Raw genomic sequence first — 81,824 nt, 5'->3', positions numbered from 1 at the left:
GTGAGGATTGCTCTGAATATATTCAAATATACTGCCCATAACGTCTTACCAAAAAATACACTTTTATATTCTTATACCATAATTTAATTCTTTTTCGGAGATGTCTAATAGGGAGTATGTGAAATTGCAATTTCCCAGCAACTCCGCGATCGCGCCTTCAAGAGAAGATAGAGGTTTCAATCCCTAATAGGGAGTATGTGAAATTGCAATTTGGGTGAATTTCTAGATGTTGAGAAATCCGCAGGTAGTTTCAATCCCTAATAGGGAGTATGTGAAATTGCAATCTTTGGTAGAAAAGATTGCTTAGTCTTTTACTGTTGTTTCAATCCCTAATAGGGAGTATGTGAAATTGCAATCTCACTTCAATGGAGTAACTTAAAGACGATGAGGCATTATCTCGTTTCAATCCCTAATAGGGAGTATGTGAAATTGCAATTTCTTGCCGATTATCAGGAATCCCGGTGAATCCTAATCGGGTTTCAATCCCTAATAGGGAGTATGTGAAATTGCAATAATGAGACAGAAACTAGAATTTAAGCACTTAAGCGTTGTTTCAATCCCTAATAGGGAGTATGTGAAATTGCAATCATGCTCTTGAGTAAAAATTTCTATAAATTCTTCAGGTTTCAATCCCTAATAGGGAGTATGTGAAATTGCAATCAATGGTATGAGCGAGATCACGCGCAGGTTGTGGGTCATGTTTCAATCCCTAATAGGGAGTATGTGAAATTGCAATGCTCGATTCGTGACTGGTTGGTGTTAAGCGCTAGTCGGGGGTTTCAATCCCTAATAGGGAGTATGTGAAATTGCAATCCCGTCTGTGTGCCAGATAATGCCGGAGTCCAGTCAAGTTTCAATCCCTAATAGGGAGTATGTGAAATTGCAATTTTAAAGACTTTTCCCGCGTCTAAACGGCAGGTGGACGGGTAAGTTTCAATCCCTAATAGGGAGTATGTGAAATTGCAATTCAGCATTTGTGCTGATGAGCCGGGATGAGGCAATATGGGTTTCAATCCCTAATAGGGAGTATGTGAAATTGCAATGCTCTTACTGAAACCAGAGATTGCACTGCTAGGTTTCAATCCCTAATAGGGAGTATGTGAAATTGCAATCTGAGATTGAACACAAGTCCAAAGGAGCCTGGATAATATGTTTCAATCCCTAATAGGGAGTATGTGAAATTGCAATTTCCATATGGTAGTGCCTTTTACTGGTGATTGGTAGTTTCAATCCCTAATAGGGAGTATGTGAAATTGCAATTCTAGCGGCACGGCAGCCTGGACAACCTTTAGCGCATCGACTACCGGTTTCAATCCCTAATAGGGAGTATGTGAAATTGCAATGTGGAGAGGCTACGGAGTATTGGGAGAAAGTAGAGGGTTTCAATCCCTAATAGGGAGTATGTGAAATTGCAATCCTCAACCTGCTTCATGGTTGCAGTGGTTGTTATTCCACTGTTTCAATCCCTAATAGGGAGTATGTGAAATTGCAATTCTATGGGAAACCGTAGCGCTTTAGACTCCGTGGCGTTTCAATCCCTAATAGGGAGTATGTGAAATTGCAATTATAACCTTGTCGGGGTTCTTGTCCAAACTGCTTGTTTCAATCCCTAATAGGGAGTATGTGAAATTGCAATTTAAAAGCAGTCCCTACAGATCATCCTGCGGTTTATGTTTCAATCCCTAATAGGGAGTATGTGAAATTGCAATTACCCAGTGGTTTTGCCCCAGTTGGTGGTCAATGGGTTTCAATCCCTAATAGGGAGTATGTGAAATTGCAATAGGTTAAGCCCTCATCGGAGGGCTTAGTTTTAGGTTGTTTCAATCCCTAATAGGGAGTATGTGAAATTGCAATTGGTGGTGGAACAATTCCCAGTAGTAATGCCTACTTATCGTTTCAATCCCTAATAGGGAGTATGTGAAATTGCAATAAACCTTAGCAGAAGCCATTAGCTTGGTATTTGGAGTTTCAATCCCTAATAGGGAGTATGTGAAATTGCAATCTATTTAGAGCTTATGTGCATAGACAATCTTTTGCTGGCAGTTTCAATCCCTAATAGGGAGTATGTGAAATTGCAATTCTGTTGGTAATACTGTTACTGGTAATGTAGTACCAGATGTTGTTTCAATCCCTAATAGGGAGTATGTGAAATTGCAATTTTAGTTTTTTTCCTCGTAGTAATTTTCAATAAAAGTTTCAATCCCTAATAGGGAGTATGTGAAATTGCAATGCAGTCAATTTATTCAAGAGGGGAACATATTTAGGTTTCAATCCCTAATAGGGAGTATGTGAAATTGCAATAGAAGTCGCATTCCAGGGTGCTACCGAGCAATGGGAGTTTCAATCCCTAATAGGGAGTATGTGAAATTGCAATTTATCAAGGCTATTTTCTTCTTCTAAGGTTAAAGTTTCAATCCCTAATAGGGAGTATGTGAAATTGCAATAATATGAAGCCAGTGGTTGAGGAAACTGAGCGCGTGTCAGGTTTCAATCCCTAATAGGGAGTATGTGAAATTGCAATGATTTTATTCTTAGCCGCACTCTTGTTAGTAGTAGTTTCAATCCCTAATAGGGAGTATGTGAAATTGCAATATCGTAATAGGAAAATGTATTACGTTCCAGAATGGGTTTCAATCCCTAATAGGGAGTATGTGAAATTGCAATGAATCAATCCAGCGTCATCGGTATCCAAGACAATTGTGTTTCAATCCCTAATAGGGAGTATGTGAAATTGCAATATACGTTAGGGAGATCGAGCGTCTTACCTTGATGTTTCAATCCCTAATAGGGAGTATGTGAAATTGCAATGAATATCCCATCGCCTTATTGAATCGTTTCCGAGTTTCAATCCCTAATAGGGAGTATGTGAAATTGCAATTTCAACTTGTAGCCATCCCCAGTTATTCCTCTCCCGGTGGTGTTTCAATCCCTAATAGGGAGTATGTGAAATTGCAATATTCTAGGGGGGGGTGCTTTGACTTCGATTCAATCTCCACGTTTCAATCCCTAATAGGGAGTATGTGAAATTGCAATTAGCATCACAACGTTAGCCAAAGAAGCCAAGCAAGTTTCAATCCCTAATAGGGAGTATGTGAAATTGCAATTTGATTGGGTTGATGTAAACAGTGTGCGTATTCGTTTCAATCCCTAATAGGGAGTATGTGAAATTGCAATTCTCCCAACGACTAGAGTTTGGAAATCTTGGGTAAAGTACGGTTTCAATCCCTAATAGGGAGTATGTGAAATTGCAATATCCCAGGAAATACCCCAATCCGTTGCCAGCCCTGAGTTTCAATCCCTAATAGGGAGTATGTGAAATTGCAATAGCAGGAGCCGGAAAGGTTGACTGTATTTGGTTTTCAAGGTTCGATTGCGCGAGTGGTCTAATCATAGTCGATTTCCAGGATCGTGTCAAGATTGAAAATGGCTGAAACCCAGTCTGGATAAGGTGCGCGGGTGATTCAAGATTTAAAAAGCTTGAAAGTCTTGCTACAAAATGATTTCAGCCTTTTTTGGAGTCACAGGTTTTTCAACACCCACCCCCCCGCGCTATCCGGGAAAAAAATTCTAGACTGAAATCACCCATAAACCATCATTCATCAACAATTCTCATTGGTCAATTGGTCAGAGTTTGCGTTAAAATAAGCGTCGGCGTAGCCCGCCGCAAGCATCGCTAACTTTAGTAATGTCATAGCCGGATTTTTCCGGGAGGTGTAATTGACCAAGTTCATTTTAAAAATTCTCTGGTTAGATGAGAACGTCGCTCTAGCAGTCGATCAAGTTGTTGGCAAAGGAACCAGTCCTTTGACTAAATACTTTTTCTGGCCCAGAAATGATGCCTGGGAAGAGCTAAAAAAAGAGTTAGAATCCAAACACTGGATTACAGATGTTGATCGCGTTGAGTTGCTCAACAAAGCAACAGAAGTGATTAACTACTGGCAAGAAGAAGGCAGAAACCGCCCAATGGCTGAAGCGCAGTTGAAATTTCCAGAAGTTGCCTTCACTGGTAGCGCCTGATTATTTTAGGTTGGTAATGGGTAATTGGTGATTGGTAATGGGTAATTAAGTAAAATTACCACCAATCACCAATCCTCAGTTCCTGTAGTTAACTGTTGCGGCTCGCAAACATCAACGCTCCAGTACTTCTTCAACTTCTGTGGTGATTCTCCAGAATCGCACTCCTGCACTATCATTTGCTACTGAAGGGCATCTCTCTGTGAGATTCAAACCGCTATATTTGCGAACTAAAACAGCTATGCAGGCTCTTGTTCTCTCGTAGCTTGACTAATGACTTCGACTAACTCCGGCATACTTTCAAACCGATCTTGACCTGTTTGATCAAGTAATGAGCTTAAATCTATGGTCTTGTCTTTTGTCCAGTGAATTTCTTCGTGACCTCTTGCTTGTTGGAGTATTTCTTCTCTAGTTGCAGGAAAGTCTATACCTGAAAGTGCTTGAGTGACTGCTGCTACTCCGTAAGCTTCACCTTTGTCTGGCCCGCGATGTTCATGTCCTTCTTCGGATTTAGTAGGCATAAAATTCTCCTTACATAATCGTAAGTACTTATATACTTTCTAAGCTAAAACTGTTATTTACTACAGCCTTCTATCTTGAGAATTAATTTTTATTTAAGCGGGAAGATATACTTGCTATATTGGGGTAAAGCCGGGATAGATGCAAGTGCGATTAGTTGTAAAGTTCTGTCAATAAAAACTCTACAACCCTTACCAGAAATACACCTCACCAGAATAAATCTAACTCCTCCCCAGCTGGGGAGGGTCAGGTTGACCGTGTTAGCCTGTGGACTGGATAGTGCCGACACGAACAGGACGTATGCCTTTGGCGTTCCCGAAGGGTAGCAGGAAGAAAAAGCTGGCTCTTGTTAGCATTAGTTAGCTTTTTTGTATCGGAAATATTAGGCTATAAATTCCTTACAACTTAGTTTCCTTTGTCTGTGCATTAATAACTGCACTCCAATCATCATTCTGCACCGCAGTTTCTCCTATATCCACCCTTTCTACTTCTTTCAAAAGGGTTGTATCTGCCATTGCTTTTCGCAACTTTAGCTTTTTCTCCTCATAAGCTTGACGTTCTGTGTCTGACATCACCGCTTTAGCAACTTCACCCACTGTACTCGCCCACATTCCCCCCTCACCCGCATTACCGGGTGGAATACTCCCCAATTCTGCTATCCAAGCATCGCGTAGTTCTTCCATTTCTTGACGCTTGGGAAAATTAAAGGGTTGCACACGCACAAAAGCACACTTCTGTTCACCATTTTGGGTAACATGGCCATTCAGAGAAAGCAACACATTGCGAGAATAGCCAATATACTGTGTGCTACGTTCAGCGTCCAAAACCGCGTAAACTCCTGCTACTTTCCCATTAGTAGCAACTTCCCTCCAAGCCTCTAGAGGAATAATTTCCATGCCATTATTTGCCATCTGTGGAGTTATACTCACCTCAGGGGCAATGTGTTCATCTTCCGAACTATACAAAAAGTTATGCAGTCCTTGATGAGCAACAGGTACATTTTGATGTTCAATTGACAGATTGTTTTCAGTTTCCATGACAGTTATTGTTTGAACTATTCATTGAGAATAATATATATGAATCTATTAACTCCCAAAAATTGGATTTTTTTAAAACAACGATTAACGCCTTATTTATTTTTGCTACCCGCCTTAATTATCTTAGGTTTAACTGTCTTTTTGCCAGCAATGCAAGCATTTTACCTCAGTTTTACGACCTACGAAGATATTGGCGAAGCACCCAAATGGATAGGTTTTGGTAACTTCTTGCGTTTATGGAAAGATGTTGTTTTTTGGAAAACCTTAGAAAACACTTTTCTTTATCTTGTGGGAGTTGTCCCAATTTTAGTAATAGCTCCTTTAATTTTGGCGATTTTGGTAAATCAAAAATTGCGGGGAATGAATTGGTTTAGAACTGCATATTACACCCCAGTTGTAATTTCTATGGTAGTTGCAGGGATAGCTTGGAAATGGTTATATGCAGAAAATGGTTTATTGAATCAATTTCTCAAAACTTTAGGGTTATTTCCAGATGGAATTCCTTGGTTAACTAGCCCAGCCAAAATATTAGGAATTGTACCAATTTCGCTTGCTAGTGTTATGGCTGTAACTATTTGGAAAGGTTTAGGCTATTACATGGTAATTTATTTAGCTGGTTTGCAATCAATTCCTGCTGATATTTACGAAGCGGCTGCAATAGATGGTTCCGATGGTATTCGTAAACATTGGGATATTACTATACCTTTAATGCAGCCTTATTTAGCTTTAGTTGCTGTAATTTCTGCTATTTCTGCTACTAAAGTTTTTGAAGAAGTTTATATTATGACAGGAGGTGGTCCACTCAATAGTTCTAAGACCATTGTTTACTATTTGTATGAACAAGCATTTAGTAATTTAGAAATTAGCTATGCCTGTACAATTGGATTGGTGTTATTTTTAATAATTTTGAGTTTATCAGTCTTGCGATTAGTTATCAATCAGCAAGATGGTAATAATATAAGTATGTAATCTGAGGTAATCAAATCAAAATGTCTATAGGAGTTTGGATATTAGGAGACCAACTTTGGGAACAACAAGCCGCATTACAAACTTGTTCAGTAACCCAAAAAATACCTGTAATTTTCATCGAGTCACTCAACCATATTCAAGATAGAGCATACCATAAACAAAAGCTAGTTTTAGTTTGGTCTGCTATGCGTCATTTCGCTGAAGAATTGCAGCAAAAAGGATATTTAGTAACTTATAAAATTGCGGATGATTTTACCACACCATTACAAGCATGGGTGAGAGATCATCATATTACTGAACTGCGGGTAATGATACCCAATAATCACCCTTTCATGCAGATAATTGAAAATTTGCAACTTCCTTGTCAAATTAACCTCATTCCTAACAATCAATTTTTGTGGAGTCGAGAAGATTTTCATGGTTGGGCTGAAAATCGTAAACGCCTATTAATGGAAGACTTCTATCGACAAGGAAGGCGAAATTTTCAAATTTTAATGGATAAAGATCAACCAGTTGGAGGAAAGTGGAATTTAGATCAAGAAAACCGTCAACCACCCAAAGGAAAGTTAAATACACCACCTACAAAATGGTTTCAACCTGATGAGATTACACTTGATGTAATTACTCAAGTCAACTCTTTGCCATTTGCAACCTATGGAGAAGTAGAACCTTTTTTCTGGGGTGTTACTCGTAAACAAGCACTGGAGATATTAAACTGGTTTATTCAATATCGTTTACCTAATTTTGGTCCCTACCAAGATGCAATGGTAACAGGAGAAAAAACCATGTGGCACGCTTTACTTTCTCCTTATTTGAATCTGGGTTTATTACAACCTTTGGAAGTAATTAAAGCAGCAGAACAAGCATATCAACAACATCAATTACCTTTAAATAGTGTAGAAGGCTTTATCCGTCAGGTGTTAGGTTGGCGAGAATATATGCATGGTATTTACCACTTTGTAGATACAGAATATACAGAAAAGAATTGGTTTAACCATACCCAATCTTTACCTAAATTTTTCTGGACTGGTAAAACGCAAATGAATTGTTTGCACCAAATTCTTACTCAAGTGCAAGGTACTGGTTATGCTCATCATATCCAAAGATTAATGGTATTAAGTAATTTTTCTTTAATAGCAGGACTTTCACCTCAAGAAGTAGAAAATTGGTTTCATGCAGCTTTTATTGATGCGTATGACTGGGTAATGCAAACAAATGTAATTGGTATGGGTTTATTTGCAGATGGGGGAATATTAGCATCTAAACCCTATGCGGCATCTGCTAATTATATCAATAAGATGAGTGACTATTGCAAAAGTTGTGTTTATAATCATAAAGAACGCACAGGTGAAAAAGCTTGTCCTTTCAACTTCTTTTACTGGAATTTTTTGGATAAAAACCGCTCAAAATTACAAACTCAAGGACGAATGAGTTTTATTTTAAAGAATTTAGATAAAATGTCATCAAATGAGTTACAATCTATTCGTCAACAAGCGGAAGATTGGCATATAAATCAGGAATGATGTATAATTGGAAATACCCCAATATCAAGATTAACTGCTAATCATGAGAAACTTAATTTTCTTTTTATCTATCTTGGGAATTGCTGCTAACTTATTAGTATCTGATCAAAGCATTGCCCAATCATCTAAGATTGAAGAATTCACTGCTGTAGGTAATGAACCATTTTGGAATATTACTGTTACTAAACGAGGAATTGTCTATAATGCACCAGGTGAAAAACAACAAACATTTCCTTATACTGCACCATTATCAGCCCAAGCAAGACCTATAGATAAAGTGCGAGTATATCAACTCAAGGGAAAAGAAAAAAATATTTTAATTTTGAATAAAGTGAACAATTGTAATGATACAATGTCGGATAAAAAATATCCTTATTCAGCTATTTTGATTATGGGTAATAAAGTTTTAGAAGGTTGTGCTGGAAAAAAATAATCCAGCCGCAATTGAGCTATTCCTAGTCTGCTGAAGTCTAAATTTATCTACGTTCATCCTATTCTACTCCCTTCCAAATTACGAATTACGAACGAATTATGTATCCCTAGCAGAACCGGAGGCATTATTACGAATTACGTTGGCGTAGCCTGCTGTAAGCACTATTACGAATTATTTTAAAACCTCCTTTCAAACTCAATTACTGCGCGACTGTCATCAGTTAAATTTGTGGAACCACGCAAACGGATTTCATCATTTATCCTATAATTAACACCCCATTGGAAAGGGTCACTAGCCGTCAAAATCTTAATGCTAGAGAAGGAAAATCTACTAGAAATATCTACTCCTGCTTCTAATGCTAATTCTAAACTAGAACTGCTTTTACCCGCTTCAGGTTTATCAGAAATAATAGTAGGAAATAACCGCAGTTCACTTAAACCAAAAGCATCACCAATCTGGTTAAATGTACTTTGAAAGTTATTGAACACAGCCGAACCTGCTATATTAATTAAACCCAATGTGCTGTCACCACGTCCTTGGGTATCGACAAATCCACCCCCTAACAAAGTGACAATTTCTGTTTCTGAGCGTGTGGGACTGCTTTTCAGTTCCAAATTATCATTCAGCTGACTTGCAGGGCCTTTGACAGTTGCTTCGACACGAACTGTTTCTAATGCTGCTAATCCTGTAGAACTTTGTCTATTGATATCACCGCTCTGGATTACATCTAATATCTTAGCAAATAGCTTAATATCTAAGTCAGGGTCACGGGGCTTAGTACTTGAACTTCTAAAAGTGGCTGTATGTTCATAGTTACGAGCCAAATTAAATTGGGTAGTAAATAAATTTACCCCGCCTTTAGTTAATTTGATAGTTCCTTCCGGTATAGGATCACTTAAGGAACCGTTCACAATTAAATCACCAGATGCTAGAAAATTAAAAACAGGTGGACGAGCGATTTGAATATTTTTACCAAGCTTAATTGCTAAATCATTCAACTTTGTAATTCCACTACCAGCAGATGTTATATTTTGTTGGTTTACTGTAGAGTTTGAGGCATTAGAACTAGTTTTAGATGTATCAGAGCTACTGAATTCTGTTAATAATACTTGACCATTAGATAATTGGATATTACCGCCTATTCCTGGTTGGAGGACGGAACCAGTAATTTTTAAATTACCACTAGCTGCGCCTTGATATAATCCTTTGAGATTTAAGGTTAATTGTTCAAGGTTAACGGTGAGGGGATTGTTTATTTGAATGTCTCGACTGTTAAAAATGGGGATTTCCCCTGCGGCTTCTACTTTACCATTGCTAAACTGACCTTGGAGATTTTCTACTAATACCTTGTCAAAATCAAATTCTGCCTTTCCAAAAACATTTGTGAGTTTCCCTGGTAATGCTTGAGCAGTAAAGGTCGCATTGTTAAGAGAGGCTATTCCTTTAACTAAGGGTTGTTGTATTGTTCCCCGGACAGCCAAGTCTACTTCTCCTTCACCATTTTCAAAGGCTATTTGGTTATTTAATAGATTTAATAATGCCAAACCTTCATTTTTCACTTTCACATCTAGACTGATTTGATTTCCGTCTGGTTCTACGGATGCAAAAGGTAATTTGTAAGGAATGTTGCCAGTGATATTTACAGGCTCGGGACTAGCTGCTAAGACTTTACTACCAAAGTTCAAGCGGCCATTAGCATAACTAAAACTAGCGGTAGCTGATTCGACTTTGTTCTGATTGAGTGTTCCCTCTGTGATTTCTAATTCCCCTCTGGCTTGAGGATTGGCTATACTTCCTGCTAAAGCAGCAGTACCGTTGAGATTACCTGTAATTCCTACTGGCAACTTAACAAAGTTATTTAATATCTGGATAGGAAAATTATTGACTCGCAATTGACCAGATTGTTCTTCACCGCCTATGTTACCAGTGAAGGCAATTAGTCTTTGTTCAGATTGAATGCGTAAAGGTTGTAAACGTAAAACTCCTTTTTCAAAACCGCCTTGAGCAATTACTGTTTCTGCACTATAGAAACGACTGGGTTCTGTTTCTCTACCCCAAATAAAGTTTTGTCCTTGTAAGTTAAACTCTACTCCCAGTCCATTAGCTGTGGCGGTATTGATAGCAATGTCGCCATTAAAAGTCCCTTTTAAATCTGTTAAATCTGGTATTAGTTTGGAATCTAGCCGCGTTTGTTCTTGTGCTGCTAGGAGTGCATCAACTTCAGATAAACGCTGGATTTGGTTGAATAAAGACTGATTGGATAAGCCTTGGGGATTTGTAGTTAAATCTGCGGATGTACCGTAGGTTGGTGCTGCTAAACCTCGTTGTAGGTCTTGGATTTCAAATATCTGTGCTACTGTCAGCACATCTTGAATATTGCCTTGGTTGATGTTAATTTTTGCTTGCAGTTGGGGAACGTTGTTGGTTTGTTTGACGGACGCATCAAAGTTGTATCTGCTTTGAGCTTTGATAAATTCACTATTTATGAGACTAGCTGTACCTTGGTTGTAGCTAAACTGAGTCGTGAAGCGATCGCCTTTGATTCTACCAATTTGCGGTTGTGCGATCGCTATATTTCCTCTAGCCGCCAATGTTTTTTGATTAACCTCCAAATCCCCAGTTAACAACCCAGCTAATGCTGCATTACCCAAAGTAGTTGTCCCAGGTAAACGCACATTTAAAGCTTGTAAAGGGAAATTTCCGACTTGAATCGCCCAATTATCGCCTTTTGCTTGACCTGTAGCTAATGCTTGTTGCCACTTTATGGCAAAGTTATTAGGGCTATTGTTGTTGAGGTTAAAAGCTAAACGATCGCTTTTTCCAGCTAAATCCAAGTTTAACCCCCGCCCTTGGAATAAATTGACTTTACCAGATAACAGCGGCTCAAAGGCAAATTTCTGTACTGCAAAATTTCTTAAACCCAGCACACCGACAACATTCGGTGCAGTCAATTTCCCAGTCACCTGTCCCCTAAAATCTACTTTCCCGGCAACATTTATAGAATTAGGCAACTTTAATGGTAGCTGTTGCAGATCAAAATTTTGGGCTTGGACGTTGAGATTTAACTGGGTAATTTCCGGTATGCCAGGTTGTTGAGCATTGGCTAAAATATAACCACTGGCATTCAAATTCGGAGTTCTCGCCTGGGGAATCGTGAGTTGCTGACCATTCCAACCGATAGCTGCGTTGAGAGGTGAATTAATCCCACCAATACCTTGACTAAACTGTACCTGACCAGCAGCACGGACATCAGCTAATTTAGCAGATCCTAAAATACCTGCCACTTGCAACTGACCGGCAAATTGACCTTGCAACTGTTTATTCAAGCGATTTAACTGCACACCTAAACCAGTAAGTACAGCTTGGTAACGACTATCAGCAACTTGAATATTAGACGCTGTAACTGTTCCCCCTGCGAGATTTAGCCTTGCTTGACCGGTCGCTTGGATAGTTTGCGGTTGAAAAGATTCAATGGAACCAGCAACATTAAACTGACCTGCTAATATACCTTGTAATGGGGGTGCAACGGCTGGTAATGACTGCAAAGGGACATTTTTAACTTCAAGTTGTGTCTGATAGCGACCACTGCTAATTTGAATATTTTTAGCTGTTATTCTCCCATTCCCCACAGCTAGGCTACCTTCACCAACACCACCCAAAGTCTTGAGGCTGAAATTTTCGGTATTACCTGCAATCGTGAATTTCCCGGCTATGGGGTTATTTAAAATTGCGGGAGATTGTTTTAATATTTGCCCTAAACGTACACCTTGGCCTGTTAATTCGGCAATAAAGTTTTGGTCTTGCAATTGCAGACGAGAAATAGCTATTCTCCCTCCAGCAATGTCAACACCTGCTCCCTCTGGACGAATATTCGTAAGTTTAAATGGGCCTGAAGTTCCCGATAGTACTAAACGACCGTTAAACTCTGCCTTTTCCAAAGAGATATTTTGCTGTTGCTCTTTTTTGATAAATGGTGTTAATTTCACACCAGAGGCTTGAGTTACAGCTTGCCAACCTTGAGAATCATAATTACCATAACCCCGAACTACACCACCGCCAACATTAACAGCTACATCACGAAAAGAAACAGTGCGGTCTGGATTGATAATAGTTTCACCAGTAGCGGCATATTTAGCTTGTGGTGCTTGCCATTTAACTAGAGTCTGGACATTACTAGTTGCACCAGTGAGTGCGGCTGTAGCTGAGACATTGCCGATGGGGAATCCTGAAGTAATATTGTAGAGTTTAGCGATCGCATCCCCTGGAACATTCTTGGCAGTAAAATTAACATTCACTTGTGGCGCTTTACCAAGTTGGATAGTTCCCCCACCCGTCACCTCACCTCCCAATGTAGATTGACCTTGAATATCCTTGAGAGTAATGAGAGAGTCAAAAGTAGAAAGCTCAAACTTACTACTAACTTTCCGAAAATCAACTTTGTCAATTTGGGCAGTTTTCAGATTAGAAACAGTACCTAAGAGAACGGGTTTGGATATATCTCCAACTATCTGCAAATCTGCTTTGACTACCCCACTCACAGGTAAAGGTGACTTAACCTTGAGAGTTTCTAGGGCTTTGGATACACTCACAGCATTCACACGCCCTTGCAACTGAAAGCCCTTTTCTCGGTCAATCACACCTGTAGCCATCAAGGGAATTTGTCCATAGTTGCTAACTACATTATTATCTAGCTGTATTGCCAATCCTTTAAAGCTGATATTTCCCTGAGTATTTTTCAACAGTTGCGGTACTTTTGGTATTTGCAGCGTCACATCTTGCAAAGCTGCACTACCATCTAATAAAGTTGGCTTTTCTGGTATCAATTCGATCTGCAAATCACCACTGACTCGACCAGCTGGTAAAGTCAGTGGTAACTTAATCAAACGAGTAATATCTGCGGCAAATAAATCTTGCGTTTGTAGCTTTAACTTACCATCTAAAGTTGCTTGAGCGCGGATATTTCCCTGAAGGAAAATGCTGCCGCCATTGTCTGGTTTCCCCGCTAAATCAAATTTAATCAGGCGGTTATTTTCCACAAGTTGGGAAGTTCCATTTAGCCCTGAAAATACTACAGGAGTTGAGGACTGGGGTGTTGATATTTCTCCCCCTGCTTCCGGCTCCTTGCTTTTCTGCTGCGCCAACAACACCAGCCTGCCATTACGGAAGCGCAGTTTATCCAAATCAGTTTTAATTATTCCACCTTTACCACCTGGGGCTATCTTAGTGGTAATCCAGCGACCTTGCTGATCCTGTTCAATATAAACATCTGGGTTGATTAATGTAACATCTAATTTGAGACTGCGGTTAACAATTAATTGCCAGGGGTCAAAACCCGCTTCGACTGCTTCTATAGTAGCCCGATCTGAATCCGTGGGTGTAGGGGGAATCTCTGAAGCGGCAAATTTTACCCCCATGAGAGAAAATTCTTTGAGTTGTCCAAGTTTAACTGGACGGTTGAGGGTAGAGGTCAGATTTTTCTCTGCCAATGGTGCTAACTCTTTTTGGACAAAATCCCGCAACCGCCAAAGACCGCCGATAATTCCCAGCAGCAACAATGCTCCTAAAGCAACGCCACCACGACTCAATATCATTAACCATATATGCTTACGCTTATGGATCGGGCTATGAGAATCTTGATTGGAAGAGTTAGACATAGGTTTTAAATCTTAAATTGCCGGATGTCGCTAACAACCGACTCTTAATAACTACACTATATTTAACAACTATGCAACTTCCTGGATACAGATATTCAGTTCTCTGTTGACTTCTATAAGCTAGGCTAAAGCTCCGCACCTTTAGACTGGGCTTGCTTACTGATTTAATGGGAATAATATTGAGATCAAAGGCTGAATGATGCGTGTTTTTGTACTAATTTTCAATGCTGGGACCGATAACGAGGGGATTCACACAGTTTTGACGGGTGATCCTGAAGCAGGGCTGTCAGGGGCAAGACGCAATAAAATCTTGATGTTTGAGTCAGAAGATGACGCTACACGCTATGCTCTGATGTTGGAAGCGCAGGATTTCGCCTCACCAACAGTTGAGGTGATGAATGCCCAGGAGATTAAGGAATTTTGTGAAAGTGCTGGCTACGACTGGGAACTTATTCCCGAAAATAGTAATTTGGTCGTCACTCCTCCAGAAGTGAACGTGGAACAAACCGACTGGCAACCGGAAGCCGAAACAATAGATACTGATGAAGATTCCTTATATTTTAATCCATCTACCACACCAGTACAGGAACCTGATTCAGACTTAGACAGCATTCGTCGCCGACTAGAAGGGTTATTGTAATTAGTCATTGGTAAATGACAACTGACACAGGACTACCAAAAAATGACAAATTTGCAGGAACGCGGGCATCTCCTGACGGAACAGGTAAATCCCAATAGTCTAAATTTAGACCAACTTAGCTCTCTGGAATTGGTGGAGTTATTTAATAACGAAGACCAAAAGGCAGTAGCAGCGATCGCAGCGGCTAAAATTCAATTAGCAGCAGCAATTGAACGCACGGCAGATCGGCTCTATGAAGGCGGACGTTTATTTTACATTGGTGCGGGGACAAGTGGAAGATTAGGGGTGTTAGATGCGGCTGAGTGTCCACCTACTTTCTGCACACCTCCAGAGTTGGTACAGGGTATTATCGCTGGTGGTGCTGGCGCACTGCTACGCAGTTCTGAGGATTTGGAAGATCGGGCAGAAGATGGAGAAAGTGCGATCGCACAACGCCAAATCACCCAATTGGATGTAGTAGTCGGTATTACCGCTGGCGGTACAACTCCTTATGTTCACGGTGCCTTAAATGCTGCCCGTCAACGGGGAGCTTTGACTATTTTTATTGCCTGTGTTCCTGCTGAACAAGTAGATTTTGATGCTGATATTGACATTCGTCTGTTAACTGGCCCAGAAATTATCGCTGGTTCTACCCGCCTCAAAGCTGGTACTGTCACCAAACTAGCTTTAAATATCCTTTCTACGGGGGTCATGGTCAAGCTAGGCAAAGTTTATGGTAATCGCATGGTAGATGTCGCCGTCACAAATCAAAAATTACGCGATCGCGCTTTGCGAATTTTACAAGACCTCACTGGCTTAAGTCGAGAAGCCGCAGGTTTCCTACTGGAACGCAGTGGCAAATGGGTCAAGTTAGCACTGTTAATGCACTGGACTGATTTAGAAAAAGAAGCAGGTGAACAAATCCTCGCCGCACACCAGGGTAATCTTCGGGCTGCTGTTGACAGTTACAAAAAACACAAGCTGGGTGCTTGAAAAAGAGACGTTAAGATCCGGCGACAATCTGAAGGGGAGAACATCCCAGCCTCTCCAATAATAAAAGCTGCTCCTCTTCCCTCCCCTAAACGGGGAGATTAGGGAGAGGTAGGAGAAAAGTTTCCCAAAAAGGTCTATTTGTGGTTCATTTACCTGAAAACTGCGGTAAGTGGGAATGGCTATACTAGCAATACATATTAAAGAAAATTTAAATTCTTAATAACTTATTAAAATTCATAGAAACGAAACTTGTAACTTCTAGACAAGTAAATCTTGATAAATCTTATAATTAAGCAAACATCTTCTCATACATTTCACGCTAAATTAATTAACAAAATTGAGTTTTTCTCATGTAAAATAAATCTATGGGAGTACTTAAAGCTTAAATCAAGATTTAATGATTCTCTTTAAGAAAACTATGAAGGTAATGTAAAAATTGGTAAATTTTGTTAACGATTGCTCAACAATAAATCAATTCTTTTGGTCATTTTTATATACATGGCGATTTACAGAAAAATAAAAGCAGTATTAATACTGATATAAAATCACGAAATTAGGAAGTAAAATAGACTCTCAGTGGTAAAGGCTCATTCGTAGGTGAACATAAGAAATTTAACTAAGCGCAGAAATGTTGTCAGGATATAGAGTATTAGAAGAAGCATCTGCTGATTTATATTTGCTAATATTCTCAATCGCATCTGACAAATACTATCTACCAAATATATAAAAAATCAATGGGTGCTATTCACATCAGTTTACAGATTGTACTATCACTAATCTAAGATACTTGCTGAGTATATATATGGGTAGTATAGGTTTTCTAGAGACTGACTTATTGATTACAAGGAACTAAGTATGACCAACTCAGAACTCATAGAATCTCATAACTTACTAAATGAGTTTAAAAGCTGTACTCAACTGCAATACAACGGAAAATTAAGTATTAAGAGTTCCAAGGGAAGGCAATGGGCTTTCTATTATCGTCTTGGAAGGTTAGTGTGGGCTTCAGGGGGAACTCATCCCTTCAGGCGTTGGCGCAGACAAATGGCTCAACACTGTCCCCATATTGACTTAGATAAAATCCGTTGTCGGCCTGAAGATATTGCCCTAGATTACTGGGACTATAACCTCTTGGATATCTTATACAAAAGACAAAAAATCCAACGGGAACAAATTCAAGCTATTGTCGAAAACACGATTGCAGAACTTTTTTTTGACTTAGCGCAGGAGATAGATTTTGCATCTGTAACGTCTCATCTTAGCCAGGACATTGTTTTAGATATGCCAATGAGCTTCACGAGTGCAGATATGTCAATAAAACAGATGCAAGATTCGTGGGCTATTTGGTCAAAGGTGGGTTTGGCTAATGTTTCCCCTAATTCATCACCAGTTTTGCGGAGACCAGAACAACTTCAGGAGATGGTAAGTCCATCTGTATATAAAAACTTTGTCAGTTTAATTAATGGCAAATACACTCTGCGAGAGCTAGGCATAAAAATGAGGCAGGATGTTATGCCCATTGCTCGTTCTTTACTTCCCTATATTCTCAAAGGAATTATTGAGTTAGTAGAAGTTCCGGATACACCCTTACAAGTGAGTGAAGTTGAGAACTCCACACCCAGACAAACCAGAAATAAAATTCCTCCCTTGGTAGCTTGTGTAGACGATAGTCCTCTGGTCTGTAAAATGCTAGAAGAAATTATCACATCTCATGGTCTGAGATTTATCAAAATTGAAGATGCTGTACAAGCTTTGCCTATTCTGATTCAGCATAAGCCAGACTTGATTTTCTTGGATTTAGTTATGCCCATAGCCAGTGGCTATGAAATCTGCACTCAACTACGACGCATTCCTACCTTTAGTAATACACCAGTAATTATCTTAACTGGCAATGATGGTCTTTTAGATAGAGTTCGCGCCAAGGTAGTGGGTTCTACGGATTTTATATCTAAACCGATCATCGCTGAACGAGTCATGGGCGTAATCCGTAAATACGTGGCAATACCTACTGGCACAACTAATTTAGAAGTTGCCAGTTAAAATGATTTGATAGTTTTCGCTTATACCAATTTAATATGAGGTTGCACAAAATTGTGAAATCTATCAACTCATTTGTATTTATCCACGTTTATCTGCGTGCATCTGCGTTAGTTGTCTTTAAAAACTGATTTGATACAGCTTCATTTTAATTGAGTAAAGTTAAGCTATGTCCCGCAAAAAACTTGAGAAAGTTGAGTTTTTTAACTCAGGGTAAACTTGTTTAATTAGTTATTAACAGCACCTAAATTTAAAAATTAGATATGTTAACTTATATTGAACACGTAGGTTTTATTAGGAAAATATATATACAATAAATCAAGTAAAATAAAATTCAAGTAAGGGTAATCGAAATACAGTAGGAATACTTAGATAGTTAAAAGGGGAGGAAAAATATGTTATGTAAACATTGTTGCCTTCCATTTATTAATTCCAGTCTTTTTACACTAGCATTGACGTGATAGGTTTGATTGCATATTTCAGTTTTTGTTTCTATACTAAGCATAATTTAATAGGTGTTACCATGAGTACTGTTTTAGTTGTTGAAGATGGCTTGACTGATATGGAAATTATCAGCCGTTACTTACAACAGGCAGGCTATTCTGTAGTTTGTGCCACAAGTAGTGAAGAGGCACAAGAAAAAATTGACATAAATAAGCCAGATGTCATATTACTTGATGTAATTTTACCTGGTAAAAGCGGGTATGAAATTTGTCGAGAACTACAAAATAACCCCATTACTAGCCAAATACCCATAGTTTTCTGCTCTACAAAAAATAGTGAAGTAGATAAGATTTGGGGGAATATGTTAGGAGCTAAAGCTTATCTATCAAAACCAGTAGATAGAGAAGAGTTAGAAATTACTTTGAGAAAATTGATCAATAAGTAAAAAATATCTTATTGATGAGGGAAAAATAGTCACTATTTATAATTTGGTTTTAATCACTAAATAGTGGTTAAACCCAATCATTAAAGACAAAGGAAGATTAACTTTGGAGACAAAAGAAAAATTTTTAAGTTTTAATTTGGGAGTCAGAGATACAGCAGTAATTTCCCTACAGCACATCACAGAAGTATTACGAATATCAATGACCGAAATATGTGGAGTTCCACAGATGCCTAATTGTGTGTTAGGTATTTATAGTTGGCGTGGCGAAATGCTTTGGCTGGTTGATTTAGAAGAAATGTTAGGCTATCCACCCCTTTTACAAGGCTCAAATTTACTCTCAAAAATGATGGCAATTGTGTTAGAAAATGAGGGTAAATATTTGGGAATTTTAGTACGCCAACTGACAGATATTGAATGGTTGGATACTCAGGAAATGAAAACCCCATCTGCTGATCTATTTTATTCGGCAATGTCACCTTTCTTGCGGGGATATTTTACTAATGGTTCAGAGGAGATGATTTTTAATTTGGATGCCTTAGCCATTATTCAATCTTCAATGTGGAGACACAATAACTGAAAAATCGGTTTTGTGAAAGTAGGAATACAGGGAATTATCATCTGACCATTTAAGATTTTCTAGCTCAAAAGTATCAATTTATTACTAATAGTATTCAAGGAGATTCAAATGACAACTTTATATCAAAATAGTGAAGATAGAGGCAATATCTTTACTGAAGTAGAAACCTCAGACAAACAAAACGGTAACACCATAGTAAATGTAGGTAATAAGGATTTAACAGTATCCAATGCCATTACTCAGGAATTTAAAGTCTGGCGGCAACGATTTCAATACATAACATCCCAAATGCGGCAAGTTCCAGATATGGAAACTTTACTGCAAGTAACATCTGCACAAATCAGAGATAAAATTGGTGGTGATCGCGCCTTGATTTATCAATTTACTAACTCTGATTCTGGAACTGTGTTAGCAGAATCAAGAACCACAGGTTGGACACCGTCTATAGGCGAAAATTTACCAGCAATTCTGTTTGGCTTGTATACTAATCAAGATTATATTGAACCGATAGCGATTGATGACATTAATCAAATCCAAGCTACTCCCTATCAAAAGCAACTACTGGAGAAATTTCAAGTTAAAGCCAGTTTAAGTTTGCCAATTTTTATTGGTAATAAAGTATGGGGTTTACTGGTAGTTCATAGTTGTGGATCATCTCGTCAGTGGCAAGAGGCGGAGATCACCCTACTATCTCAAATCGCTACAGAAATTACCTACAGATTGCAGAGCTTTAAATTACAAAAAGAATTACAGCAGTCTACCTTAGCCAAGCAATCAGTAGCTAAAGTTATTAGTAAGATTTTGCAGCAGCCAGATGTTGATAAAATCTTTCAAACCACTACTCAAGAAGTCCGCCAATTACTGAAATGCGATCGCGTCGGTGTTTATCGCTTTAACCCAGATTGGAGTGGCCAATTTGTCTCCGAGGCAGTAGGTAATAATTGGACAAAAATTGTCACTGCTGATTATAAAATGGTTTGGGAAGATACCCACTTACAAGAAACCAAAGGTGGTCGATATGCCAATGGTGAAACCTTTGTTGTCAATGATATTTATAAAATAGGTCATGCTCAATGTCACATTGAGATTTTAGAGCAGTTTGACACCAAAGCTTATATCATTGCGCCCATTTTCTCTGGGGAAAAATTGTGGGGTTTACTAGCAGCTTACCAAAATACTGGGGCGCGGGAATGGCAAGACTGGGAAGTTAGCTTTTTAACTCAGATTGGTTTGCAATTTGGTGTGGCTATCTCCCAAGGAGAATATCTGGAACAAGTGCGAAAACAATCTGATCAACTAGCGCAGATTGCAAAACAAGAGAAAGCCTTAACTAAGATTGTTAACCGGATTCGTCAATCTTCAGATTTAGAAGAAATCTTCAAAACCACTACCCAAGAAGCCCGTCAAGCCCTCAAATGCGATCGCATAGCCATATATAAATTTAACTCTGACTGGAGTGGCAATTTCGTTGCTGAATCAGTAGGATCTGGATGGGTAAAACTTGTTGGTTCTGATATCAATACTTTGGTTGAAGACACATTATTACAAGAAACCAAGGGAGCAAGGTTTGCTAAAGGCGAAAAATTGTGGGTAAATGACATCTATCAAGAAAATATTACTCCCTGCTACTTAGAACTATTAGAACAATTTGAAGCTAAAGCCTATATAGTCGTACCCATCTTCTTTGGAGAGACATTGTGGGGTTTATTGGCAGCTTATCAAAACTCTGGAATTCGTGAATGGCAAATCTCAGAAGTTAACTTTTTAAGTCAGATTGCTTTGCAATTTAACCTAGCAAAATCTCAAATAGATTATCTAGAAACAGTCCGCTTAAAAACTGAGGAACTAGCGCAAATTGCCGATCAAGAAAAAACTATCAACAAGATCGTCAACCGCATTCGTCAATCTTTAGATGTAGAAGACATCTTCAAAACTACTACTCAAGAAATCCGCCAAGCCCTAAAGTGCGATCGCGTTGCAGTCTATAAATTTAACCCTGATTGGGGTGGTGAATTTGTCTATGAATCAGTGGCTACTGGTTGGACAAAATTAGTCGGGCCAAATATCAAAACTGTCTTAGATGACACTTACTTACAAGACACCAAAGGCGGTAGATATGCCAAAGGTGAAACCTTCGTAGTTAACGACACCTATACAATCGGTCTTGCCCCCTGCCACATTGCAATTTTAGAACAGTTTGAAGCCAAGTCTTACATAATTGTGCCTATCTTCTTGGGTGAAGATTTGTGGGGATTACTGGCAGTTTATCAAAATTCTGGACCCCGTGAATGGAAAACTTCAGAAATAAACTTCTTACAGCAAATTGGCTTGCAATTTAGCCTAGCCAAATCACAGTTAGATTATATAGAACAAGTACAGTTACAATCTCAGGAAATCAGTCAACTGGCTGAACAAGAAAAAACAGTCAACAAAATAGTCAACCGCATCCGTCAATCTTTAGATTTAGAAGACATCTTCAAAACAGCTACTCAAGAAGTCCGTCAATCACTAAGATGCGATCGCGTCGCTGTTTATCGCTTTAACCCAGATTGGGGCGGGCAGTTTGTCGCCGAGTCTGTGGCTAATGGATGGATGAGAGTTGCCACCTCTGACTTTAAAATGGTCTGGGAAGATAGCTACTTGCAAGAAACCCAAGGAGGTAGATATGCCAAAGGTGAAAGCTTTGTTGTTAATGATATCTATCAAGCCGGTCATGCTCAATGTCACCTGGAGATTTTAGAGCAGGTTGAAACCAAAGCTTATATCATAGTTCCTATCTTCTATGGAGAAAAACTATGGGGATTACTAGCTGCTTATCAAAACTCAGGAACCCGTCAATGGCAACCCAGAGAAGTGAGCTTTTTAGAGCAGATTGGCTTACAAATTAGTCTCGCCAAATCCCAGATAGATTATCTAGAACAAGTACAGTCAAAATCTGAAAAACTAGCTCAGATTGCTGAACAAGAAAAAGCCTTCACCAAGATAGTCACCCGCATCCGTCAAGCTTCAGATATAGAGGAGACTTTCAAAAATACTACCCAAGATATTCGCCAACTACTCAAATGCGATCGCGCAGTCGTCTATCAATTCACATCTGATTGGGGTGGTGAATTTATAGCTGAATCAGTAGTTAGCGGTTGGGTGAAACTAGTCGGACCTGGTATTAAAACCGTCTTAAATGACCCTTGCTTACAAAAAACCGAAGGAGGTCGATATACCAAAGGCACTACCTTAGTAGTGAATGACATTTATAAAGCCAGCCTTGATACCTGCTACGTAGAGATACTTGAAAAATATGAAGCTAAAGCTTACGTTATTACTCCCATTTTATCTGGCGAAAAGCTCTGGGGCTTACTCGCAGCTTATCAAAACTCTGGAACCCGTGAATGGGAAGAATCAGAAGTTAACTTATTGGTGCGTATTGGCGACCAGTTAGGACTGGCTTTACAACAAACCGAATACTTGCAACAACTCCAAAATCAATCATCCAAACTATCAGAAGCAGCCCAGAGGGAAAAAGCCGCTAAAGAATTGCTACAACAACGTTCCATTCAACTGCTCAGAGCGATCGCACCTGCACTTAGTGGTGATTTAACAGTCCGCGCCCCAATTACAGAAGACGAATTAGGCACAATTGCCGATGCCTACAATGGCACTTTGCAAGCATTACAACAAATTGTTATTCAGGTACAAGCAGCTTCTCAACAAGTTGCCCAAACCTCTATCAATAGCAATTCTTCACTAGTAGGATTGACTGATTTAGCAAAAGAACAGTCTGAAGAAATCACCCAAGCCTTAAGCGATATTCAACAAATGGTAGATTCTACCCAAGCGGTAGTAGCAAACGCTCAATTAGTACAATTAGCCTTACAACAAGCCAACAAAACTGTAGATTCTGGTGATACCGCCATGAACCAAACAGTCAACGCCATTCAAGCAATTCGGGAAACCGTCGCTCAAACGAGTAAAAAGATTAAACGCCTAAGTGAATCATCACAAAAAATCTCCAAAGTGGTGAACTTGATTAGCAACTTTGCTACACAGACAAACGTACTTGCTTTGAATGCTGCTATTGAAGCTACTCGCGCCGGTGAATATGGAAAAGGCTTTGCAGTGGTAGCAGATGAAGTTCGTTCTTTATCTCGTCAGTCAGCAGCAGCCACCATCGAAATTGAAAAATTAGTCCAAGAAATTCAAACTGAAACTGGGGAAGTTGCAGTGGCAATGGAAACAGGTATTCAGCAAGTAGTGGAAGGAACAAACCTGGTTAGTGCAACCCGCCAAAACTTAAACGCCATCGTTTCCGCAACTGCTGAAATTAGTCAACTCATTGAGCGCATTACTGAAGCAACCCAAAAACAAATGAGCCAATCTGTAACAGTAACAGCATCAATGAATGATGTAGCCTCAATTGCTAATAAGACCTTTGGTGAATCTCAAGAAATTGCTACTGTCTTCCAAAATTTATCAGGAATGGCACAAGATCTATTAACAACGGCGAGTAAGTTTAAAGTCAAATAATCCTGATTGTTCTAAGTGTGAGGTAGAACAGGCAATATTTACCTATTATGGGCAGGCTGATCGCCTGTTCTACCCATTTTATAGATGACTGGTAATTGAACATTGAAAATATATAGCCGTGTACAGGGTGGTTAGGACATCAATTGATAATGAAACTCCCACTACAAGACGGTTTTACTCCTGACTCCTGACTCCTGACTCCTGACTCCTGACTCCTGACTCCTGACTCCTGACTCCTGACTCCTGCTATACAATCCAACATTGGTATGAATTAACATCAACCAAAATCAAAAAAATAAAACAAAAGATTATGATTACAGACAATGAGATTCGGGAACAGGGCTATGCTTATTTTCTCGCTGAAACCCCAGAACTATTGCAAGCAATTGAACAGGATTTATTTACTTTAGCCGAAAGTTATAGTATTGCTAAAGTTCATAATTTAATGCGAGCAACTCACACAATTAAAGGTGGAGCAGCTACTGTTGGGTTAGATACTATCAAAATGATAGCCCATTCGTTAGAAGATATATTTAAGGCTCTATATAGTCCAGATGTAGTCATAAATACTGAATTACAAACACTCCTATTAGAAGCTTACGAATGTCTTCAGTTAGCTGTCACCGCCGAACTAACAGCAAGTAATATTAATAGCGAAGAACTTCTGCAAAGAGCAACTTCAGTATTTGCCCAATTACAAACAAAATTAGGTGATGCCTTTGGGGCTGAATCTCATATTCCTACTTCTGAAGAATTAGGATTTGATATTGTTCAGTCTATCTTTGAAGTAGGAGTAAAACAACGCTTAGAAAGTATTTCTGAAGCCCTGCTTAAGCCACTCAATAATGAAGAATTAATAGAGGTTTTACACTCTCAACTTGATGTATTTCTAGGTTTGGCAGAATCGTTAAATCTACCAGGGTTGAAAGAACTTGCTTGCACAATCATGTCCGCTTTGGAAGCTAATCCCCAAGAAGCGCACCAAATTGCTGAAATTGCCTTAGCTGATTTACAAAAGTCACAGAAAGAAGTTTTAGCAGGCGATCGTATTTCTGGTGGTTCACCTTCTTTAGCTTTGCAAACACTGGCAAAAGTCACAAAACAGGAATCACCTATTACATCTCCTAATAGTTCATTAGTTAGAGTACCAAAAAACCAGTCATTCATTATACCCACAACTAAATCTTTTGCCACCCAATTTTTCAGCCTAACAACCGAATTTTACCAATTTTTAATTACATCTGACGGCAACAATAATGAGCATCTAAAACCAGGAAATGCCAAGTTTACTTTAAAAGTAATTCGCTACATTTTTGGCTGGTTTAATCACCAGCGCGACATACCAGAAGCTGAACTGAGTTTAAATTTGCTGATTCCTAAAATCAGTCTCAATAATAATCCACTCAATTATATTGAAAGTTGGTTAGAGCAATTTCTAGCCTTTGTTGAAGATGAAAAAGATAGCCATAACCTTTGTCTTTATCGCCGAGGTGTAGTTTTAATTATTCTCCTAGACTTAGCCAGATTTGAACATTCAGTTGCCAAAAATGATGGTGTTATCTCTATCATCCAAAACCTAAAAAAGCAGATTCGTCAAGTAGGAAATGAATATAGAAACTATCCTCCAGTAACTGAGCAAGAAAAAAAATGGCTTGATAACCCTAAGCTACAAGAATTGCTAGTTATTAAAGAAATATTTCCTCCCATAGATCATCCCACTGACGATAGTCTACTCGAATCGATATGGGGAGGAGAAACTCTGTCAGACATGAGCAATGAAGCTGTCATTACCCAGACAGTAGAAGATATTAAAAATGATCATTATTTAGAAAGTGTTACATCCTCAGTTGTCAGTGATCAGGTATTTACAAATCTTCCTGAAGTAGGACTAGAAATTGTTGCTGATGATGCTATAGAAGTTAATAGGCAAATAGAAGATAAATCCCTAAATTCTCCTAGTAAAAATTCTCGCCAACCTGCTTTTGTGCGAGTGGATGTAGATGGATTGCAACGTCTTAATTATTTAGCAGGAGAATTGCTAATTTACCAAAAACGTCGGACTTTATATGATGAACAGATTATAGACCTGATTGAACGATTAAGTCAGCAACTCAGCCGACATCAATCTATTTTAAATCAATTGCGTGATCTGCCATTACAGGGAAATAATTTTCCCATAGAACATACACAAAAAGTCTCGGCTGTGCAGTTTGATGCTCTAGAAATGGATGTATATACAGAATATCATCTGACATTACATGAAGCACTAGAAGAAACATTGCAACTACAAGAAACCGCTGAGTCGCTTGACTTACTCATGAGACAATCTACTCAAATTAGTGAGAAAAAACATAATTTAACTCTGAGTATCATAGATAATTTGGTAGAGGCAAGGATGTTGCCTTTGGGAACTATCCTCAATCGTTTTCCTCAAATGGTCAATAAGCTGGGAAATGTTTATGCAAAATTCGTAGAATTAAAACTTACTGGTACACAAGTTCTCATAGATAAAGCCATTGCTGAAAAGCTATATGATCCCTTATTACAACTAGTACGTAATGCTTTTGATCATGGTATTGAAGCTCCACACATTCGCCGTGATCTTGGCAAAAATGAACAAGGTGTAATAGAAATTTGTGCATATCATCAGGGAAGTCAAACTGTGATCGAAGTTCGGGATGATGGTCAAGGTTTGAACTTAGAAAGTATCCGCAAGAGAGCTATTGAACTTAATCTGATTCCAGGTGATCATGATGCTCAAGGATATTCGCATAATCCGACTGAATCTGAACTGATAGAAATGATGTTTTCACCAGGATTTTCTACTGCGGGTAGAGTAAATGAAATTTCTGGTCGCGGTATGGGATTAGATATTGTCCGTACTCAGTTACACTCCCTCAATGGCTTGATTTCCGTTCAATCATTGCCTCATCAAGGGACAAAATTCATACTTAAAATCCCTTTTTCTATGACCACAGATAAACTAATGTTAGTCCAGGCAGGAGGTGTTGTTTATGCCTTACTGCTAGATAGTATTGAAAAAATATTAATTCCCGCTGAACAGCAAATCAAAGAGTTTGAAGGCAAACAGATTTTGCATTGGCATTCAGGTGAGGAGGAACTGATAGTCAGCCTTCTGAAACTGTCAAATTTGATGTATTACAATGGGTCACTAGTTGGCAGTTATTTAAACACTATACCCACCACTCCTGACACAGAAATCATGAAAAATCCTGTGCTTTTACTCCGGCGAAATCAGGGGGTTTTGGGTTTAGAAGTTGATCAAATTATCGGTGAACAAGAATTAGTAATCAGACCTTTAGGAAATGCCATTACTCCACCAAAATATATTTATGGTTGTAGTAGCCTCGCTAATGGCAACCTCATCTTAGTAATTGATGGGACTCTGCTTGTAGATTCTCAGCAGATGCAGGCTACACTTGATGTCAGGAGACTGCCAACAAGTCCTGTATCTAAAAAACAAGCCTTGCCTATGTCGGAGGATACAATTGAATCTACACCTCTACTAGCTGCATCTACTCCCAAAAATAGTAGAGAAACTCAACCAATTTCTCATGTAGGAATAACTAACAAATTACCAAAAGTAGTTTTGGTCATAGATGATGCCATTAGCGTGCGACAAACTATCTCTCTGACTTTGCAAAAATGTGGTTATCAAGTAATACAATCACAAAATGGGGTAGAAGCGCTAGAACAGTTGCATTTACATCCAGAAATTGAAGTTATCATCTCGGATTTGGAAATGCCACGGATGAATGGATTTGAATTATTAAGTAATATTCGTCAAAACCCAGATTTAGCTAAAAAACCAGTAGTGATTCTCACTTCTCGTAGTTCGGAAAAACATCGTCAACTGGCTCAAGAATTGGGTGCAACTGCTTATTTAACTAAGCCTTATTTAGAGAATGAGTTTATCTCTACTGTTAATCATTTAGCGAACAGAGGTATGGAAGATTTAAATCAGGTAACAATGACAGTAGCTAGATAAATATATGACAAATTACAAAAAGGTTGAATATACCAGTTTATTTTATCCTTCAGCCTTTTTGTACCTGTGTAGCGCGGCTAATACCGTTTCACTTTCTTTAAGGTTGATAAAAATGGACGGACGAGGAGATTCATTTGTAGCTTTAATTAAGTGATTTGATATAAAATAACTATAGCGGTTCTCGGTTGACTGAGGTACAAAAACTCTACCCCCACGCAAGCAAGGAGGGGACTATGATGAACCTCCTGTGATTAGGAAACTCTATAACAATTCCAAATTATTAAACAGCTTGTATAATCTGCTTTTTTAATTTTTAATTTTTAATTCCTAGAAAGCGGTACTAGCCTTTTTATGCCCTTAATTGTTGCATGGTATGGAACTTGCCATAAATTTTCTAAACCCCAAAGATATTGTAGATACTGAGTAAATCCTAAAAAATTTAATTTCCCATTGTTATCAGTTATCATTCTTGCATATTGGTAATATCTCAGATTTAGCCTATCTAATACGCTATTATTTTCCTTGGTCAGAATCTGATATTCACGGTATTCAAAGCTAGAGATTTGTAAATTGGTTATCTCTGTGCAAATTGAAGATGGTATAGGAATATTTAAAATTTCCTGTAAAGCAGTGGTCATATTTTTCAGCGCCCAAATCAAGCGGTATTTTTGAGCTTTTATAATTAATTGCTTCCAGTCAATTTGATTCTCTGACGTATTAATAATAATTGTAGCATCAGCTAGCTTGCTACTTGACATAAGCTGATTTTTAAAAGCTCCACAAATATACAATAACTGATTTGTTGGATTCAAAATATGTAGTTCTAATTCACCCAATTTAGTAATTATTGTATTTACCCAAAAATCATTTTCGGCTTTTTCTGTAAACCCATCTGCGAATAAATGCCAGCGCAGAATAACAAATTGATTAGAACTGTTTTTAAATCCCATTGCTTGGGAAAATGGTAGAATGTCTTGAGGTATTTTTCCTATCTCTTTCCAACCAATATTTTGCAATAAATTAATCCCCATTAAAACATCTGAGGGATGAATTAAAATTTCTAAATTAGGCATCATGCGTAATCCATTATCGCGGTAATAATGGAGATTTAAAGCTGCATCTTTAAGTAATAGAGTTTTAATACCCTTTTCTTGAAAAGACTGGAAAATGGGGGCAATGGCTTGAAATAGTACTTGGTTTTCTACCCAAGTGCGGCGATAAACTCCCTTGAGTCTTCCTATATGCACATCTATCACTTCATTTGCAGATAAATTGCGATAAAGTAAAGGCAATAAATGATAAGATTCATTATCTAAATTCTCAATATCAACGTTATCTCTCCATTGTTGCCAGGAATTTAATCCCGTTTGATCTGATAATAATGCTGCTTGCAAAAGCAATTTCTTCTCGTTAGAAAGTCCAGAATTTCCTTGGTTATTCATAATCATATTTTTATCCCTGGAATATTAACTCTAATTTTGTACACAGAGGTAGAGGCGGTGATATAAAGACTTTGGTAATCTTCATCTCCCCAAGCACAATTTGCTGGTACTTCTGGAGTGACAATTGTTCCTAAATGATTTCCTTCTGAATCAAAAACCCAAACTCCACCACCACCAGTACAGTAGATATTTCCTTGTGTGTCTACTTTCATTCCATCTGGTAAACCAGGTTTTTCGACTTTCATATCATAAAAAATGCTTCCATTGCTAAGTTTTCCATCAGGTTGAACATCAAAAACTCGGATATGACGACGTTCAGAATCATCTATATATAGCTTTTTTTCATCTGGTGAAAATGCTAAACCATTTGGTTTGATAAAATCATCAGCTACGACAATAATTTCTTTGCTATCTGGTGAGATTCTATATACTCCTTGAATCGGTTGTTCTTGTTGTTCAGATTTAATGCCATAAGGGGGATCTGTAAAATAAATAGAACCGTCACTTTTGACAACAATATCATTAGGACTATTGAGTTTTTTTCCTTTAAATATATCAGCTAAAACTGTAATTGAACCATCCTTTTCTGTGCGAGTAACTTGACGTGTGCTGTGTTCACAAGCAATTAATCGTCCTTGTTTATCTTTAGTCAAACCGTTGGAATTGTGGCTAGGTTCTCTAAAGATTGTTAATTCACAATTAGGGGTAAGCTTATATATTTTATTGGCAGGAATATCGCTAAATAGCAGATAATTTTCTTCAGCAAACCAAAGAGGTCCTTCTGTAAATTGAAATCCTGTTGCTACGCGCTCAATTTTCGCATTTTTAGGAAAAAGGGTTTTAAAATTTAAAGATTTTGCCTCTAATCTACCTGATGCTAATTTTTTGGGAAAAATTGAGCTTATTCGTTTTATTTGTTTATTGACCCATTTAGTGATACGAAACATTATCTTTATGAAAATAAAATAAATGGTATTTTTTTATTGAGGTGGATGTTGAGCAACACGATAATTATATAATGTTGTGCCACCATCAATTTTAAGAACTGTTCCCGTCGTGAATTTTGAAAAGTAATCAGAGGCTAGATAAACAGCCGCTCTGCCGATATAACAAGGAGAGATAGAACAACCATGCAACAGGCTATACTCAATACTCAATGATTGTTTTTGCTCATCTTCTGCTACCCAACTGGGAGCAATTCCATTGACTCTTATCCCATAAGAGGCTAAATCTACTGCTAATTCTTTGATAATCATGCCTAATGCTGCTTTTGAAGAACTATAACTAGGCCAACACACAACTGTTTCTTGGTGTATAGAAGTCATAAAAATAATAGAACCCTGAATAGAATTACTCACCATCATTTTAGAGATAAGTTTGGTGAGGTACATGGGACCAAAGACATTGGTTTGAAAAGTTTTTTGCCATTCTCCTAACTCTAAATTATTTATACCAACTGTTTCAAATTGAATGGCTACATTATTGACAAGAATATCAATTATAATTTTGTTTTCCTCCAAAATGCTATATAAATAATTCATATCTTCAGGTTTTGATATGTCTGAAACAAAGCCTCTTACCTTAACTGGATAAGTATTTAATTCTTTTTCTAAGTTTAAACATCCTTCTTCAATAATATCTGTGAAGAAAATATTTGCACCTTGTTTAGCCATTTCAATAGCGATACTTCTGCCAATATTTTTTGCTGCTCCAGTAATCAGGACATTTTTCCCAGCTAAAAGTTGATTATCTAAAACTACTGAAGGCTCTACTGTTTTGACAAAAACTTTTGGACTGAGAGTAGATATCGGATCGAGGAAGGCTTTAGATGCGGCTTTGAAACGAGTTTTAATGTTGTTTAGCCGAGTCTTTAAGTTCATATCTATGAATTATACGCCATTAAATTGAATATCCTAACCTTTAGCACGACGGCGATCTAATGATGCTTTGAGAATCTGAATATATTCAGTTTGATATTGTTTTTGCTGAATTCCTTTATTAGCTTCATGTATTCTTCGCTTGGCTACTAAGTCGGGTAACATCATTGTTTGGAGTCCTAGCTCTGTTAGACGCACTTGCCAACTAGCGAATTCGGCTAATTTCCAATGAGTTTCAAATAAGCCAACCTGAAAAAAAGACTCCCGTTTTATCAACAATGCGGAAGGAATATGCCCCGGCATTAATTGATTAGGAACGTGTAATTTGGCTTTGAGATTTTCTGGCAATTCTGGACTAATAAACTGTTCAACCTGTCCAAATATAACATCAAGATTGGGGTTATTTATAAATGCTGCCATTTGTAGGGTTAATTTATCTTTTACCCAAAAGTCATCTGCATCAAGGAAAGCAAAAAAATCACCTTTGGCTAATTCTATTCCGCGATTACGAGCCGCCGCAGTACCACTGTTGGCTTGACAACAATACTGCACTACAGAACCAAATCCCTTGGCTATTTCTGCACTAGCATCAGTTGAACCATCATCTATGACGATAATTTCTAGGGGCTGATAGGTTTGAGCTAGTACACTTTCGATGGCTTGGGCTAGATACTTTTCGCAGTTATAAACTGGAATAATAACGCTGAGTAAAGGATTATTGTTTGCCATTAACTTTTGCTCCTAAGCTTTTATTTTGACGATTTTTGCTGGCGTTTACGCTCAATTGATGCACTTAAAATTTTCATTAGTTCTAAATTCATTTCGCCTGTTTCTTGGGATATATTATATCTGTGAATACGCCGATAAAGAAGGACTTCAGGTATTATCTTCATCAAAAAACCCGCATCCTTCGCACGAAAAAACCAATCAGAATCATTAGCACGTCTATAGCGGGGATCGAAATTACCGATCCTTTCAAAAATAGTCTTACGAACTATTAATGCACTAGGTAAATAAGCTGTAACATCCGATTCGATTTGGTCTTTTTTGACCCAGGTTGGCCACTCTATTCCCGGCTCTAAGAATGTATGCATTTTACAAATGCAGCAATCAATGTGGGGATTTTCTAGCAGATCATTAACTTGTATATTCAGTTTATTAGATGTCCATAAATCATCTGCATCTAAAAAGGCAATTAACTCGCCTTTAGCAACTGAGATTCCAGTATTTTTGGCCGTTCCGTTACCTTGATTATGTTGATAGACATAGCGAATATCTTGGTAAGATTGTGCAATTTCTGCCGTACTATCTGTTGAACCATCATCTACTACAATTATTTCTACAGGTTCATAGGTTTGCTTCAGGACACTTTGTACTGCTTCTGACAAGTAGCGTTCGCCATTATAAACTGGAATAATTACAGAAACTAAAGGTTTATTTGTAGTCATAAATTTGCTCATTTTTATATTGATACTCGTGGTTTTGTTGTTTCATTACAATATTTTAGGATTGTCTGGAGGAATACCAAGATATTCATGAATTGGTACATTAGCTAATACATCAATTTGAGAATTATCTTTATTTCTCGCTCTATCTAAATGTCGCTTAAAAATTCTCACAAAGCCAAGTTGAACTAAGTTTTTACCGTCAGTCATATTATCTTTATGCTTGCGATAAAACAGGCTTACTTGATCTAAAGCTACCTTTGTTATGCCATTTTCCCAAGCTCTGATAAACCAATCTAAATCTTCAGCATATTTGAGTGTTTCGTCAAACAAGCCAATTTTATCAAATACTGATTTTCGGTAAATTGCACTGCCTAAATTAATATAGTGGTAAGGTTTATAGAGCGGCTCAAAGATATGTTGATTGCCTGCTGTCAGTGCAGATAATTTCATCTGTTGAATTAATCCTTGTACAATCTCTATTGATGTATTACTGGCTAAGTAATTGGCTTGCACATCTAATTTATCCTCTGACCAAATATCATCAACGTCTAAAAAAGCAATTACATCACCCTTTGCTATCTTTATGCCACGGTTTCGAGCAGATGCTGGGCCACTGTTTTTTTGATATATATAGCGAATATTATCTTTGAGTTCGGCTGCTATTTCCGCAGTTTTATCTGTCGAACCATCATCAATGACAATAATTTCTAATGGTTGATAATGCTGATTTTTGACATTTTCAATGGCTTCAGCTAGATATTTTTCTCCGTTATAAACTGGAATAATTACACTTACCAAAAGCTGATTTTTCATCTGTTCATTTACCTAAATTAATTGATAAACTTCACTCTCTTCAAAACTTTTTAAAAAATACTCAGCATAAAGTTTTTTCCTCGTCTCACAATGCTTGAGATATTCATGTGTATCTAAAATTAAGGAAGTATCTAAAGCTTTTGCAGCCGCTTCTGACAAATTACTAAAGTACATGGGATAATCCTGACCCAAATATTCTACAACAGCAGGTAAAGGATTAATTAAAAGTGGTGTTGCTCTGGCAATATATTCGATGACAGCATTATTAGCACTTGAATCATATAAATCTACAAACGCTATATTTTCAGACAGTAATTTATCATAGTCTTGGTTTGCTAAATGCTGTATTTCTTTAGTATTTTGGAAAAATTTATCCTCTATTTCTAATTGAGTTACATTTCTTTCCTTTTTGGTGAGGTTTTGGAGATATTCACTGGCTCTTTCAAAAAAGATAGGAGTGAGTTTTATTTTTTCATAGTTTAAAGGGTTATCTTGAGCAAGAGGTAATTGGTAAATTGCATTTAGTTTTCGCAACCACCAACCAATCTGAACAATCTTTTTTTGAGAATTATTGATAAATTTATCAAAATCAAACTGAGTTTCAGATATTTCTGTGGGATGAATTAAAGTCGAAACTGGTTTACCTGTTTGCTCTCTCAACCATTGAGCTTGGTACTCAGATAAAGCAAATAATCCTACACAGGAATTAATACTTTTTTTCCAAATTTCTTTAGCTAATATTTTTTGAGGTGAGTCTTGATTATTAAACCAAACTGGCATTTCTGGAGGATTATGGAGAAAACCAACCCACGGTTGATAATAAGGAGTAATTCCTCTTTCTTCAGAGGTTGCTAATTGGGAAAATAATCCATCTTGTTTCATTTTTTCTAAAATTCTCGCGGGTCTGAATCCTTCCTGTTGATGTTGCCAACAAAAAGCATTTTCTAGAAATCCGTCAAATAGGATTCCTTGACTGTTATGCAAAGGTTTTAAAGCATTTATAGCAAAGTTCCAACCACTGCGATGGAAGGGAAAAGTTTTTTGATGATATAAATTAATTTTGCCGACAGGATTTTCTGGAATCTCTTCTGATTCCTGTTCTGGCAAAGACTCTTGAGAATTTTGGACAATTATTCCAAGATAGGCATAGTAGTGAGATAAATCAACTGCTTCTGGATCTATGGCTAAGGCTTGATTGTAATACTCAAATGCCTCATCAATACGTCCTTCTTTAATCCTCAAATTACCTAAATGTGTATACGCTGGTATGTAATCTGGATAGAGACGTAAAACTTCTTGATAACCAATAAATGCTCTTTCTAGATTTCCCTTTAATTGCCACACATGGGACAATTTTAATTGTAAGTCTGCGGATGTGTTGTTGAATTGCTTTGGATTTAGCATCAATTATTTTCAGATAAAAGCTTAAAAATCACTTGAGGAATTTGCTCTAAATCTGTACCAAGTTCTAAATAATAACAAGGAACTTGTTTCAAGACTTGCATCATTATTTGACAAGCTTCTTTCCCTGCACCTGGTAATTGAATCATCGTACTCGGTACAAGTGAAGCTAAAGCAGCAGCAGCAGAAGTAGGTGTTAAGAAAGTATCTGTTTTTCCCGTAATGCGCGGAACCAAAACTGCACGAATGGGACAACTTTTCAATATTTTCTCTGAAAAATGCTCGTTAATAAAATAAACGGCTTTTTCTGAATCCAAGCGATCGCTATTACTGATAGCTTCAGCCAAAAATGGTAATCTGTTCACATCATCGGCATTTTTTTTGCCTGTGTTGTAGATACTAAATACCGTTGGCTTAGGTTCACAGGTAATTAAACTATAATCGTCGCTGGCATAAAAAAGCTCTGAATTAATACAAGTTAAAGCTGTTGTTGACTTTCCTGAACCTCCTTTTCCTACTAGCAACACACCACCGCTAGAGAGTCCGACAGCACCAGCATGAACCAGTTGTATTCCCCGTTTACTCATCCAGACGTTAAAAATGGTTCGTAGGGGTGAACCGGTTTCCCAATAGGGAATTTGTTCAGTTGTATCTACCCAATAGATGCCTAAATTGCGATCGCTATCTAACAGACTTAATGCAAATGCACCCCATTGAAAACTCGTATGAATGCGATCAGTATTAAATCCGTGAATTTCCCCGCGCTTAGGATGATGATCAATTCTTCTCCAAGGAGGAGGAGGCATAATAGTATTGGTTGAAGTACTATCCCACAAACAAATTGTTAAATCAGGATGGGGAACTGGTTCTATTTCCAAATGTCCTAAAGCCGGAGTTTGATAAGGAATTAAAGCCGAACCGGCAAATCTTAACTGAATTTTAAATCCACCAATATCATAAAACCGATTAACCGCACCCCCCACAGATGCTTCGGCTTTTTCGTATAGTTCATAAATTGAATTGAAAAAGGCAATTGGGTCTTTTTGTTCTGTTTCAATTGCGATATCAGATTCTTCAATATCGTTTTTAATCATTTGGGTTAATTTGGATTTTTAGCAGTGATTATGTTGGGTTTGATGACCTCAACCCAACCTACATAAATTCTGTTTACTGATTTATACCTTGGCACTCGGCCAACCCACTTCCGGCTCTACATCATGGATGGGATCTAAAGCCAGTAATTCTTCCATGTCTGTATATTTATTTAAAGTTGGTGGTTCAAACTTCAGCTTTTCTGTAGCCTTAGTTGGGGAGTTATCGTTAGTTGTATGTGTCTGATTTTCCTCATCTGTTGCATCAATACTAATCAAACTTTCGCGCTGTAAATCTGCAATTAAATTGTTAACAGCGGTTTCAATGGTTTCGCTACTGCTGTCATAGCAACTAACCATTTCTGTCAAAATCTCTCCTCTTGAAAGACCTCTAGCTAGTTTTTCCCAAATATCTGCGCCGACTGTCACCAGACTATAATAATCTCCCCCATCCAGATTAACGATGACTACTTCACCTTCAATCATTTCGTGGACAACTTTCGGGACATTGATTTTAAATTTTTCAGATAAATTCATTGTGCTTTTAAACTGACTGATATTGTTTGCTTAACCCAAGGTTAATCTTAATGTAAATTAGATCACATCTTTTTTAAAGATTTAATAAAGAAGGTTATCTTTTCTTAAAGATAGATAATATAGCAATTTGATTTGTGTATCCCTAACGAAGCCATAAGCATAAATCCAGAAATGTTAAAATGCCCTAATTCTTAGAGAAGTCAGGGATATTGTGGTTGAAAATTGCCATATAAAAATCAGGAATTCTGGTTAATTTTTTTTAATACTTGCTCTCTCACTAGCCGTATTGGTCGCAATAAATAGTAAATAAAAGCGGGGAATTCTGCTAAAGGCAATATTAACCAATCCGAAGTTGTCGGCGTTGTGACCAAACACCAACAATAAAGTATTTTATCTTGTAGACGTTCCCTAACACTCAGATGAAAACGAGTAACTCTCCCGTCTTGGAATGAGCCATCAGTTTTTTGAAATAAAATTTGGCTGACTTCAACTGCAAGTAAACTAACTTTTGGATCTGTCTGAATTTTTTGCCAAACTTCATCAGGTAAAGCAGTTCCTAGAAGATTCCGCGCTAGTGTCAAAGCCAAAAATAAGATTCTTTGACCTCCTTTAATGCTGGCTTGCTCTAGCAATTTTTCCCAATTTAACTGGGGATGAGAGCGAATTAGTTCAGCTACATCGCAAATCCGAGCCAAATTTGTCCAACAGTCTTTTGTCCCATGTCCAGCTAACATCAACAGTGTATTTTCTGGAGACAAATTAGGAACACTTTGACCAGCAATGGTAACTGATTCTAAGTCTTGCCACAATGCTTCAGAATCAATAGGAAAGGAAAAATAGTTTGGCATTACTCCCCAGTGGAGTTCTACTACTAATTCTGTTTCAGGGTGGATAAAAGGATAAGCAGCTTCACGAACTAATTTATAGATGCTTTGCGATCGCACAAACGCAGCTTTTTGAGCCTCTGTAACTTCGATGCGCTCAATCTTCTGGCTATATCCCTGAGACAGGAAAATTTGTTTGGCCTTTTCTATATCTTTGGGATGAACTAAAATGTCTAAATCGCTAAACTGACGCAGTGATAAATTTCCATAGGCACTCGCAGCCAAAACCGGCCCTTTGAAGGGCAGAGCCGATATTTTTTCTGCTGCAAACAAATTTAATAGTTTGACGAGTTCTCCGCTCAAAAGTAAACTGCGTCGAGTTTGAGCCAGGAATTCCATTCGCAATTTGCTTAAAATCGCTTTCGGAACTACTTCAGAAAATGTACTAGAAAGACTGAAATACAATAGCGGCAGCACTTTTTGGTGTTGCGCCATTTCTATCAATTTACCCCAATTGATATTTTCTGACAGGATTGATCTGATGTGTTCAGCTGTTTCTGATTCTATCTGTGTCTTAGCACAACACAGTAGCACTTCAATTTCAGGACTAGCTTTTACTAATGCGCTTTGAATAGTTGTTTTGTACAATATCTGCCTCCGGTAAAGAATTTCCAGATTTTCGATTTTTGCAGATCATTGTTATTGTTTGGGTTTGACTTCACCAAATTTAATCAAAAGTGCGATACCTACGGTAAGCTACCGCTAACGCAATACTGACAACCATAATCAACGTCATACTCAAAGCTGAACCAAAGCCCCAATTTTGGGTAGCTCCCAGAAACTGGTTATAAACTAACCTTGCTGCTGTCATACTCGAAGCACCTCCCAACAATTCCGGGTCGATAAAGTCCCCCAGGGCTGTGATAAATACCAACAGAGAACCAGCAGCGATACCGGGAAACACTTGAGGTACAGTTACTTGCCAAAAAGTTTGGATGGGATTTGCACCCAAATCAGCTGCTGCTTCTAACAATTGCTGGTCTAGTTTTTCTAAAGAAGCATACAACACTAAAACCATATAAGGTAATAAACTGTAACTCATGCCAATTAATACCGCTGGATTGCGGTTAAGCAATTCTAAAGCTGGTAAACCTACACTGGTGAGTAAACTGTTTAATAATCCCGTTGGACGCAAAATTGTAATCCAGGCATAAGAACGCAGTAGAGAAGAAGTCCATAAAGGCAATACAAAACCTAATAGCAGCAAATTCCGCCAGCGCTTTGGTGCCATTTGAGCAATCCAATAAGCAACGGGAAACCCTAAAATTAAACAACTAATGGTGGTACTAATTGCCAAAAATAACGAATGAAATATGACTTTTAAATAAATTGGTTCAATGATGCGGATGTAGTTATTAAATCCACTGGGATTTACCAAATCTCCTGGTCGAATATTTGGTACTAAACTCAACTGAAAAATTATTAATGTTGGCAACAACAACAATAGTAATAACCAAATTCCAGATGGTGCAAGTAGCGCCAAAGGGGGAAGCAAGTTAACGCGATGGCGTTCTAACTTCTGTGATTTAGCTATCTTGATAGAAGAGTCTAGTTGGGAATTATTACTTTGAATAGGCACAGCCTGTTACCAATTTTAGATTGAAGAGCGAGAATATAGATTTTTGCTTTCTTACTTTAAGCGAGTAATTGAGTCCAGTACCGCTCATAAACTTCTTCAAACTTACCGAGAGGAGTAAGTCTTTCACACTTTTCTAAAAGTGATGCTGGAGGAAATAAATTAGTATTATCTTGAAGCTGTTTTGGTAATTGCTCAAATCCCGCACGATTGGGAGTAGAAATATTTAGCCTTTCACTGATTTGAGCCGCCACTTCTGGTCGCAAAATCAAGTTAATCCAAGCATAAGCTCCAGCAACATTAGGGGATGTTTTAGGAATAACAATAGTGTCTGTCCATAAAGAGGAACCACTACGAGGAATTACAAATTTCAGCTTGGGGTTTTCTTTAGATATTTTCACTGCATCGGCAGAGTAACACATAGCTAATAATAAATCTCCTGCCAGAATTTGGTTTTGCCAAGCATCAGTATCAAAAGCAGCAATTGCCGGTTTGAGTGCTTTCAACTTCTCATAAGCTTGTTTAATTTCTGTTTCATTTTCTGAATTATAAGAATAACCTAGCATCCGCAATGTTGCACCGATTACCTCCCGCACATCATTAAGTAAAGTTATTTTCTTCTGAAGTTTATCTTTATTTTGCCAAAGATATTCCCAATCTTCTGGTGCAGTTGGGAGTTTTTCCGAGTTGTAAAGTAAACCCGTTGTTCCCCAATTGAAGGGAATACTATAACGGTTAGAGGGGTCATAACTAGGATTCTGAAATTGTGGGAATAAATTGCTTAACCCAATTAAGCGTTCATGATTGATGGGAGTTAGCAAATTTTTATCTACCATCTTCTGCACCATGTAATCAGATGGATAAATAATGCTGTAAGCGCCACCACCTCCAGCTTGTAACTTAGCTAGCATGACATCATTAGAATCATATACATCCGCCGCTACTTTCATGCCAGTTTGGGCAGTAAAAGTGGATAGTAATTCTTGATCAGTATACTGCGTCCATGTATATAGATGTAGTTCGTCGCTTTGACCTGAACCAGTATAATTAGCGCCTACATTAGCCAATCTCCAGCCACAACTACTTAAAGAAAGGCTAGAAAGCACCGCCATTTTTTTCAGAAATTGCCTTCTGTTCGTCATTAGTTATCAAACTATGAAATTTTGGTTCTTGATTCTTGACTAATAGCAATACAGTCAGTTTCTGCCCACCAAATATAAATGGGTGTATCACGGTCTGGTAAGCTGCCAAAGGTGTTAGGTTGTAAAACATTGATATTTATGCCGTTGACCAATTCCACAACATAATTAACATGAGTACCCAAATACATGACATTAACTAGCCTGCCTTCAAAGCAGTTTGTGGGCAGATTCGGTTGATAAAGGGAAATCTGGATTTTTTCTGGGCGGACACTGATGACTACTGGTTGTAATAATTCAGTTGGTGTATCTTCCGAACGTGCGGTGACAATAGAGAGTCCGGTTTTTGTCAAAATTTTCACCCATTCCGGGTCTACTGTTGTGATTTCACCGCTGAATAGATTTGTATCGCCAATAAAATCGGCAACAAAGGGTGTTTGGGGATGTTCGTAAATTTCGCTGGGAGTCCCAATTTGCTCAATTTTGCCTTGATTCATAACGGCGATGCGATCAGATAAGCATAGTGCTTCTTCTTGATCATGTGTCACCATCACAAATGTTAATCCTAAATCTTTGTGTAAATTTGATAACTCAACCTGCATTTCTTTGCGGAGTTTGAGGTCTAATGCTCCCAATGGCTCATCTAGAAGTAAGACTGCGGGACGATTCACCAAAGCTCTAGCTAAGGCTACCCGTTGCTGTTGACCACCAGAAAGTTGAGAGGGTAAGCGCGATCGCAAACTTTCCATTTTCACGAGCCTTAAAGCTTCTATGACTCTGCTGTCAATTTCTGACTTGGTTAATTTTTGTAATCGCAGTCCAAAAGCGATGTTATCCCACACATTGAGGTGGTTAAACAGCGCATAGCTTTGAAAGACAGTATTTACAGGTCTTCGGTAAGGAGGTACATTGCTCATCGACTGACCCTGAATCAACAACTTACCTGCATCAACTCTTTCAAATCCAGCAATTAAGCGGAGTGTGGTTGTTTTACCGCAACCAGAAGGGCCTAAAATACTAAAAAATTCTCCCTGTCTCACATCCAAGTCCACGCCATGTACAGCTGGTTCTTGGTTGAAAAATTTGAATACGTTACGCAGTTCAACATCAAGTGGTTGAAAAGACGTTACACTCCTCTGATTTTGCATCACAGTTTGAGCCATATTCTTCAGTAGAATGCCCTAATTGTAGAAAACTTAGTCAAGCTATGTAGGGTGTTAAGCAGACTACAGTCCATACTTTGAATTGTATTCCGCAAAAACACTCTTATTAGAAATATACTTTCTATTGTTTCACCCTGAATGCTGAGTAGCATTTTCGGTTATAAATTCTGTCTGTTCAGGTTTCCGGGAGCGATCGCTAGGAGTAGTAGTAGTGAGTAGCCATCATCAACTGAGGACACAAGAACAAAGGATTTATGTAGATCGTAGTGCTAACATAATGAAATCAGCATTGCCAAATTTTGCAGCAGCATATTTCATAACCTTTACTTGGTAGAGGTTTCAGATTTTCAATTTCAATGTGTTTCTTTTATATCTGACTAAAGTGCAGAATGCGCCCATGAGAGGCTCATACAGCAGATTTCAGGTTGCAGGAGGTACGAAATTTAAGAACAAAGCCATATAACAAAAGAGTTTCAACCCTGCTAAGAGTTAAGAGTTTCCTGCTGTATCTTGCAACTGAGCAAAACATTGACAGAAGTGACGGAGTATAGTATCGTCTCCAATCAGCTTGACATCTTAACAAAACAATTGCGTATATTAATAATTGTAAAATTATCCTAAGCTTATGACCCTATTTCAACCACCTGTACTGGGCGGACAAAAAAATACACGCACAGTGGGGCGCAATTCTCAATCAATATTTTTAATTATATTCACTTTATTGATGACATCTGGAATAGGCGCTCGTTTAGCTTATTTGCAAATTATTGATGGCACAAAACTCCGACAACGTGCCGAGTCCAACCGGATTCGCATGATTTCCAAACAACCAGAACGGGGCAATATTTTTGACCGCAATGGCAAACTGTTAGCGACTACTCGCTATCCTCGGTCAGTGTATTTGTGGCCTATGGCTCATACTAAACCCTCCTGGTCTGTGGTGGGGCCCCGTTTGAGTCAACTCCTCGATATCCCTCAAGAGGAGATGGAAGAGAAACTAGAACAAGCCGGGGCTAACTCATCTACCCTGATTCGGATTGCTCGTGACTTAAATGAAGCACAAGTCACAGCTTTAAAGGAATACGAAAACGAACTGACAGATGTAGAAATAAATACAGAAGCAGTACGTTATTATCCCCAAGGTAGAGAATTAGCCCATGTCATCGGCTACACCCGTGAACTGACAGCAGAACAGCTGAAAAAACGAAAGTCTGAAGGCTACCGTTTAGGAGATGTAATTGGTCAGATGGGTGTAGAAAAAGCTTATGAGAAAACTCTCCGAGGTGAATGGGGTGGTCAACAAGTAGAAGTAGATGGTGCAGGTAGACCACTGCGGGTATTGGGAGAAAAACAGGCAAAACCTGGTAATGATTTACACTTGACTATAGATGTAGAACTGCAAAAAACAGCCGAAAAGGCTTTGGGTAATCGCAATGGGGCAATTGTGGCACTGAACCCCAATAACGGTGAGGTATTAGGATTGGTATCCCATCCTACCTTTGACCCCAATATTTTTTCTAAACAAACACTCTCTCAAAAAGACTGGAAAACCGTCCAAGGAGAGGATCATCCTTTGGTGAATCGGGCTTTGAGTGTCTTTCCCCCTGCTAGTACCTTTAAAATTGTTACCACAACGGCGGGACTAGAATCGGGTAGATTTTCTCCCAACACAGTGCTACAAACCTATGGTTCTTTGAACATTGGTGGGACAAGGTTTGGTGAGTGGAACCACGCCGGATTTGGGCCATTGGGTTTTGTGGGAGCAATGCAATGGAGTAGTGATACTTTCTTTTATCAAATTGGTAAAGGAGTAGGTGGTCCCAAATTGATTGAATGGACTCGCAAATATGGATTTGGTGAAAAAACTGGCTTTGAGTTCTCCACAGAAGAAGCAAAAGGTTTAGTTCCTGATGAAACTTGGAAACAGAAAGTTTGGAAAATGCCTTGGACTGTAGGTGATTCCATTAATATGTCTATTGGTCAAGGTGCTTTACAAACGACTCCTCTACAAGTGGCTGTGATGTTCGCTGTCCCTGCTAATGGTGGTTATCGGGTACAGCCTCATTTACTCAAAGATAAAGGTGACGCAAAAAAATGGCGCAAATCTTTAAATATGAAACCGACCACCATTAAAATACTCCGTGATGGATTACGGAAAGTAATATCTGAAGGTACAGGAAAGGCTCTGAATAAACCTACTATTCCCCCAGCAGCTGGTAAGAGTGGTACAGCTGAAGCTTGGAACCGTGGAGTGAAAGAGAATCATGCTTGGTTCGGTGCTTATGCACCAGCTGATAAGCCAGAAATTCTCATTGTTGCTTTTGCTGAACATTCTGGTGGTGGTGGTGGTAGTGTTGCTGCACCCATGATTTTAGAAGTTATGGAAGAATATTTTGCCCGTAAGCATTCAGGTAAGTATCAAAAACCAGAGACTAAGCGTTAGGGAAGATGGGGATGGGGAGACACGGAGACGCGGAGACACGGAGACACGGGGACGCGGAGACGCGGGGACGCGGAGACGCGAGGAAAATTGAGAATTCCCTGTCACCTGTCACCTGTCACCTGTCACCTGTCACCTGTTTACGAATTACGAATTATTTCCAGCAATTGTGCTTCACTTAATTGAGCAATTCCTAACGCTTGCGCTTTTTCTAACTTGGAACCAGCATCTTCACCCACAACTAAAAAGTCTGTTTTTTTACTAACTGAGTCAGTCACTTTACCACCAGCTTTTTGAATCAATGCTTTGGCTTCATCACGCTTTAAGGTTGGTAATGTACCTGTAACCACAAAAGTCTTACCCACAAACTTGGGATTACCTTCTCCAGGTGCTTTGGGCTGCTCAATGGTAGCTAATTGTAACTCCAATCCTTGGAGACGAGAAATCAAAGTTTGATTTGCAGGGGTGCGGAACCATTGATAAACTGATTGGGCAATTTCTGCACCGATACCATAAACACCTTCAATATCCGATTGTCTCGCTGCTGCTAATTCTTCTACGGTGGTGAATTTCTCTGTTAATAATTGGGCGTTGACACTACCAACGTGACGGATTCCTAAACCATATAATACCCGTGACCAAGGTTTATTTTTTGATTTTGCGATCGCACGCACCAATTTTTCCGCTGACTTTTGACCCATCCTTTCTAACTCACATAATTGTTCTGCTGTCAAGTTATATAAATCGCCAACAGAAGACACCAACTTTTTATCCACTAGTTGATGTACCAACTTTTCACCTACACCTTTAATATCTAAAGCATCACGACTCACCCAATGTTCAATCTCACCTTTGAGAATTGCTGCACAGGAAGCATTTACACATCTAGTCACCGCTTCCCCCGATTCTCGCACCACCGGTTGACCACAGACGGGACAATGGGTAGGCATCATAAAAGGTTGAGTATCAGCGGGACGCAGTTCTTTAATTACCCGCACCACTTCCGGGATAATTTCCCCAGCTTTGCGAACAATGACAGTATCACCGATGCGAATATCTAATTGGGTAATGCGATCGCTATTATGTAAAGTAGCTCTCGAAACAGTAGTACCTGCTAATTGTACAGGCAACATTTCTGCCAAAGGTGTTAAAGCTCCCGTTCTTCCCACATTCACCATAATATTTTCCACACGGGTTGGAGCTTCTTCTGCTGCATACTTGAGTGCGATCGCCCAACGAGGACATTTCTGCGTAAAACCTAACTGTTCTTGCAGCTTAAAAGAATTCAGTTTTACCACTACTCCATCAGTCATATAAGCTGAATTCAGCCGTTCCGTATCCCAGTACTGATAATAATCAGCAACTTCTTCTAACGCATGGCATAGTTTATGATTGGCATCAACCCGAAAACCGAATTTTTGCAACAACTCCAAAGCTTCCCATTGGGTATTAGCAATACTAGAGTCATCCATTCCCGTAATGTGCAGTGTATAAGCAAAAAAATCTAACTGTCGTTGCGCTACAATCCGGGGATCGAGTTGTCTCAGTGTACCAGCAGCAGCATTGCGAGGATTAGCAAATACTTGTTCACCTGCTTTTTGTCTTTTCTCATTGATTTGTTTAAATACTTCCAAAGGTAAAAATACCTCACCGCGTACTTCCACCTTTTCAATATTTTCTAAACCATCGAAATTCAAACGTAGGGGAATTGAGCGAATCGTCCGCACATTTTGGGTAATATCTTCACCCATCACCCCATCACCCCTACTCACACCCCTGACGAGAACCCCATTTTCATAAGTTAACGCCAAAGCAGCACCATCAATTTTCAATTCCGCCACATATTCTACATCACCCGGAGAATACTGTGGTGGTAAGTGTCTTCGCCAACGCTGTTCCCAACTTTGTAACTCCTCAACATTAAAAGCATTTTCCAAACTATACAAGGGGATGTTATGCCGGACTGAGGTAAAGTGAGTTGCAGGACGCTCACCCACGCGTTGAGTAGGACTATCAGGAGTGATTAATTCTGGATACTGAGTTTCTAATTCTTGCAGTTCTCGATAAAACCGATCATAGACTGTATCCTCCATAATTGGTGCATCTAGAACATAGTAAGCATAACTAGCTTGTTGCAATAACTGCCGTATCTCTTCTATACGCTTCACTTCAGCTTGAGTTGGCATCATAAAATTTACGAGATAATACTTGGAAAATAGAATTTAAAGACTATAGAAATCAGAGATTGATAGAATCTAGCACATATTGAGTATGCCTTTAAGTGTCTTGTCTTGTAGGGTGCGTCAGACTCAAAAATTTGGCAGAAATTAACAAACTTTATACATCTGACGCACCTTGCTAAATTATGTTACTCCCTTCCCAGTGTAAGATTAGCTATTTTCTCCCTTCTTCCTTCGCGTTCTATCCCTACGGGACACTATGGCTAACGCCACGCTTCGCGAACGTGAACGCGTCTTTGGGGTTCATTTAATCCGTATTCTTTAATAAGAAGGGAGTATTTAAAAAGCCTGAAATAAACCAATTTCCTTGACTCAATACTATGGTAAATTTGTACAGGTAATAGGTGATAAAATTACAGTTTTCATCCTGTACATCCTTAAATCCTGGACATCCTGATTCTGACAATTTCTCTAACTAGCAAAATATTGATTAATGATCCCAGTCTTCAACTTCATATAAAAATCTGGTTTTACCAATCAACTTCCGATTAGCAGACGTACTTTGAACAAACACAACATACTTCTCTAGATTACTCGGTTTAATCCTAATTGTCGCATCCATCGGTAGACCTAACATTTCTCGTGCAGCACTACCTTGAAATAAATCACCTGTTTTCCTATCCATCAAGATAATTTCTTTAGTCGCTTGGATAGTTTCTGTTTTCGTGAATTCATAGAAACCGCGCCCTACTTTAAATGTTAACCCATTTTCCAACACAAACGCTTTAATAGAAATATCTTGGTCAACCTCTAAAACTTGGAACCTTCCAGGAACAACCGCCCTTAAATCAGTTGATTCATAATAAGACGTTCCCTCTCGTTGCATCATGGTATCAAATATTTTATTTAACCCACGACTCATTCTTCCTTGGTTAATTACTTCTTGTTCATATGCTTGTAACTGTTCATCAGATGACTGCTGGTAGCAAACTGCTAAAAACAAATCAGTAATATAAGAAAATTGGTCTAAATTAATATGAAAACCACCAGATTTTTCAGCTAACTCTTGATAAAAAGGTGTCGCATGAGGGCGATTAAGAGCTTGTACTCCATAAACTGAAATTCCCAATTCCGCTAACTTATCTACCTCTTTACGCCAATTTAGCTTGTGAGGATTGTGTGCTGGTGCGTGGGGAATATCATCACCAATCAAAACCAGTGATTTAGATGCTGATTTTGACCAAGATAGCGATTGGGATTCATGTAATACTAACTCATAACATTCTGGAGCATCTCCCCCACCAGTAGGTTCTACATTTTGGACAAAATCACAAATTTTATCGACATCACCCGAAAGGTTAAAGGTTTTAGTCACATAGGTTGAATCTGCATCACAATAATCCCCATGAGCGATAATTCCAATCTTAATTAGAGGTAATTCATCCATCAGTCTAGTAACGGTATTTTTAATTTTTCGTCGTACCTGAGTCAGACAAGGATACATACTACCAGTTGTATCAAAGCTAAAGACAACTTCTATATTGTTGTTTGTCATAGCTGTAACCCCAATTTCACTTATGTATAGTGTATCTTTATTTTAAATATTTATTTCCTGTGAAAAATATTACTTTAAAATATTGTAATATTTTGGGTTTGTCAAAATGGATAAGTATGTAAAAATACAGATATAAGAAACTCATTGTTTAGACTATGGCTAAAAACTCCACGAACCAATCTCCTATTATTATTGCTCACCGAGGTGCAAGTGGCTATCGTCCTGAACATACTTTAGCTGCTTATGAATTAGCAATTGATTTAGGTGCTGATTATATTGAACCAGATTTAGTAATTACCAAAGATGGTATTTTAATTGCTCGTCATGAAAATGAAATTTCTGAAACTACCGATATTGCTATTCATGCAGAATTTACTCACCTGAAAACCACAAAAATAATTGATGGCGAAGTAAAAATAGGTTGGTTTACAGAAGATTTAACTTTAGCCGAATTAAAAACTTTGAAAGCTAAAGAACGGATTCCCCAACTGCGTCCGCAAAATACAGCTTATGATGGAATTTTTACGATTCCCACGCTGCAAGAAATCATTGATTTAGCCCAAGCTAAAAGTTTGGAACTTGGTCGAATTATTGGTATTTACCCAGAAACTAAACATCCAAGTTACTTTAAATCAATTGGTTTACCATTAGAAGAAAACCTGCTGACAACTTTAAATAAAATTAATTTACCTGTATTTATTCAATCTTTTGAAGTCAGTAACCTACAAGAATTAGCAAAAAAAACAGATTTACCTTTGGTACAGTTGCTTAATAATTCTGGCAAACCTTATGATTTTTTATCCAATGGAGATAATCGTACATATCAAGATTTAGTAACTAAAACTGAATTAATAGAAGTTTCTAAATATGCACAAGCTATAGGAGTTAATAAAAACTTACTAATTCCTAGAGATATTACAGGTAAATTACTATCACCAACATCGTTAGTAAATGATGCTCATGCAGCTAACTTACAAGTTCATGCTTGGACATTTTGCAATGAAGATTTTTTCTTACCTTTCGACTTTCAAGAAAATCCTCAAGGAGAATATGAAATATTTTTTAGCTTAGGTATAGATGGCGTATTTAGTGATTACCCAGATACAGCTAAATCCCAACTTACAAAAATGTACATATGAAAAAATAGGCAATTGGTGAAGCAGGATAGCTGAAAAATTTTCGGTGCTATCTTATAAGTAGATCAACCTAAAAAACGTAATATGTATACGAATTACGTTGACATAGCCTGTCGTAAGCATTACGAATTACTTAGTTTTACCACCAGGGTGAATCCTGAAACTTAATTGTTCTACCTTAATTTTGTTGAGGGATTCTTTGAGGATAATGGTAAATGGATATCGCTTAAAAACCGCAGCTTTACCCTGTGACAACAGTATCCTAGCATGACTAATACGTACTGGAGATAATGGTTGTTGATTGGCATCCAGAAGAAATACTTTAGTCATTTGTTGCTTCCCAAAATTAGACATAGAAGAAGGAGAGTCTAGAGGAAAACTCTAGTACTCTCATGGTTACCGCCATTTTGCTGTGATATGAGTTGCTGTATTCTCCAGTAAGTCGCCCGGAATAACGGAGAATATAGCATAAGTAGAAAATATCACAGCCAAATTTAAAAAGCAAGTATTGGCTCCGGGAAATTTTTACTATGGAGATTGTAATTTTTATAACTCTGGCTATAAATTACTGTAAAAGAATAGGCTTTCTAAAGAAGGGTAAATCAGCACAAGGGAATCGCACTTCCTATGTATATTTTGTATATTAAGTCACTATAAACACCAGCCGTATTTCGACAAAAGAATATACGGTAGCAATAAAAGCTCTAAATTTCTATTTAGGGAAAGTAGCTGTTCGCTATTAACGTTAACAGCTACTTTTATAAAATTGGATCAAGGCTACTACTGAAAGAGTAACTCTTATACTACTATAAAACTATCAAATTAGTGTATTTTAGTGTTTATGCAATAAAATATCTAATTTTAACCTATCAACAGTAGCTTATAAATAGCGATTACATTCGTACAGTTAAACAATATTGCCTAGCCAATTATGAATAAATTACCGTTGAGTCGTTTGGGTGAAGTCGCTAAACTCTTTTTGAAATTAGGCATTATTGGCTTTGGGGGACCAGTTGCCCATATTGCCATGATAGAAGATGAGGTAGTCAAGCGCCGTCAGTGGCTGACACGAGAACATTTTCTGGATTTGCTTGGTGCAACTAACCTAATTCCTGGCCCCAACTCTACAGAAATGGCGATTCATATTGGATACATTTATGCAGGATGGTTGGGGTTAATTGTAGCGGGTGTTTGTTTTATTTTACCTGCGGTGGTAATTACAGGTGTATTTGCCTGGATTTATGTCAAATATGGTACTTTACCCCAAGTTGCACCTTTACTTTATGGGATTAAACCGGCTGTTTTAGCCATTATCCTGAATGCTATTTGGGGCTTGGCAAAAAAAGCCGTGAAAACACGCAAATTATTAGTAATTGCAGTAATTGTGGGGGTGGCGACATTTTTCTGGAAAGTCAATGAAATTATTGCTCTATTAATTGGCGGATTTTTAGGTATGCTTTGGTTAAATGGTGGTAATAAAAATAATAGTCCAGGAAATCAGACTAATTTATTAATTGCTGGTTTAACCATAGGTGCAACTTGGCAAGCGACATCAGTAAGTGCTGTATCTGTGCCTTTGTGGCAATTAGGTTGGTTTTTTCTGAAAGTTGGTAGTGTGTTGTTTGGTGGTGGCTATTTATTAGTAGCTTTTTTGCAAGGTGGATTAGTTGAAGAATATGGCTGGTTGACACAACAGCAGTTACTAGATGCGATCGCAATTGGTCAATTTACTCCTGGCCCTGTTCTTTCTACTGCTACTTTTATTGGTTATGTCATCGCAGGTATGCCCGGTGCAATCGTGGCTACCTTGGGAATTTTTCTGCCTTCATTTTTGTTCGTTGCCGCTTTAAACCCCTTGATTCCCCGTTTACGCGCCTCTGCTTGGACAAGGGCTTTTTTAGATTCTGTCAATGTCAGTGCTGTGGCGCTCATGGTATTGACTACGCTGCAATTAGGAGTAGCGACGTTAACAATACAAAAAGCGCCTTATATGGATTTTATTGCAAGTGCGATCGCTCTCATCTCAGTAATTTTAGTACTGCGCTATCGCATTAATGCTGTATGGCTCGTATTAGGTGGTAGTTTAATTGGTTGGGGCGCTTATTTGTCTGGATACATTAAATAATTAATGTAAACACAAGAGCAAAAAACAATGAATTGATACCCACCGCTAACTTTAACCTGCCAACTTTGATAAATCTACTTGTTGAGTTTCAGCTAATTCAAAGTGATTCCACTTTGATTTTGATACTGTTATTGGATTTATATTTTGTTGGCTAATAATTAAGTCTATAAATTCCTTAGCTTCATCGATAGCAAAATCCTCGTTGAACCAACAGCGCATAGATATTTTTGAGTAATCTAGCTTGTTACCAGTTGGGCTGTGGCAGATGATTTCAAATCTTTTTTTGGCAAACCACTGATATAGTTCAATCTTCCATTCTTGATAGTCTATGGTTTTCATTAAATATTTATTCATCGATCTCTGTTCCCCTATTCAAAAAATTGATTTTTCAAGCCAAAATTAATCCCCAACAACAGCCGTTTTGAAATATTAACGTTTCTTATACGTATTATAATAAAATATTATTTAGTTTTGCATTAGGAATATTCATACTTCTTAATATAAACTTCATATTCCGTTACTTTATTCAGTAGCCTCAGAAATCATGCGGATGTGGAGATAACGTAGATATCGTCCTCATCTCCGTAGTTTTAACCCACATTCCGCACTAGTTTTAGATGGTGGTTTAATTGCTGGAAGTGCTTCAGTTTTAGGCAATGTTGCATGCACTGAAATATTATTGATAGTAGAAAATATAAAAGCAATATGACACTTGTTTAAGTAACGAAAATCAAGTATTGTCAATTCTTAACCAATAAAATTGGGATCATTTTTTTGATTTTACAGCCATCATGTGAACAACGAAATAAATATAGAAGAAGATAGGGCAAGATGGAAACTTTCTTTAGAAAAATTACTCAAAAACCCTGAAGAACCAGTACTTATAACTACCTTGCTAAGTGGATGGAATTCTGCGGCTCGTCCTGTTAGAGCCAAGGGAATTGACAACTGTGACTATGTTGTGAAGGGTCAGCAGGCTGGTCGGCAAATTATCAATGATCAAATTGTGGCACGATTAGGTTTAGCAATGGGAGCGCCTGTTGGTAAGCCGCAAATCGTTGAAATCTCACCAGAATTACTGGAACTAGATCCAGAATTTGCCTTCTTAGCTCCTGGTAAAGCCCATGCAACTCATTTCATTCGTGATTGTCTTGATGATCATGACATGAGAAAATACAAAGACCACACTGGGAATCGAGAACGGTTTGCTTTGTTGAGCGTGTTATTTGGTTGGGTGTACAGCCAAGATCAGCAATTTATATATCAAAAAGCCCATCCCTGTTTAGTGTATTCTGTAGATCACGGTCATTTCTTTCCAAGTGGGCCTGATTGGACAGCAGAATCTCTGAACAATGCTTCAGAGGCAAAGCCAGATCAGAGAATTGTTTCAGTATGTAGTTTAAAAGATAATGAAATTAGACAAGCTCTTTCTGTCCTTGAGACAGTTACAGAAGAAATGATCATCCAAGCAGTAGTTAGCCCTCCTAACGAGTGGGGAATTACAATGAATGAGAGAATAACAATGTTAGAGTTCTTCATAAAACGTCAGCAAGAATTGCTAGAATCCCTTTAGCCAATGTGTAACTGAGGCGCTATGGCAAGTAGATACAGTGTAATTCAGTATGTTCCTGATCCGATCGCAGATGAGCGGATTAATATTGGCGTGCTTGCTTTTGACAATAATGCCGTCAAAATACACTTTGTAAAGAACTGGGAACGAGTACGCCATTTTGGTATGGAAGAAATTGGTTTCCTGAAAGATTTTGCTCATCGTATGGAAAATGGAGCTAAAGAAGGACTTCTATTTCCAGGAGACAAGCTTAATGGAGTATCCAACCAAGAACGACTCTTAAAAATAGCACAGGGCTGGATGAATAGTATTCAGTTCACAGAACCTCGCGGTTCACTAAATACTGTGGATAAATTGCTACAAGATATTGCTAATACTTATTTGCGTGAGCCACAACTAGAATCAAATCTTAAATTTAAGCCGCGTGACCGTAAAGCTGCTGCTAAAATTGTCAGGTCTAAAACACGGGAAGTGCTAATCCAAGAATTTGGAGACGTAGCCAAAGAATTACTAAGAAACGATTATGAACTTCCTGGTAAGCACAAAAATAATAAGTTTGATATCGTTGTTGCTAATGGTAAACCTTACTTCGCAGCACATGGAATCTCTTTTGAAGTTGATGTACCTGATAGACTAACAGATGCGGTTTTTTGGCGAATTTTAGATGTAAAGAGCAACCATCCTAATTTTCCCCTCGCAATAGTTGTGCTTCCACCAAAAGTAGAACAACATAACTATCACGAGATTGAAAACGCATATCGAAAAAATATTGCCACTTATGAGGAAGTAGGGGCAGATATTCTTCAAGAAAACGCTGTAGAACGTTGGGTCAGCAAGCAAATTGTAGATGTAAATATAACTCTACCAATCCACGTTTAACCGCGAACCATGATGAAAGTTTTTATAAATCTACTTCACATTTACAGGGTGATGGATATCATATCTGCACCCTGTTTTATTTATATACAAAATTAATTATTCCCCCATCTTCTCTCGTCGTTCTTGCAGCTTCAACATAATTTCTGCATGCATCTCGCGGGTAATAGGATAGAAAAAAGTTAAAATCAAACCAATAATTAAACAAATTGTGGGTATTGGTCCCACAGCAATCCGAATAGCAAACAATGCTGAATCAGGTTGTATGGGAAGCGTGCTTTGCCCAACTACAGCCGCTTTAAAACCAGAAGCTTCTAAAGCATTACCGACTATAAATAGCCCAAAAGCTAAACCAAACTTTTGTAATAAAACCATAAAACCGTAAAAAATTCCTTCCCGTCGTTGTCCGGTTTGCAATTCGTCTAACTCAATCACATCAGGAATCATTGACCAGGGAATTAGATAAGCTGTAGAAACACCAACACCTGCCATTACAGCCATTAAATACATCAAACCAATTTGATTAGATTTTAAGAAAAATAGTCCAGCAGCGGCGATAATCCATACACTCATCCCCATAAAATAAACAATTTTTTTACCAATTTTTTTACTTAAATTACTCCAAACGAATAGCATTAATAACGCAGTTGCTTGTACAGCAATCAGAACTGTAGGAACATCTGAATTTTTCAGTCCCATACAGTAAATGACAAAAAAGGGAATTATACTTGCTGTGATTTGTACACCTAACCAAGAAAAAAGATAGATAGCGATAACAAATAAAAACGGTTTATTACTAAAGACTATTTTTAATTGTTCAATAAAAGGAATTTCTGCTGGTTCCTCCAGTTGAATACGTTTAGCCTCAAAAGCCATAATGCGATCGCGTGTTCCATAAACGCACCAATATAAGGATAAAACCGAAATAACAGTACAAATAGCTGCTAAAACTAGATATTGTTGTTGAGGATTGACAATGACAGAAAAAACAATTTGCGCTAAAATCAACGATACAATACTGCCACTAATAGAAAAAGTAAAGCGAAAGCTATTCAGGCTAGTACGTTCATCATAATCTTGAGATAGTTCAGGTGTCATTGCCGTATAAGGCAAATTAACAACAGTGAAAAACGCCTGAGATAGGACTCCAATTGCTACGTAATAGCAGAACAATGGCCAAATATTACTACTTTGATTAGCACTAAATTTCGGTACAATCCACTGTAAGAAAAAGAAAATACCAAAAGGAATTGCCCCATATAGCATCCAAGGTAAACGACGACCCCAGCGGCGAGATTTAGTTTTATCAGTCAACCATCCGACAATCGGATCATTGACAGCATCCCAAATTTTGCCAATCATCAAAATACTGCCAGCTAAACCTGCGGGAATACCAGCCACATTGGTAAAAAACACCAACAGATAAAAGATGGCAATATTGGAAGTAATTGCTGGGCCTAAATCACCAGCACCATAAGCCAGTTTAGTTTTTAAATCTAATTTTTGACTTGTCAAAGATTTTGGCAAATTGCCATCAGCATCTTTCATAATAAATCCCGCTTATTTTAAAATAAATAACTTGGCTTACTTGAAGTATTAGTTAACACAATTTCCAGAATCTTATGTCAGACCTTTACATTTCTTGGTCAGATTATCACCATAAAATTGAACAATTAGCTGTCAAGATTTATCAATCAGGTTGGCAATTTAACCAAATTGTCTGTCTTGCTAGAGGTGGACTGCGAGTGGGTGATATCTTATCACGGATATACAATCAACCTTTAGCAATTTTAGCTACATCATCTTACAGCGGTACTGGTAAGCAGAAAAAAGGGGGTTTAATAGTTTCCCCTCACTTAACGATGACTACCGACACATTAGGTTCCCGGATTCTGCTAGTAGATGATTTAGTAGACTCTGGGATCACTCTGCAACAAACTATTCCTTGGCTACAGCAATATAGTCAGTACCCAATTGCAGAAATTCGCACCGCCGTTATTTGGTATAAAGCCTGTTCAGTCATTACTCCCTATTACTATGTTGATTATCTACCCGATAACCCCTGGATTCATCAACCCTTTGAAATGTATGAACATATGAATCCAGGGGATTTGCTGGAAAATCTGAGTCAACGGTGTTGATTTGGTGAAAAAACGACTAATCCGAAATTCAAATCCAAAATTAGAACAACCACAACCAAACGGGTAGAGTAACTAACAATACCATCGCCCCCATCGCTAAAGCAGTCACTGCCAAGTCACGATCTAGATCAAAGGTTTCAGCTAATACCAATGTGGCAAAAGCTGGAGGCATGGCCATTTGTAATACAATTACTTGTGCTGCACCACCACTGACACCAACAAGTGGCAAGGTGCTACCCAAAATTAAGGGAACTAAAAGCATTTTGATAAATAAACTACTCCCGGCTTGAGGTAGTTTGTACCCAGAATTCAGCCGTGAGAGTCGCATCCCAATTAAAATCAAGGATAAAGCTACAGCACTCCAAGCTAATTTATCTAAGCAAAATTCCAACACTGTGGGAATTGTCACTTGGCGAAATAGCAACCCCAATCCAAAACTCCAGAGGGCAGGATTGATTAAGATTACTTTAGCCATCTGTCCATAATTTTGGACTGTGTTGCCAAAACGGACTGCTAGTAATACACCCAAACCATAAGCTCCGAAGAGTGACCCCAATAAATCGTAGAATAATGCCCAAGCGAAGTATTCTTTGCCTACCATTGCTAAGGTGATGGGAAAGCCCAGATAACCAGTGTTACCTACCATAGCCGCTAAAATGAAACTACCTTGTGTTGATGGTTGCGGGAGAGATTTTGTCAAATAGGCTTGACCTTTAATCCCTAACCAAGCTAAAAATGCCCCTAGTAAGATAGCTACGTGAGCTATAACTGGTGCAATCCAAATCTGTCCCGATAAATCTGTTTGGCGTAAAAAAGCAATAATGCTGATCGGTACTCCTATCCAAAACAGAAATTGACCTAAACGAGTAGGAAATGTATCAGGTAATTTGCGTCCTAGGATGACTCCTACTAGGACTAATCCCACTAACTTAACGTATAGTTCTAAGAGATTTATCAAGATTTTATCTAAAAAATAGGAATATAAAATGATACCTATAACTGTTATTTTTTGCCAGTCTACAATTTTGAATAGTACTAACTTGAAAAATCATAGGACAGATGGACAGCCGAAAAGCTAATTTAGTCAGTTTTTCAAAATCCAAAATCCAAAATCCAAAATTGAACAAACACAGGAGTTGACACTTGAAAAAGGCTGGGTTTTCAGAAAAACCGCAAAACTCATCGTCTGGTGCTGGAGATGATATTCCAGTAGCTGTACGCGATACTCCTGATACCGGGTCTAAGCTGCGCGTACAACCACTAGTTTTAGTAATTGGGGGATTAGTAGGATTTGTGCTACTGGCTGTAACCAGCGGTTTTTTATTTTTTGTTACAGCACCTAAAAAAACTGCCGATTCTCTACCAGCATCAACTGGTTCTGTGCCTGCACTGACTAATACCCCAAGTCTGGACAGCAACACTATTTTGGGACATTTAGCATATGGAGAAGCACCGGAATCAGAACTAGTACCGATTACGGCAGATGGACGGATTAAAATGCGACAAGGCGCTGCCCAAAAGTTTCAGGCAATGGTAAAAGCGGCAAGAAGTGCAGGGGTAATCTTAACGCCAATTTCTGGCTTTCGTTCAGTGAAAGACCAAGAGCAGTTGTTTTTTGGTGTTGGCGCTCAACGGAACCAAACCCCCGCCCAAAGAGCCTCTCTGAGCGCTCCTCCTGGTCATAGTGAACATCACACAGGTTACGCTGTGGATATAGGAGATGGAACTGTACCAGCAACTAATCTGCAAGCCAACTTTGAGAATACCAAGGCTTATCAGTGGTTACAAGCCAATGCTGCCCGTTTTAGCTTTGAGATGTCTTTTCCCAAGGGTAATACTCAAGGTGTGAGCTATGAACCGTGGCATTGGCGCTTTGTAGGCGATCGCAATAGCTTAGAAACATTCTACAAAGCCAGAAATTTAAAACCTACTAACACAACTAATTGACATTGAGGAATTGGTCAAACATGATTAACTCATTTAATTATTATTAATGATGCATCAAAGTTCCGGTCGCTGGCGTTTAGGGCTAGGTTTATCGCTGCTGACAGTTTTTTTATGGGGAATTCTACCGATTGCGCTGACGGTAACACTACAAGTTTTAGATGTCTACACCGTTATTTGGTTTCGGTTTTTGATGTCGTTTATCTTACTGTTAATTTATTTATTTGTGCGGCGCAAATTACCAAGTTTAGAACAATTACGTAGTACTTCTGGAAAATTATTAGCAATAGCCACAATATTTTTAGCCAGTAATTATTTTCTGTTCATGCAAGGTTTAGCTCTCACCGCAGCCGCTAATGCACAAGTAATAATTCAGTTATCTACTGTTTTGTTGGGTTTTGGTGGTTTAGTTATTTTTAAAGAGCATTATACACTGCGTCAATGGCTGGGTGTAAGTGTGCTAACTTTAGGTTTTGCGCTGTTTTTTAATGCCCAATTTACGAATTTAATCACAGCACCTAGTCAATATCTTCTTGGCAGTGGGTTAATTGTCTTAGGAGCAGTAGCATGGGCTATTTATGCTTTAGCACAAAAGCAGTTATTAAAATCTTTACCATCTTCTCATATTATGCTGATAATTTATGGGGGATGTGCTTTATTATTTACTCCTTTTGCGAAAGTAAATACAGTTTTTTATCTCGACAATCTTCATTTAGGAATGCTGCTATTTTGTGGATTAAATACTTTGATTGCTTATGGAGCTTTTGCTGAATCATTAGCACATTGGGAAGCATCAAAAGTCAGCGCAGTATTAGCATTATCTCCTATCGTGATTTTAATATCAGTTTGGATAACTTCAAAAATTTCATTCACTATAATTCCACCAGAACACATCACAATGATCGGCATTATTGGGGCATTATTGGTTGTTTGTGGTTCAGTAACTATAGCTTTAGGCAAATCTGAATAATAGCAATAATTTTGATGAGATAATTCTAGGTATTCAGTTATAGCAAGAACAATAACTTTACTAGCAGTTTTATTTTATATTTCCAGTTATATCATAAATACTGAGGTAAAGTCGTTTTTTAGTTGTTATGATTATGGATAATTGTAAATAAGTAAAGTCAACCTCGTATCAGGCGGATATTTTTCCTATTAATTGGCTTTATTTACCGGAAATTTAAAAACTTGTCTTCAAGATCAAAAAATCTCAAAAATATCCAGAAGACTGAGGGTAACAATAGTATATAAATCCATCAGGCTCTGTGAATAACTACCAAATATAACGCCTCGCTAAACAACATCACCGAAACATTTGAGCGATGAACAGTTGGTTTGGTAATTGGGCCAGCAGAGTGAAAAGGAATTCACTATTGCTGGTGCTTTCAATATTGCTGCCAACATTTGGAATTAGTAACTCTGTTATGGCAGCAGAGAAAATATATGCTTCTTATTCATTACTAGAAGTTTCCTTTCCCGTGATTAGTTTAGAAGTCTTTGCCAAAACGGGATTAATTGATAATGAATTGGCTGTTTATCAGCGATATATTTCACTTCAACAACTACAAGAACTAAGACCTATTTTACTCGGTTCTTTAAAAATTAGTCCCGCTGTTGCTTCACAATTTCTCTACACACAACAAGGTGAATTTCTGGTACGACGGTTAGCAGAGTTGATTAAAACCAAATCTCATCAACCTGAGTCAGGATTTCAGGATTTACGATTGGCAATAATTTTAGCATCTGGGGAACCAGAAGGTTTAACATTATTAAATTTGTTACTTAAGTATCCCAGTAGTAATATTCATATTAATTTAGCTGATACTTTAGAAATATTTGGAGAATTGGAGAAACTGATTAGTCAAACCAATCGTGCGATCGCTTTAGTTCAGCAAAAATCTCATCTAGAAGCTGCTACCATCGAAAAGGCGAATCTGTCTCAATTGCCAAATTTACAAACTACAGGCAAGTTTCAAGCTAAAAAGTATACAATAAAATTTTTCGACTTAAACCGGAATCGGCTTTTGCTGACAGATGTTTATCTTCCCAATGTTCAACATTCAGCATCAGTCATTGTTATTTCTCACGGCTTAGGTTTAGATAGCAGTAATTTTCGTTATTTAGCCAATCATTTAGCTTCCCAAGGATTTGCGGTTGTGGTTCCTAATCATCCTAGTAGTAGTGCTAAACAATTGCACTCTAGACAATCTTTGATCAAGAGTAAAACTAGTGACTTAGTAGAACCAGAAGAATTTACAGATAGACCATTAGATATCAAATACATATTAGATCAATTAGAAAAAGCTAACCAGTCTGATGCCAACTTTAAAGGTCGGTTAAATCTGCAACAAGTTGGTGTATTTGGACAATCTTTTGGCGGTTATACGGCTTTAGCTTTAGCAGGTGCAAGGGTTAACTTTGAGCAGCTAAAAAAAGACTGTACACCAGCGGGGCTGAGAAATACTTGGAATATGTCTTTAATGCTGCAATGTCGAGCTTTAGAATTGCCAAATAAGTCTGAAAAAGAATATAATTTGCGGGATGAGAGAGTTAAAGCTGCGATCGCAGTTAATCCTATCACTAGCTCTATTTTTGGACAAGCTGGCTTAAACCAAATTCAAACTCCTGTGATGCTTGTTGGTAGCAGTGAAGATAACGTTGCACCAGCTTTATATGAACAGATTGTGCCGTTTTCTTGGTTAACGAATCCCCAAAAATATCTGGTTCTGCTTCTGGGTGGAACTCATTTTTCTACAATCGGTAATGGTAATTCCGGGAGTCAACAAGTAGCGTTACCTGCGGAGATGGTTGGAGATGGAAACCAAGCACGTGCTCATATCAAAGCTTTGAGTTTACCTTTTTTCCAAGCTTATGTGGCAAAAAGACCCCAATATCTTCCCTATCTTAACGCTGAATACGCTAAAACCCTTTCTACTCAGTCTTTGGGTTTGAGTCTTATTCAATCTTTGAGTAGCCAAGAATTAAGTCCCGTACTAGATAATAATTTCTACGGAGTTATCCCTGAAAAAAAACTCCCTTCTAGCATCATCAAGTTGGGATTTTGGATATTAGATATTGGTGTTTCCTTGCTTCATCTTATGATTTTTCTGTGATGTTTTTTAAATTTTGTCTTTATTAATAAAATTCTTATTTTTCTGCGTAAGTCTTATATAATTACTTACGAATTACGAATTAGAAATTATTCCGTGCAAGGCTTTCTTAACCTCAACAAACCACTTGACTGGACTTCCCACGACTGCGTCGCGCGGGTGAGAAAACTCCTGCGTCTCAAACGGGTAGGACACGCAGGAACTTTAGATCCTAAAGCTACAGGTGTGTTACCCATCGCTTTGGGTAAAGCCACGAGATTATTACAATATCTACCGGGTGAAAAAGCTTACAAAGCTACCATCCGCCTTGGTATAAGTACTACTACTGATGATTTAGAAGGGGAAGTGATCACTTCTCAACCTTGTCCTGGGTTAAATTTAGCAGAAATAAAAACAGCACTTAGCGAATTTATCGGCAAAATTGAGCAAATTCCTCCCAGTTACAGTGCTATTCAGGTAGAGGGAAAACGGCTGTATGATTTAGCACGGAAAGGGGAAATTGTGCAAGCGCCTACGCGGACAGTAGAAGTTTTTCAGATAGAAGTTTTAGACTGGCGTGATGGGGATTTTCCCGAACTGGATATAGCGATCGCTTGTGGTGCGGGAACATATATTCGTGCGATCGCTCGTGATTTAGGTATGGTATTAAATACAGGTGGTACTCTCGCGGCTTTAATACGTACAGTCAGCAGCGGTTTCCACTTACAAGATAGTCTCACTCTCACCGAGTTAGAAAGCCAATTGTCAGCCCAGACATTTCAACCGATGGCTCCAGATGTACCTTTGCAACATTTACCATCTGTAAGTTTACCATCAACAGAAGCTAAAAAATGGTGTCAAGGTCAACAAATTTCTATCAATCTTGATATTTTGGGATTAGTACGAGTTTATGAAGAAAAAACCCGTTTTTTAGGAATTGGACAATTACAAGAAAACATCATAATTCCGCAAATGGTTTTTGAACCAATTTCTTAAAAGAGGTTCAATTTCCTAAATCCAATCTAACTGAAAATTTTCCTAAAAAAATTACCTGAATTTATTCCCAAGTTGAAACATCCCGCAATAAATCAGGAATTTTCCCTTGCGATAAGGGAAACTCTAAGACAGTTTCTCTATATCCCAAATATCCAGATTCAGTAAACGACATCAACATCCGTGCTAGTGCTAACCAAACATCTGATTCATATTCCCAATCATGATCGCGTCTAGCACGTCCAGCAATAGAACGTAACGCCCAAAAATAAGAATTTCTAACTACAGAACCGCCCTTTTTAAACTCTGGGACATCCTCTTTGTGGATAAATAACACATTATTTTCAATTTTGGCTCTCATTTTCTCCCATTTCGGATTTTAGATTTTGGAATAGTCATCTGTATGAAAGAATGTAGAGACGAGAATCCCTACCCAGGTCACGTCTCTACAATGGTTCCAGATAACGCATCTTTAAACAAATATCGATGTTGAATAAGGTCTACAAATTACTCTCTATCAACTGTCGATATTCGCTTTTTTGCTTCACTCCTTTAACTTCCTTCACCAGTTCCTGATTTTTAAATAATTGCACCGTCGGTGTTCCGGTAACTCCAGCATTTTCAGCAATATCTCTATCCTTGTCAATGTCGATTTCGACAAAATGGATTTTACCGTCAAATTCATCGACTACTTTATTTAAAATAGGTTTAAGAGTATGGCAAGGGCCACAACCAGGAGAGACATATTTCACTAACATCAAGCGATCGCTCTCATGGAATAATTTCCTTAAAGCATAACCACCTTCATGGCGTGTCGCTTGCAAATTAAACTCCGCTGCTGTTTCTGTTTTTGTCTCTTCTGGTTGCGCTTCCAACTCCTCACTCTGGATTTGATGAAACTCTTGAATTAAACCCTTCGCAGATAACCACCGTTCTGCTAACATCGCTGCCATACAACCAGTACCTGCTGCCGTAATAGCTTGGCGAAATTCATGATCTTGCACATCACCGGCTGCAAATACACCATCTATACTGGTTTCTACGCCACCATGTTTAGTGGTAATGTATCCCACCTCATCTAGTTCTAATTGTCCTTGAAATAAGCTAGTATTGGGCTTATGACCAACGGCGTAAAATAAACCTTTAGCAGGTAATTCGCTCACTTCGCCAGTTTGATTATTGCGGACTTTCACCCCAGCCATCTGACCATTCCCGAATACATCCACAGCCTCTGTGTGCCAGTGTACTTGGATTTTCGGATTACTCAAAACCCGGTCTTGCATTGCTTTAGAAGCCCGCATTGTTTCAGAACGCACCAGCAAATTCACCTTAGAACCATATTTAGTTAAATAAATTGCCTCTTCCGCTGCTGAGTCACCTGCACCAATTACAACTAACTCTGCACCACGAAAAATAGGAGTTGCACCATCACAAATTGCACAAGCAGAAATTCCCCGACTCCAAAATTCATGTTCGCTGGGTAAACCTAACCGTTTGGCTGTTGCACCAGTAGCAATTACCAAACTATGCGCCTTTACTTCCCTTTCTTCGGAACGGATAATAAAAGGACGCTGACTCAAATCAACTGAGATCACATCTTCCGTATATAATTGCGCCCCCCACCGTTCTGCTTGGGCTTTCATATTATCCATCAGTTCCGGCCCGGTAATACCTTGGGGAAAACCGGGAAAGTTCTCAACTTCTGTCGTTGTCATCAGTTGTCCACCCGGTAAACCCCCTGCTTGAAATCCTTCAAAGACAACGGGTTTTAAATTAGCACGTCCCGCATATATAGCCGCTGTATATCCTGCTGGACCAGAACCGATAATTACCAAGTTTTCTACTGTAGGATTAGTCATAACTATTATACAAACTCATAACGACTACGTTTAATTTAGCATAACATAACTGAGCTTTCAATTTACTTAATTCCCAGCTATAAATGAATCTCCTCATCCCCCCGTATGTCCATTGGTTGTTCCATATCACCGATTTAGATTACAGATTCGACATACTTCTTAATAAACTAGCAGCGTAAACGCAAAACGTTCTAATCTAAAAACTAACTGGGTTAATTTACTGGCAGTTTTGCAGGCAGTACTCTTAACGCATAAATACGGAAAAGTGTCAAGCCTCAAAACAACCCAGACTTAACACATAAACTTATTTATTAGGAGTTTTAGAAATCCAATGAGTGTTAAGGCAAGTGGTGGAAGCTCCGTTGCGCGTCCGCAACTATATCAAACCTTACCAGTAGCAACCATTTCCCAAGCGGAACAACAAGACCGCTTTTTGGGAAACGGTGAACTGAGTGAATTAGGAAGTTATTTTGCATCTGGTGCAAAGCGTTTAGAAATTGCCCAGATTCTCACTGAAAATTCCGAGATTATCGTCTCTCGTGCTGCTAACCGAATTTTCGTCGGTGGCTCGCCCATGTCTTTTTTAGAAAAGCCTAGAGAGCGAGAACTGGCAATGGCTGGCGCTGGTGGTGTTAGTGTCCAAGAAGGCATGGCCTTAGGAACTGTCACCTATGTTGAAAGCCGTGGTGGTTTCTTTGAAAACTTGCGCTCAATTTTTAATACTTCCTCAGGTGGACCAACACCTCCAGGTTTTAGACCAATTAACGTTGCTCGTTACGGGCCTAGCAACATGGCCAAGAGCTTACGGGACTTGTCCTGGTTCTTGCGCTATGCTACCTATGCGATTGTGGCTGGCGACCCCAACATCATCTCTGTGAATACCAGAGGTTTGCGGGAAATTATTGAAAATGCCTGTTCTGGAGAAGCAACCATAGTAGCTTTACAGGAAATTAAATCAGGTTCTCTGTCTTATTTCCGTAAAGACCCTGTAGCCACAGAAATTGTGACTCAGTACATGGATGTGTTGTTAACAGAATTCCAAGCACCAACACCTTCAACAAAAGTCCGCCAACGTCCTTCAGGTGACCAACAAGGGTTACAACTGCCGCAAATTTACTTTAATGCCGCAGAACGTCGTCCTAAGTACGTCATGAAGCCCGGATTGTCTTCTAGCGAAAAGGTAGAAGTCATCAAAGCAGCATATCGTCAAATTTTTGAGCGCGACATTACCCGTGCTTATAGTTTGTCAATCTCTGACTTGGAATCCAAAGTCAAAAATGGCGATATCTCCATGAAGGAGTTTATTCGTCGTCTTGCTAAATCTCCCCTTTACCAAAAACAGTTTTACCAGCCTTTTATTAACAGTCGGGTCATTGAATTAGCTTTCCGTCACATTTTGGGACGGGGACCAAGCAGCCGTGAAGAAGTCCAAAAATACTTTGGCATTATTTCTAAGGGCGGTCTACCAGCTTTAGTTAATGCTTTAGTAGATTCTGATGAATACAGCGATTACTTTGGCGAAGAGACAGTACCCTACATCCGGGGTCTGGGTCAAGAAGCCCAAGAATGTCGTAACTGGGGACCACAGCAAGACCTGTTTAACTACAGCGCGCCTTTCCGGAAAGTACCTCAGTTCATTACCACCTTTGCTGCTTACGAACAGCCATTACCTGACCAACATCCCTACGGTTCTGGTAATGACCCCTTGGAAATTCAATTTGGCGCGATTTTCCCGAAAGAAACCCGCAACCCCAGCACCAGTCCTGCTCCTTTTGGTAAAGATACCCGCCGGATTTTGATTCACCAAGGGCCTGGTATTAATAACCAACTCAGCAATCCCAAAGCACGGGGTGTAGCTCCTGGTACTCTGGGTGCTAAGGTGTTCAAGTTAGACCAACTTCCTGGAACTATTGGCAGAAAAGCCGCTAAGGGTGCAAGTGTCAAGTTCTCAGAAAGTTCTACTCAAGCGGTAATTAAGGCTATTTACCTGCAAGTTTTCGGTCGTGATGTTTACGAAGGTCAACGTCTGAAAGTTGCAGAAATCAAGCTGGAAAACGGTGATATCACTGTCCGTGAGTTTGTGCGGATATTGGCTAAGTCGGATTTATTCCGCAAGATGTACTGGACTTCTCTGTATGTCTGTAAAGCCATCGAGTATATTCACCGTCGCTTGTTGGGTCGTCCTACTTACGGTCGTCAAGAGAACAACAAGTATTTTGACATTGCTTCTAAGAAGGGCTTCTATGCGGTCGTTGATGCCATTTTAGACAGTGTTGAGTACAGTGAAGCTTTTGGTGAAGATACAGTTCCTTACGAACGCTATCTAACTCCTGCGGGTGTGTCTTTGCGTCAATTGCGCGTTGGTAGCATTCGTGAAGATGTGGCGAATGTTGAGAAACAAGAAACGCCTCGCTTTGTGGAATTGGGTGCAGTTACAGAAATGCGGACCCAACCAGATATTGACTTCCGCATTAATCAAGGTGTTAGCAAGCAGCGTGAGCAAACCAAGGTCTTCAAGCTGACAGCAGTTAGCAATGACAAGATTGCTGCTGAAACCGTGATTAGCGGCGCTTATCGTCAGATTTTCGAGCGGGATATTGCACCTTACATCTCCAAGAACGAATTCACAGTTCTAGAAAGTAAGTTGGTGAACGGTGAAATTACCGTTAAGGAATTTATTCAAGGTTTGGGTTACTCTAACCTGTATCTGAAAGAATTCTATACACCTTACCCCAACACGAAAGTAATTGAGTTGGGTACTAAGCATTTCTTGGGTCGCGCACCTATTGACCAAGCAGAAATTCGCAAATACAACCAGATTCTAGCTACTCAAGGTATTCGTGCCTTTATTAGCCAGATGGTTGATAGTGCAGAATATCGTCAGGTGTTTGGTGAAGATACAGTTCCTTACCGTCGCTTCCCCACTTTACCTGCTGCTAACTTCCCCAATACCGAGAAGCTTTACAACCAGCTAACTAAGCAAAATGATGATGTGGTTGTTCCTAGCTTTGAAACTGTCAAGCCTCGGATTAAAACTGAGAATACGCCAATCTTAGCGAAAGCGATCGCAGACTTGGCAGCCCAAGCCAAGCAAATAGACAAGACTCAGCCCTTGTTTATTGAGTTGGGTCGTTCTTACAACGATGGTCGCGGACAGTCTGTAGAAGTCGGTGTGGGTACAAGCCGCCGCAAACCAGCCCGTATTTACCGCGCTACCACTGGCACAAATTCCCCAGAAACCAACCAGGTAATTAATGCTATTTATGTCCAAGTCATGGACGTATTTAGCGGTCAAGTTCCTGGTTATTTCCGTCGTTCTGACTTAGATAGCAAACTGCGTAACGGTGAAATTACTGTCCGTGAGTTTGTTCTTGAACTAGCTAGTTCAGATATCTATCGCAAACGGTTCTACACTCCTTATCCCAACACCAAGGTGATTGAGTTCCTATTCCGTCACCTATTGGGTCGCGCACCAGCCACTCAAGGCGAAATCCGTCAGTATAACAAGTTGCTGGCTGATAGCGGTTTAAGGGCTGCTGTAGAGGCAATGGTTAATAGTTCTGAGTATGCTCGCTACTTCGGTGAAGACGTAGTACCTTACAACCGCTATCCATCTTTACCCGCAGGTAACTACCTAGGTAGCGTACAGGCAGCAGCAGACTTGGTGAAACAATCCTGGTCTAGCTTGTCTCCCGCTGTTTTAACTGGTCGTCCTAGCAACAGATAGGTAACAAGTAACAGGTGATAGGTGACAGGTGACAGTAGAAGAAGAAATGGAGCAGGGAGCAGGGAGCAAGGGGGAAAATTCGTCTCCTCTGCACCCTGCCCCCCGCCCCTCTGCCTCTTTTGCCTGTTCCCTGTTCCCTGTTCCCCCTGCCCTCAGAATGAGCAAATCTGAAAATTAATATTACAAAGTGTTAAGAGCAGTAATAAATGCTCAACATAATGCCGGACAATATTTTCCGGAAGGTAGTTGAATTTTCCATCTTATCTGGTTGTATTGAGTCCATCTGACTCGCAATGCATATAAGAAAGAAAGTAACTATCAACCAATTTAAAGTCTTACCAGTTTAAAAGCTGGTGTCATTAGTTTTGGAGGAATCCATTAATGAGTATCGTCACGAAAGCTATCGTGAATGCTGATGCAGAAGCTCGCTACCTCAGCCCCGGTGAATTAGATAGAATCAAAGGTTTTGTTGCTGGTGGCGCACAACGTCTCCGCATCGCTCAAGTATTGACAGAAAACCGCGAGCGCATCGTTAAGCAAGCTGGCGACCAACTATTCCAAAAGCGTCCTGATGTTGTTTCCCCCGGTGGTAACGCTTACGGTCAAGAAATGACAGCTACCTGTCTGCGTGACCTCGACTACTACCTCCGTCTCGTTACCTACGGAATCGTTTCTGGTGATGTTACCCCCATCGAAGAAATCGGTATCGTTGGTGTACGTGAAATGTACAAGTCTTTGGGTACTCCCATTGATGCAGTTGCTGGTGGCGTTGCCGCTATGAAGAACGTTGCTGCTACCCTGTTGTCTTCTGAAGACGCTGGTGAAGCTGGTTCTTACTTCGACTACGTTGTTGGTGCAATGCAGTAAGTTGAAGCTGTTTCTCGGCTGAAACTAAAACTGTGGCAATAAGGTTGGAAATAAGGAAAAAACAACAATGCAAGACGCAATTACCTCCGTTATCAATTCTTCAGACGTTCAAGGTAAGTACCTTGACACCGCTGCTCTCGAAAAACTAAAAGGCTACTTCGCTACTGGTGAACTGCGCGTTCGTGCAGCTACAACCATCAGTGCTAATGCTGCTGCGATCGTTAAAGAAGCTGTAGCTAAGTCCTTGTTGTACTCTGATATCACCCGTCCCGGTGGTAATATGTACACCACCCGTCGTTACGCAGCTTGTATCCGTGACTTGGATTACTACTTGCGTTATTCTACCTACGCTATGCTGGCTGGCGATCCTTCCATTTTGGATGAGCGCGTATTGAATGGTTTGAAAGAAACCTACAACTCCTTGGGAGTACCCGTAGGCGCTACCGTTCAAGCTATCCAAGCAATCAAGGAAGTAACCGCTAGTTTGGTTGGTCCTGACGCTGGTAAAGAAATGGGCGTTTACTTAGATTATGTCTCCTCTGGCTTGAGCTAGGAGTCAGGTTTGCACTTAATAATTTAGGTGCGGCTTTATTAAGGTCTGGAAATCAATCATGATTGCTAGAAGGTTCTCTTGCTGATTGATTGTAAGTGTTATCAGTCTAGTATTGATGGTTGATTCCCAGCCTTGGAAAGATTAATTAAAGATTTGCACTCAAAATTTTTTGAGATAAAAATAAAGTTTCACCAGACAATATCAGGAGATTTCAAGAATATGTCCCGATTGTTTAAAATCACTGCTTGTGTTCCAAGCCTAACTCGTACTCGCACCCAGCGCGAATTACAAAATACATACTTTACTAAGTTAGTTCCTTATGAAAATTGGTTCCGTGAACAACAACGGATTCAAAAAATGGGTGGCAAAATTGTTAAGGTAGAATTGGCAACTGGTAAGCAAGGTACAAATACTGGTTTGTCTTAATTGCTATAAACCAAATATTATTTTATTTGATTTTGAAGGGGTCTTTGATGACCTCTTTTTTTTGGGAATTTGATATTAAGAGGCTATTTGCAGTATGTTTGGTTCAGGTATGGATTCACCTTCTGCGTCCCAAGCTTCTAAATACATTTCAATTACTTCTTCACCGTTATGAATTGCTTCTTGACGAGTTTTACCGTGAGTACAAGGCATAATTACAAGATGGCTAAATTCTGGAATTGTGACTAAGAACAGCTGATCTTCGTCTGACCATTGAACAATCATACTGTATTGATTCATAAATCCTAATCCTTCTCTAACTCTTCTAGTTCAGCTAATAATTTTGCTAATTGCTTTTCTAGGTAAAGTGGAACATCATCCCCATCTTTACCTGGAATAGTTAGTGTTTTTTTAATCAAAGGATGTCTCCATCTCTCATGACTACCTTTCCCTCGTTTTGGTAGATACACAAACCCTTCTCGCGCTATCTCGGCTTTTAACTCCCGAATTTTTCTGGGCATTGATTTTGTCTACTTCTTGATCCTTATGACTTTATATGAATAAATGCTAATTCTTCATTTTGTAACTCTTCTTTTAACTCATTCAAACCCAGATCAACTGATTCTTTGATGAGAATGGTTTCATCAGTACCTTTGAACTGCCGTCCCAGAAGAAACTTCTCACCAATCAAACTAGGTTGTTCACCCAGTATAGATAGAGAGCCAACAAGTGCTAAACAACAACCAATAATGTAATTTCCAATATTGAAAGTTACAAAAAAAATAATTGCTGCCTTAGTACCCTGTTGATACCCTGATGGTTCAATTGAAAAGACAAGATTTACTGATTCAGCATTTCCAGACAGTGCTTGATAGAGTAATTGGATATTACTAGATGTCCTAAAACTTCTTATCAATTCTTCAATATTAATCAGCACTTCATTTTCTGAAATATCCATTTTTCTGCATATTTCTACAGCCGTTTCTGCAAGCTCATGAACTCTATTCCAATTATATGCTGGGTCATTAAAAATGCTTGTATCAAATAACGACTGAGGCGGATCTTCTAAACTAAAACTCAAAGTTGGGTATGCAGACTCCATTTCTACTAGAATGGGATTAGATGATTTTTCAAGTATAGTCATAACTTGAAGAAAGTTTTTTAATTCCTTTAGGGAACTACCTTCGGCATAAGAGCGAATTGAAAAATTTATGCCTTGATTTGATTCAATAATAAATTCAAAAAACCTAGATTCTACTCTAAGTTTTATACGTTCTTTTGGAATGAATTCATTAAAGGGAGAGATATATAATTTCGCAGGAAAAGATATGCCCGGAGAGAATTTATATTCTTTGAATTTTAATTCTGCTTCTAGTGGTTCGACCTTAAGGGATAAAATTCCTCCATCTCGCTCTATGTGAGGAGTTTTGGATAAAATTCCAAATCTTTTATTATGAATAGTTGAGTTATCTAGATCAAGTTCTTTGCGAATTCCTAAAGACAAATCTAAAATATCTCTAATAGGATCATCACTAGCTAGAGTGAAAGTACCCTCATATCTACCATCTTCAAATCCTAAAGTATTTAATAGCTGATTTTGATTCTCAATATACTTTTCCATACCATCGGGAATATGTTTCTCAATTTCACTTTTCAAACTTTTTCCACTTATATCTGCCAAACGATCAGCATCTCCATAACTTATATAAAGGTGTTTCTTATTTAGCTGATCCCCCTTCCCTTCATTTTCTAGCTCTCTAATTCTCTTTAAAGTTTTCTCGATTATCTCCTTTCCGACATGAACTAAATAGATAGCTTGCGGTTCAGATTTTCCATCAAATTCAATAAAGCAATAAAAAACTGGCATATTTGCCTTAATAAGTCTATGTAAATTAGATAGAGTGATTGATTCTCCTTTCCTTTGCTCATCCGTTGATTTAACTTGAATTTTGCACTGTAATGGTGCTGGAAGCATATCTTGAGGAGAAAAATTATCCTGCTTCCACGGAAACTCTACAAGGAAATCCCATCCTGTTCTATCCATTTGAGATTTGGATTCATGGACTGTCAACCCTCCAGCCTGAATGCACAATCCTTCAAATGCATTTTCTCCTAATGGTCCTAAATCTCTATCTTGCATATTGTAACTTTGCTAAATAGCAGCATCATACTAATATATCTAAACTAGATTATAGCTTTTTATATGAAAAGTGATAATTGCTAATTTTATAATTAATCACAAAATAGTTATTTTTAATAATAGCAAATTAGTAAAAAGTTAATTATTACCTAAAGTATCTATTGTGAGCTATGCCTACGCTCATAATAGACTAAAATTAAATAACATTAGCTAAAAATTTCCCCAAATATGGCAAATGCTACTAACATTGGTACGCTAGTAACCTGTTCTGCCCATGTGAGTAATGCTAAGTAACTGGGTTTATTAATTATGCCAGCTTTTATATAGGACTAATATTTGATTTTTGAAATTTTACGTAGGGTGGGCATTGCCCACGATATCCTGGTTCTGGTGGGCATTGCCCACCCTACACTACTGAAAATTTTATGGCTACGCCACGCAAGCTATCAAATATCATTTATGATTCTTATAGTAAGTTCAAGTATCCATTATGAGCGATCGCTAGTCATAAAACCTCATAACTAAACCCAACTAAGGAACTGCCAGTTCATACAATTGCTTTTTGCCTAAAGGAGTCACCACAACAGCTTCTAATCGGCGATTAGCGGGTAAAGGCACAATAATATCAAATTGGCCAGTAGCACCGATGCTCAGACGCTGTTTGGCAATCATCAGCAGGTTCACCGGATCAATAATACCGACAATTTTCACTTGGTTGTCATTCGCTATGAGTTGACGAATATCCAGAATAGTATCTTCCCGCAGAGGAACTGGTTCAGAAGGTGGCTCTCCGGGAATTGTCAGATTTTGAAACCCCTCATTTACCAACTTTGTTTGCCCTTGAGCAGTTATGGCTACACTACCCTTCATAGTGCCAACCCCCATTTTGCCATTATCCTGTACACTCACACCAAACTCAGTCCCTCGCACTCCAGCCACCCCAGCGGGAGTATGAATTTCTACACGAGAGGATGAATTAGTTAATGGACGATGTTGCAGACGAACTTGCCCAGTCTTTACCTGGAGTTCTGTTATCCGTTCACCTGCATTTCCCATTTCGAGTTTATTTACAGATATAGTCGTATTTTCGGAAACATTTATAAAACCAGTACCTGTATCGATTGTCAAAACGGCACTAGAACCTTGCTTGGTGCTGATTGTATCTCCTACAGATTCTAGTCGTATTCCTCTACGAGCAAGTTGAGATGTTTGCCCACGAGAATATAGCACTTGCCCGTTGGTACGGCTCACTTCAATCCAGCGATTGATTTTAACCTGTAATTGATTATCTGCTGCGGAGGCATGAAGAGTACTAAGTAGTCCAACCGTTACCAAAGTTAAGTTACAAGCCCACCAAGTTTTCATATGTATTTCCAGATGATTGTCTGTGCCGATTGAAACCAGTTCTTGAATAATCCAGTCAACAGTTTTCTATTGAGTAGGTTTTTGGCGAAAATAGATCACTCGTGCATCTATGCCTTCGGATCTCAAAAAATGAGACAAGCATTCTGCTTCTTCCCTCCTTGGAGATCCAGCGGCATACACATAAGTTCCAAACCTGTGCTGTGCCAGGAATGCGTCGGAAATATAATTTCTGACAAGGTTTAATAATTCATCTGACTTGCCAGGAACAACAACCACATAAGGGCGGGCTGGAACTTTGCCAATGACAATCACATTGTTCTCTCGAAAACTATTGAGAGATTTGCTAACTTCAGGCAGGCTGTTGGGAATGCAAGGGGGTGGCTGAGTCCCAGCCTGACATGATAAAGTTTCCCATAAAACAGTTGTAACTATTGCTGTAATCAGATATCTATGCACCGATGCACCTACTCATCAGATTGTGAGAGCTTTTCCAATAACCAAAGAAATGTCAAATAATATCAAGCCCGGTTAATTGCTTATCAAAAAACTCCCCGCGTAAGAGCGTCAGTCCTGATGATAAGTAGTCAACCGGACACGATATAATTCCTCGGTTGGCTACAAATTACTGTATCAGTTCTTCTTGAAGAAGATCTGATTTTTACACCGAGGGTTAACAGCTAGTTAGTGTTTTACTAACAAAAGCTAACAGATGCTCACATTTAATTAACATTTATATCGACAGTTCGACACTTCGACAAGCTCAGTGACCACAGGCTCAGTGACCACAGGCTCACTGACCACTCGTTGACAGAAAAAATTGAGACAGCACAGAGAAAAATGCTATTATTGATAGGTATTTTAGGTGATAACCAAACCTAAATAATTAATAGTAGGGTGAGATACACCCAAACAATCAAGCCTGTGGACTAGACAGTGCCGACACTTCTAGGGTGAAGCAGGAAAAAAAAGCTGGCTCTTGTTAGCATTATTTAGCTTTTTTGTATCGGCTTGTCAAGTTCCCGTTTATTCCCGGTAATGGAATAAATCATGGTTATTTTTTTACGCCCCCGCAGCTGTAATTGCTGTATTTGTTGGGTATGAAAGTGCTGCTTAATCAGCTGAAACGTTGTTTCGCTGACTAAGATGCTATAAGGATTTCCCTCTTTGGCATTTTTGTTGAGTTGTTCCAAACGAGCCGCAATATTCACAGCATCTCCCAAAACAGAATAATTCAATCGTTGAGATCCACCAATGCTGCCAGCAACCACTAAACCTGTATGAATTCCAATGCCGATGCTAATGGTAGGCTTGCCCAGCCGTTTTAATTCTTGATTTAACACTACCAATCTTTCCTGCATAGAAATTGCCGCCAAGACAGCATCAATAGCATCTTGCTGAATTTCCTTTGAATGAGTGTGGGGGAAAGGAATACCAAAAACAGCCATAATAGCATCCCCAATGTATTTATCAACTACTCCGTGATGTTGTTGAATACACTCTGCCATAGCACCCAGGTAGGAGTTTAACCAGTGGAGCAAATCTCGTGGTTTCATGCCCTCAGAAATCGTGGTAAAGCTACGAATGTCAGAAAATAGCACCGTTGCTACCATTTCTTTGGCATCTAATTGACCATTTTGAAAAATCTCGTCCCGATGCTTCCAAATTAATTCTGCTGTTTCTTGAGAAACATGACGAGCAAATAAACTCATCAATTGTTGTTTTTCTTTTTGTTCTTGCCATTGAATACTTAGTCCCGCTAGGAGGATAGTGCCTATGGGTGCAGCTGTAGGCAACCAAAGATTAGAGATTGTTAGCCCTAAAACTGTTACACCAAACCAAGTTATGGGCAAAAGCCCTAAAAAAAGAGTTCGTTCCTGAAATTTCAAAGGAATTAGTATCAGACTAGAACCGATACCAACAGCAAATAATAGCAAAATTTCAAAATTAGTAGGTAATTTTTGTAACAGTCTATTGTTGAGTATATTATCAATAACGGCAGCGTGTAGGTAGACACCAGAGGTTGGGGGTATTTGATCAAAAGGAGTTTTTAAGGGATCGTTTGCTCCTGTTGCAGTCAGTCCAACTAGCACAATTTTGTTCTTTAATTTCGCTGTATCTACCTTTTTTTCGACAACATCGATAAAGGAGTAGGTGGGGATTCCTTGATTTCCTTGAGTAGGACCTAACCAGTTAATCAAAACTGGTTGTGCGTTTACTCCCGATTGCAGAGGTGGTAACTTAATAAATGATTTCCTGGAGTTAGTACTATTGGCGCTAAAAGTCTGCTGCAAACTATAGTTATATTTTTCCAGTAACGTGATGCTGAAGGCAGGAACACTCTTAATGTAAAGAGACAATTGACGTGTTACTCCATCCAAGTCGGCATTTTTGGCAATGTGTCCTTTAGCTGTGACATCATCTAGAATTGGGACTGGACGCAGGGTTTGTTGTTGTAAACTGGGAGCAACTGGTAAAACAACCTGACCATTAATTGCCATTGCTTCAGCTAGTTTTTCGTCGTAGCTGGTAGGTTCAGTAAACAAAATATCAAAGCCAATAGTTGCCGGAGGAGAGGCTTCTAGAGTTTCTAATAATTGAGTATAGCGATCGCGTGACAAGGGAAACTGCCCATATTGACGTAATGTAGCATCATCAATACCAATAACGACAATACGCGAATCCCAACTGGGATGAGGTAGATAGTTGCGTGTGGAGAACAATAAATTAAATCCTAGTAACTCCAAGGTAGCCCAAGCACCTACTTGCCATAATCCAATTGAGAACAGTGTAGTTAATACGTAAGATTTATGCAAATAGGTATCTATAATTATTTTTCGTCTTAAGTATTTAAGCATTTCTCGAAGAGATGTTCAGTAAATCACCAACTTATCTGTTTAGGCTGATTGTGGGGTGTGGGGTGTCAGGTGTAGGGAAACAAAAAATTGGTAAATGGATTTAAGAGTTAATTAAATGGAGAAAAGGGAAATTTTGATGGTAAAAAAGCCTTTTTTAGCCTGATTAACCTTTAATAATTCCCCAAAAACCCCTAAATATATTTTCTAACCCCCACTCTATACTTCAGCGAAAGATTTTCGATTTACTGAATATTACCCAGGCTTTAGCGGTCATGTTAGGACAAAGATTGTTGGATAATGAATGATGATAAAGCGGTAATCATCATCTTATATCGTGTCCGTTTGAATACTGATTATTAGGAAACCGCGTGGTGAAGCGGAGAGTCGCCTGTGTCCGACATTCGACGCAAATGGTTTCAAGCCCCCGACTTGAGTCGTGGAGAAGAAAAAAGACATTCCTTGCTGGCTGGAATCCCCTGGCTTTAGACATGGGGTGTCTCCGCGTCTCCGTGTCCCCGTGTCTTCTTCAAAAGGAGAGTTTTTTGATCAGCAATTAGCTAGACATGATATTAGACCGAGTCGAACCTAAAATAGCTTATGTTCCTATCCATATTAATACCTCGTGAATCTACGCCAATTAATACCAATTTTTGATAATTCCGTCTCCACCTGGGCTTTAGAAGCGCGATTGTTGCGCTGGTTAACATTGATTTGGCTGTTCGTCGGCTTAATTATGCTTTTTTCCGCGTCTTATCCTGTAGCTGATGAACGTCAGGGTGATGGATTGTACTATTTTAAGCGTCAAGTTCTTTGGGTCTTAGCTTCCTTAATCATCTTCAACATCATTGCCAATCTCCCATTACGGAAAATTTTGGGGCTATCTCATTGGTTCTTGTTGCTGTTTTTATTGTTAATTTTCGTCACCCTCATCCCCGGATTAGGAAAGAAAGCTTTTGATGCCGCCAGATGGATAGCCTTGGGGCCAATTCCCATTCAACCATCAGAATTGATTAAACCCTTTTTAGTATTACAAAGTGCGCGAATTTTTGGTCAATGGGAAAGATTAAGTTGGGGGGTTCGTCTGTCTTGGTTGGGTGTGTTTTGTCTTGTATTATTGGGAATTCTGGCTCAACCTAATTTAAGTACAACAGCACTCTGCGGTATGACAATTTGGTTAATTGCCCTAGCGGCGGGAATACCATACAAATATTTAGGAGGAACAGCCATCGGTGGGGTGCTATTAGCAATACTCAGTATTAGCATTAAAGAATATCAACGCAAGCGGGTGATGTCTTTTCTCAACCCTTGGGCTGACGCTACAGGAGATGGATACCAATTAGTGCAAAGTTTACTAGCAGTGGGTTCAGGTAACACTTGGGGCGCAGGATTTGGGCTTTCTCAACAAAAGCTATTTTATTTACCAATTCAAGACACCGATTTTATTTTTGCCGTCTTCGCTGAAGAATTTGGCTTTGTGGGCAGTATCCTACTGTTGGCACTTTTGGCAGTATTCGCCACACTGGGATTAATCGTAGCCCTAAAAGCGAAAAATTCTGTACATCGATTGGTAGCAATTGGCGTAACGGTTGTGATGGTAGGACAATCATTACTGCATATTGGTGTGGCTACGGGTTCTCTACCAACGACAGGTTTACCATTACCTATGTTTAGTTATGGTGGTAATTCCATGATTGCTAGTTTGGTATCTGCGGGATTATTGATTCGGGTAGCTAGGGAGAGTAGTGAAGCAGAAGTAGTCCCTTTACGACATAGCAAACCTGAAAATAGGCGTACAAGAAGGATATAACTGAAAACCAAATCTGGTTCACATGGGTAGTATGAGTTAAGAAAATTGGACTTTTGAGGGATTTATATCGTATCAGGTTAATTATCATTAAGGCAGTAAGAGTCGCGGTCTTGCTGTCTTTAAAGAGAGTTTATGGCTGATATCAAGTCCAGCTAGTGACTTATCAAAAAAACTCTCTGCGCCTCTGCGTGAGCTTAAATTCATACCTTGAATCAGCAACTTGGTTTATTAGATCAAATCTGGCTAATTGCTTATCAAAAAACTCTCAGCATCCCCGCACAGTTCCCTAATAATAAGTATTTTGGCAGACACGATACTAAGGGTAAATTTCCTGATTACCCTGGTTTTTTAGTGATTAAAATTACATAATTGTTTTTGTATTGAAAATCACACAATTATTAAATAATGATTAAAAATCACCAAATAAGACCAAAATGCGATAATTAAATGCATATAAACAAAAAAATCGCTGTCGCTGCGAATACAAAAATTAAATTAATATCATGCCCACAATTCCCACAATTAATAAACTGACATTGACTCAAGTCCCCAAACTTGATGATTGCAGTTCACAAACCCTACTCAATTACTTTGAGAATTCATGGGAAATTGAAGAAACGCTCATGAAAAGTTTAGTTGGGGAAGAAACCTTCTATATCAATCCTGATCCTTTAAGAAATGCTCTAATTTTTTATCTTGGTCACTCGGCTGTTTTTTATATCAATAAATTAATTCGTGTTGGTTTAATCAAAAATTCTATTAACCCAAAATTTGAAATTCTATTTGAACTAGGAGTTGATCCAGAAACACCAGCAGAACTAGATGCAGCTATGCAAAAAGTTATCTGGCCTGATGTAGAAAAAGTTTGGCAATATCGGGACAAAGTTAGGGAAGAAATTACAACAATTATTAAAAAAACTCCCCTTAATCTCCCTATTCATCAACAGCATCCTTTTTGGGCTTTGCTAATGGGAATAGAACACAGTCGCATTCATTTTGAAACCTCTTCTATGCTGCTACGTCAATTACCAGTTGAGAAGCTAAAACGCCCCCAAGGATGGAATTATGCACCTAGTAATAGGGAAAATATTCATAATGAAATGCGAGAAATTCCTGGTGGTATGGTGAAATTGGGAAAATCTGAAGATGATTTAACCTACGGTTGGGATAGCGAATATGGTCATCTGCAAGTTGAAGTAAAACCATTTTTAGCTAGTCAATATTTAATAACCAACAAAGAATTTATAGAGTTTGTGCAAGCTGATGGCTACAATAATTCAGAATACTGGACTAGTGAATCTTGGACTTGGAAACAACTCTACAACGTAAAACATCCCAAATTCTGGATATCATCTCAAAATGGCTATCGCTATCGAGCCACTTTTGATGAAATGGATTTACCCCTAAATTGGCCTGTGGAAGTTAATCACTACGAAGCAATCGCTTATTGTCGCTGGAAAGGCACAGGAACACGTCTAATGAGCGAAGCAGAATGGAAGCAAGCTTTACTAATATCTGAAGATAGACCCTTATCAAATAACTCTAATATCAACTTACAATTCATTTCTCCCAGTCCCGTGGGAATGTTCAAACCAGCTAATACTAAAAATGGTCTATATGACTTACGAGGAAATGTTTGGGAATGGTTAGGAGAGACATTCAACTCCTTACCAGGATTTCAACCCCATCAGCTTTATGAAGATCAATCCGCACCCTTTTTTGATGGAAAGCATTTGATGATGGTTGGTGGTTCTTGGGCAACTAATGGTTCAATGGCATTACCATCCTATCGTAACTGGTTTCGTCCCTACTTTTATCAGCACGTTGGGTTTAGAATTGTTCAGAATTTGAGTCTTATTTAATTATGACTTACGCAAAACAGAACCAAAGTAGCGGTAATTCATGAATTACCGCTACACAGCAATAAGGTTTTCAGTCACATCTTGCGTAAGTCCTATTAATTTACGGTTTTTTCACGCAGAGTCCCTGAGAGAATTGAAGAGTCAGGATTTTCTAAGATCAAAAAATAGAAGGAATTAAAAAATGTTAATCGAAACTTTAACTGTTCTTGATGATCATTATCAAGATTTAAAGAATGATGGTGAAGATGTCATTCAGGGATTAACCCAAACTCCAAAAACTTTACCCCCCAAGTATTTTTATGATGATCTTGGTTCTCAACTCTTTGAAAAAATCTGTGAGTTACCTGAATATTACCCAACCCGCACCGAAGCATGGATTTTGAGTCAATATGCTGATGAAATTGCTCAAATCACAAGCTGTTGTGAATTAATAGAATTAGGTAGTGGGAGTTCTACTAAAACTCGTCTTTTATTAGATGCTTATCAAAAAATTGCCGATTCTTGTAGATATCTACCAATTGATGTGAGTGGGGGAATCCTTAAAACCAGCGTCATAGAACTACAAAAAAAATATCCTGATTTCTCCATTCATGGATTATTAGGAACTTATGAACAAGCTTTATCTCACCTAGAATCAAATTATTTACAATCACGTCTGCTGTTTTTCTTAGGAAGTTCTTTAGGCAATTTTACAGCGCAGGAATGTGATAGTTTCTTGAGCAAAATAGCTCAGACTTTAAAACCAGGAGATTACTTTTTGCTGGGTATTGATTTACAAAAACCACCAAAAATGTTAGAAGCAGCTTATAACGATAGTCAAGACGTAACGGCTGCTTTTAATTTGAATATGCTCTCCCATTTAAATTGGCGTTTTCAAGGTAATTTTGACATAAATTTATTCAGACATCAAGCAATTTATAATCAAACATCCTCTCAAATAGAAATGTATCTCCATTGCCAAAAAGATCATTGGGTATCCTTAGATATCCTCAATTTAAAGATTTCGTTTCAAGCTGGGGAAAGCATTCTTACTGAAATTTCTCGCAAGTTTGATTTAGCAACTATGCAAAAACAACTTGCAACCAAAGGACTTAAAACTGTGAAAACTTGGACAGATCCTCAACAGTGGTTTGGCTTAATTCTTTGCCAAGCTCAATAAATTTTCTAATTAACTCAACTACATCTTAGTCCACTATGGAAGCAGTTTGGAACGCGCTTAAAAATATCAATTACTCCGGCATCCCCATCGCCAAAATCCTTGTTGTTATTCTCATACTGACGCTGACACAGGCTTTAAGACGGTTTTTTGTTGCCGGGATTATTAAAAGCATTGAGGCATTCACTAGCAAAACTGAAACTAAACTCGACGATGAGTTGATCACAATTATCAAACCATCCTTAAGCTGGATGATTCTCATTGGTGGGCTGTGGCTAGTCAAGGAGATTCTGGCAGAAAATATAGGGCTGCAATTAAGCGAAACAATCACTAGAATTCTCAACTTAATAGTTGTTTTCATAGTAGCTTATGTTGTTTATCGTGCCTCTTCAATCTTGGGGCAGATAATTGCTAACATGGTTCTGCATACTGACACTGAGCTTGATGAATTGTTGAGGCCATTGATGCCGAAAATATTTCAATCGGCAGCAATTATAGTCATCACAATTAAGGTGAGTGAGATATTTTTAGGACAATCAGCCGCTGCGCTTGTTGGTTTATTAGGTGGTGCCGGAATAACTTTAGGTTTACTGTTCAAAGATATTGTTTATGACTGGTTTTGTACAATAATTATTTACTCTGATAATCTCTATAAAGAAGGTGACTGGGTAGGCATATCAGGAGTAGATGGATTTGTGCAAATCCAAAATATTGGATTTAGAACTACAACCCTACATTTAGCTAAATGGGGTTCTATTCTGAAAATGCCCAACTCTCGCATGATTTCTGGAATTGTAGAGAATTGGTCACAAAATCCTGGTAAAGAGTTAAAATGGGGACTGAATTTAATTCTTAGTATTGACGGAATTTCCGCACAACAAACTGCCAGAATTTGCGATAATATTCAAGAACTACCAAAACAGATTCCTGGATTTTCCCCATCTTGTACAGTGCGCTTCAAAAAAATCGAACAGAATGCCCGCGTGATTGAAATTATGGCTTTTGTCAATGATGACAATCTTTATTTTGATGCAGAAAAGAACTTAAATCTAGCAATACTAGAAATATTGGAAAAAGAGGGCATTGATTTCTTGTCTGTAGAACTAGAAGCCGACCCAGAAAAATATAAACAGATGAAAAACAGCAACAATTAAGAAAGTTCAGAATAGATATACCCGAATTCTTTGAGGATTTGGGTATCATAAAAATGCGAAAATTACCGAACTATGAACCTATTAATTATTTTGGCTGAAGTCGGCATTTTAATAATTGTTTTTCTAAAATTAAGATGGCTTTTAGGTAAGTTATTCAAGTTGTTAGTTAGATTATCAATATTGAAGTGTGACGATATAAAAATTAAAATCCTGCGCCGCAATATTACTGGTTTGTTATTACTTGGTTGCATAGTATTGTGCATTTTGATTGTCGGTGCTAATGGTTATCTAATCTATCGGGGTGAAGACCTGCAACAATATACAATAGCCTTAATTCGCCGGATTCCATCAGGATTTTGGATGGCATTAGGAATTGGTATTTCTAAAAGTGGTGGTGTTGTAATTGCAGCAATATTCGCTCTAAAAGTTATCAAATCTTGGTTGAAGATAGCTAGTAATCGTGCTAAGAGCTTAGACAAAAATACCACTGATGATGAAAGTATTGACGCTTTTTTTACCGCACTCAATCAAAGAATTAGAGGTGGAATCTGGTTATGGGTGCTGATTACTTGTACCCAATTTCTCAAATTACCCATAGTAGTTTCCGAATATCTATATATCGCACTACGAATCTATCTGATCATTGGTGTGGGATTACTAATTCTCAAAGCAGTTGCAGCAATTGTTGATATTCTAGATGTTCTGAGCGTCAGATACTCCAGTCCTGATAATCTATTAAGATTTTATGATCGTCTCCAACACCTGATTCCCTTTTTAAAACGGTGTTTAGAATTTGTGATTTACGTCTGCACTGTCACATTAGTAATTCAGCAGGTGCA

At 38.6% G+C, this 81,824-nt stretch carries 60 protein-coding genes, 1 pseudogene and 1 CRISPR repeat array (1 of these 62 only partly in view); of the genes and pseudogenes, 31 read left to right on the top strand and 30 right to left on the bottom strand.

Annotated features, from left to right (window positions below):
• Window positions 1-173: 173 nt before the first annotated feature.
• Window positions 174-3,325: direct repeats of the CRISPR family, unit length 37 nt; unit sequence GTTTCAATCCCTAATAGGGAGTATGTGAAATTGCAAT.
• A 392-nt stretch (window positions 3,326-3,717) separates the two neighbouring features.
• Entirely contained in the window at window positions 3,718-4,017 is a 300-nt protein-coding gene (locus tag H6G68_RS09465) for a 30S ribosomal protein PSRP-3 (RefSeq protein WP_013190996.1), read from the top strand.
• Window positions 4,018-4,253: 236 nt separating this feature from the next.
• Here H6G68_RS09465 and H6G68_RS09460 read toward each other — a convergent pair whose 3' ends face one another.
• Window positions 4,254-4,535, bottom strand: a complete 282-nt coding sequence (locus tag H6G68_RS09460; RefSeq protein ID WP_190906404.1) for a DUF2795 domain-containing protein — start codon at window positions 4,533-4,535, stop codon at window positions 4,254-4,256.
• Between the two features lie 396 nt (window positions 4,536-4,931).
• Window positions 4,932-5,570 carry a GIY-YIG nuclease family protein gene (locus H6G68_RS09455; protein WP_190906403.1) on the bottom strand — a complete coding sequence of 213 codons (639 nt, stop codon included), beginning with the start codon at window positions 5,568-5,570 and terminating at the stop codon, window positions 4,932-4,934.
• 39 nt (window positions 5,571-5,609) lie between these two features.
• Here H6G68_RS09455 and H6G68_RS09450 point away from each other — a divergent pair, with 39 nt between their 5' ends.
• The 3 genes from H6G68_RS09450 to H6G68_RS09440 are packed head-to-tail and all read left to right on the top strand — an operon-like array spanning window position 5,610 to window position 8,495.
• Window positions 5,610-6,539: a carbohydrate ABC transporter permease gene (locus tag H6G68_RS09450; RefSeq protein WP_190906402.1), complete on the top strand. Its 930-nt coding sequence runs from the start codon at window positions 5,610-5,612 to the stop codon at window positions 6,537-6,539.
• A gap of 20 nt (window positions 6,540-6,559) precedes the next feature.
• The gene (locus tag H6G68_RS09445) at window positions 6,560-8,062 is read left to right on the top strand and encodes a cryptochrome/photolyase family protein (protein WP_190906401.1); all 1,503 of its coding nucleotides are present in this window, start codon (window positions 6,560-6,562) and stop codon (window positions 8,060-8,062) included.
• Between the two features lie 43 nt (window positions 8,063-8,105).
• Entirely contained in the window at window positions 8,106-8,495 is a 390-nt protein-coding gene (locus tag H6G68_RS09440; protein ID WP_190906400.1) for a COG3650 family protein, read from the top strand.
• A 176-nt stretch (window positions 8,496-8,671) separates the two neighbouring features.
• Here the strand turns inward: H6G68_RS09440 and H6G68_RS09435 are convergent, their stop codons facing one another.
• A complete protein-coding gene (locus H6G68_RS09435) occupies window positions 8,672-14,149 on the bottom strand; it encodes a translocation/assembly module TamB domain-containing protein (protein ID WP_190906399.1) in 5,478 nt (1,825 codons plus the stop codon).
• A gap of 199 nt (window positions 14,150-14,348) precedes the next feature.
• On the opposite strand from H6G68_RS09435, the gene H6G68_RS09430 reads away from it, so the two are divergent.
• The 7 genes from H6G68_RS09430 to H6G68_RS09400 all read left to right on the top strand — a co-directional run bounded on the left by H6G68_RS09430 (window position 14,349) and on the right by H6G68_RS09400 (window position 27,794).
• Window positions 14,349-14,789, top strand: a complete 441-nt coding sequence (locus H6G68_RS09430) for a DUF3110 domain-containing protein (protein WP_422595795.1) — start codon at window positions 14,349-14,351, stop codon at window positions 14,787-14,789.
• Between the two features lie 42 nt (window positions 14,790-14,831).
• Window positions 14,832-15,761 carry an N-acetylmuramic acid 6-phosphate etherase gene (murQ, locus tag H6G68_RS09425; protein ID WP_190906397.1) on the top strand — a complete coding sequence of 310 codons (930 nt, stop codon included), beginning with the start codon at window positions 14,832-14,834 and terminating at the stop codon, window positions 15,759-15,761.
• 855 nt (window positions 15,762-16,616) lie between these two features.
• On the top strand, window positions 16,617-17,801 hold the full coding sequence (locus tag H6G68_RS09420) for a response regulator (RefSeq protein WP_190906396.1): 1,185 nt from the start codon (window positions 16,617-16,619) through the stop codon (window positions 17,799-17,801).
• 520 nt (window positions 17,802-18,321) lie between these two features.
• On the top strand, window positions 18,322-18,687 hold the full coding sequence (locus H6G68_RS09415) for a response regulator transcription factor (RefSeq protein ID WP_190712474.1): 366 nt from the start codon (window positions 18,322-18,324) through the stop codon (window positions 18,685-18,687).
• A 103-nt stretch (window positions 18,688-18,790) separates the two neighbouring features.
• Window positions 18,791-19,264, top strand: coding sequence for a chemotaxis protein CheW (locus H6G68_RS09410; RefSeq protein ID WP_190906395.1), 474 nt, complete (start codon window positions 18,791-18,793; stop codon window positions 19,262-19,264).
• 108 nt (window positions 19,265-19,372) lie between these two features.
• A complete protein-coding gene (locus H6G68_RS09405) occupies window positions 19,373-23,785 on the top strand; it encodes a GAF domain-containing protein (protein WP_190906394.1) in 4,413 nt (1,470 codons plus the stop codon).
• Between the two features lie 310 nt (window positions 23,786-24,095).
• On the top strand, window positions 24,096-27,794 hold the full coding sequence (locus tag H6G68_RS09400; RefSeq protein ID WP_190906393.1) for a hybrid sensor histidine kinase/response regulator: 3,699 nt from the start codon (window positions 24,096-24,098) through the stop codon (window positions 27,792-27,794).
• Window positions 27,795-28,114: 320 nt separating this feature from the next.
• On the opposite strand, the gene H6G68_RS09395 is transcribed toward H6G68_RS09400, so the two are convergent.
• From H6G68_RS09395 to H6G68_RS09335, 13 genes and pseudogenes are all read right to left on the bottom strand, one after another.
• Window positions 28,115-29,242, bottom strand: a complete 1,128-nt coding sequence (locus H6G68_RS09395) for a nucleotidyltransferase family protein (RefSeq protein WP_190906392.1) — start codon at window positions 29,240-29,242, stop codon at window positions 28,115-28,117.
• Entirely contained in the window at window positions 29,239-30,183 is a 945-nt protein-coding gene (locus H6G68_RS09390; RefSeq protein WP_190906391.1) for an SMP-30/gluconolactonase/LRE family protein, read from the bottom strand. Before H6G68_RS09390 ends, H6G68_RS09395 begins: the two co-directional genes overlap by 4 nt.
• A 33-nt stretch (window positions 30,184-30,216) precedes the next feature.
• Window positions 30,217-31,116, bottom strand: coding sequence for an SDR family NAD(P)-dependent oxidoreductase (locus H6G68_RS09385; RefSeq protein WP_190906390.1), 900 nt, complete (start codon window positions 31,114-31,116; stop codon window positions 30,217-30,219).
• A gap of 33 nt (window positions 31,117-31,149) precedes the next feature.
• Window positions 31,150-31,842: a glycosyltransferase family 2 protein gene (locus tag H6G68_RS09380; RefSeq protein ID WP_190906389.1), complete on the bottom strand. Its 693-nt coding sequence runs from the start codon at window positions 31,840-31,842 to the stop codon at window positions 31,150-31,152.
• Window positions 31,843-31,862: 20 nt separating this feature from the next.
• Window positions 31,863-32,561 carry a glycosyltransferase family 2 protein gene (locus H6G68_RS09375; protein WP_190906388.1) on the bottom strand — a complete coding sequence of 233 codons (699 nt, stop codon included), beginning with the start codon at window positions 32,559-32,561 and terminating at the stop codon, window positions 31,863-31,865.
• A gap of 45 nt (window positions 32,562-32,606) precedes the next feature.
• Complete coding sequence (locus tag H6G68_RS09370; protein WP_190906387.1) at window positions 32,607-33,374, bottom strand: glycosyltransferase family 2 protein; 768 nt, start codon at window positions 33,372-33,374, stop codon at window positions 32,607-32,609.
• A 12-nt stretch (window positions 33,375-33,386) separates the two neighbouring features.
• The gene (locus H6G68_RS09365; RefSeq protein ID WP_190906386.1) at window positions 33,387-34,778 is read right to left on the bottom strand and encodes a tetratricopeptide repeat protein; all 1,392 of its coding nucleotides are present in this window, start codon (window positions 34,776-34,778) and stop codon (window positions 33,387-33,389) included.
• A complete protein-coding gene (locus H6G68_RS09360; RefSeq protein WP_190906385.1) occupies window positions 34,778-35,869 on the bottom strand; it encodes a serine kinase in 1,092 nt (363 codons plus the stop codon). Before H6G68_RS09360 ends, H6G68_RS09365 begins: the two co-directional genes overlap by 1 nt.
• 81 nt (window positions 35,870-35,950) lie before the next feature.
• Window positions 35,951-36,403 (bottom strand): PqqD family protein, encoded by a 453-nt coding sequence (locus tag H6G68_RS09355; protein ID WP_190906384.1) that lies wholly within the window; start codon window positions 36,401-36,403, stop codon window positions 35,951-35,953.
• Between the two features lie 236 nt (window positions 36,404-36,639).
• Window positions 36,640-37,875 (bottom strand): nucleotidyltransferase domain-containing protein, encoded by a 1,236-nt coding sequence (locus H6G68_RS09350; protein WP_190906383.1) that lies wholly within the window; start codon window positions 37,873-37,875, stop codon window positions 36,640-36,642.
• 51 nt (window positions 37,876-37,926) lie between these two features.
• Window positions 37,927-38,866, bottom strand: a pseudogene (locus H6G68_RS09345) (ABC transporter permease).
• Window positions 38,867-38,922: 56 nt separating this feature from the next.
• On the bottom strand, window positions 38,923-40,005 hold the full coding sequence (locus H6G68_RS09340; RefSeq protein ID WP_190906382.1) for a polyamine ABC transporter substrate-binding protein: 1,083 nt from the start codon (window positions 40,003-40,005) through the stop codon (window positions 38,923-38,925).
• An 11-nt stretch (window positions 40,006-40,016) separates the two neighbouring features.
• Window positions 40,017-41,165, bottom strand: a complete 1,149-nt coding sequence (locus H6G68_RS09335; protein ID WP_190906381.1) for an ABC transporter ATP-binding protein — start codon at window positions 41,163-41,165, stop codon at window positions 40,017-40,019.
• A gap of 625 nt (window positions 41,166-41,790) precedes the next feature.
• Here H6G68_RS09335 and mrdA point away from each other — a divergent pair.
• Complete coding sequence (gene mrdA, locus H6G68_RS09330) at window positions 41,791-43,608, top strand: penicillin-binding protein 2 (RefSeq protein ID WP_190906380.1); 1,818 nt, start codon at window positions 41,791-41,793, stop codon at window positions 43,606-43,608.
• Between the two features lie 137 nt (window positions 43,609-43,745).
• Here the strand turns inward: mrdA and ligA are convergent, their stop codons facing one another.
• Complete coding sequence (ligA, locus tag H6G68_RS09325; protein WP_190906379.1) at window positions 43,746-45,794, bottom strand: NAD-dependent DNA ligase LigA; 2,049 nt, start codon at window positions 45,792-45,794, stop codon at window positions 43,746-43,748.
• 481 nt (window positions 45,795-46,275) lie between these two features.
• A complete protein-coding gene (locus H6G68_RS09320; RefSeq protein WP_190906378.1) occupies window positions 46,276-47,340 on the bottom strand; it encodes a vWA domain-containing protein in 1,065 nt (354 codons plus the stop codon).
• Between the two features lie 155 nt (window positions 47,341-47,495).
• Here H6G68_RS09320 and H6G68_RS09315 point away from each other — a divergent pair, with 155 nt between their 5' ends.
• Window positions 47,496-48,479 (top strand): glycerophosphodiester phosphodiesterase, encoded by a 984-nt coding sequence (locus tag H6G68_RS09315; protein WP_190906377.1) that lies wholly within the window; start codon window positions 47,496-47,498, stop codon window positions 48,477-48,479.
• Between the two features lie 126 nt (window positions 48,480-48,605).
• Here H6G68_RS09315 and H6G68_RS09310 read toward each other — a convergent pair whose 3' ends face one another.
• Window positions 48,606-48,806 (bottom strand): RRXRR domain-containing protein, encoded by a 201-nt coding sequence (locus H6G68_RS09310; protein WP_190906376.1) that lies wholly within the window; start codon window positions 48,804-48,806, stop codon window positions 48,606-48,608.
• Window positions 48,807-49,407: 601 nt separating this feature from the next.
• Here H6G68_RS09310 and chrA point away from each other — a divergent pair.
• Complete coding sequence (gene chrA, locus H6G68_RS09305) at window positions 49,408-50,601, top strand: chromate efflux transporter (RefSeq protein ID WP_190906375.1); 1,194 nt, start codon at window positions 49,408-49,410, stop codon at window positions 50,599-50,601.
• Window positions 50,602-50,652: 51 nt separating this feature from the next.
• On the opposite strand, the gene H6G68_RS09300 is transcribed toward chrA, so the two are convergent.
• Window positions 50,653-50,955 carry a hypothetical protein gene (locus H6G68_RS09300; RefSeq protein ID WP_190906374.1) on the bottom strand — a complete coding sequence of 101 codons (303 nt, stop codon included), beginning with the start codon at window positions 50,953-50,955 and terminating at the stop codon, window positions 50,653-50,655.
• 439 nt (window positions 50,956-51,394) lie between these two features.
• Between H6G68_RS09300 and H6G68_RS09295 the strand changes: the two genes are divergently transcribed.
• Together H6G68_RS09295 and H6G68_RS09290 are read left to right on the top strand one after the other, a co-directional pair.
• On the top strand, window positions 51,395-52,174 hold the full coding sequence (locus tag H6G68_RS09295; protein WP_190906373.1) for a HipA family kinase: 780 nt from the start codon (window positions 51,395-51,397) through the stop codon (window positions 52,172-52,174).
• A gap of 21 nt (window positions 52,175-52,195) precedes the next feature.
• Window positions 52,196-53,050, top strand: coding sequence for a DUF3037 domain-containing protein (locus tag H6G68_RS09290; RefSeq protein ID WP_190906372.1), 855 nt, complete (start codon window positions 52,196-52,198; stop codon window positions 53,048-53,050).
• A 96-nt stretch (window positions 53,051-53,146) separates the two neighbouring features.
• Here H6G68_RS09290 and H6G68_RS09285 read toward each other — a convergent pair whose 3' ends face one another.
• Window positions 53,147-54,595 (bottom strand): MFS transporter, encoded by a 1,449-nt coding sequence (locus H6G68_RS09285; protein ID WP_190906371.1) that lies wholly within the window; start codon window positions 54,593-54,595, stop codon window positions 53,147-53,149.
• Window positions 54,596-54,669: 74 nt separating this feature from the next.
• On the opposite strand from H6G68_RS09285, the gene H6G68_RS09280 reads away from it, so the two are divergent.
• Window positions 54,670-55,188, top strand: a complete 519-nt coding sequence (locus H6G68_RS09280; RefSeq protein ID WP_190906370.1) for a phosphoribosyltransferase — start codon at window positions 54,670-54,672, stop codon at window positions 55,186-55,188.
• Between the two features lie 40 nt (window positions 55,189-55,228).
• Here the strand turns inward: H6G68_RS09280 and H6G68_RS09275 are convergent, their stop codons facing one another.
• Entirely contained in the window at window positions 55,229-56,146 is a 918-nt protein-coding gene (locus H6G68_RS09275) for an AEC family transporter (protein WP_190906369.1), read from the bottom strand.
• A 185-nt stretch (window positions 56,147-56,331) separates the two neighbouring features.
• On the opposite strand from H6G68_RS09275, the gene H6G68_RS09270 reads away from it, so the two are divergent.
• The 4 genes from H6G68_RS09270 (at window position 56,332) to truB (ending at window position 61,220) form a co-directional block, all read left to right on the top strand.
• The gene (locus tag H6G68_RS09270; RefSeq protein ID WP_190906368.1) at window positions 56,332-57,135 is read left to right on the top strand and encodes a M15 family metallopeptidase; all 804 of its coding nucleotides are present in this window, start codon (window positions 56,332-56,334) and stop codon (window positions 57,133-57,135) included.
• Window positions 57,136-57,181: 46 nt separating this feature from the next.
• Window positions 57,182-58,102, top strand: coding sequence for a DMT family transporter (locus H6G68_RS09265; RefSeq protein WP_242045199.1), 921 nt, complete (start codon window positions 57,182-57,184; stop codon window positions 58,100-58,102).
• A 355-nt stretch (window positions 58,103-58,457) separates the two neighbouring features.
• Window positions 58,458-60,248, top strand: coding sequence for an alpha/beta hydrolase (locus H6G68_RS09260; RefSeq protein ID WP_190906367.1), 1,791 nt, complete (start codon window positions 58,458-58,460; stop codon window positions 60,246-60,248).
• A gap of 93 nt (window positions 60,249-60,341) precedes the next feature.
• Entirely contained in the window at window positions 60,342-61,220 is an 879-nt protein-coding gene (gene truB / locus H6G68_RS09255; protein ID WP_190906366.1) for a tRNA pseudouridine(55) synthase TruB, read from the top strand.
• A gap of 61 nt (window positions 61,221-61,281) precedes the next feature.
• On the opposite strand, the gene H6G68_RS09250 is transcribed toward truB, so the two are convergent.
• Entirely contained in the window at window positions 61,282-61,578 is a 297-nt protein-coding gene (locus tag H6G68_RS09250; RefSeq protein ID WP_127052146.1) for a hypothetical protein, read from the bottom strand.
• Window positions 61,579-61,717: 139 nt separating this feature from the next.
• A complete protein-coding gene (trxB, locus tag H6G68_RS09245) occupies window positions 61,718-63,076 on the bottom strand; it encodes a thioredoxin-disulfide reductase (RefSeq protein ID WP_190906365.1) in 1,359 nt (452 codons plus the stop codon).
• Window positions 63,077-63,407: 331 nt separating this feature from the next.
• Here trxB and H6G68_RS09240 point away from each other — a divergent pair, with 331 nt between their 5' ends.
• From H6G68_RS09240 to H6G68_RS09225, 4 genes are all read left to right on the top strand, one after another.
• Window positions 63,408-66,803, top strand: a complete 3,396-nt coding sequence (locus H6G68_RS09240; protein WP_190906364.1) for a phycobilisome rod-core linker polypeptide — start codon at window positions 63,408-63,410, stop codon at window positions 66,801-66,803.
• A gap of 381 nt (window positions 66,804-67,184) precedes the next feature.
• The gene (apcA, locus tag H6G68_RS09235) at window positions 67,185-67,670 is read left to right on the top strand and encodes an allophycocyanin subunit alpha (protein ID WP_071190491.1); all 486 of its coding nucleotides are present in this window, start codon (window positions 67,185-67,187) and stop codon (window positions 67,668-67,670) included.
• Between the two features lie 67 nt (window positions 67,671-67,737).
• Entirely contained in the window at window positions 67,738-68,223 is a 486-nt protein-coding gene (gene apcB, locus H6G68_RS09230; protein WP_071190492.1) for an allophycocyanin subunit beta, read from the top strand.
• Between the two features lie 219 nt (window positions 68,224-68,442).
• Complete coding sequence (locus H6G68_RS09225; RefSeq protein WP_071190493.1) at window positions 68,443-68,649, top strand: phycobilisome linker polypeptide; 207 nt, start codon at window positions 68,443-68,445, stop codon at window positions 68,647-68,649.
• Between the two features lie 75 nt (window positions 68,650-68,724).
• Here the strand turns inward: H6G68_RS09225 and H6G68_RS09220 are convergent, their stop codons facing one another.
• The 6 genes from H6G68_RS09220 to H6G68_RS09195 all read right to left on the bottom strand — a co-directional run bounded on the left by H6G68_RS09220 (window position 68,725) and on the right by H6G68_RS09195 (window position 75,006).
• On the bottom strand, window positions 68,725-68,946 hold the full coding sequence (locus H6G68_RS09220) for a type II toxin-antitoxin system HicB family antitoxin (protein WP_190906363.1): 222 nt from the start codon (window positions 68,944-68,946) through the stop codon (window positions 68,725-68,727).
• A 5-nt stretch (window positions 68,947-68,951) separates the two neighbouring features.
• Complete coding sequence (locus H6G68_RS09215; RefSeq protein WP_190906362.1) at window positions 68,952-69,167, bottom strand: type II toxin-antitoxin system HicA family toxin; 216 nt, start codon at window positions 69,165-69,167, stop codon at window positions 68,952-68,954.
• A 23-nt stretch (window positions 69,168-69,190) separates the two neighbouring features.
• Complete coding sequence (locus H6G68_RS09210) at window positions 69,191-70,786, bottom strand: hypothetical protein (RefSeq protein WP_190906361.1); 1,596 nt, start codon at window positions 70,784-70,786, stop codon at window positions 69,191-69,193.
• Between the two features lie 531 nt (window positions 70,787-71,317).
• Window positions 71,318-72,151, bottom strand: coding sequence for a FecR family protein (locus H6G68_RS09205; RefSeq protein WP_190906360.1), 834 nt, complete (start codon window positions 72,149-72,151; stop codon window positions 71,318-71,320).
• 66 nt (window positions 72,152-72,217) lie between these two features.
• Window positions 72,218-72,607, bottom strand: a complete 390-nt coding sequence (locus H6G68_RS09200) for a hypothetical protein (RefSeq protein WP_190906359.1) — start codon at window positions 72,605-72,607, stop codon at window positions 72,218-72,220.
• Window positions 72,608-73,140: 533 nt separating this feature from the next.
• Window positions 73,141-75,006, bottom strand: a complete 1,866-nt coding sequence (locus tag H6G68_RS09195) for a CHASE2 domain-containing protein (RefSeq protein WP_190906358.1) — start codon at window positions 75,004-75,006, stop codon at window positions 73,141-73,143.
• A 622-nt stretch (window positions 75,007-75,628) separates the two neighbouring features.
• On the opposite strand from H6G68_RS09195, the gene H6G68_RS09190 reads away from it, so the two are divergent.
• The 6 genes from H6G68_RS09190 to H6G68_RS09165 form a co-directional block, all read left to right on the top strand.
• A complete protein-coding gene (locus H6G68_RS09190; protein WP_190906357.1) occupies window positions 75,629-76,813 on the top strand; it encodes an FtsW/RodA/SpoVE family cell cycle protein in 1,185 nt (394 codons plus the stop codon).
• Window positions 76,814-77,020: 207 nt separating this feature from the next.
• Window positions 77,021-77,182, top strand: a complete 162-nt coding sequence (locus H6G68_RS09185) for a hypothetical protein (protein WP_158624006.1) — start codon at window positions 77,021-77,023, stop codon at window positions 77,180-77,182.
• Window positions 77,183-77,316: 134 nt separating this feature from the next.
• Window positions 77,317-78,675: a 5-histidylcysteine sulfoxide synthase gene (gene ovoA / locus H6G68_RS09180; protein WP_190906356.1), complete on the top strand. Its 1,359-nt coding sequence runs from the start codon at window positions 77,317-77,319 to the stop codon at window positions 78,673-78,675.
• Between the two features lie 181 nt (window positions 78,676-78,856).
• Window positions 78,857-79,834 carry an L-histidine N(alpha)-methyltransferase gene (gene egtD, locus H6G68_RS09175; RefSeq protein WP_190906355.1) on the top strand — a complete coding sequence of 326 codons (978 nt, stop codon included), beginning with the start codon at window positions 78,857-78,859 and terminating at the stop codon, window positions 79,832-79,834.
• Between the two features lie 35 nt (window positions 79,835-79,869).
• Complete coding sequence (locus H6G68_RS09170; RefSeq protein WP_190906354.1) at window positions 79,870-80,985, top strand: mechanosensitive ion channel family protein; 1,116 nt, start codon at window positions 79,870-79,872, stop codon at window positions 80,983-80,985.
• A gap of 72 nt (window positions 80,986-81,057) precedes the next feature.
• Window positions 81,058-81,824, top strand: partial view of a mechanosensitive ion channel family protein gene (locus tag H6G68_RS09165; RefSeq protein WP_190906353.1) — the 5' end (the start) only. The gene runs 820 nt beyond the window's last position; the window shows 767 of its 1,587 coding nt (coding positions 1-767); it begins with the start codon at window positions 81,058-81,060; the stop codon falls past the right edge of the window.

Source organism: Anabaena catenula FACHB-362 (assembly GCF_014698735.1).
GTDB classification, from domain to species: Bacteria; Cyanobacteriota; Cyanobacteriia; order Cyanobacteriales; family Nostocaceae; genus Anabaena; species Anabaena variabilis_A.
Note: the sequence above shows the minus strand (reverse complement) of the source record. Positions and strands in the feature narration are given on the sequence as shown.

Bases quoted from the DNA above. Each gene is read 5' to 3' on its own strand.
- H6G68_RS09460 (WP_190906404.1), bottom strand. From the start codon at position 4,535: ATGCCTACTAAATCCGAAGAAGGACATGAACATCGCGGGCCAGACAAA.
- H6G68_RS09455 (WP_190906403.1), bottom strand. From the start codon at position 5,570: ATGGAAACTGAAAACAATCTGTCAATTGAACATCAAAATGTACCTGTT.
- H6G68_RS09450 (WP_190906402.1), top strand. From the start codon at position 5,610: ATGAATCTATTAACTCCCAAAAATTGGATTTTTTTAAAACAACGATTA.
- H6G68_RS09445 (WP_190906401.1), top strand. From the start codon at position 6,560: ATGTCTATAGGAGTTTGGATATTAGGAGACCAACTTTGGGAACAACAA.
- H6G68_RS09440 (WP_190906400.1), top strand. From the start codon at position 8,106: ATGAGAAACTTAATTTTCTTTTTATCTATCTTGGGAATTGCTGCTAAC.
- H6G68_RS09435 (WP_190906399.1), bottom strand. From the start codon at position 14,149: ATGTCTAACTCTTCCAATCAAGATTCTCATAGCCCGATCCATAAGCGT.
- H6G68_RS09430 (WP_422595795.1), top strand. From the start codon at position 14,349: ATGCGTGTTTTTGTACTAATTTTCAATGCTGGGACCGATAACGAGGGG.
- murQ (WP_190906397.1), top strand. From the start codon at position 14,832: ATGACAAATTTGCAGGAACGCGGGCATCTCCTGACGGAACAGGTAAAT.
- H6G68_RS09420 (WP_190906396.1), top strand. From the start codon at position 16,617: ATGACCAACTCAGAACTCATAGAATCTCATAACTTACTAAATGAGTTT.
- H6G68_RS09415 (WP_190712474.1), top strand. From the start codon at position 18,322: ATGAGTACTGTTTTAGTTGTTGAAGATGGCTTGACTGATATGGAAATT.
- H6G68_RS09405 (WP_190906394.1), top strand. From the start codon at position 19,373: ATGACAACTTTATATCAAAATAGTGAAGATAGAGGCAATATCTTTACT.
- H6G68_RS09400 (WP_190906393.1), top strand. From the start codon at position 24,096: ATGATTACAGACAATGAGATTCGGGAACAGGGCTATGCTTATTTTCTC.
- H6G68_RS09395 (WP_190906392.1), bottom strand. From the start codon at position 29,242: ATGATTATGAATAACCAAGGAAATTCTGGACTTTCTAACGAGAAGAAA.
- H6G68_RS09390 (WP_190906391.1), bottom strand. From the start codon at position 30,183: ATGTTTCGTATCACTAAATGGGTCAATAAACAAATAAAACGAATAAGC.
- H6G68_RS09385 (WP_190906390.1), bottom strand. From the start codon at position 31,116: ATGAACTTAAAGACTCGGCTAAACAACATTAAAACTCGTTTCAAAGCC.
- H6G68_RS09380 (WP_190906389.1), bottom strand. From the start codon at position 31,842: ATGGCAAACAATAATCCTTTACTCAGCGTTATTATTCCAGTTTATAAC.
- H6G68_RS09375 (WP_190906388.1), bottom strand. From the start codon at position 32,561: ATGACTACAAATAAACCTTTAGTTTCTGTAATTATTCCAGTTTATAAT.
- H6G68_RS09370 (WP_190906387.1), bottom strand. From the start codon at position 33,374: ATGAAAAATCAGCTTTTGGTAAGTGTAATTATTCCAGTTTATAACGGA.
- H6G68_RS09365 (WP_190906386.1), bottom strand. From the start codon at position 34,778: ATGCTAAATCCAAAGCAATTCAACAACACATCCGCAGACTTACAATTA.
- H6G68_RS09360 (WP_190906385.1), bottom strand. From the start codon at position 35,869: ATGATTAAAAACGATATTGAAGAATCTGATATCGCAATTGAAACAGAA.
- H6G68_RS09355 (WP_190906384.1), bottom strand. From the start codon at position 36,403: ATGAATTTATCTGAAAAATTTAAAATCAATGTCCCGAAAGTTGTCCAC.
- H6G68_RS09340 (WP_190906382.1), bottom strand. From the start codon at position 40,005: ATGACGAACAGAAGGCAATTTCTGAAAAAAATGGCGGTGCTTTCTAGC.
- H6G68_RS09335 (WP_190906381.1), bottom strand. From the start codon at position 41,165: ATGGCTCAAACTGTGATGCAAAATCAGAGGAGTGTAACGTCTTTTCAA.
- mrdA (WP_190906380.1), top strand. From the start codon at position 41,791: ATGACCCTATTTCAACCACCTGTACTGGGCGGACAAAAAAATACACGC.
- ligA (WP_190906379.1), bottom strand. From the start codon at position 45,794: ATGATGCCAACTCAAGCTGAAGTGAAGCGTATAGAAGAGATACGGCAG.
- H6G68_RS09320 (WP_190906378.1), bottom strand. From the start codon at position 47,340: ATGACAAACAACAATATAGAAGTTGTCTTTAGCTTTGATACAACTGGT.
- H6G68_RS09315 (WP_190906377.1), top strand. From the start codon at position 47,496: ATGGCTAAAAACTCCACGAACCAATCTCCTATTATTATTGCTCACCGA.
- H6G68_RS09310 (WP_190906376.1), bottom strand. From the start codon at position 48,806: ATGACTAAAGTATTTCTTCTGGATGCCAATCAACAACCATTATCTCCA.
- chrA (WP_190906375.1), top strand. From the start codon at position 49,408: ATGAATAAATTACCGTTGAGTCGTTTGGGTGAAGTCGCTAAACTCTTT.
- H6G68_RS09300 (WP_190906374.1), bottom strand. From the start codon at position 50,955: ATGAATAAATATTTAATGAAAACCATAGACTATCAAGAATGGAAGATT.
- H6G68_RS09290 (WP_190906372.1), top strand. From the start codon at position 52,196: ATGGCAAGTAGATACAGTGTAATTCAGTATGTTCCTGATCCGATCGCA.
- H6G68_RS09285 (WP_190906371.1), bottom strand. From the start codon at position 54,595: ATGAAAGATGCTGATGGCAATTTGCCAAAATCTTTGACAAGTCAAAAA.
- H6G68_RS09280 (WP_190906370.1), top strand. From the start codon at position 54,670: ATGTCAGACCTTTACATTTCTTGGTCAGATTATCACCATAAAATTGAA.
- H6G68_RS09265 (WP_242045199.1), top strand. From the start codon at position 57,182: ATGATGCATCAAAGTTCCGGTCGCTGGCGTTTAGGGCTAGGTTTATCG.
- H6G68_RS09260 (WP_190906367.1), top strand. From the start codon at position 58,458: ATGAACAGTTGGTTTGGTAATTGGGCCAGCAGAGTGAAAAGGAATTCA.
- H6G68_RS09250 (WP_127052146.1), bottom strand. From the start codon at position 61,578: ATGAGAGCCAAAATTGAAAATAATGTGTTATTTATCCACAAAGAGGAT.
- trxB (WP_190906365.1), bottom strand. From the start codon at position 63,076: ATGACTAATCCTACAGTAGAAAACTTGGTAATTATCGGTTCTGGTCCA.
- H6G68_RS09240 (WP_190906364.1), top strand. From the start codon at position 63,408: ATGAGTGTTAAGGCAAGTGGTGGAAGCTCCGTTGCGCGTCCGCAACTA.
- apcA (WP_071190491.1), top strand. From the start codon at position 67,185: ATGAGTATCGTCACGAAAGCTATCGTGAATGCTGATGCAGAAGCTCGC.
- apcB (WP_071190492.1), top strand. From the start codon at position 67,738: ATGCAAGACGCAATTACCTCCGTTATCAATTCTTCAGACGTTCAAGGT.
- H6G68_RS09225 (WP_071190493.1), top strand. From the start codon at position 68,443: ATGTCCCGATTGTTTAAAATCACTGCTTGTGTTCCAAGCCTAACTCGT.
- H6G68_RS09220 (WP_190906363.1), bottom strand. From the start codon at position 68,946: ATGAATCAATACAGTATGATTGTTCAATGGTCAGACGAAGATCAGCTG.
- H6G68_RS09215 (WP_190906362.1), bottom strand. From the start codon at position 69,167: ATGCCCAGAAAAATTCGGGAGTTAAAAGCCGAGATAGCGCGAGAAGGG.
- H6G68_RS09210 (WP_190906361.1), bottom strand. From the start codon at position 70,786: ATGCAAGATAGAGATTTAGGACCATTAGGAGAAAATGCATTTGAAGGA.
- H6G68_RS09205 (WP_190906360.1), bottom strand. From the start codon at position 72,151: ATGAAAACTTGGTGGGCTTGTAACTTAACTTTGGTAACGGTTGGACTA.
- H6G68_RS09195 (WP_190906358.1), bottom strand. From the start codon at position 75,006: ATGCTTAAATACTTAAGACGAAAAATAATTATAGATACCTATTTGCAT.
- ovoA (WP_190906356.1), top strand. From the start codon at position 77,317: ATGCCCACAATTCCCACAATTAATAAACTGACATTGACTCAAGTCCCC.
- egtD (WP_190906355.1), top strand. From the start codon at position 78,857: ATGTTAATCGAAACTTTAACTGTTCTTGATGATCATTATCAAGATTTA.
- H6G68_RS09170 (WP_190906354.1), top strand. From the start codon at position 79,870: ATGGAAGCAGTTTGGAACGCGCTTAAAAATATCAATTACTCCGGCATC.